Origin of the sequence: Rhodococcus sp. 15-2388-1-1a, from assembly GCF_002259145.1 — a bacterium.
GTDB lineage: Bacteria > Actinomycetota > Actinomycetes > Mycobacteriales > Mycobacteriaceae > Rhodococcoides.
This window is the reverse complement of sequence record NZ_NPFP01000021.1, coordinates 57672-157762: the sequence shown is the minus strand read 5'-3', so window position 1 is coordinate 157762 and position 100091 is coordinate 57672. Positions and strand designations below refer to the sequence as shown.

Annotated in this window: 96 protein-coding genes (1 of these 96 only partly in view); 69 read left to right on the top strand and 27 right to left on the bottom strand. The window is 65.8% G+C overall.

All coding sequences use genetic code 11. The annotated features are described in order from the left end of the window. Positions 1 to 197: hypothetical protein (locus CH302_RS14555; protein ID WP_141216655.1), on the bottom strand; the 197-nt coding region annotated here is incomplete at its 3' end. Positions 198 to 289: 92 nt separating this feature from the next. Between CH302_RS14555 and mraZ the strand changes: the two genes are divergently transcribed. The 23 genes from mraZ to CH302_RS14445 all read left to right on the top strand — a co-directional run bounded on the left by mraZ (position 290) and on the right by CH302_RS14445 (position 27004). After that, positions 290 to 721, top strand: a complete 432-nt coding sequence (gene mraZ / locus CH302_RS14550) for a division/cell wall cluster transcriptional repressor MraZ (protein ID WP_027497352.1) — start codon at positions 290 to 292, stop codon at positions 719 to 721. 220 nt (positions 722 to 941) lie between these two features. Beyond that, on the top strand, positions 942 to 1973 hold the full coding sequence (gene rsmH / locus CH302_RS14545; protein ID WP_037192814.1) for a 16S rRNA (cytosine(1402)-N(4))-methyltransferase RsmH: 1032 nt from the start codon (positions 942 to 944) through the stop codon (positions 1971 to 1973). Then, positions 1970 to 2764: a hypothetical protein gene (locus tag CH302_RS14540; RefSeq protein WP_371828449.1), complete on the top strand. Its 795-nt coding sequence runs from the start codon at positions 1970 to 1972 to the stop codon at positions 2762 to 2764. The genes rsmH and CH302_RS14540 overlap by 4 nt, the downstream gene beginning before the upstream one ends. Then, complete coding sequence (locus tag CH302_RS14535; protein ID WP_037192812.1) at positions 2761 to 4617, top strand: peptidoglycan D,D-transpeptidase FtsI family protein; 1857 nt, start codon at positions 2761 to 2763, stop codon at positions 4615 to 4617. The genes CH302_RS14540 and CH302_RS14535 overlap by 4 nt, the downstream gene beginning before the upstream one ends. A gap of 158 nt (positions 4618 to 4775) precedes the next feature. Continuing rightward, positions 4776 to 6377, top strand: coding sequence for a UDP-N-acetylmuramoyl-L-alanyl-D-glutamate--2,6-diaminopimelate ligase (locus tag CH302_RS14530; protein ID WP_037192810.1), 1602 nt, complete (start codon positions 4776 to 4778; stop codon positions 6375 to 6377). Then, a complete protein-coding gene (locus CH302_RS14525) occupies positions 6374 to 7882 on the top strand; it encodes a UDP-N-acetylmuramoyl-tripeptide--D-alanyl-D-alanine ligase (protein ID WP_037192808.1) in 1509 nt (502 codons plus the stop codon). The genes CH302_RS14530 and CH302_RS14525 overlap by 4 nt, the downstream gene beginning before the upstream one ends. Beyond that, entirely contained in the window at positions 7879 to 8964 is a 1086-nt protein-coding gene (gene mraY, locus CH302_RS14520; protein WP_032394385.1) for a phospho-N-acetylmuramoyl-pentapeptide-transferase, read from the top strand. The genes CH302_RS14525 and mraY overlap by 4 nt, the downstream gene beginning before the upstream one ends. A gap of 3 nt (positions 8965 to 8967) precedes the next feature. After that, positions 8968 to 10440 (top strand): UDP-N-acetylmuramoyl-L-alanine--D-glutamate ligase, encoded by a 1473-nt coding sequence (gene murD / locus CH302_RS14515; protein ID WP_037192807.1) that lies wholly within the window; start codon positions 8968 to 8970, stop codon positions 10438 to 10440. After that, a complete protein-coding gene (gene ftsW / locus CH302_RS14510; RefSeq protein ID WP_094649963.1) occupies positions 10437 to 12047 on the top strand; it encodes a putative lipid II flippase FtsW in 1611 nt (536 codons plus the stop codon). The genes murD and ftsW overlap by 4 nt, the downstream gene beginning before the upstream one ends. Beyond that, entirely contained in the window at positions 12044 to 13186 is a 1143-nt protein-coding gene (murG, locus tag CH302_RS14505; protein ID WP_217903120.1) for an undecaprenyldiphospho-muramoylpentapeptide beta-N-acetylglucosaminyltransferase, read from the top strand. The genes ftsW and murG overlap by 4 nt, the downstream gene beginning before the upstream one ends. Positions 13187 to 13249: 63 nt before the next feature. Beyond that, positions 13250 to 14755, top strand: coding sequence for a UDP-N-acetylmuramate--L-alanine ligase (gene murC / locus CH302_RS14500; protein ID WP_052047839.1), 1506 nt, complete (start codon positions 13250 to 13252; stop codon positions 14753 to 14755). After that, positions 14752 to 15546, top strand: coding sequence for a cell division protein FtsQ/DivIB (locus CH302_RS14495; protein WP_082323732.1), 795 nt, complete (start codon positions 14752 to 14754; stop codon positions 15544 to 15546). Before murC ends, CH302_RS14495 begins: the two co-directional genes overlap by 4 nt. A gap of 172 nt (positions 15547 to 15718) precedes the next feature. After that, the gene (gene ftsZ, locus CH302_RS14490) at positions 15719 to 16993 is read left to right on the top strand and encodes a cell division protein FtsZ (RefSeq protein WP_094649962.1); all 1275 of its coding nucleotides are present in this window, start codon (positions 15719 to 15721) and stop codon (positions 16991 to 16993) included. Next, positions 16990 to 17754 carry a peptidoglycan editing factor PgeF gene (pgeF, locus tag CH302_RS14485; protein ID WP_037192802.1) on the top strand — a complete coding sequence of 255 codons (765 nt, stop codon included), beginning with the start codon at positions 16990 to 16992 and terminating at the stop codon, positions 17752 to 17754. Before ftsZ ends, pgeF begins: the two co-directional genes overlap by 4 nt. 19 nt (positions 17755 to 17773) lie before the next feature. Continuing rightward, positions 17774 to 18529, top strand: a complete 756-nt coding sequence (locus CH302_RS14480; RefSeq protein ID WP_037192800.1) for a YggS family pyridoxal phosphate-dependent enzyme — start codon at positions 17774 to 17776, stop codon at positions 18527 to 18529. An 83-nt stretch (positions 18530 to 18612) separates the two neighbouring features. Beyond that, a complete protein-coding gene (locus CH302_RS14475) occupies positions 18613 to 19260 on the top strand; it encodes a cell division protein SepF (RefSeq protein ID WP_037192797.1) in 648 nt (215 codons plus the stop codon). 82 nt (positions 19261 to 19342) lie between these two features. Continuing rightward, positions 19343 to 19630 carry a YggT family protein gene (locus tag CH302_RS14470; RefSeq protein ID WP_037192795.1) on the top strand — a complete coding sequence of 96 codons (288 nt, stop codon included), beginning with the start codon at positions 19343 to 19345 and terminating at the stop codon, positions 19628 to 19630. A gap of 160 nt (positions 19631 to 19790) precedes the next feature. After that, complete coding sequence (wag31, locus tag CH302_RS14465) at positions 19791 to 20642, top strand: DivIVA-like cell division protein Wag31 (protein WP_037192793.1); 852 nt, start codon at positions 19791 to 19793, stop codon at positions 20640 to 20642. A 79-nt stretch (positions 20643 to 20721) separates the two neighbouring features. Further along, positions 20722 to 20898, top strand: coding sequence for a hypothetical protein (locus tag CH302_RS30080; protein WP_037192792.1), 177 nt, complete (start codon positions 20722 to 20724; stop codon positions 20896 to 20898). Positions 20899 to 21178: 280 nt separating this feature from the next. Continuing rightward, complete coding sequence (gene ileS / locus CH302_RS14460) at positions 21179 to 24316, top strand: isoleucine--tRNA ligase (protein ID WP_037192789.1); 3138 nt, start codon at positions 21179 to 21181, stop codon at positions 24314 to 24316. Next, the gene (locus CH302_RS14455) at positions 24313 to 24960 is read left to right on the top strand and encodes a peptide deformylase (RefSeq protein WP_037192786.1); all 648 of its coding nucleotides are present in this window, start codon (positions 24313 to 24315) and stop codon (positions 24958 to 24960) included. Before ileS ends, CH302_RS14455 begins: the two co-directional genes overlap by 4 nt. A gap of 2 nt (positions 24961 to 24962) precedes the next feature. Continuing rightward, positions 24963 to 26321, top strand: a complete 1359-nt coding sequence (locus CH302_RS14450; protein WP_052047838.1) for a DNA polymerase IV — start codon at positions 24963 to 24965, stop codon at positions 26319 to 26321. 197 nt (positions 26322 to 26518) lie between these two features. Continuing rightward, on the top strand, positions 26519 to 27004 hold the full coding sequence (locus CH302_RS14445; RefSeq protein WP_176460707.1) for a hypothetical protein: 486 nt from the start codon (positions 26519 to 26521) through the stop codon (positions 27002 to 27004). Between the two features lie 99 nt (positions 27005 to 27103). On the opposite strand, the gene CH302_RS14440 is transcribed toward CH302_RS14445, so the two are convergent. Together CH302_RS14440 and CH302_RS14435 are read right to left on the bottom strand one after the other, a co-directional pair. Next, positions 27104 to 27847, bottom strand: a complete 744-nt coding sequence (locus CH302_RS14440) for a hypothetical protein (protein WP_037192783.1) — start codon at positions 27845 to 27847, stop codon at positions 27104 to 27106. Further along, positions 27844 to 28815 carry a hypothetical protein gene (locus CH302_RS14435; RefSeq protein WP_230596337.1) on the bottom strand — a complete coding sequence of 324 codons (972 nt, stop codon included), beginning with the start codon at positions 28813 to 28815 and terminating at the stop codon, positions 27844 to 27846. Before CH302_RS14435 ends, CH302_RS14440 begins: the two co-directional genes overlap by 4 nt. An 89-nt stretch (positions 28816 to 28904) precedes the next feature. Here CH302_RS14435 and lspA point away from each other — a divergent pair, with 89 nt between their 5' ends. The 4 genes from lspA (at position 28905) to dnaE (ending at position 34826) form a co-directional block, all read left to right on the top strand. Beyond that, positions 28905 to 29537, top strand: coding sequence for a signal peptidase II (lspA, locus tag CH302_RS14430; protein WP_037192781.1), 633 nt, complete (start codon positions 28905 to 28907; stop codon positions 29535 to 29537). Further along, positions 29534 to 30460 carry an RluA family pseudouridine synthase gene (locus CH302_RS14425; protein ID WP_037192779.1) on the top strand — a complete coding sequence of 309 codons (927 nt, stop codon included), beginning with the start codon at positions 29534 to 29536 and terminating at the stop codon, positions 30458 to 30460. Before lspA ends, CH302_RS14425 begins: the two co-directional genes overlap by 4 nt. Beyond that, positions 30460 to 31143: a hypothetical protein gene (locus CH302_RS14420; RefSeq protein ID WP_037192777.1), complete on the top strand. Its 684-nt coding sequence runs from the start codon at positions 30460 to 30462 to the stop codon at positions 31141 to 31143. Before CH302_RS14425 ends, CH302_RS14420 begins: the two co-directional genes overlap by 1 nt. 146 nt (positions 31144 to 31289) lie before the next feature. After that, positions 31290 to 34826 (top strand): DNA polymerase III subunit alpha, encoded by a 3537-nt coding sequence (gene dnaE / locus CH302_RS14415; protein ID WP_037192775.1) that lies wholly within the window; start codon positions 31290 to 31292, stop codon positions 34824 to 34826. Here dnaE and CH302_RS14410 read toward each other — a convergent pair. After that, positions 34797 to 35066 (bottom strand): hypothetical protein, encoded by a 270-nt coding sequence (locus CH302_RS14410; RefSeq protein ID WP_052047837.1) that lies wholly within the window; start codon positions 35064 to 35066, stop codon positions 34797 to 34799. The two genes, dnaE and CH302_RS14410, sit on opposite strands and share 30 nt — an antisense overlap. Positions 35067 to 35224: 158 nt before the next feature. Between CH302_RS14410 and CH302_RS14405 the strand changes: the two genes are divergently transcribed. Further along, complete coding sequence (locus tag CH302_RS14405; protein ID WP_037192772.1) at positions 35225 to 35659, top strand: nitroreductase family deazaflavin-dependent oxidoreductase; 435 nt, start codon at positions 35225 to 35227, stop codon at positions 35657 to 35659. Between the two features lie 106 nt (positions 35660 to 35765). Further along, on the top strand, positions 35766 to 37121 hold the full coding sequence (ilvA, locus tag CH302_RS14400) for a threonine ammonia-lyase IlvA (RefSeq protein WP_037192771.1): 1356 nt from the start codon (positions 35766 to 35768) through the stop codon (positions 37119 to 37121). A 29-nt stretch (positions 37122 to 37150) separates the two neighbouring features. Here ilvA and CH302_RS14395 read toward each other — a convergent pair whose 3' ends face one another. Further along, entirely contained in the window at positions 37151 to 37675 is a 525-nt protein-coding gene (locus CH302_RS14395; protein ID WP_037193493.1) for a TetR/AcrR family transcriptional regulator, read from the bottom strand. A gap of 137 nt (positions 37676 to 37812) precedes the next feature. Between CH302_RS14395 and CH302_RS14390 the strand changes: the two genes are divergently transcribed. Continuing rightward, complete coding sequence (locus CH302_RS14390; protein ID WP_037192768.1) at positions 37813 to 39360, top strand: MFS transporter; 1548 nt, start codon at positions 37813 to 37815, stop codon at positions 39358 to 39360. Here the strand turns inward: CH302_RS14390 and treZ are convergent. The 4 genes from treZ to CH302_RS14370 are packed head-to-tail and all read right to left on the bottom strand — an operon-like array spanning position 39333 to position 47979. Then, on the bottom strand, positions 39333 to 41108 hold the full coding sequence (gene treZ / locus CH302_RS14385) for a malto-oligosyltrehalose trehalohydrolase (protein ID WP_052047836.1): 1776 nt from the start codon (positions 41106 to 41108) through the stop codon (positions 39333 to 39335). The genes CH302_RS14390 and treZ overlap by 28 nt on opposite strands. Continuing rightward, complete coding sequence (gene treY, locus CH302_RS14380) at positions 41105 to 43480, bottom strand: malto-oligosyltrehalose synthase (protein ID WP_037192766.1); 2376 nt, start codon at positions 43478 to 43480, stop codon at positions 41105 to 41107. The genes treZ and treY overlap by 4 nt, the downstream gene beginning before the upstream one ends. 3 nt (positions 43481 to 43483) lie before the next feature. Then, entirely contained in the window at positions 43484 to 45775 is a 2292-nt protein-coding gene (glgX, locus tag CH302_RS14375) for a glycogen debranching protein GlgX (RefSeq protein ID WP_037192764.1), read from the bottom strand. A 56-nt stretch (positions 45776 to 45831) separates the two neighbouring features. Next, on the bottom strand, positions 45832 to 47979 hold the full coding sequence (locus CH302_RS14370; RefSeq protein WP_037192762.1) for an acyltransferase family protein: 2148 nt from the start codon (positions 47977 to 47979) through the stop codon (positions 45832 to 45834). Positions 47980 to 48272: 293 nt separating this feature from the next. Between CH302_RS14370 and CH302_RS14365 the strand changes: the two genes are divergently transcribed. Continuing rightward, positions 48273 to 49487, top strand: a complete 1215-nt coding sequence (locus tag CH302_RS14365) for an MFS transporter (protein ID WP_037192760.1) — start codon at positions 48273 to 48275, stop codon at positions 49485 to 49487. 529 nt (positions 49488 to 50016) lie between these two features. Here the strand turns inward: CH302_RS14365 and CH302_RS14360 are convergent. Then, on the bottom strand, positions 50017 to 50814 hold the full coding sequence (locus tag CH302_RS14360) for a MerR family transcriptional regulator (RefSeq protein WP_052047835.1): 798 nt from the start codon (positions 50812 to 50814) through the stop codon (positions 50017 to 50019). A gap of 16 nt (positions 50815 to 50830) precedes the next feature. On the opposite strand from CH302_RS14360, the gene CH302_RS14355 reads away from it, so the two are divergent. Continuing rightward, on the top strand, positions 50831 to 51829 hold the full coding sequence (locus CH302_RS14355; protein ID WP_037192758.1) for a GGDEF domain-containing protein: 999 nt from the start codon (positions 50831 to 50833) through the stop codon (positions 51827 to 51829). A 6-nt stretch (positions 51830 to 51835) separates the two neighbouring features. Here the strand turns inward: CH302_RS14355 and CH302_RS14350 are convergent, their stop codons facing one another. Further along, on the bottom strand, positions 51836 to 52432 hold the full coding sequence (locus CH302_RS14350) for a CHAP domain-containing protein (RefSeq protein WP_037192756.1): 597 nt from the start codon (positions 52430 to 52432) through the stop codon (positions 51836 to 51838). 47 nt (positions 52433 to 52479) lie between these two features. Here CH302_RS14350 and CH302_RS14345 point away from each other — a divergent pair, with 47 nt between their 5' ends. Further along, a complete protein-coding gene (locus CH302_RS14345) occupies positions 52480 to 53256 on the top strand; it encodes an SIR2 family NAD-dependent protein deacylase (RefSeq protein WP_037192754.1) in 777 nt (258 codons plus the stop codon). Positions 53257 to 53311: 55 nt separating this feature from the next. Here CH302_RS14345 and CH302_RS14340 read toward each other — a convergent pair whose 3' ends face one another. From CH302_RS14340 to CH302_RS14320, 5 genes are all read right to left on the bottom strand, one after another. Next, positions 53312 to 54373: an ABC transporter permease gene (locus CH302_RS14340; protein WP_052047834.1), complete on the bottom strand. Its 1062-nt coding sequence runs from the start codon at positions 54371 to 54373 to the stop codon at positions 53312 to 53314. Beyond that, positions 54370 to 55209: an ABC transporter ATP-binding protein gene (locus CH302_RS14335; protein ID WP_441347075.1), complete on the bottom strand. Its 840-nt coding sequence runs from the start codon at positions 55207 to 55209 to the stop codon at positions 54370 to 54372. The genes CH302_RS14340 and CH302_RS14335 overlap by 4 nt, the downstream gene beginning before the upstream one ends. Positions 55210 to 55226: 17 nt before the next feature. Beyond that, positions 55227 to 55628, bottom strand: coding sequence for a GntR family transcriptional regulator (locus CH302_RS14330; protein WP_037192750.1), 402 nt, complete (start codon positions 55626 to 55628; stop codon positions 55227 to 55229). Between the two features lie 157 nt (positions 55629 to 55785). After that, positions 55786 to 56664, bottom strand: coding sequence for a helix-turn-helix transcriptional regulator (locus CH302_RS14325; protein WP_037192746.1), 879 nt, complete (start codon positions 56662 to 56664; stop codon positions 55786 to 55788). 84 nt (positions 56665 to 56748) lie between these two features. Then, on the bottom strand, positions 56749 to 57543 hold the full coding sequence (locus CH302_RS14320) for an SDR family oxidoreductase (RefSeq protein WP_037192744.1): 795 nt from the start codon (positions 57541 to 57543) through the stop codon (positions 56749 to 56751). A 272-nt stretch (positions 57544 to 57815) separates the two neighbouring features. On the opposite strand from CH302_RS14320, the gene secA2 reads away from it, so the two are divergent. Further along, positions 57816 to 60119 (top strand): accessory Sec system translocase SecA2, encoded by a 2304-nt coding sequence (gene secA2, locus CH302_RS14315; protein ID WP_037192742.1) that lies wholly within the window; start codon positions 57816 to 57818, stop codon positions 60117 to 60119. Beyond that, positions 60112 to 60519, top strand: a complete 408-nt coding sequence (locus CH302_RS14310) for an META domain-containing protein (RefSeq protein WP_176460703.1) — start codon at positions 60112 to 60114, stop codon at positions 60517 to 60519. Before secA2 ends, CH302_RS14310 begins: the two co-directional genes overlap by 8 nt. A 4-nt stretch (positions 60520 to 60523) precedes the next feature. On the opposite strand, the gene CH302_RS14305 is transcribed toward CH302_RS14310, so the two are convergent. Then, a complete protein-coding gene (locus CH302_RS14305; RefSeq protein ID WP_037192738.1) occupies positions 60524 to 61111 on the bottom strand; it encodes a TetR/AcrR family transcriptional regulator C-terminal domain-containing protein in 588 nt (195 codons plus the stop codon). Positions 61112 to 61236: 125 nt separating this feature from the next. On the opposite strand from CH302_RS14305, the gene bioB reads away from it, so the two are divergent. The 3 genes from bioB to CH302_RS14290 are packed head-to-tail and all read left to right on the top strand — an operon-like array spanning position 61237 to position 63076. Continuing rightward, complete coding sequence (gene bioB / locus CH302_RS14300) at positions 61237 to 62229, top strand: biotin synthase BioB (protein ID WP_037192736.1); 993 nt, start codon at positions 61237 to 61239, stop codon at positions 62227 to 62229. Between the two features lie 22 nt (positions 62230 to 62251). Further along, entirely contained in the window at positions 62252 to 62476 is a 225-nt protein-coding gene (gene bsaP, locus CH302_RS14295; RefSeq protein WP_037192732.1) for a biotin synthase auxiliary protein BsaP, read from the top strand. A 9-nt stretch (positions 62477 to 62485) separates the two neighbouring features. Beyond that, complete coding sequence (locus tag CH302_RS14290; RefSeq protein ID WP_037193483.1) at positions 62486 to 63076, top strand: DUF2567 domain-containing protein; 591 nt, start codon at positions 62486 to 62488, stop codon at positions 63074 to 63076. Positions 63077 to 63086: 10 nt separating this feature from the next. Here the strand turns inward: CH302_RS14290 and CH302_RS14285 are convergent, their stop codons facing one another. Then, positions 63087 to 63785, bottom strand: coding sequence for an NUDIX hydrolase (locus CH302_RS14285; RefSeq protein ID WP_037193481.1), 699 nt, complete (start codon positions 63783 to 63785; stop codon positions 63087 to 63089). Between the two features lie 79 nt (positions 63786 to 63864). Here CH302_RS14285 and nadA point away from each other — a divergent pair, with 79 nt between their 5' ends. From nadA to CH302_RS14265, 4 genes are read left to right on the top strand one after another with little or no spacing between them, the layout of a single operon-like run. Next, positions 63865 to 64923, top strand: a complete 1059-nt coding sequence (nadA, locus tag CH302_RS14280; RefSeq protein WP_052047833.1) for a quinolinate synthase NadA — start codon at positions 63865 to 63867, stop codon at positions 64921 to 64923. Continuing rightward, entirely contained in the window at positions 64920 to 66488 is a 1569-nt protein-coding gene (locus CH302_RS14275) for an L-aspartate oxidase (protein ID WP_037192730.1), read from the top strand. Before nadA ends, CH302_RS14275 begins: the two co-directional genes overlap by 4 nt. Position 66489: 1 nt before the next feature. Further along, positions 66490 to 67365, top strand: coding sequence for a carboxylating nicotinate-nucleotide diphosphorylase (nadC, locus tag CH302_RS14270; protein ID WP_037192728.1), 876 nt, complete (start codon positions 66490 to 66492; stop codon positions 67363 to 67365). Between the two features lie 33 nt (positions 67366 to 67398). Beyond that, positions 67399 to 67773, top strand: a complete 375-nt coding sequence (locus CH302_RS14265) for an RNA-binding S4 domain-containing protein (RefSeq protein ID WP_037192726.1) — start codon at positions 67399 to 67401, stop codon at positions 67771 to 67773. 32 nt (positions 67774 to 67805) lie between these two features. Here the strand turns inward: CH302_RS14265 and CH302_RS14260 are convergent, their stop codons facing one another. Then, positions 67806 to 68789 (bottom strand): LysR family transcriptional regulator, encoded by a 984-nt coding sequence (locus CH302_RS14260; RefSeq protein WP_037192724.1) that lies wholly within the window; start codon positions 68787 to 68789, stop codon positions 67806 to 67808. 78 nt (positions 68790 to 68867) lie between these two features. On the opposite strand from CH302_RS14260, the gene CH302_RS14255 reads away from it, so the two are divergent. Next, positions 68868 to 69284 carry a DUF5997 family protein gene (locus CH302_RS14255; protein ID WP_037192721.1) on the top strand — a complete coding sequence of 139 codons (417 nt, stop codon included), beginning with the start codon at positions 68868 to 68870 and terminating at the stop codon, positions 69282 to 69284. On the opposite strand, the gene CH302_RS14250 is transcribed toward CH302_RS14255, so the two are convergent. Genes CH302_RS14250 through rhtB form a run of 3 tightly spaced genes read right to left on the bottom strand, consistent with a single transcriptional unit; the run spans position 69281 to position 70445 of the window. Further along, a complete protein-coding gene (locus CH302_RS14250; RefSeq protein WP_037192719.1) occupies positions 69281 to 69664 on the bottom strand; it encodes a YchJ family protein in 384 nt (127 codons plus the stop codon). The genes CH302_RS14255 and CH302_RS14250 overlap by 4 nt on opposite strands. After that, a complete protein-coding gene (locus CH302_RS30075) occupies positions 69661 to 69807 on the bottom strand; it encodes a hypothetical protein (protein ID WP_155292933.1) in 147 nt (48 codons plus the stop codon). Before CH302_RS30075 ends, CH302_RS14250 begins: the two co-directional genes overlap by 4 nt. A gap of 11 nt (positions 69808 to 69818) precedes the next feature. Then, entirely contained in the window at positions 69819 to 70445 is a 627-nt protein-coding gene (gene rhtB, locus CH302_RS14245) for a homoserine/homoserine lactone efflux protein (RefSeq protein WP_037192717.1), read from the bottom strand. A gap of 82 nt (positions 70446 to 70527) precedes the next feature. On the opposite strand from rhtB, the gene CH302_RS14240 reads away from it, so the two are divergent. The 12 genes from CH302_RS14240 to hisI all read left to right on the top strand — a co-directional run bounded on the left by CH302_RS14240 (position 70528) and on the right by hisI (position 79612). Further along, positions 70528 to 70995, top strand: a complete 468-nt coding sequence (locus CH302_RS14240; protein WP_037192714.1) for an SRPBCC family protein — start codon at positions 70528 to 70530, stop codon at positions 70993 to 70995. A gap of 115 nt (positions 70996 to 71110) precedes the next feature. After that, positions 71111 to 71629, top strand: coding sequence for a DinB family protein (locus tag CH302_RS14235; RefSeq protein ID WP_037192712.1), 519 nt, complete (start codon positions 71111 to 71113; stop codon positions 71627 to 71629). A 106-nt stretch (positions 71630 to 71735) separates the two neighbouring features. After that, positions 71736 to 73088, top strand: a complete 1353-nt coding sequence (gene hisD / locus CH302_RS14230; RefSeq protein ID WP_037193476.1) for a histidinol dehydrogenase — start codon at positions 71736 to 71738, stop codon at positions 73086 to 73088. Next, positions 73085 to 74215, top strand: coding sequence for a histidinol-phosphate transaminase (locus CH302_RS14225; RefSeq protein WP_037192710.1), 1131 nt, complete (start codon positions 73085 to 73087; stop codon positions 74213 to 74215). The genes hisD and CH302_RS14225 overlap by 4 nt, the downstream gene beginning before the upstream one ends. Continuing rightward, positions 74212 to 74835, top strand: a complete 624-nt coding sequence (hisB, locus tag CH302_RS14220; protein WP_032394340.1) for an imidazoleglycerol-phosphate dehydratase HisB — start codon at positions 74212 to 74214, stop codon at positions 74833 to 74835. Before CH302_RS14225 ends, hisB begins: the two co-directional genes overlap by 4 nt. Before the next feature lie 61 nt (positions 74836 to 74896). Further along, entirely contained in the window at positions 74897 to 76015 is a 1119-nt protein-coding gene (locus tag CH302_RS14215; RefSeq protein WP_037193474.1) for an MFS transporter, read from the top strand. Continuing rightward, complete coding sequence (gene hisH, locus CH302_RS14210) at positions 76012 to 76641, top strand: imidazole glycerol phosphate synthase subunit HisH (RefSeq protein WP_037192708.1); 630 nt, start codon at positions 76012 to 76014, stop codon at positions 76639 to 76641. Before CH302_RS14215 ends, hisH begins: the two co-directional genes overlap by 4 nt. Beyond that, positions 76638 to 76844, top strand: a complete 207-nt coding sequence (locus CH302_RS14205) for a hypothetical protein (protein WP_037192707.1) — start codon at positions 76638 to 76640, stop codon at positions 76842 to 76844. The genes hisH and CH302_RS14205 overlap by 4 nt, the downstream gene beginning before the upstream one ends. Before the next feature lie 56 nt (positions 76845 to 76900). Then, the gene (priA, locus tag CH302_RS14200; protein WP_008715867.1) at positions 76901 to 77635 is read left to right on the top strand and encodes a bifunctional 1-(5-phosphoribosyl)-5-((5-phosphoribosylamino)methylideneamino)imidazole-4-carboxamide isomerase/phosphoribosylanthranilate isomerase PriA; all 735 of its coding nucleotides are present in this window, start codon (positions 76901 to 76903) and stop codon (positions 77633 to 77635) included. A 7-nt stretch (positions 77636 to 77642) separates the two neighbouring features. Next, a complete protein-coding gene (locus CH302_RS14195; protein ID WP_037192705.1) occupies positions 77643 to 78473 on the top strand; it encodes an inositol monophosphatase family protein in 831 nt (276 codons plus the stop codon). Continuing rightward, positions 78470 to 79243, top strand: a complete 774-nt coding sequence (hisF, locus tag CH302_RS14190; protein ID WP_037192703.1) for an imidazole glycerol phosphate synthase subunit HisF — start codon at positions 78470 to 78472, stop codon at positions 79241 to 79243. The genes CH302_RS14195 and hisF overlap by 4 nt, the downstream gene beginning before the upstream one ends. 15 nt (positions 79244 to 79258) lie before the next feature. After that, positions 79259 to 79612, top strand: a complete 354-nt coding sequence (hisI, locus tag CH302_RS14185; protein ID WP_037192701.1) for a phosphoribosyl-AMP cyclohydrolase — start codon at positions 79259 to 79261, stop codon at positions 79610 to 79612. On the opposite strand, the gene CH302_RS14180 is transcribed toward hisI, so the two are convergent. After that, positions 79603 to 80109: a MarR family winged helix-turn-helix transcriptional regulator gene (locus tag CH302_RS14180; RefSeq protein ID WP_037192699.1), complete on the bottom strand. Its 507-nt coding sequence runs from the start codon at positions 80107 to 80109 to the stop codon at positions 79603 to 79605. The genes hisI and CH302_RS14180 overlap by 10 nt on opposite strands. Before the next feature lie 88 nt (positions 80110 to 80197). Beyond that, positions 80198 to 80659: a peroxiredoxin gene (locus tag CH302_RS14175; protein ID WP_037192697.1), complete on the bottom strand. Its 462-nt coding sequence runs from the start codon at positions 80657 to 80659 to the stop codon at positions 80198 to 80200. Between the two features lie 56 nt (positions 80660 to 80715). Here CH302_RS14175 and CH302_RS14170 point away from each other — a divergent pair, with 56 nt between their 5' ends. The 12 genes from CH302_RS14170 to CH302_RS14115 all read left to right on the top strand — a co-directional run bounded on the left by CH302_RS14170 (position 80716) and on the right by CH302_RS14115 (position 97403). Next, on the top strand, positions 80716 to 82284 hold the full coding sequence (locus tag CH302_RS14170; RefSeq protein WP_037192694.1) for an anthranilate synthase component I: 1569 nt from the start codon (positions 80716 to 80718) through the stop codon (positions 82282 to 82284). Further along, a complete protein-coding gene (locus CH302_RS14165; protein ID WP_037192692.1) occupies positions 82281 to 82946 on the top strand; it encodes a TIGR02234 family membrane protein in 666 nt (221 codons plus the stop codon). The genes CH302_RS14170 and CH302_RS14165 overlap by 4 nt, the downstream gene beginning before the upstream one ends. Positions 82947 to 83025: 79 nt before the next feature. Continuing rightward, positions 83026 to 83835: an indole-3-glycerol phosphate synthase TrpC gene (gene trpC, locus CH302_RS14160; protein WP_037192691.1), complete on the top strand. Its 810-nt coding sequence runs from the start codon at positions 83026 to 83028 to the stop codon at positions 83833 to 83835. A gap of 120 nt (positions 83836 to 83955) precedes the next feature. Next, positions 83956 to 85227: a tryptophan synthase subunit beta gene (gene trpB, locus CH302_RS14155; protein WP_052047895.1), complete on the top strand. Its 1272-nt coding sequence runs from the start codon at positions 83956 to 83958 to the stop codon at positions 85225 to 85227. Beyond that, entirely contained in the window at positions 85224 to 86027 is an 804-nt protein-coding gene (gene trpA, locus CH302_RS14150) for a tryptophan synthase subunit alpha (protein ID WP_037192689.1), read from the top strand. The genes trpB and trpA overlap by 4 nt, the downstream gene beginning before the upstream one ends. Next, entirely contained in the window at positions 86024 to 87046 is a 1023-nt protein-coding gene (gene lgt / locus CH302_RS14145) for a prolipoprotein diacylglyceryl transferase (protein WP_037192686.1), read from the top strand. The genes trpA and lgt overlap by 4 nt, the downstream gene beginning before the upstream one ends. Then, positions 87039 to 87929 (top strand): TM2 domain-containing protein, encoded by an 891-nt coding sequence (locus tag CH302_RS14140; protein ID WP_037192683.1) that lies wholly within the window; start codon positions 87039 to 87041, stop codon positions 87927 to 87929. The genes lgt and CH302_RS14140 overlap by 8 nt, the downstream gene beginning before the upstream one ends. A 40-nt stretch (positions 87930 to 87969) precedes the next feature. Next, a complete protein-coding gene (locus CH302_RS30990) occupies positions 87970 to 88584 on the top strand; it encodes a TM2 domain-containing protein (RefSeq protein WP_082323731.1) in 615 nt (204 codons plus the stop codon). A gap of 266 nt (positions 88585 to 88850) precedes the next feature. Next, positions 88851 to 93434 carry a glutamate synthase large subunit gene (gltB, locus tag CH302_RS14130; protein ID WP_037193467.1) on the top strand — a complete coding sequence of 1528 codons (4584 nt, stop codon included), beginning with the start codon at positions 88851 to 88853 and terminating at the stop codon, positions 93432 to 93434. After that, complete coding sequence (locus CH302_RS14125) at positions 93427 to 94932, top strand: glutamate synthase subunit beta (RefSeq protein WP_037192681.1); 1506 nt, start codon at positions 93427 to 93429, stop codon at positions 94930 to 94932. The genes gltB and CH302_RS14125 overlap by 8 nt, the downstream gene beginning before the upstream one ends. 122 nt (positions 94933 to 95054) lie before the next feature. After that, positions 95055 to 96473 (top strand): pyruvate kinase, encoded by a 1419-nt coding sequence (pyk, locus tag CH302_RS14120; RefSeq protein WP_082323730.1) that lies wholly within the window; start codon positions 95055 to 95057, stop codon positions 96471 to 96473. A 96-nt stretch (positions 96474 to 96569) separates the two neighbouring features. Then, positions 96570 to 97403, top strand: coding sequence for an acyl-CoA thioesterase (locus tag CH302_RS14115; protein WP_230596361.1), 834 nt, complete (start codon positions 96570 to 96572; stop codon positions 97401 to 97403). On the opposite strand, the gene CH302_RS14110 is transcribed toward CH302_RS14115, so the two are convergent. Next, positions 97369 to 97893 carry a DNA-deoxyinosine glycosylase gene (locus CH302_RS14110; RefSeq protein WP_037192672.1) on the bottom strand — a complete coding sequence of 175 codons (525 nt, stop codon included), beginning with the start codon at positions 97891 to 97893 and terminating at the stop codon, positions 97369 to 97371. The two genes, CH302_RS14115 and CH302_RS14110, sit on opposite strands and share 35 nt — an antisense overlap. Positions 97894 to 97950: 57 nt before the next feature. Here CH302_RS14110 and CH302_RS14105 point away from each other — a divergent pair, with 57 nt between their 5' ends. Beyond that, positions 97951 to 98154, top strand: a complete 204-nt coding sequence (locus CH302_RS14105) for a hypothetical protein (protein WP_141216653.1) — start codon at positions 97951 to 97953, stop codon at positions 98152 to 98154. On the opposite strand, the gene CH302_RS14100 is transcribed toward CH302_RS14105, so the two are convergent. Continuing rightward, positions 98130 to 98618, bottom strand: a complete 489-nt coding sequence (locus tag CH302_RS14100) for an anthrone oxygenase family protein (protein WP_037192667.1) — start codon at positions 98616 to 98618, stop codon at positions 98130 to 98132. The two genes, CH302_RS14105 and CH302_RS14100, sit on opposite strands and share 25 nt — an antisense overlap. 152 nt (positions 98619 to 98770) lie before the next feature. On the opposite strand from CH302_RS14100, the gene CH302_RS14095 reads away from it, so the two are divergent. Continuing rightward, positions 98771 to 99760 carry an AraC family transcriptional regulator gene (locus tag CH302_RS14095; protein WP_037193464.1) on the top strand — a complete coding sequence of 330 codons (990 nt, stop codon included), beginning with the start codon at positions 98771 to 98773 and terminating at the stop codon, positions 99758 to 99760. On the opposite strand, the gene CH302_RS14090 is transcribed toward CH302_RS14095, so the two are convergent. After that, positions 99745 to 100091: the 3' portion of an AAA family ATPase gene (locus CH302_RS14090; RefSeq protein WP_037192666.1), read on the bottom strand. It continues 385 nt past the right edge of the window; the window shows 347 of its 732 coding nt (coding positions 386-732); its start codon lies beyond the right edge, outside the window; it ends in the stop codon at positions 99745 to 99747. The genes CH302_RS14095 and CH302_RS14090 overlap by 16 nt on opposite strands.

Sequence of the window (100091 nt, the reverse complement as noted above, 5' to 3'; positions counted from 1 at the left end):
CCCCACTTCTCCCCACCCGAGCCCCACTGGAGGGTCGAGATCTGCGTTCGTTCACCACGCCCGATGCCGAGGTGCTGGTCAGGCGGCTTCAACGATGGACTCCAGCGCTGTCGCTCCCGAATCGAACCGGCGATGTCGCCCGCGGCGTCGCGGCCGGCGACGCCGATCTTGTGCACGCTGAGCTGCATGAATGTCATTTCGGTCAAAGTTTTCCGGCCATGGATGGTTCGAAGTGGGGGAGAGTGGGGTAAAGTGGTCCGCAGCGGAGAGTCGAGGCTGGAGGTGGCGAGTGTTTCTCGGTACCTACACGCCGAAGCTCGACGACAAAGGTCGACTCACGTTGCCGGCCAAGTTTCGGGACGCGCTTGCAGGAGGAGTCATGGTGAGCAAGGGGCAGGATTTCAGCCTCGCTGTCTACACCGCGGCGGACTTCGCAGAGCGCTCACGGAAATTGACGGCGGCTTCTCGTGCCAACCCCAAAGCCCGTGCCTACGTTCGTCAGTTCTTTTCGGGAACCGACGAACAGCGGCCGGACGGACAGGGTCGTATCACCATCAGTCCCGAGCATCGCCGCTATGCGGGGCTCGAACGAAACTGCGTGGTGATCGGTTCGATGGACTTCATCGAAATCTGGAACGACGAAGCGTGGGCGCGCTACTCCGCTGAGAACGAGCAGGATTTCTCCGACGCTTTCGACGAGTCCCTCGGAGGGATCTTGTAGCCCCAACCAGGTCGCCTGCGAGTGCAGCGAGGCCTCTGCCCGATCAGAACCCTGACGTTCTTCCCCAACGCCAGGTTTCGCAGATCAGGACCCTGACGTTCTTCCCCAACGCCAGGTTCCCTATCGGACAGGGACCTCGATGCATTCGCATCGGCTTCGGTGGGCGACCCGCACGGCCCGGACCCGGGCGAGAAGTACGTACGCGCGACCGGGAGGAACCATGACGGAGGGCACCGGACCGGACGACAACGAGTCGTCCGCCGACCGAACCCACCGTCGATCCGCAGGCCCGGTCCACGTTCCGGTTCGACTCGAACGAGCCGACGAATTGCTCGGACCCGCACTCGAATCCACCGGCGACACCCGAGTCATGATCGACGCAACCCTCGGACTCGGCGGTCACGCCGAGCACTTCCTGCGGACCTATCCGCACCTGCATCTCATCGGACTCGACCGGGACCCCGACGCGCTCGAGCTGGCCGGAGCCCGGTTGGCTCCGTTCGCCGACCGAATCACGTTGGTGCACACGACCTACGACGGCATCGCCGACGCGCTCGACGAGGCAGGCCTGCCTGCGGTCGATTCCGTTCACGCCATCCTGTTCGACCTCGGAGTGTCGTCCATGCAGTTGGACGAGTCCGATCGCGGATTCGCGTACTCCGTCGACGCCCCACTGGACATGCGAATGAATCCGACCGTGGGAATCACCGCCGCAGACGTGCTCAACACGTACTCGCACGGCGACATCGCCCGGGTTCTCAGCACCTACGGCGAGGAACGATTCGCCGGCAAGATCGCCTCGGCTGTACTGCGTCGACGAGAGCACACGCCCTTCACCACGAGCGGCCCGTTGGTCGAATTGCTCTATGCCGCAATTCCGGCCGCGACGCGGCGCACCGGCGGACACCCTGCCAAGCGCACCTTCCAAGCACTGCGCATCGAGGTCAACGGTGAACTGGATTCGTTGAAGGCGGCGGTCCCTGCCGGGCTCGACGCGTTGGCTGTCGGCGGCCGGGTGGTCTTCATGTCGTATCAATCGCTCGAAGATCGAGTTGTCAAGCAGGAGTTGGCACCTCGGATCAAGTCGCGCAGTCCCGAGGGGCTGCCGGTCGAGCTACCCGGAATGGGTCCGGAGTTTCGGCTCCTGACCAGAGGTGCCGAGCGTGCCTCGGATGCAGAAATCGACGTCAACCCACGTTCGGCTCCGGTGAGATTGCGCGCCGCCGAACGGATTGCAAGGAGAGCGGAATGACGGTTCCAGGCACAACCGTTGGAACACAACGCAATCGGGTTCCAGCGCCGCGGCACGAACGTACGGGTAAGGGCGGTGGACGATCCGGTGCTGCACTGCGCGCATACGAGCGCAGGCAACAGCGCGCGTCGATCCACACCTCGGATTCTGCGCGTGGATCCGGAACCGGTGCGCGGCCTTCGTTGAACGGGAGCGCTATTGCAGCGCGAATTCCGTTCGTCGCCTTGATCATCGGCCTGCTCGCCATCGGTCTCGGTCTGACGTTGCTGCTGACCACTCGGTCCGCGGGCGACTCCTACGATCTCAGCGCCGCCAAGGCCGTCAATGCCGAACTGGCTCAGCAGCGGGCGTCGCTGCAGCGTGATGTCGAGTTGGCGGAGTCGGCTCCGGAGTTGGCGCGCAAGGCCGCCGAGCTCGGAATGGTCCCGGTGAAGAACTCTGCGCATCTCATCGTCGCGCCGGACGGCGGCGTCCAGGTCGTCGGTACCCCGGCTCCGGCCGACGGTGCACCGGTGGCACCACTCGATCCGGTAACGTCCGCGGCCGCAGGCGAGGGCACCGTCGCGAATCCGAGCACACAGTCACAGCAGCAACAGACGCCGAGAAGCGCCTCGCAGCCCAATCGGACGTCGGGAACGATCGACACCCGTGCCGCCACGCCGAATACAAGCAATGGAGCTGGAAACACCGCGCTTGCTGAACAATTGGTTCCCATGAGCATCCCCTCGCTCGAAACACCTGCGGTCGAAGCCCCCGAGCCCACCGGCGAAGCATCGGGTGACGGGCAGTGACCAGGCCTTCGCCTGCTCCACGCCGTCGGCCGCCGAGCCGAAAGCGTCTCGACTCGTCCACCTTTCGGTTTCGCCACGGCACCGGCCGCGTTCTGATGTACATGGCGCTCGCCGTCGCGGCGGCCCAGTTGCTGTGGATTCAGGGATTCGACGCGCCGAGGTTGTCGGCCGAGTCGGCGTCCCAACGCACCACCACGCTCGTCGATCCGGCGATGCGTGGATCCATCCTGGACCGGAACGGCAACCCGATCGCCTTCACGATGGAGGCCAAAGCGCTGACGTTCCAACCGGTTCGGGTTCGCAAGGAACTCGACGAGGCCCGGGCGAAGGACCCGACCGAACCGGAGACGGATCAGTACCTCGAGGACATCGCCGCGCGCATCCACAGCGACCTCGGCGATGTGATCAGCGAGAAGGACCTGCTCGCGAAGCTGAAGAGCAACGACGAGTTCACCTACCTCGCCCGCGGGGTGGACGCCACCGTGGCGTCGAAGATCAGCAAGGATTTCAAGCAGGTAGGACTCGAGCGTCAGGACATCCGTGAGTACCCGGGCGGATCGCTGGCCGGGAACATCGTCGGTGCCACCGGATGGGACGGACACGGTCTGCTCGGTCTGGAGGATTCGCTCGACGCGACCCTGGCCGGAACCGACGGTTCGCAGACCTACGACCGCGGATCCGACGGTGCCGTCATTCCCGGAAGCTGGCGGGACAAGCAGCCGGCCGTGAACGGTTCGAGCGTCGAACTGACCATCGATGCAGATCTGCAGTACTACGTGCAGCAGCAGGTGCAGCTGGCGAAGGACCTGTCGGGAGCGAAGAACGCCTCGGCGTACGTGCAGGATTCGCACACCGGCGAGGTGCTCGCCATGTCGAACGACAACACCTTCAACCCCGGTATCGGGGTCGGCAACAACGAGCGCACCAAGGAAATGGGCAATCTGTCCGTCACCACGCCGTTCGAACCCGGTTCGGTGAACAAGATCATCACCGCGGCCGCAGCCATCGAGTACGGACTCACCACACCCGACGAGGTGCTGCAGGTACCGGGCAGCATCTTCATGTCCGGCGTGTCGGTCAAGGATGCGTGGGACCACGGCGTCGCGCCGTACACGTCGACCGGTGTGTTCGGTAAGTCGTCGAACGTCGGCACCCTCATGCTGGCGCAGCGCGTCGGGGAGGATCGCTACGCAGACATGCTCACCAGGTTCGGCCTCGGCCAACGCAGCGACGTCGGTCTGCCCGGCGAGAGCGCGGGAAACGTACCGAGCCGTGATCAGTGGTCGGGCGGCACGTTCGCCAACCTCCCCATCGGTCAGGGACTGTCCATGACGCTGTTGCAGATGACCGGGATGTACCAGGCCATCGCCAACGACGGAGTCCGCATCCCGCCGCGGATCGTCGAAGCGACGGTGGACGCCAACGGTCAGCGAACCGAGACCCAGCAGCCCGACGGTGTGTACGTGGTCAGTCCCGATACCGCGAAGACGGTCCGGAACATGTTCCGATCCGTCACCCAGGACGACACCGGAAATCAGCGCGGTACCGGAGTCGCTGCGGGCGTCGAGGGTTACCAGATCAGTGGCAAGACAGGTACGGCTCAGCAGGTCGACCCCGAGTGCAAGTGCTACTCGAACTCGAACTACTGGATCACTTTCGCCGGTATCGCGCCCGCGGACGATCCCCGCTACGTGATCGGAATCATGCTCGACGCCCCGACGCGCAGCGCGGACGGTTCGGGCGGTCAGTCGGCAGCACCGCTGTTCCACAACATCGCCAGCTGGATGCTGCAGCGGGACAGCGTGCCGATGTCCGCCGACCCCGGACCCAAGCTGGTTCTGCAGGCGGACTGAGATTCCGACCCGCCGGTTCGGGAGTCGGGGCGGCGACATGACTGTCCCGGACGCCGGTAATCTGACACATCGGCTCGTCCGTGTTCGTTCGGCTGTCGCCGCGGCGTGATCGAGCCGCGGCAGGCGCGCGGCCGGCAGTAGAGAGGAAGGGAGCAGGAGTGACTGTGTCATCGGATTCACAACCGGCTCCGGGTTCACGTCCGGCGCATCCACCACACACCGAAGTTCGGGAGGTGGCGTCCGCGGTCGGTGCAACGATCGGCGAGGGCGACCCCGCCGGTGTGAGCGTGACCGGTATCGATCTGCGAGCACAGTCCGTTCTTCCCGGCGATCTCTTCGCAGCACTGCCCGGATCTTCTCGACACGGTGCCGAGTTCGTCGCCGACGCGATCGAGCGTGGTGCGGTGGCGGTGTTCACCGACCCGGCCGGACTCGAGATCGTGCGGGGAGCGCTCGCAGGCACGGATCGACAGCTTCCGGTGCTCGTGCACGAACGTCCGCGCCAGGTGTTGGGGGCGATCTCCGCTCTGGTGTACGGCAACCCGTCGTCGAAGATGACCGTCATCGGTATCACCGGTACGTCGGGAAAGACGACGACGTCGTATCTGCTCGAAGCCGGCCTGACCGCTGCCGGTCGTCGGTGCGGTCTGATCGGGACCATCGAGACACGTGTTCTCGGCCGGCACGTACCGAGCGCGCTCACCACTCCCGAGGCTCCGCAACTGCACGCGCTCTTCGCCGTCATGGTGGAGGAGGGTGTCGACACGGTGGTGATGGAGGTGTCCTCGCACGCGTTGTCCCTCGGCCGGGTCGACGGCACCCGTTTCGCGATCGGTGCGTTCACCAATCTTTCGCAGGACCACCTCGATTTCCACGATTCTCTCGAGGACTACTTCTCGGCCAAGAGTCGCCTGTTCGCGGCCGACTCGGCGGTTCGTGCCGACACCGCTGTCGTCTGTGTCGACGACGCGTGGGGCGTGCGGATGGCAGACATCGCTCGATCGGCCGGGTCCACCGTGGTGACCGCGTCGACCGGTGCCGAGTCGCAGTGGACGGTCTCGGACTGGGCCAAGCACGACGACGGCACGCAGTCGTTCACCGTCGCCGATCCGCAGGGGGCTTCGCTTCCGGTCTCGGTCCGGTTGCCGGGTCGCTACAACGTCGCCAACACCGTCCTCGCGTTGGCGACCTGCGCTGCGGCCGGGGCCGATGTGCGCAGCGCTGTGGCCGGGGTCGCGACGGTCGACGTGCCGGGTCGCGTGCAACGGATCGATCGTGGACAGAACTTCCTCGCGGTGGTCGACTACGCGCACAAGCCTGCGGCCGTCGAGGCCGTGCTGGCGACGCTGCGCGAATCCTCGCGCGGACGGATAGCGGTTGTGCTCGGAGCAGGTGGCGACCGCGACACTGCGAAGCGTCCGCTGATGGGCGCTGCTGGAGCGCGCGGTGCCGAGCTGCTGCTGGTGACGGACGACAACCCGCGCAGCGAGGATCCGGCCGCCATTCGGCAGGCCGTCGAGGACGGCGCGCTGTCGGTGCCCGACGAGGCCCGCGGTGAAGTACGGAACGTGGCAGGCCGCGCAGCGGCGATCGAGCAGGCCGTGGCGTGGGCACGTGAAGGGGATGTTGTGTTGATCGCAGGTAAAGGGCACGAGACCGGCCAAGAGGTAGCGGGTGTGAAGCATCCGTTCGACGACCGAGTGGTACTGGCCTCGGCCATCGATGCGCGTCGGGTCGGCACGAGCGCGGGCGTACGGTGATCCCACTCTCGATCGACCGCATCGCCGAGATCGTCGGAGGCACGGTGCACGACGTGCCGGATCCGACCGTCGTGGTGCCGGGGCCGATGGAGTTCGACTCCCGCAAGGTGACCCCCGGCAGTATCTTCCTCGCCCTCCCCGGAGCGAAGGTGGACGGTCACGACCACGCCGCCGACGCGGTTGCCGCCGGTGCGGCCCTGGTGCTGGCCGCGCGTCCGGTGGGTGTACCGGCCGTGGTCGTGCACCCGGTTCCGCACGACAGTCGTGCGATGGCGCTCGAGAACGACCCCGACGGCTCCGGTTCGGCAGTGTTGACCGCACTGGGCGCTCTGGCCCGGGCTTCGGTGCTCGAGTTGACCGCCGGACACGGCCTGACCGTCGTCGGCGTGACGGGATCCTCGGGGAAGACCTCCACCAAGGATCTGATCTCTGCGGTTCTCGAGCCCCTGGGCTCGGTGGTGGCACCGCCCGGATCGTTCAACAACGAATTGGGACATCCGTGGACGGCGCTGCGAGCCGATGCCGAGACCGATTTCCTCTGTCTCGAGTTGTCCGCCAGGGGAATCGGCCACATCGCCGAACTCGCCACGCTCGCACCGCCCAGGATCGGGGTGGTCCTCAACGTCGGCACCGCGCACCTGGGCGAGTTCGGCTCGCGCGCGGCCATCGCACTGGCGAAGGGCGAACTGGTCGAAGCACTGCCGAGTGCTGCCGCCGGGGGAGTGGCGATTCTCAACATCGATGACCGGCTCGTCGCCGAGATGGCCACCCGCACAACGGCATCCGTCGTCACGGTGGGACGCAACGCAGATGCCGACATCAGGGCGCTCGACGTGCAGGTCGACACCGACGCCCGGGCGTCGTTCACGCTCGAATGCGCAGCGGGTTCGGTACCGATCACGCTGGCGGTGCACGGTGAGCATCAGGTCGGCAACGCCCTCGCGGCAGCGGCCGTCGCACTCGAGTGTGGAGCAACGCTGACGCAGGTTGCTCAGGCGCTCGGGACGGCCGCACCGACGTCGATCAGGCGGATGGACGTGCGCACCCGCGCCGACGGCGTCACCGTCGTCAACGATTCGTACAACGCCAACCCCGATTCGATGCGCGCTGCACTCAAGGCGCTGGTGTCGATGTCGCGTCGCGACGACGGACCGAAACGCCGCAGCTGGGCGGTGCTGGGGGAGATGGGCGAACTGGGTTCGGACTCGGTGGTCGAGCACGACGCGATCGGCCGGCTCGCCGTCCGCCTCGACGTCGATCGTCTGATCATCGTCGACTCGGGACGTCCTACTCGTGCGCTGCATCAGGGTGCAGTCATGGAAGGTTCGTGGGGCGAGGAATCGATGCTGGTGCCCGACCGTGAATCGGCGATCGAAGTGCTGCAGGAGGAGGTGCGTCCCGGCGACATCGTGCTGGTGAAGGCCTCGCAGTCCGGGGCGATGTGGACCGTCGCAGACGCTCTGCTGGCCGATGCCTCCGGTGTCGCTGCGGAGGGTGAGCAGTGAGGCAGATCCTGTTCGCCGGAGGCATCGCACTCGCGGTCGCGATTCTGCTGACCCCGGTCCTGATCAAGACCTTCTCGAAACAGGGCTTCGGCCAGGAGATCCGGGTGGAGGGCCCGGCGAGTCACCAGTCCAAGCGGGGCACACCGACAATGGGCGGCGTCGCGATTCTGGTCGGCATCTGGGCCGGGTACTGGGGCTCGCATCTGATCGGCATCGGCTACGACGCGGACGGTCCTTCGGCCTCGGCCCTGCTCGTTCTCGGCCTGACCACGGTGCTCGGTCTCGTCGGATTTCTCGACGACTTCATCAAGATCCGCAAGCAGCGCAACCTGGGTCTGAACGCCACCGGCAAGTACGTCGGTCAGATAACGGCGGCCGTGCTGTTCGCGATCCTGGTGTTGCAGTTCCGCAGCGAGAGCGGGCTCACTCCGGGCAGCACCCAACTGTCGTACGTTCGCGACATCGCCACGTGGTCGATGTCCGCGGTGGTCTTCGTGTTCTTCGTCTGCCTGCTCGTGATCGCGTGGTCCAACTCGGTCAACCTCACCGACGGACTCGACGGCCTCGCCGCCGGGTCGATGACGCTGGTGCTCGGTGCTTACACCGTCATCACTTTCTGGCAGTACCGCCAGGCGTGTGCTGGGCCCGCCGGTCCTGCCCCCGGCTGCTACGACGTCCGAGATCCCCTCGACCTGGCTCTGGTCTGCGCCTCGGCAGCGGGAGCCTGCATCGGCTTCCTGTGGTGGAACGCCGCGCCGGCCAAGATCTTCATGGGCGACACCGGATCACTGGCCCTCGGCGGTCTGATCGCAGGCCTGTCGGTGGTGACCAAGACCGAGCTGATCATGGTGGTCATCGGTGCACTGTTCGTCGCCGAGGCCGCGTCGGTCGTCATCCAGGTCGCGGTGTTCCGGTCCAGTCGCCGACGCGTGTTCCGCATGGCACCGTTCCATCATCACTTCGAGTTGGCCGGATGGGCCGAGACGACGGTGATCATCCGGTTCTGGTTGTTGGCCGCCATCGCGTCGGCCGTCGGACTCGCTCTGTTCTACAGCGAGTACCTCGCTGCTGTCGGCGGATAGAGCATGGACGATCGTGTGCACGACTCTCGGACCGACCTGACCTGGTTGCGTGGCAGTGCGGTGCTGGTGACCGGTGCCCGCATCTCGGGACTCGCCGTCGTGCGACCACTGCTCGATCTCGGTGCCGTCGTCACGGTCACCGACTCCAATCGTGCCGCGCTGGACGAGGCGTCGAACTCCGGTGCTGCGGTGGTGCTGCAGGACGACCTGCTCGCCGATCCAGCGGCGCTCGCAGCGTTTTCGCTCGTCGTCACCAGTCCAGGGTTTCGACCCGACTCTCCGGTGTTGGCCGCTGCCACGAAGCAGGGCATTCCGGTGTGGGGCGATGTCGAGTTGTCCTGGCACGTGGACCGAGTCGAGCTGTACGGACCCCGAACCCGCTGGCTGGTCGTCACCGGCACCAACGGAAAGACGACCACCACCTCGATGCTGGCGTCGATACTCGACGCCGCAGGCATCGAGTCGGTCGCCTGCGGCAACATCGGACTCCCCATCGCCGACGCGTTGCGCGGCACCCCACATCCGAGTGTGCTGGCGGTGGAGTTGTCGTCGTTCCAGTTGTTCTGGGCTCCGTCGGTGCGTCCGGCGGCGGGCGTGGTGCTCAACATCGCCGAGGACCATCTCGATTGGCACGGCGGTATGGACGGGTACGTCCAGGCCAAGGCTCGTGCGTTGAGCGGCGATGTCGCGGTGGTCGGTCTCGACGACTCGAGGGCGGCGGGCCTGGCGGCCGGGTCTGCGGCGGCGACCGTCGTCGGTTTCCGTTTGGGTGAGCCGGCCTCGGGTGAGCTGGGAGTGCGGGCGGGGATGCTCGTGGACAACGCCTTCGGGGAGGACGTCGATCTTCTCGCTGCGGACGACGTGGAGCCGAGCGGCCCGTCCGGCGTCTTCGATGCGCTCGCTGCAGGCGCGCTGGCTCGTTCGATCGGAGTGGAGGCCGGAGCTGTTCGGGTGGGGCTGCAGACCTACCGAGTGGGACCGCATCGTGCTGCGGTGGTGCGCGAGCTCGGCGGGGTGACGTTCATCGACGATTCGAAGGCAACGAACCCGCACGCTGCCCGCTCCTCGATTTCTGCGCACGATCGCGTCGTGTGGATCGCGGGTGGGCTGTTGAAGGGTGCGGTGATCGACGATCTGGTGGTCGAGATCGCCGATCGGCTCGTGGCCGCGGTCGTTCTCGGGCGCGATGGGATGCAGATCGCAGAGGCTTTGGCGCGACACGCGCCCGATGTTCCGGTCGTCAGGCTCCCTTCGGGAGACGATGCTGGTGTGACTCATGGTGCTGAAGATGCTGATGCGGTGATGCGGGCGGTCGTGGCCCATGCGGCCGAACTCGCCGCGCCGGGGGATACGGTCCTGCTGGCCCCGGCCGCCGCGTCACTGGACATGTTCGTCGACTACGGCCACCGCGGCCGCAGCTTCGCCGAGTCGGTCCAGCGCCTCGATGCCACCGACATCGGATCGCCGCGATCGTGACCGCCGGTCATCCGCCGCGTCCGCCTCGCCGCACCGCCGCTCCGCGCACCCGAATCGGCCTGTGGTTCGGCAGGCCGCTCGCGTCCTTCCACCTCATCGTCACGATCGCAGTACTGCTCACGGTGTTGGGCCTGGTGATGGTGCTGTCGGCGTCGTCCGCCGAATCCTTCGCAGCCGACGAGTCCGGGTACGCGCTGTTCACACAGCAGCTGATCGGTGTCGCGCTGGGAGTCGTGGCGTTCTACGTCGCTCTCCGGCTGCCGGTTCGGTACCTCAGGAAGCTGTCGTTTCCGCTGTTCCTGGTCTCGATCACCATGTTGATGCTGGTGCTCATTCCCGGTATCGGTGCCGAACGTCAAGGTGCGCGCCGCTGGTTCGACTTCGGCGTCGTGTCCTTCCAGCCGTCCGAGCTGGCCAAGGTCGCGCTGGTTCTGTGGGGCGCGCACCTGCTGGCCTCGCGTCGCAGCGAGCACGGCAACATCAAGTCGCTGCTGGTGCCGCTGCTTCCTGCGGGTCTGCTGATGTGTCTGCTCGTCGTGCTCCAGCCGAACCTCAGTACTGCCATCGCCCTCGGCATCATCCTGGTGGCGCTGCTGTGGTTCGCCGGCCTCAACGCTCGGCTGTTCGGTGCGGTGCTGATGACCGGTCTGGCGCTGGCAACCGTGCTCGCGTTCACCGCCGGTTACCGATCCAATCGCGTCAAGGCCTGGCTGAATCCGGGTGAGGACACCCAGGGCCTGTCGTATCAGTCGACCCAGGCGAAATACTCACTGGCCGACGGCGGAATGTTCGGTCGCGGACTCGGGCAGAGCCGCGCGAAGTGGAGTTACCTGCCCAACGCGCACAACGATTTCATCTTCGCCATCATCGGCGAGGAACTCGGGATGATCGGCTGCCTCGCAGTCATCGGATTGTTCGGTCTCTTCGTCTACACCGGCCTGCGTATCGCCATGCGTTCGGTCGATCCGTTCCTGCGCCTGCTGACCGCAGGTGCTACGTGCTGGGTGTTCGGCCAGGCCATGATCAACATCGGCTACGTCGTCGGGCTGCTGCCGGTGACCGGCCTACAGCTGCCGCTGGTCTCCTACGGTGGCACCTCGACCGCGTTCACGCTGTTGATGTTCGGCATCATCGCGAGCGCCGCCCGGCACGAACCGGAGGCGATCGCAGCCCTGCACGCGGGGCAGGAAGGCCGTATCGCGCGAGCCCTGAAGCTGCCGCTGCCCGCCGTGTTCTCGCCCAAGCGAGCCGCGATGGCACGGTCGAAGTCCACTCGCCCCACGCTGGCGGCGCAGGATCGCAAGCGTCTCGAGTCCCGTAAGGGCCAGGGCAAGGACGGTCGCGCAGCGAGGGCAGCCGAGCCCGGTCGCGCAGCGAGGGCAGCCGAGCCCGGTCGCACCCGCACTCGAGTCTCCAGCTCACGGACCGACACGATGGCGCCCACATCGGCTGCGTACCGGGGCGATTCGTCCCGCGGCAACCCCCGTCGTGGCGAGCCCGTCCGGCGAGAGCCCGCCGCCGGATCCCGATCGGCATACCGTCCGCGGCCGGAACCACAACCCGGTCGCCCGCCCGTCCGCTCGGGTGAGCGAGGATATCGACGGTGAAGCAGACATCTCGACCGATTTCCGTGGTGGTTGCCGGGGGCGGAACGGCCGGGCACATCGAGCCCGCGCTCGCTGTGGCCGATGCCTTGCGTGTCCTCGACCCCACCGTGACCGTGACCGCTCTCGGCAGTAGCCGTGGTCTGGAGACGACGCTCGTCCCGGCTCGCGGGTACGCGCTCGAACTCATTCCACCCGTTCCGCTGCCCCGTAAGCCCACCGTCGACCTGCTCAAGTTGCCGCTGCGCGTCGTGCGATCGGTGCGCCGCACCCGAGAGATCTTTGCGGCCGTCGAGGCCGACGTACTCGTCGGATTCGGCGGCTATGTCGCGTTGCCTGCCTATCTCGCTGCCCGCGGTCGCCTGTTCGGCCGCGGCGGCCGAATTCCCGTGGTGATCCACGAGGCCAACGCGCGAGCGGGCATCGCCAACAAGGTCGGTGCCCGGTCGGCCCAGCGGGTGCTCGCCGCGGTCGCGGGCTCGGGTATCGCCGCACGCGGTGCCGTCGACGCGGATGTGATCGGAATTCCCGTGCGTCCCACCATCACCGAACTCGACCGGGCCGCGGTTCGCGCGGAAGCTCGTGCGCACTTCGGTCTGCCCGAGAAAGGCCGGGTGCTGCTGGTGTTCGGCGGCTCGCAGGGGGCCCGATCGCTCAACGATGCGGTGTCCGGAGCCGCGGCGGCCCTCGCCGACGCCGGCATCTCGGTTCTGCACGCTCACGGTCCCAAGAACTCGCTCGACGTCGAGCAGCGCAATCCGGACGCGCCGTACGTCGCGCGTCCGTACATCGACCGAATGGATCTGGCGTATGCGGCCGCGGACCTCGCGATCTGCCGGTCCGGTGCGATGACGGTCGCCGAGGTTTCCGCGACCGGGTTGCCTGCCGTCTACGTACCCCTGCCGCACGGCAACGGCGAGCAGGAACTCAATGCCCGTCCGGTGGTCGACGCCGGAGGTGGCATCCTGGTATCCGATGCGACACTGACCGAGCAGTACGTGTGCGAGACGGTGGTCGCGCTGCTGGCCGACACCGAACGAATTGCCACCATGTCTCGTGCCGCCGCCGGTGCCGGGCACAAGGGCGCAGCAGCTGCCGTCGCGCAGATCGTGCTCGACACCGCGCACGCGGCGCGGCGCTGAGCTCGGCGGCGTCGAGCATGAGAAGAGAACGAGGGAGACGTCCGCGTGACAACTGAGGGTGCGATGTCGGATCTGCCGGCAGAGCTCGAACGAGTACACATGGTGGGCATCGGTGGTGCCGGAATGTCCGGCATCGCGCGGATCCTGCTGGCTCGCGGGGGACAGGTGTCGGGTTCGGATGCCAAGGAATCGCGCGGCGTGCTCGCATTGCGTGCACGCGGTGCCCAGGTCCGCATCGGTCACGACGCCAGCGCTCTGGACATGATCGACGGCGGACCCACCGTGGTGGTGACGACCCACGCCGCAATTCCCCAGTCCAATCCCGAACTCGTCGAAGCTCGGGAACGCGGAATCCCGGTGGTGCTGCGACCGGCCGTGCTGTCCTCTCTCATGCAGGGATACCGCACGTTGTTGGTCTCGGGTACGCACGGGAAGACGTCGACGACCTCGATGCTGGTCGTCGCCCTCCAGCACTGCGGGTTCGATCCGTCGTTCGCCGTCGGGGGAGAACTCAACGAGGCCGGGACCAACGCCCACCACGGCAGCGGCGACGTGTTCGTGGCCGAGGCGGACGAGAGTGACGGCTCGCTGCTGCAGTACACGGCCAACGTCATCATCGTGACCAATATCGAGGCCGATCACCTGGACTACTTCGGCACCACCGACGCCTACGTTCAGGTGTTCGACGATTTCGCCGCGCTGCTCGGTCCGGGCGGTGTGCTCGTGGCCTGTATGGACGATCCGGGTTCGGCGGCGCTGGCTCGCCGCGTGGTCGAGCGGAACCTTCCCGGAGTGAAGGTGCTGGGATACGGGTCCTCGGACGTCGACGCGGGGCCGGTCGAGATGGCCGTTCGACTGCTGGCGTGGGAGCCCGAGGACATCGGCGGTGTCGCGCAGTTGCAGATCGCAGGCGAGGACGCGGCGCGCACCGTTCGGCTCGGTGTTCCGGGACGCCACACCGCCCTCAACGCGCTGGCGGCGTTCGTCGCGGCGCGTCAGGTCGGTGCCGGTGTCGAGGAATTGCTGGCCGGGCTCACCGGTTTCGGCGGAGTCCACCGGCGCTTCCAGTTCACCGGGCGTGAGCACGGCGTCCGCGTGTTCGACGACTACGCGCACCACCCGACCGAGGTGCGTGCGGTGTTGACGGCCGCGCAGGCTCTCGTGGCGGGCCAGGACCGTTCGGGCGTCGAGCAGGGACGGGTGGTGGTGGTGTTTCAGCCGCACCTGTACTCGCGGACCGCGACGTTCGCCGAGGAGTTCGGTGCCGCATTGTCGTTGGCCGACGAGATCGTCGTCCTCGACGTCTACGGCGCGCGCGAGGAACCGTTGCCCGGTGTGACGGGGGCGCTGGTTGCCGCGTCGGTGACCAAGCCGGTCAACTACCAGCCCGATCTGTCGTTGGTGGCCAAGCAGGTCGCCCATTTGAGTATGCCCGGCGATGTCGTCATCACCATGGGCGCAGGCGACGTGACGATGCTCGGCGGACCGATTCTCGATGCGCTTCGCTCGAAGACCGATTTCGGTGCTGCGACCGGCCGCGGAGTACCGAAGGATCGGCCGTCGACGTGACCCGCCGCTCCGATCGAGTCCGTTCTTCGAGGTCGGGAACAGCTGCAGGAGAGGGTGATTCGCCGTCCGCGGTCACCGACAAGCAGGCGCGCGCTCTGGCGCGGGAAGAAGAGCGCGCCCGGGTGAAGCGGTCGCGGCGCAAGGCCCTGCTCATCGCGCTGGCCGTGGTGGTCGTCGTGGTGGGATCAGCTGTGCTGGTGTACTTCACACCGTTGCTGTCCGTTCGCACCATTGCGGTCGCGGGGGCATCGTCGGTGTCCGAGGAGGAGATCCTGGAACGGCTCGACGTCCCCGTCGGCCTTCCGCTGGTTCGGGTGGACACGGCGGCCGCGGCGCAGCGGGTGGCGACGATTCCGGCACTGGCCACGGTTCGCGTGCAGCGGAAGTATCCGTCCACCGTTCAGGTGACGGTCGAGGAGCGAGTTCCGGTGGCGTTCTTCGATTCTCCGGATGGCACCCATCTCCTCGACTCCACCGGCGTCGATTTTGCGATCGCGCCACCACCGCCCGGAGTGGTGCGTCTGGTGACCGACAACCCGGTGTTCGGTGATCCGGTGACCGAAGATGCACTCGCGGTTCTCGATACGTTGCCACCGCTGCTGCGCGATCAGGCGGGAGAGGTGCGGGCGAGCACGTTGTCCGACATCTCGATTCTGCTGCTCGACGGGCGCACCGTGGTGTGGGGCAGCAAGGACGACTCGGAACGCAAGGCCGCAGTTGCGATCGCGTTGCTGTCCCAGCCCGGGCAGATCTTCGACGTGTCGAGTCCGGATCTGCCCACCACCAAATAGTTTCGACGCGCGTGATGGGAATTTCTCGCGCGGCGTCGGCGCGCCTAATGGCGATAGTCGTCGGCGATGAATAGCGTTTCGACCAGTTCAGTACTTGACATAACTCTAAGCCTGTGGTTTAGGTTGAGGGTTTTCCACATTTCACGCAACAATCCACGGAAGGCGAGAGCCCATGACGCCCCCGCACAACTACCTCGCCGTAATCAAGGTCGTCGGCATCGGCGGCGGCCACGTGAACGCGGTCAACCGCATGATCGAACAGGGACTCAAGGGAGTCGAGTTCATCGCGGTCAACACCGACGCTCAGGCCTTGCTGATGAGTGACGCAGACGTCAAGCTCGACGTGGGTCGCGAACTGACTCGCGGACTCGGCGCAGGTGCCGACCCGGAGGTCGGCCGCCGCGCAGCGGACGATCACAAGGACGAGATCGAAGAGGTGCTCAAGGGTGCCGACATGGTGTTCGTCACCGCAGGCGAGGGTGGTGGCACCGGAACCGGTGGTGCTCCCGTCGTCGCCAACATCGCTCGCAAGCTCGGTGCGCTGACCGTCGGTGTCGTCACCCGGCCGTTCTCGTTCGAGGGCAAACGGCGCGGTGGACAGGCCGACACCGGAATCCAGCAGCTCCGTGAGTCCTGCGACACGCTCATCGTGATCCCCAACGATCGACTTCTCCAGCTCGGCGACGCGGCCGTGAGCCTCATGGACGCATTCCGCAGCGCCGACGAGGTACTGCTCAACGGCGTCCAGGGCATCACCGACCTGATCACCACTCCCGGCCTGATCAACGTCGACTTCGCCGACGTCAAGGGCGTCATGTCCGGCGCAGGCAGCGCATTGATGGGCATCGGATCCTCACGCGGTGAGGGTCGAGCCATCAAGGCAGCCGAGTCGGCGATCAACTCGCCGCTGCTCGAAGCCTCGATGGAAGGTGCACGCGGTGTGCTGCTCTCCATCGCCGGTGGATCCGACCTCGGTCTGTTCGAGATCAACGAGGCCGCCTCGCTGGTGCAGGAAGCCGCACACATCGACGCCAACATCATCTTCGGCACCGTCATCGACGACTCCCTCGGCGACGAGGTCCGCGTGACCGTCATCGCCGCGGGCTTCGACGGCGGAACTCCGACCCGACGTCCGGTCGAAGCGGCTGCCTCCACGCGTGGCCCGATCGGATCTGCTCGCTCGGGCGAGGTGTCCTCCAGGTCGAGCGACAGTTCCGACGGTGCTGTGTTCCGCGATCCGGTCGGCGCACCGAGTGGTAGCAGTCTGCCGCCGCTGAACTCGTCGAGCTCGTCCAACCGCGAATCGTCGAGCCGCGAATCCGCAGCCGGTCACGGCCGTGACTCGGCCGGCCAGGGCCGCGAATCCGTCGGGTCCGGCCGTCGCGTGCCGATCGCCGAGGACGAGGGCGAAGACGAAGTCGATGTGCCGTCCTTCATGCGGCGGTGAGTGATACCGCATCCGCCGGTCCGTTTCGTGTCCGACGCGTCTCGACGACGCGGGAGGGCGGCGTCTCGGTACCGCCGTTCGACACGTTCAATCTCGGCGACCACGTCGGTGACGACCCCGCTGCGGTGGAGGCCAACCGTCGACGCCTGGGTGACCGATTGGGCATGGGACTCGAACGGCTCGTCTTCATGGAGCAGGTCCACGGACGCACTGTCACGGTGGTCGACGGTCCGGTGTCCGAGCCGGTACCGATGACCGATGCGTTGGTGACGACGCAACGTGACCTCGGTTTGGTGGTGCTCACTGCCGACTGCGTGCCGGTCCTGCTCTCCGACGAGGAGGCCGGGGTGATCGCCGCCGTGCATGCCGGACGGGTCGGTGCCCGCATCGGCATCGTTCCTCGGGTGTTGGCCGCGATGGTCGAACTCGGTGCTGTCCCGTCGCGGATCGGCGCATTTCTGGGTCCGGCCGCGAGCGGTCGGCAGTACGAGGTGCCCGCGTCCATGCGAGCGGACGTCGACAAACATCTCCCGGGCAGCGCGACGACGACGGTCCGCCGTACGCCGGGGCTCGACATTCCCGCCGGTATCCGCACTCAACTGCTCGCTGCGGGAGTGTCCGGGGTGGCGCAGGATCCGCGGTGCACCATCGAGGACCGGGCCTTGTTCAGCCACCGTCGCGAAGGGTCGACCGGCCGCATTGCCAGTGTCGTCTGGATGGACACATCCGCAGGAGATCGGCCGGAAACGGCCGATCGGTGAATCGGCAGAGAAGGTTGTCATGAGCGAACCCACCGACAGCGGTTCGGGCACGGACCGGGCGCGAGAGATCGAGACGGCGTTGACGTCGGTGCGCGAGCGGCTCCATCGCGCCTGTGTCGATGCAGGCCGGTCGCCTGCCGACGTGGCTCTGCTGCCGGTGACCAAGTTCTTTCCCGCCTCGGATGTACGGATCCTGTACGACCTCGGGTGCCGCGATTTCGGAGAGTCCCGGGAGCAGGACGCGTCGCCCAAGGTCGCCGAGACCGCCGAGGCTTTCCGCGGCGATCCGCCTCGGTGGCACATGATCGGTCACCTGCAGCGAAACAAGGCGAAGTCGGTGGCCGCCTGGGCGCACTCCATTCACTCGGTGGACAGTGCGCGGTTGGTGGCCGCACTGTCCAAGGCGACGACGGCGGCCCTGGACGAGGGCGTGCGTCGGACCGAACTCGACGTGATCGTTCAGGTCAGTCTCGACGGGGATGTGCACCGCGGTGGCGTCGAACGCGACGAACTGCGCGAGCTCGCGGACGCGGTGTCGAATGCGTCCGGTTTGCGTCTCGCCGGGTTGATGGCGGTGCCGCCGCTCGATGCCGATCCGGACGCCGCGTTCGCCGACCTCGAGAGTCTGCATCGCCGGCTGTCGGCCGACCATCCAGGAGCGCTCGAGCTGTCCGCAGGCATGACCGGAGACCTGGAAGCTGCTGTGCGGCACGGATCGACGTGCGTGCGTGTCGGTACCGCAATACTCGGCGCGCGGCCGATAACCTCGCAATAACAGTCCATGGATCACATCAGTCACAACAGACACTTGCGAACCTGGAGATGGACAGTAGACACACCGCCACGGAAGGCAGAACGATGAGCACCCTGCACAAGTTCAAGGCGTACTTCGGCATGGTTCCGCTCGCCGACTACGAGGACGACTACCTCGACGATCCGGACACGCGACGCAGCTCCCGTGGTGGTCGCGACAGCTACGACGACATCGACGAGCGTGAATTCGTGAAGCCGTCGTTCGGTGGATCTCGGCACTCGCAGGTCGAGGACGACTACGACGATTACGAGGCACCGCGCCCGGCGGCCACGCTGGCACCGATCGGTGGACGAGGACGTGGCGTGGCACCGACCACGCGAGGTGCGGCAACCAGGGGAGCGCTCGCCATGGACACTCGGATGGACGTGCGCGCGGAGACCCGACGTAGCCCGATCGTGGACGACGGTGGCCCGCTCTCGAAGATCACCACGTTGCGACCGCGCGACTACAGCGAGGCACGCACCATCGGTGAGCGTTTCCGCGACGGCACTCCGGTCATCATGGACCTGGTCGAGATGAGCAACGCGGACGCCAAGCGTCTGGTGGATTTCGCCGCCGGGCTCGCTTTTGCACTGCGCGGTTCCTTCGACAAGGTGGCGACGAAGGTCTTCCTGCTCTCGCCCGCCGACGTCGACGTCTCGCCGCAGGAGCGCAGGCGGATCGCCGAGACCGGCTTCTACAGTCAGCAGTGAGAGATTCACTGTTCGGGGTGGTAGTACAGGGCTGTGACCAGCGCGCTTTGCTCAGCCCGGCGAATTCAGGCAGAGTATAGCCGTGATCGTGTTCACGGTGATCAACATCGTATTGTTTCTTTTTTGGCTCCTTCTCATCGGTCGAATCATCGTCGAGTTCATCAGAACTTTTGCGAGAGATTGGCAACCGACCGGGGTGGTCGTCATCCTGCTGGAGGCGATCTTCACGGTCACCGACCCGCCGGTGAAGTTCCTCCGGAAGATAATTCCGCCGCTCAACCTCGGTGGAGTTCGACTGGACCTGTCCATCATGGTCCTGTTGTTCGTCGTCTTCATCGCGTGGAATGTGACCAGCGGTCTCGCGGCCTGAGATCGCAGACGAAATGTTAGAACGCGGGACCCAGCGCATGCTGCGTGTCCCGTGTGACAGAATGGACGCCAGTTACAGTTTGATTGTTCTGCACTCGCGCGGAATGGCATATAACTGAATGCTTGCTCTACCGCCCCAAGACGCGTGAAGGGATCCTTCCATGCCGCTGACTCCAGCTGATGTGCACAATGTCGCGTTCAGCAAGCCGCCCATCGGTAAGCGCGGTTACAACGAAGACGAGGTCGACGCTTTTCTCGACCTCGTCGAGCAAGAGTTGTCGCGACTGATCGAAGAGAACGCCGACCTACGCCAGCGAGTCGGTGAGCTCGACCAGGAGCTTGCGGATGCCAAGAACGCTGCGCGGCAGAACCCGCAACCGGCGCAGGTCGCGGCACCGAAGGCCGAGCCGCAGCGTCCGGTGGATCCCCCCAAGCCGCCGCCCGTCGCAGCGCAGCCCGCGCCGGTCGCGCCCGTTGCAGCAGCCCCGCAGCAGAGCGGCGACTCCAACATGCAGGCCGCCAAGATTCTGGGCCTCGCTCAGGAGATGGCCGATCGCCTCACCGGTGATGCCAAGTCGGAGTCCGAGCAGCTGCTCGGTAACGCGCGCACCAACGCCGAGCGTTTGGTTTCGGATGCACGTACGCGTTCGGAGTCGATGATGTCCGAGGCTCGGCAGAAGTCCGAGTCGCTGCTGTCCGACGCACAGACGCGGTCGGAGACCCAGCTGCGTCAGGCCAAGGAGAAGGCCGACGCACTGCAGGCCGACGCCGAGCGCAAGCACACCGAGATCATGGCGACGATCAACCAGCAGCGGTCCGTGCTCGAAGGTCGTATCGAGCAGCTCAAGACATTCGAGCGTGAGTACCGCGTGCGGCTCAAGTCCTACCTCGAATCGCAGCTCGAAGAGCTCGAGAACCGTTCCTCGGCGCTGCCGGTGGACAACGGGCAGGACAACTTCAACCAGGACAGCCAGTCCTCGGGGTACAGCCAGTCGTACGCCAAGGGCAACTGACGCACCAACGAACTCCGACGCTGTCGATCGCGACAGCGTCGGACCAGGTTGTGGCGTCGAGTGGTGAGCGAGGAGTCCCGTGTTGGTCCTGACTCTCGGCGCAGCAGCGATCGGCTTCGGCTTTCTGGTTCTCGCCCTGATGACGGGTTCGGTTGTCTGGGCGTGGGCCTGCATCGTCGTTTGTATCGTGGGTGCAGTGCTACTGCTCGTCGGAGCGCTCACGGGCCGACGGCCTCCGTCCGAGCTCGACAGGTAGCATCACGACTCAGGCAGTCAGATTCAAGGCGTCGATCCGGCCATCACCGGGGAGCTTTCGGAAGAACGACGTCGGCACGAAACGCCCAGGTGTTTCGGAACGGCGTTCAGTAGAACCGAACGGGTGAGCCCGTCACAGCTCATCAGGAGTGGCGCGCTCCGACTCGAGAGCGTGCAAGCGGGGTGGTACCGCGGTACCGGGCGTACGAATCGCCCGGATGTCGTCCCCGTGCCAACTTTGCGTCGCGTTAGAAGCGCGGCCGGCACGGAGGAGACACGACATGACAGATGCAACCGCACGTCCGAACTCGAAGTCCTACCCGCTGGTGGATCTGGCCGAGGGCCGATCGGGCAGCGTCCCGTTTCCCGATCTCGAGCGCATCGTGCTGCACGAGTGGGCCGAGGACGGCACGTTTCGAGCCAGCATCGACAATCGAGCGGATGCCGAGGAGTTCGTCTTCTACGACGGCCCACCCTTCGCCAACGGTCTGCCGCACTACGGTCACCTGCTCACCGGCTACGTCAAGGACCTCGTCCCGCGATTCCAGACGATGCGGGGCAAGAAGGTCGAGCGTCGCTTCGGGTGGGATTGCCACGGTCTGCCCGCCGAGCTGGAAGCGGAGAAGCAGCTCGGTATCAAGGACAAGTCCGAGATCGACGAGATGGGCCTGGCGAAGTTCAACGCCTACTGCAAGCAGTCGGTACTGCAGTACACCGACGAGTGGCGGGACTACGTCACCCGGCAGGCGCGGTGGGTCGACTTCGACAACGACTACAAGACCCTCGACGTCGACTTCATGGAGTCGGTCATGTGGGCGTTCAAGATGCTGCACGACAAGGGCCTGATCTACCAGGGATACCGAGTTCTGCCGTACAGCTGGTACGAGCAGACGCCCTTGTCCAATCAGGAGACCCGCCTGGACGACGCGTACAAGATGCGTCAGGATCCCGCGGTCACCGTCACGATGCCGTTGACGGCTCCCGGCTCGCCCCTGGACGGTGCGAACGCGCTGATCTGGACCACCACGCCGTGGACCCTGCCGTCGAACCTGGCGATCGCGGTGCATCCCGAGGTGCAGTACGTGCAGGTGCGAGGCGGCGACGGTGAGCGTTACGTACTTGCCGCGCAGCGACTCTCGCACTATGCGAAGGAACTCGGCGAGGAGCCCGAGGTGCTCTCGGAGCACACCGGCTCCGACATGGTCGGACTGTCCTACACACCGCCGTACGACTTCTTCCTCGGCCACGAGAACGCGCACCGCGTGCTCGAGGCCGACTACGTCACCACCGATTCGGGCACCGGAATCGTCCACCTCGCACCGGCTTTCGGTGAAGAGGACATGGACGTCGCCACCGCCAACGGAATCGAGGTGGTGCAACCGCTCGACGCAGGTGGCAAGTTCACCTCGTTGGTTCCGCCGTACGAGGGCCTGATGGTGTTCGACGCCAATCCGGTGATCATCAAGGACCTCAAGGCCTCCGGTCGCCTGCTGCGGCACGAGACCATCGAGCACTCGTACCCGCACAGCTGGCGCAGCGGTCAGCCGCTGATCTACATGGCGGTGCCGTCGTGGTTCGTTGCGGTGACCAAATTCCGCGATCGGATGGTCGAGCTGAACCAGGAGATCACCTGGGTTCCCGAGCACATCAAGGACGGCCAGTTCGGCAAGTGGCTCGAAGGTGCACGCGACTGGAACATCAGTCGAAACCGGTACTGGGGCAGCCCGATTCCGGCGTGGACGTCCGACGACCCGGCCTACCCGCGCCTGGACGTGTACGGCAGCCTGGACGAGCTCGAGCGTGACTTCGGCGTGCGTCCGACGGATCTGCATCGTCCGTACATCGATGACCTGACGCGACCCAACCCGGACGATCCGACCGGCAAGTCGACGATGCGCCGCGTCCCCGAGGTGCTGGACTGCTGGTTCGAGTCCGGCTCGATGCCGTATGCGCAGGTGCATTTCCCGTTCGAGAACGAGGAGTGGTTCCAGACACACAACCCGGGCGATTTCATCGTCGAGTACAACGGGCAGACGCGCGGCTGGTTCTACACCCTGCACGTCCTCGCGACCGCGCTGTTCGATCGACCTGCGTTCAAGACCGTTGCCGCGCACGGCATCGTGCTCGGCGACGACGGTCTGAAGATGAGCAAGTCCAAGGGCAACTACCCGGATGTCAAGGAGGTCTTCGACCGCGACGGCTCCGACGCCATGCGGTGGTTCCTGATGTCCTCACCGATCCTGCGCGGCGGCAACCTCATCGTCACCGAGCAGGGCATCCGCGAGGGCGTTCGCCAGGCGCTGCTGCCGATCTGGAATGCGTGGAGCTTCCTGCAGCTCTACGCGTCGACGCCAGGGCAGTGGCGAACCGATTCGCCGCACGTGCTCGATCGCTACGTGTTGGCCAAGCTGTCGGCCACTCGCGACGCCATCACCGATGCGCTCGAGGGCAACGACATCGCCGGTGCGTGCGAAGAGCTGCGCACGTTCTGCGATGCGTTGACCAATTGGTATGTGCGACGGTCTCGCTCGCGGTTCTGGAGCGAGGACGCCGACGCGATCGACACCCTGCACACCGTGCTCGAGGTGCTCACTCGCATCGCCGCTCCACTGTTGCCGCTGATCAGCGAGGTGGTATGGCGCGGATTGACCGGTGGCCGCTCGGTGCACCTGACCGACTGGCCCGAGGCAGGGGACCTGCCGTCGGATCCCGAACTGGTCGAGAGCATGGACGAGGTCCGCACCGTGTGCTCGACGGTTCTGGGCCTGCGCAAGGCGCAGAACCTGCGCGTGCGGTTGCCGCTGCCCGAGGTGACGGTCGCGGCCGCCGATGCGGAGCGGCTGCGTCCGTTCGTCGACATCATCTCCGACGAGGTCAACGTCAAGAAGGTCGACCTGACCGAGGACGTCGCCGTTCACGGAAAGTTCGAGCTCGTCGTCAATGCCCGCGCTGCCGGTCCGCGTATCGGCAAGGACGTCCAGACGGTCATCAAGGCCGTCAAGGCAGGCGATTGGTCCGAGGACGCAGACGGTGTGGTCAGCGCAGCAGGAATTGCGTTGCTGCCGGAGGAGTACACACGCAAACTCGTTGCCGCCGAACCCGAATCGACGGCGCCGCTGCCCGGAAACGCCGGACTCGTCGTGCTCGATTCCGCCGTCACCGAGGAGCTGGAGGCGGAGGGCTGGGCCAAGGACCGCATCCGCGAACTGCAGGATGCGCGTCGTAATCACGGATTCGACGTCTCGGACCGCATCGACATCGTCATCGAGGTGCCCGAACACCGACAGGCGTGGCTCGACACCCATCGAGATCTGATCGCAGGCGAGGTGCTCGCACTCTCGCTCGTCGACGGACGCGTCGGAGACGACGGCAGCGATCTCGGTGAGGGAGTGCGGGCAGCGATCACCAAGTCGTCATGACCGACGGCGACGTGTCGGTCGACACCGTCCGCGAGCTTCTTGCCGAGGCCCGCGGCGGCGTCGTGCCCATCGTCGCTGCAGGTGACCCGGTTCTGCGGTCCGGGGCTGCGCGGTATTCCGGTCAGCTCGACTCCGAGACGTTCGCGGAGTTGATCGAGGTGATGCGCGCGACCATGCACGACGCGCCCGGTGTCGGTTTGGCCGCACCGCAGATCGGCATCCCGCTGCAGATCGCGGTGATCGAGGATCTGTACGACGTCGGAGCGGATGTGGCCCGGGTACGGGAGCGCACGCCGCTGCCGTTCCGCGTACTGGTCAATCCGCGGTACACCCCGGTCGGGTCGCGGAGCGCAGGGTTCTACGAGGGGTGCCTCAGTGTTCCCGGGTATCAGGCCGTCGTGACGCGCGCGGCCGAGGTGCGGCTCGAGTGCACCGACGAGTCGGGCCGCGAGATCGACGAGGTGATTCGCGGTTGGCCGGCCAGAATCGTGGCCCACGAGACCGATCATCTCCACGGCACCCTGTACATCGACACGGCGCACATGCGATCGCTGACGACGAGTGAGGTGTACGGCGAGCTGTGGTCGGATCCGACTCCCGACCGTGCGGCGCAGGCGCTCGGCTTCACCGTCGATATCGGCTGACGATGTCGAACATCGCCGACGACACTCTGCGGAGTCGCCGATGGGTGCTGCACCTGGACATGGACGCGTTCTTCGCTTCCGCAGAACAGCTGACGCGCCCCACGTTGCGGGGCCGCCCGGTTCTCGTCGGCGGTGCGGGCGGGCGGGGAGTGGTGGCCGGTTGCAGCTACCAGGCCCGCGCATACGGGGCACGTTCGGCGATGCCGATGCATCAGGCCCGCCGGCTCGTCGGAGCCGGAGCCGTGGTGTTGCCGCCGCGGTTCGTTCTCTACTCCGAGCTGAGCCGACGAGCTTTCGAGGCACTCCGGGGACCGATGCCCGTCCTCGAACAACTCTCGATCGACGAGGCGTTCGGTGAGCCGCTCGAACTCGCCGGAGCGACGGTGCACGAGGTCGAACACTTCTGCGCGGGCCTACGAGCGTTGATCCTCGCCGAGACCGGGCTGGTCGCCTCCATCGGTGCCGGATCCGGGAAGCAGATCGCCAAGATCGCGTCGGGACTGGCCAAACCCGACGGCATCACCGTCGTCGCTCCGGGAATCCAGGCCGAGCTGATGGCGGCTCTGCCGGTCCGGAAGTTGTGGGGGATCGGACCGGTGGCAGGCGAACGATTGCGGCGCTTGGGCATCGACACCATCGGCAAGTTCGTGGCCACACCCGAGTCCGAGGTGGCGTCGATTCTCGGGGCCACGATGGGGCCGAGCCTGCATCAGCTCGCACGAGGAATCGACAATCGCGTCGTGGCCGAGCGGGCCGAGGCCAAACAGGTCAGCGCCGAGACGACGTTCGCACAGGACCTGATCTCCCTCGCTCAGCTCCGCCCGGCCATCGAGTCCATCGTCGACTCGACGCATCGCCGGTTGCTGAAGGACGGTCGGGGTGCCAGGACGGTGGTGCTCAAACTACGAAAGTCCGACATGAGCATCATCACCCGATCGGCCACGTTGCCGTACGCGACGGTGGACAAGCAGACCATCGTCGCCTTGGCGCAGCGACTTGCCGTCGATCCGGTCGACGTCGGTCCGATCAGGCTGGTCGGCGTCGGACTGGCCGGGCTGTCGGCCGTGCGACAGGGATCGCTGTTTCCCGAATTGGAGTACGAGCCGGTCGCGGATGCGACGGAGGAGTCGCCCGCCCCGATCGAGGCGGCTGCGGATATCGTCGTCGAGGAAGGCCCCCGGTGGCAGCCGGGTATGGACGTCCGGCATCCCGACTTCGGTCACGGCTGGGTGCAGGGGGCCGGACACTCGGTGGTGACCGTCCGATTCGAGACCCGAACCAGCGGGCCGGGAATCGCGCGCACCTTCGCCAAATCGGACGAGAACCTGGTCCCTGCCGACGTTCTCGACAGCCTGACGTGAGTTGTGGCGTCGCTGAGGAAACTCTGTGAGGTTTCACAGGTATGCCGATCGCGTTGTGACTCGGGCGTGTCGAGCTGACATAGTGGACCAGGTCCGAGACGACCCCATTCCAGACGACCGACGAGTCACAGAACGATCGAGACGTGACTCAGAGTGAAAAGGACAAGCACTTGAAGCTTCGCAACACCCGACGGACAATGGTTGCCGGCATCGCCATCGCCGCAGCGCTCACCATGACCGCCTGCAGCTCCGGAGGCGATGAAGAGCCCACCACGACGACGACGGCTGCCACCACCTCTGCGTCTGTCGCTCCCGACGCCGGTGCGTACCCCCCGGTCCCCACCGTCGAGGAGCTCAACGGCCAGCTCGCGCGCGGGCTCGACCCGAACGTTCCGGTCGAGGAGAAGGCCGCCCTGATCCAGGGTGCCTCCGCCGATCCGGAGCTGATCAACCAGGTCGCTGCCGCAGCGGTAGCCAACAACGCTCAGATCGAGATCACCAGCATCGACGATCTCGGCACCGGAGTCCTCAACGCCGGCATCACCATCACCCTCAACGGGCAGGCCAACCCCGGCACGTTCCAGTTCGTCCCCGAGGACGGCGTCTGGAAGCTGTCGAAGGACAACGCCTGCGGCATCGTGTCGCTCGCGCAGCTGACCAGCCCGGCGTGCCCCGCACCCTGAGTCCTGCCGATCGTCTCTGACCGACACGACGAACTGCCGGTGACATGTCCCCTCGGGGATATGTCACCGGCAGTTTTTTGTCGGCCGAGTCGGCCCGATTCACATGCTGGGCGTCACCGATCGAATGCGCTCGACGGCCGCTTCGGCGACCGCGGTGACGGTCTCGGGTTCCAGACCACTCTGATCCGAGACGACGACCTGGACGACGGTCGAGTCGACCACGGCCACCACGACGTCGGAGATCAAGGTGAACCCCTCGCTGCTGGTGGTCAGGCGTATCGAGGCCGATGCATCGCCGACCGACGACTGCTCCCGGCCTGCCAACGCGTAGTCGACGCTCACCCCGTCCGCATCCGTGCCGCTGAACGCCGTGCACCCCGCCCACGCCTGCTGAACCGCCGTGAAGGCCTCGGCCGTGCCCGTATCGGGGTAACTTGCCGCATCCTCGTCGATCGACGAGAAGTTCGGTCCCGAGAACCGGGCGACTGCGTTCGACGCCGCTCCGCTCCGCTGCTCCGAGATCGGTGCCAGTACCGCGGCGCACTCGGCCGGGTCGGTACCGGACTTGTCGGGGGAGTCGTACTCGGGAGCCGGGTCGAGTCCCAGATCCTGGACCGGGTCGGGGATCGAGGAGAACCCGTCCGGGAGGTCGCCGAGACCCAACATCGCCGCGGCCAGGACTCCGGAGTCGGTGATGGGGGCACCGAGCAGGGGATCGGGTGCGGCGACGGAGCTGGGTGCGACTGCAGGGGCCGGGGCAGGCTCGTCCGCGCCGCATCCGGCCGCGGCGACGCCGACGAGCGAGAGCGCCGCCAGCAGCTGCGTCGTCGTCCGCGCCGTCATCGGGCACCCCAGGCGATCGAGTCTCCGACGGTCTGACGCAGCACGGTCGTGCTGTCGGGGTCGGTGTACATCTGCTCGCCACCTGCGGTGATCGACCCGCCGACGGGGAGTGGGCGGGTCAGATCGATGTCGAGCGTTCCCGAGCCGGTGAAGGTGTACGTCGCGATGTTCAGCGTGCCGGCGTCGTCGGGCAGGTTCCATGTCGTCGATTCGGGCGTCTGGGTGATCGCGATGTCCAGGGTCGCCCGGTCACCGTCGAGTGCTCGCAGCGTGACCGTGGTGCGCTGATTCAACGTGATGCCGCTCAGCACCTGCTGATCGACGGTCCAGACGGCACCCACTCCCACCTCTGCGTCGGGAAAGTCGACGGAGCGGTATACCGCTGCGTTCAACGACCGTTCGATCGCCGCGCGGGCGGTGTCGAGGGCGGCGTCGGCGGGGGTGATGTGCAGTGCGGTGATCGCTCCCGAGTCGCTGGTCGCCAGCCGTGCCGTCGAGCCCTCGGAGGCGGACAGTGCGTCGGTCAGTCCTTCGTCGGGCGACGTCGCAGCTCCGATGGTCAGCTCGACCGAGCGCGTTGCGCCGGTCGCGGCGTCGTCGTCCGGCACGGTGTCGGACGTCGACGCGGACAGGGGAACGATCAGTTCGGGACTGGAGAAGTCCTGCGGTGCATCGTTGTTGATCTGCTGCGAGACGGTGGAGGTGGTGGTGAGGTCCACGTTCTGCTCGTCCGAGTCGGAGGTGGCGAGTGCCAGCACGCGCCGCGGCTCGGCACCGGGGTCGACGACCGTGGTCGTCGTCGGTGTCACGGCGATCGTCACCTCGTTCGAGGACGCGGCCTGTTCGGGAGCGGGATCGGTGTCGGTGCTCGAACATCCGGCGACGAGCGCCACTGCACAGCAGGCAGCGAGAAAACCGGAACGGACGGTGGCGGAGCGGACGGTGCGGATACGATCGGTCGACTTCACGGGCACCAGGCTACTGACACCGCTCGTAGTGACGGGTGGTGCGCGGCACGGATGAGGACCCGCCGCCGTCCATACGCCATGATGGACAGGTGAGTGAAGACCGCGCCGACGATCCGCCAGCCGAGACGAGTAGTGTTCCGGCACCGAACGAGACCGCGGACTCCCAGGTGACCGATACCGACAGCGCCGTGAATCGACTTCCGAAGCCGCTCAGGACACGGTTGCTGGTCGCGATCGCAGCCGTGATTCTGCTGTTCGACCTCGTGACCAAGATCGTGGTGGTGCACTACGTCAAGCCCGGCAACCCGATTTCGATCGTCGGAGACGTCGTGACATTGCGGCTGGTGCGTAATCCCGGTGCGGCGTTCTCGATGGCCACCGGGATGACCTGGCTGCTCACGGTCGTGGCCGTCGCGGTCGTCATCGGGGTGATCAAGATCGGCCGGACGCTGCGATCGCCGTGGTGGGCACTGGGATTGGGTCTGGTTCTCGGGGGTGCCCTCGGCAACCTGATCGACCGTTTCTTCCGCGCACCGGGGCCGTTCCAGGGTCACGTCGTCGACTTCGTGTCGGTGGGCTGGTGGCCGGTGTTCAACGTCGCCGACTCGTCCATCGTCTGTGGTGCGATCCTGCTCGTCGTGCTGAGCCTGTTCGGCTTCGAGCCGAACGGTGAACGGGTGACCAAGTCGAACTCCGACGTCGCAGGCGAGGCCGACAAGTGAGGGAATCGCGCTCGATGCCGGTGCCCGACGGTCTCGACGGAATGCGGGTGGACGCCGGTCTCGCTCGGCTGCTCGGGCTCTCGCGTACCGTTGCCGCGACCCTGGCCGAGGAAGGCTCTGTTCTGGTCGATCACGGTACCGTCGGCAAGTCCGACCGGCTGGCCGCTGGTTCGTGGCTCGAAGTGACGCTGCCCGAGCCGGCCCGCGAGTTGACGATCGAGGCGGAGCCGGTCGAGGGGATGGAAATCCTCTACGCCGACGACGACATCGTGGCCGTGGACAAGCCCGTCGGGGTCGCCGCGCATGCCAGTGTCGGCTGGACCGGCCCCACCGTCATCGGTGGTCTCGCGGCCGCCGGTTTCCGAATTTCGACCTCCGGTGCGCACGAGCGGCAGGGCATCGTCCATCGCCTCGACGTCGGCACGTCCGGAGTGATGGTGGTCGCCACGTCCGAGCGGGCGTACACCGTGCTCAAGCGGGCGTTCAAGGCGCGGACCATCGACAAGCGCTACCACGCACTGGTGCAGGGCCATCCGGACCCGAGCAGTGGAACGATCGATGCCCCGATCGGTCGACACGGCAGCAACGACTGGAAGTTCGCCGTCCGTGCCGACGGCAAGCCCAGCGTCACCCACTACGACACGGTCGAGGCGTTCCAGGCCGCGAGCCTGCTGGACGTGCACTTGGAAACCGGTCGCACGCACCAGATTCGGGTGCACTTCTCGGCTCTGCGACATCCGTGCTGTGGCGATCTGACCTATGGTGCCGATCCGCGGCTGGCCGAACGGTTGGGCCTGGAACGGCAATGGCTGCACGCACGGTCGCTCGGCTTCGCGCATCCGTCCGACGGCCGCTGGGTGGAAATCGAGAGCAAGTATCCGGCCGACCTCGAGCACGCACTCGAGGTGCTTCGGAAGGCGTGATGCGCACCAGCGGAGTCTCCGGTGTGCTCGGCGGCGTCGTTGCCGCTGCGCTCGTGGTCGGGTCGCTCGCCGTGGTCGGGTCGCTCGCCGTGGTCGGGCACCTCAATCCGGTACGACAGCTGAGCGTGAGCACCGACCGGCTCGGCCCGGACAGCGGCGAGCAGGTGACCGACTATCTGGCCCGCGCCGAGGCGAGCCTGCGTAGCGACAACACCGAACCTCGATGGGGCTCGGTGTCGTTCGATCGCGAACTCACCGCCGAACAGGCCTACGCCGTCGCCGACGGGATTCGTATCTCGCAGGTGGTTCTGCGTGTTCCGCTCGATCGCGTGCAGACTCCGATACTCACCGTGGGCGTGCCGGGCAGCGAACGCTCGGTACTGAATTCGACCGCGCGCGCAGCGAGCCAGGCGACCGAATCGTTCGGGGCGGGGGATCGGCAGGCGCAGATCGCCGCAGTGTCGCAGCGACGTCTCCTCGACGGGTGTGCGTGTGTGGTGACGGTGGTGGTGCGTGGGACCCCTGCCGAGTTGACCGAGCTGGCCGGCCGCGCCGATGTGCGAGCGGTGCAGGCGCTTCCGCCGGATGCGGTGTCCGGCAAGTTCGCGGTCGAGCCACTTCTGCCGGAGTACGTCGACGTCGTCGCGCCGTTGCCGGACGACGGTCCCGTGCCGGCAGAGTGAGAACATCTTTCGTCGCATCCGTCACACCTGTCACGTCCTCCCAGGACACACCGGCGGCCTGAAAATTCTGTCGGTTTCACCGCCTAGAGTGGGTGCATTCGCGGCTCGTATTTTCGAAAACGCACGACCTTCAGGAGAGAACCTTCGTGGCCGATTCGTTCGTTCATCTGCACAACCACACCGAATATTCGATGCTCGACGGTGCCGCCAAGATCGGGGCGATGTTCGCCGAGGCGGCACGGTTGGAGATGACGGCGGTCGGCATGACCGACCACGGCAACATGTACGGGGCCAGCGAGTTCTACAACGAGGCCAAGAAGGCAGGCATCAAGCCGATCATCGGCATCGAGGCCTACATCGCCCCCGAGTCGCGGTTCAACAAGAAGCGCGTGCTCTGGGGTGACCGCAGTCAGAAATCCGACGACGTCTCCGGTAGCGGTGCCTACACGCACATGACGATGGTCGCCGAGAACGCCACCGGGGTCCGAAACCTGTTCAAGCTGTCCTCGCTCGCCTCCATCGAGGGCCAGCTGGGCAAGTGGGCCCGAATGGACGAGGAGATCATCGCCTCGCACGCCGAGGGCATCATCGCCACCACGGGCTGCCCGTCGGGGGAGGTGCAGACTCGGCTCCGACTCGGCCAGGAGCGCGAGGCGCTCGAGGCCGCAGCCAAGTGGCGCGAGATCTGGGGCCCGGAGAACTTCTTTCTCGAACTGATGGATCACGGCCTGTCCATCGAGCGACGCGTCCGCGAAGGTCTGCTCGACATCGGCAAGAAGCTCTCGATCCCACCGCTGGCCACCAACGACTGCCACTACGTCACCAAGGACGCCGCCGAGAACCACGAGGCGCTGCTGTGCATCCAGACCGGTAAGACGCTCAGCGATCCCACTCGCTTCAAGTTCGACGGCGACGGCTACTACCTCAAGTCCGCCGCCGAGATGCGCGAGCTCTGGGACGATCAGGTGCCCGGTGCCTGCGACAGCACGCTGCTCATCGCCGAGCGAGTGCAGCCCTACGACGAGGTGTGGGCGCACCGCGACCGGATGCCGATCTTCCCCGTGCCCGAGGGCCACACCCAGGGCACCTGGCTGCGCCACGAGGTCATGACCGGGCTCGAGCGTCGATTCCCCGACGGACCGGCCGAGGACTACCTCGCGCGCGCGGAGTACGAGATCAAGGTCATTCTCGAGATGGGCTTCCCGGCCTACTTCCTGGTGGTCGGCGACCTGATCAACCACGCCAAGGCCGTCGGCATCCGCGTCGGGCCCGGCCGAGGATCCGCTGCCGGATCGTTGGTCGCGTACGCCATGGGCATCACCAACATCGACCCACTCCCGCACGGTCTGCTGTTCGAGCGATTCCTCAACCCCGAGCGCGTGTCGATGCCCGATATCGATATCGACTTCGACGATCGTCGCCGCGGTGAGATGGTCCGCTACGCCACCGAGAAGTGGGGCAGCGATCGAGTGGCCCAGGTGATCACGTTCGGCACCATCAAGACCAAGGCCGCCATCAAGGACTCCGCACGAGTGCAGTTCGGCCAGCCCGGCTTCGGAATCGCCGATCAGATCACCAAGGCGCTGCCGCCGCCCATCATGGCCAAGGACATCTCGGTGGCCGGCATCACCGACCCGGCGCACGAGCGGTACAAGGAAGCCGTCGAGGTTCGAGCGCTGATCGACTCCAACCCCGACGTCGCGACCATCTACAAGACGGCCAAGGGACTCGAAGGCCTGATTCGCAACGCAGGCGTGCACGCCTGCGCGGTCATCATGTCCTCCGAGCCGCTCACCGATGCCATCCCGGTGTGGAAGCGCGCGCAGGACGGCGCGATCATCACCGGCTGGGACTACCCGTCGTGCGAGGCCATCGGCCTGCTCAAGATGGACTTCCTGGGTCTGCGAAACCTCACCGTCATCGGTGACGCCATCGACAACATCAAGGCCAACCGCGGCATCGACATCGACCTCGACGCTCTCCCACTCGACGACCCGGCGACCTTCGACCTGCTCTCTCGCGGAGATACTCTCGGCGTCTTCCAGCTCGACGGCAGTGCCATGCGTGATCTGCTCCGCCGTATGCAGCCCACCGGCTTCGAGGACATCGTCGCCGTCCTGGCCCTGTACCGGCCGGGTCCGATGGGCATGAACTCGCATAACGATTACGCCGACCGCAAGAACGGTAGGCAAGAGGTCAAGCCGATTCACCCGGAGCTCGAAGAGCCGCTCAAGGTGATTCTCGGCGAGACGTACGGCCTGGTGGTCTACCAGGAGCAGATCATGCAGCTTGCGCAGAAGGTGGCCGGCTACACGCTCGGCCAGGCCGACCTGCTCCGTCGTGCCATGGGCAAGAAGAAGCTCTCCGAGCTGGAGAAGGCCTACGCCGGGTTCCGGCAGGGCATGTTGGACAACGACTTCTCCGAGGCGGCCATCAAGGCGCTGTGGGACACCGTGCTGCCCTTCGCGGGCTACGCGTTCAACAAGTCTCACTCCGCGGGCTACGGCCTGGTGTCGTACTGGACGGCATACCTCAAGGCGAACTACCCGGCCGAGTACATGGCAGGCCTGCTCACCAGCGTCGGCGACGACAAGGACAAGGCCGCGATCTACCTCGCCGACTGTCGCAAACTCGGTATCACGGTGCTGCCACCGGACGTCAATGAGTCCGAACTGAACTTCGCGTCGGTGGGCAAGGACATCCGGTTCGGTCTCGGCGCTGTCCGCAACGTCGGTACCAATGTGGTCGCGTCGATCATCAGGGCGCGATCGGAGAAGTCGAAGTACACCGACTTCTCCGACTACCTCGGCAAGATCGACGCGATCGCGTGCAGCAAGAAGGTCACCGAATCCCTCATCAAGGCAGGTGCTTTCGACTCGCTCGATCATCCGCGCAAGGGTCTGATGCTCATCCACGCCGATGCGATCGACGCGGTGATGGGCACCAAGAAGGCCGAGGCGATCGGTCAGTTCGATCTGTTCGGCGGCGAGGATGCCGACGAGTCCATCTCCGCAGTGTTCAACGTTCGGGTGCCGGACGAGGAGTGGGAATCCAAGCACCGGCTCGCCCTCGAACGCGAGATGCTCGGCCTCTACGTCTCGGGCCACCCGCTACTGGGCGTCGAGCACATGCTGGCCGCGAAGTCCGACTGCAACATCCCCACCATCCTCGAGGGTGACATCAAGGACGGCACTCAGGTCACCGTCGGCGGCATTCTCGCCTCGGTGAATCGTCGGATCAACAAGAACGGTTTGACGTGGGCGTCGGCTCAGCTCGAGGACCTGGCCGGTGGTATCGAGGTGCTGTTCTTCCCGCAGGCGTACTCGGTGTTCGGTGCCGACGTCACCGAGGACTCGGTGGTACTGGTCAAGGGTCGGGTCTCGGTGCGTGACGACCGGGTGTCCTTGATCGCGAACGACCTTGCGGTGCCGGATCTTTCGGCCATCGGCATCGACAAGCCGCTTGCGGTGAGTCTACCGACGCGGCTGTGTACCGCCGACAAGGTCGGCGCGCTCAAGCGGGTGTTGATCAGTCACCCGGGGACCTCGGACGTCCATCTGCGGTTGGTCAGTGGCGACAAGATCACCACGATGAAACTCGATGACAGTCTGAGGGTGACGCCGACCTCGGCGCTGATGGGAGACCTGAAGGCGCTACTGGGGCCGGGCTGCCTGACGGGCTGACGCCGGGCCGGTCGAACCGAGCTCGGTCAGGCGCAGCGTCCACCACGCGACGACGGCAACCGCTGCGCCTGCCAGCACTGCTGCCTGCAGGGAGCCGGCAATGACGAGGGTCGCGGCGAACACGAGAAATCCGAGTGCGAGGGCTTCGAGCTTGTACACGGGCCACGCGATGCCTGCGACGTCGGCGGTGCGCAGCGCGGGAGCGGGTCGACGGCTCACCTGGGTGCTCGTGTAGGTCATCGCGTTCTCCTCTGGTAACCCCGGCAGGTTCGGGTGTCCGCTGCAGGAAGTTCAGACTATACCCAACAAAAGATTCGGTCCACCGAACTTGGCCCTCGGGCCTGGCAATGTGATCGATCTCGTGGCGTCACGCCCGCGAGAGGTGTTCACTCGAAGTCATGCCATTGACAGGAGAATACGAACCGAGTTCATCCGACTGGCCCCGCGAGCAGGCCGAGCTGTACGAGAACTCCGGCGGAACCGAAGGCACGATGATGAACGGCATGCCGGTGGTGCTGTTGACCACCAAGGGCAACAAGAGCGGCAAGCTGCGCAAGTCGCCGTTGATGAAGGTCGAACACGACGGCGAGTACGCCATCGTCGCCTCGCTCGGCGGAGCACCGAAGCACCCGGTCTGGTACCACAACGTCAAGGCCGAGCCGCTCGTCGAGCTGCAGGACGGTCCGGACAAGCACGACTACATCGCACGCGAAGTGACCGGCGACGAGAAGGCCGTGTGGTGGGAACGTTCGGTTGCCGCGTACCCCGACTACGCGGAGTATCAGAAGAAGACCGACCGCGAGATACCTGTTCTCGTACTCTCACGCGCCTGAAACGGCGTCGCCGGCGTTCCGGAGTCGAGCCTGCGGAACGACCCGGTCTCCAGCGTGGAACGGTCCCGGATGGGCAACCGTTCGACGCTGGTGGCAGCATGTCCTGGTGTCTTCATCCCCTGAACTCGCCTCCCAGCACTCATCGTCGGTAGCCGTCACCGCTGCCGACATCGATGCCGCTGCCGTGCGAATTTCTTCGGTGGTGGCGGCGACGCCCCTGCAGCTGTGCGAGCGACTGTCTGCGGAGACGGGCGCGAAGGTCTACCTCAAGCGCGAGGACCTGCAGATCGTGCGGTCGTACAAGATTCGCGGCGCATACAACCTGATGGATCAGCTGACGGACGCCGAGCGCTCCGTGGGCGTGGTGACGGCGAGTGCAGGCAACCATGCTCAGGGCGTCGCGTTCGCGTGCCGGACGATGCAGGTGCGGGGGCGGATCTACGTCCCGGCCAACACCCCCAAGCAGAAGCGTGACCGAATCCGGGTGCACGGCGGCGAGTTCGTCGATCTCATCGTCATCGGGGACACGTTCGACGCTGCTGCCGCAGCGGCGGCCGAGGACAGCGCTCGTACCGGTGCCACGATGGTGCCGCCGTTCGACGATCCCCGTACCGTGGCCGGCCAAGGCACCATCGCCGCCGAAATAGTCGACCAGCTCGGCAGCGCGCCGGACGTCGTCGTGATGCCCGTCGGCGGCGGCGGATGCATCGCGGGCATCTCGAGCTACCTGCGCGAGCGAGCACCGCAGACCTCACTGGTGGGCGTCGAGCCGTCCGGAGCCGCGTCGATGACCGCCGCACTGATCGCCGGTGGCCCGGTGACGCTCTCCGACATCGATCCGTTCGTCGACGGAGCTGCCGTCCGCCGCATCGGAGACGTGCCGTACGCCGCGCTGCGGTCGCTGGGCGCGAGCGTGGTCTCGCACGCGTCGTTGCCGCTGCTCACCGCGCCGGTGTTCGACAGTGCAGGCCCCGGTGCGTTCCTGATCACGCAGATCGACGAGGGCGCGATCTGCACTGCGATGCTGGCGCTGTACCAGAACGAGGGCGTCATCGCCGAGCCCGCGGGTGCACTCGCGGTGGCTGCGCTCGAACACCTCGACATCGCCCCCGGCAGTACCGTCGTATGCCTGGTCTCGGGTGGCAACAACGACGTCTCCCGATACGGCGAGATCCTCGAGCGCTCTCTGGTGCATTTGGGGCTCAAGCACTACTTCCTGGTGGATTTTCCGCAGGAACCCGGAGCGCTTCGCCGATTCCTCGACGAGGTACTCGGCCCCGAGGACGACATCACGCTGTTCGAGTACGTCAAGCGAAACAACCGGGAGACCGGTGCCGCACTGGTCGGCATCGAACTCGGGTTCGCGAGCGGATTGGGCCCGCTTCTCGAACGCATGCGGGATTCGCACCTGCACGTCGAGCAGCTGGAGCCGGGTTCCCCGGTGTACCGCTATCTGACCTGAGTCGGCACACCGAACGTACCCGCGCGAAGTCACCGGCCGAGAAGGCGATCGACCACCCGTCGATGCAGGTCGGGGTCCACTCCCGGAAGATCGAGGAGGGCACCGAGGTAGATCCCGTCGCCGACGAGTCTGATGATCTCGGCCTGGACCGGATCGTCGATCTCGGTGCGCAGACCCTCGTCCCACAACCGCATCATTTCGGTGACGGCGTCCTGCACCTCGCCGGAATTGCCGTCGACGCTGCGTAACGCGGCCAGGGTCGATCGATACAGCGCAATCTCCTTCTCGGAGATGGAGTCGGGCGGTTGCAGATACCACTCGGCCACCGAGGTTCCGCCTGCTGCGGCGTCGGCGCGCTGCTGATCGGCCTGGGCGCCGAGTCGTCGCACCATGGCGGCGATCAGCGCGTCCTTGGTCTTGAAGTGATAGAGCAGACCGCCCTTGGAGACGCCTGCGGCGGCGGCGACGCTGTCGAGGGTCACCTTGGTCATGCCGTGTTCGATCAGCATCGATTCGAGTGCGTCGAGTAGTCGGTCGCGGGTGTCCGATGACATGAAAGTCACTTTACCGGCTGGACGGTTCGCGGTACTCTCGATCACTGTACCGGCTGGACGGTTGGTGCTCGCAGGCGTTTCGGACCCGGCCATCGCCGGCGCACCGAGCGCAGAACGTAGGAGATGTAGTGAGTGACATGCGCACCGGTTCGGTGCACGAGGTGGCCGGGGGATCCGAGCACCGGGCGACCCCTCGGGACTGGCTCGGTTTGGTGGTGCTGGCGTTCGCGGTGCTGCTCATCGCTGTCGATGGCACCGTCCTCGATCTGGCACTGCCGTTCATCAGTTCGGACTTGGCGCCGACCAGCAACCAGCTGCTGTGGATCATCGACGTCTACTCGTTCGTCCTGGCCGGCCTGCTCATCACCATGGGCACGCTCGGCGATCGCATCGGCCGTCGCCGACTGCTACTGATCGGAGCAGCGGGTTTCGGTATCGCCTCGCTCGTCGCCGCTGTGTCGACCAGCGCCGAGATGCTCATCGCCGCGCGGGTATTGCAAGGTATTTCCGGCGCGACCTTGATGCCCGCGACGCTCGGCCTGATCAGGACCATCTTCCTGAACCCGCGTCAGCGTGTCGCCGCCATCGGCGTGTGGGGCGCGATGGCGGGTGGCGGTGCTGCGGCCGGTCCACTCGTGGGCGGTTGGCTGCTCGAGCACTTCTGGTGGGGCTCGGTGTTTCTCATCAACATTCCCGTGATGATCGTGCTGATCGCGCTCGGGCCACTGGTGATTCCCGAGTCCAAGGATCCGAATCCGGGCCGCTTCGACCTCACGAGTTCGGCGCTGTCGATGCTCGCCATCGTGCCCGTGGTGTTCGCGGTGAAAGAAACCGCAGCGCACGGATTCGACGTGGTGTACCTGCTCTCCGCCGTGATCGGTGTGATCGCCGGCTTCGTGTTCGTCCGCCGGCAGCGGACCCTCGCCGCGCCGATGATCGACCTGAGGCTGTTCGCGAACCGGGCGTTCTCGACGGGCGTCGCCACGAACTTCCTGTCGGTGTTCGCCCTCGCCGGGGTGCTGTTCTTCGGCTCGCAGTACCTGCAGCTCGTACTCGGCAACAGCCCGCTCGAAGCCGGATTGCTGCTGCTACCGGGCACGGCCGCCAGTATCGTCACCTCACTGCTGGTTGCGGTGCTGGTTCGATACTTCAGCGCGGGAACGGTTCTCGGCGTCGCGATGTTCGTGGCCGCCGCGGGCGCAGGCCTCCTGGTCGGCCTCGCCACCGACAGCGGCCCGGCGTTGTTCATCGCCGGATTCGTCCTCGTCGGAGCGGGAGTCGGTGTCGCGCTGACGCTGACCTCCGAGTTGGTCGTCAGCTCCGTCGAACCCGAACGAGCGGGAGCTGCCTCGGCGGTGTCGGAGACCGCGTACGAGCTGGGTATCGCGCTGGGTGTCGCCGTGCTCGGCACCGTGGTGATGGCCATCTTCCGTCGCGGAATCGACGTCACTCAGTTGACCCCCGAGCTCGGAGCCAAGGCAGGCGAGACACTCGGCGGAGCGGATGCGGTGGCTCGTGAGTTGCCGGACTCGGTGGCGACGGTTCTGCTCGATTCCGCACATGCTGCGTTCGTATCGGGCATGCATGTCGCGGCCGTCGCCACCGCGGTGGTGCTGGCGATCACCGCCGTGTTCGTCCTGGTCAATCTACGCAGGCGTCAGGACTCCAGCACGACGACGGAGTGACCAGGAACCGTGGTGGCGGAGCCGGTCCGGTCCGAGGTCGTCGGCTCCCACTCGAGCAGTGCGGAGCCGCCGACCGGTACCGTCACCGCGGATTCGGACAGGTTGCACACCACGCTGATGCGGCCTCGGCGAACGACGATCCACTTCGCGTCCTCGTCGTACTCCACCTTCACGTGGTCGAGCCACGGATCGGTCAGTTCGGTCCGGTCACGGCGCAGCCGCAACAGATCGCGGTAGACGGCCAACAGTCGCGCATGATCGCCGTCGCCCAGCTCGGCCCAGTTCAGCTTCGATCGCGTGAACGTCTCGGGATCCTGCGGATCCGGGATGTCGCTCTTGTCCCAACCGTGCTCGGCGAACTCCGCTTTGCGCCCCTCTGCGGTGGCCTTGCCCAGCTCGGGCTCGGGGTGCGAGGTGAAGAACTGGAACGGCGTCGACGCTCCCCATTCTTCGCCCATGAACAGCATCGGAGTGTAGGGCGAGGTCAGCACCAGGGCGGCCTTGATCGCGAGCTGGCCGGGGGAGAGGTAGAAGCCCGGTCGGTCGCCGATCGCACGGTTGCCCACCTGGTCGTGCGTGGTCGTGTAGGTCACCAGGGAGCTGGCCGGGATTCGTCGGGTGTCGAGCGGGCGACCGTGGATACGGCCCCGGAAACTCGAGTACGTTCCGGCGTGAAAGAAGCCCTGCCGCAGCGTGTTCGCAAGCCCTTGCAGCGAACCGAAATCGCCGTAGTAGCCCTGCCGCTCACCGGAGACCGCGGCGTGGATCGCATGGTGGATGTCGTCGTCCCACTGGGCGTCGAGTCCGTAACCGCCGCCCGACCGAGCGGTGATCAGCATCGGATCGTTGAGATCGCTCTCGGCGATCAGGGTCAGTGGCCGACCCAGATGTGCCGAGAGGCTTCGGGTTTCGATCGACAGCTGTTCGAGCAGGTGCACCGCAGTGTGGTCGACGATCGCGTGTACTGCGTCGAGTCGCAGCGCGTCGATGTGGAACTCGGAGAACCACCGCAGCGCGTTGTCGAGGGCGTAGCGTCGCACCTCGCCCGAGTCGGCCTCGGCGTAGTTGATCGCCTGGCCCCAACTGTTGGCACCCTCGGTCATGTACGGGCCGAAGCGGTCCAGGTAGTTGCCGGACGGGCCGAGGTGGTTGTAGACCACGTCGAGAACGACGCCGATGCCGCGGCCATGGCAGGCATCGACCAAGCGCTGCAAGCCTTCCGGGCCGCCGTACGTCTCGTGCACGGTGTACCAGAGCACACCGTCGTAGCCCCAGTTGTGCACGCCGTTGAACCCGTTGACCGGCATGATCTCGACGAATGTCACTCCGAGGTCGACCAGATGATCGAGCTTGGTGATGGCCGCGTCGAACGTGCCCTCGTCGGTGAACGTGCCGATGTGCAGCTCGTAGATCGACGAGCCGGGCAGTTGCCGTCCGGTCCAGGCCGCGTCGGTCCACAGCGTCGGATCGACTTCGAAGACCTGGGACAGCTCGTGTACGCCGTCGGGCTGCCGAGGCGACCGCGGATCCGGGAGCGCCTTGTCTGCGTCGTCGAGCAGGAAGCCGTAACGACTCGTCGGGCTGCAGTCGACATCCGCGTGCCACCACCCGTTCGAGGAGCGCTGCATCGGATGCACCGTGTCGTCGAGCTGGAGGCGGACCGTCTCGGGCGTCGGCGCCCAGACCTGGAACCGACGAGTCGCTGCCGGTGATGTCGCTGCTGTCGATGTCGCTGCTGTCGATGTCACTGTGTCACCGCTTCTTCGTTGTCGCGCACCAGAAGTGCGACCGGGAGTGAGGCGAACACCTCGGCCACCGACACGGTGCCGGTGTGTTCGACGTCGGTGATCCGATCGCGCCAGCGGCCGTCGGGCAGGGACACGGTTGTCTCACCCCAACCCTGCTCGGAGACGCCGAGTGAGAGTCTGGTGGCCAGTGCGATCACGTCGGCGTTGCCGGCCAGTGGGCCACGCGCGAATCCGACGAGGTGCTCGGCTGCGGATCCGTTCGCGACGATGGGGGTGTAGGTTCCGCCGACGAAACTTTCGGGTCGCTCGCGTCGCACGTGCAGTGCGGAGCGAACGACGGCGAGCTTGGCAGCACCGGTATCGACCGAGAGCGCAGCGGAGTTCGACGCGGCGAGCATCGATCGACGAACCGAGTAGTCGACGGGCCGTCTGTTGTCGGGGTCGACGAGCGAGTCCTCCCACAACTCGGTGCCCTGGTACACATCGGGGATACCGGGCCCGGCCAGGTTCAACAGTTTCTGACCCAGTGCGTCGGAATGGCCGTGCGGAGCCAGCTTCTCGACGAGCATCGACATCGAACGCGCGACGGCACCGTCGAAGATCGCGTCGAGCCAGCTGTGTACCGCGGACTCGAATTCCTCGTCCGGGTCGGTCCACGTCGTGCGAAGGGCTGCCTCGCGGATCGCCTTCTCCGCGTAGGCGTGGACGCGTTCACGCAACGAGGAGGTGACCACGCCGTCCGTCGGCCAGACTCCGAACAGGTTCTGCCACAAGAACATTCCTGTGGTGCCGTCGGGACTCGGGGCCAGTTCTTCCCAGTCGGTGATGCATCGGGCCCAGAGTTCGGGAGTCTGTGACAGCACGCCGATGCGCGCTCGCACATCCTCGCCTCGCTTGGTGTCGTGAGTCGACAGCGTGGTCATCGCAGCAGGCCAACGCTTCGCGCGGTCCGCATTGGTGAGATGGAAGAACTCTGTGCTGCAACCGAATCGGCTGGGATCGCCGCCGACCTCCTGCAGCGAGATGAGCCGGTTGGCGCGATAGAACAAGCAGTCCTCGACACCCTTGGCGGTGACGGCACCGCACACCTGATCGAATCGCACCGGCGATTCGGCACCGCCGATGAGAGCTGTCGTCAATGCACCGAGACCGGCTGCCAGTTCGGGCTGCTCCTCGCCGATCTCCGCGATCACGCCGGGCAGGACGCGGGCGAGCGGCGCGTAGTCGGTCCTGTACACGGGAACGGCCGCGACGACGGCGACGATCGCGTCGATGACGGACTCGAGATCGACGCTCGTGCCGGACTCGCGCACGACGGCCCGCGCGAGGCGTCGTACCTCCGGGGACAGATCCCCGCGGGCGACACCGGTCTTGAGGTCGAGTTCCGTCTCGTGCAGCGTCTCGCTGTCGTAGGCGATGCCCGAGCGCACCTGGGACAACGCGGTGAGCGCGTGCACGCCCTCGGGGTCGACGAACACTCCGCCGACCGCGGCCAGGGCGTCGTATCCGGTCGTACCGTCGACGGGGAGCGACTCGTCCAACGGTTCGCCGTCGGCGAGGATCTTCTCGATGACCAGCCATCGATCGGGACCGAGAAGTCCGCGTAGTTCGGTGAGGTAGCCGGCGGGGTCGGCCAGACCGTCGGGATGGTCGACGCGAAGTCCGTCGATCAGACCGTCCTCGATCCAACCGGCCACCTGACGATGGGAGTCGGTGAAGACGTCGAGGTCTTCCTGCCGAATTCCCGCCAGGCCGTTCACCGAGAAGAACCGTCGGTACCCGATCAGCCCGTCGGACCAGCTCACCAGTCGGTACGACTGACGGTCGTGCACGGCCTGCGCGTCGCCGCTGTCCGTGCCGTCGGCGATAGGGAAGCGGTGCTCGTAGAACGCGAGCAGAGGCTGGTCCTCGGAGCGGTCGACGGTCAGCTCGCCGACGTCGCTCGCGCTACCCAGGACGGGGATGGCGATCTTGCCGTCGACGCCGTTGTCGGCTCCGAAGTCGATGTCGAAGTACGTCGCGTACTCGGAGTCGCGACCACGCCGCAGTACGTCCCACCACCATCCGTTCTGCCGCGGATCCTCCACTCCGACGTGGTTGGGCACGATGTCGACGATGATCCCCATGCCCAGTTCGGCAGCACGAGAATGCAACTGCGTCAATGCCTCTCGGCCCCCGAGTGCGGCCGAGACAGTCGAGGTGTCGGTGACGTCGTAACCGTGGGTCGAGCCCTCGGTCGCAGTGAGGATGGGCGACAGATAGAGGTGGGTGACCCCGAGGTCGTGTAAATAATCGACCACGTCGGAGGCGTCGGCCAGGGTGAAGGCATCGCCCCGCAGTTGTAACCGGTATGTACTGGTGGGCAGCGGCATATGTCAGGCAGTCTTTCGTAGAACGAGCAAGGAACGAGCGGTGACTTCCACCGGTGTACCCGCTTCGATCGATTTCTCACTTGTCCCGGTTCGCGACGCGGTGTTCAGCGCCACCGTCCACTCCTTGGCGTAGTTTCCGTCCGGGGTCACGAACTCGATGGTCTCGTGATGTGCGTTGAAGCACAATAGGAACGAGTCGTCCACCACGCGCTCGCCGCGCTGGTTCGGTTCCGGGATTCCGTCACCGTTGAGGAACACGGTGAGCGATTTGCCGAATCCGCTGTCCCAGTCCTCCGGAGTCATCTCCTCGCCCGCGGGGGTGAGCCAGGCGATGTCTCGGGCCTGCTCGCCGGTTCGAATGGGACGGCCCTCGAAGAACCGTCGACGCCGGAACACCGGGTGCTCGGCACGCAGCGCGATGGCGTTGCGGGTGAACTCGATCAGTTCGGCGTTCTTCTCGGCCAACGACCAGTCCATCCAGGCCAGTTCGGAGTCCTGGCAGTAGACGTTGTTGTTGCCCTGCTGAGTGCGCGCCATCTCGTCACCGTGGGCGATCATCGGCGTGCCCTGGCTGAGCAGCAACGTCGCCATGATGTTGCGGATCTGGCGAGCACGCAGGTCGAGGATCTCCGGATCGTCCGTCGGGCCCTCGACGCCGCAGTTCCACGAGCGGTTGTGGCTCTCGCCGTCGTTGTTGTCCTCGCCGTTGGCGTCGTTGTGCTTGTCGTTGTACGACACCAGATCGTTGAGGGTGAACCCGTCGTGCGCGATGACGAAGTTGATGCTGGCACCGGGGCGACGGCCGGTGGCCTCGTACAGATCCGAGGATCCGGTCAGTCTCGACGCGAACTCGCCCAGCGTGGCCGGCTCGCCCCGCCAGTAGTCGCGCACGGTGTCGCGGTACTTGCCGTTCCATTCCGTCCACAGGCCGGGGAAGTTACCGACCTGGTAGCCGCCTTCGCCGACGTCCCAGGGTTCGGCGATCAGCTTCACCTGGCTGACGACCGGATCCTGTTGCACCAGATCGAAGAACGCGCTCAGGCGGTCGACGTCGTGCAGTTCGCGAGCCAGAGTGGACGCGAGGTCGAATCGGAATCCGTCGACGTGCATCTCGGTGACCCAGTAGCGCAGTGAGTCCATGATGAGCTGCAGCGTGTGCGGGTGTCGCGCGTTGAGGCTGTTGCCGGTACCGGTGTAATCCATGTAGTGCTCGAGGTCGCCGTCGACGAGCCGGTAGTACGCGGCGTTGTCGATGCCGCGGAAGCTGATGGTCGGGCCCATGTGGTTGCCCTCGGCCGTGTGGTTGTAGACCACGTCGAGGATCACCTCGATGCCGGCGGCGTGGAACGAACGAACCATGGCCTTGAACTCGGTGACCGCGGCACCGGGGGACTTGTGTGAGGAGTACTCGGCGTGCGGGGCCAGGAAGCCGAATGTGTTGTAGCCCCAGTAGTTTCGCAGTCCCTTGTCCAGCAGAACCTGATCTTGCATGAACTGGTGCACCGGCATCAGCTCGATGGCCGTGACACCGAGGTGGTTGAGGTGGTCGATGATCACCGGATGCGCCAGGCCTGCATAGGTGCCGCGCTCGGTTTCGGGGATGTCGGGATGGTTGATCGTCATGCCCTTGACGTGGGCCTCGTAGATCACCGTCTCGTGATACGGGCGCTTGGGGGCGCGATCGGCCTGCCAGTCGAAGAAGGGGTTGATCACGACGGTGGTCATCGTGTGTCCGAGCGAATCGTGCTGGGGGAAGTCGTTGTTCGGCACGTCGTCGTGCGCGGTGGGAGCGTCCTCGATGATCTCGTCGTCGGGATCGGCGAGATCGGTGGCGTCCTCGAACGGGGCCTCGGCGTCGAGTGAATCCGCGGATTCCTCGTCGATCCGTACCTCGGCCTCGGGTTCGGGAGCCGGCGCGTCCATGTTGTACGAGAACAGCGATCGGTCGCCGTCGAACGATCCCTCGAACGCCTTGCCGTACGGATCGACGAGCAGCTTGCTCGGGTCACAGCGGTGCCCGGCTGCCGGATCCCATGGGCCGTGGACGCGGTAGCCGTAGCGCTGACCCGGTTCCACCGTGGGCAGATACGCGTGCCAGACGTAGCCGTCGGACTCCTCGAAGCGGATGCGGGTCTCGGTTCCGTCGTCGGCGATCAGGCACAGATCCACGGCCTCCGCGGCCTCGGAGAACAGTGCGAAATTGGTTCCTGCTCCGTCGTAGGTCGCGCCGAGCGGATAAGCGGATCCCGGCCATACTGCGATGGCAGGCGTGTCGTCGGAGGCTTCGTGCAGCATGGATCAACCCTACTGTGACGGGTGGGCCCGGGCTTACCGAGCGCGAGCCGCTCCGGTCACGGTCCGGCCCACCAGCCGGTGGCCGATCCGATCTGTCGGCCCAGCTCGGTGGTGAGAGTTCGCACGTAGGTCGCGGTGAGATGGTGTTCGTCACGGTAGATCAGAACGTTGCCCTGCTCGACGCGGCACACGGTGTCGTCGCACACGGCATCGGACAGGTCGAGAGCAGAGAACCCGGGCAGCTGGAACGAGGAGGCAAGGGCCGGGTTGACGGGGTCCAACGCCTCGTCCCTCGGGATACCGCACGAGGCGGCCGTGCCGCCGTCGGCGAGGCAGTCGATAGCCCGATACGCGAGCCACGGGGTGTCCCTGACACCCAGTATTCCCACTCCGTCGCCGATCAGTTGCTGCCACACAGAGGCGTACCAGTTGGGGGTGTAGTCGCCGGGCACGTCCTCTCGGGGGCGGGTGGCGGTGGTGAACACGTAGTCCGGCTGCATCGCGGCCACGTCGGCGAGCACGGTCTGCGTCCAATCCAGGCAGTCGGGGTACTCGTTGGGGCCGAGCATCGGCATCGTGTCCGCACTCAACGGACAGCCCATCTTGAGAAACGTGACGACCTTGAAGCCGTGCCGGAGGCCGAGTGTGTCGAGGGCCGTCACCCAGTGTTCGGCATGTGAACTGCCTGCCAGCACGATCGTCCGGTCCGAGTCGACGTCGCCGTAGGTGCAGGAGATCGCGTCCCGGGTCTCGAAATCCGCGATACAGCCTTCGAGGGTGGTGACGGGGAGATCCTCGGGAGCGGAATAGAGCGGCGGACTGACGTCGGCCGGCTCCACGCGAATCCCGTCGGTCAGCTCGAGCGCTCCGGGGTGAGTCAGTTCGTCGACCGATCCATCCGCCTGCACCGCGGTGATCGACCGATCGATGTGGACGTTCCATGCGACGGAGCCGGCCGTCACTGCGACGGCGGCGATCGCCGCGGTCGCAGTGACCGCGATGCGTCCTGGAGTGAACGTGCTCGACTGGGTGGGGCGCTCGACGAGACGGACGGTGAGCCATGCCAGTGCGACCGAGGCTCCGATGATGCCGAGACCGCCGAGTACGTCGGCGTGGGGCCGGCCGGTGGCCGACAGATAGAAGATCAGCAGCGGCCAGTGCCACAGGTACAGCGGAAACGCGATCGATCCGACCCAGGCGAAGAACCGATTGGAGAGCGTGGCCGCGACGGCGGTCTCGGAGCCGGCGACGATCAACGCGATGGTGGCCAACACCGGAACGAGGGCCAGGGGGCCGGGAAAGGCAATCACTCCGTCGACCACGAAGCCGCACCCGACGATGACGGTCATGCCGACCACGGCGAGAACCGAGCGCACGGTCGACGACAAGCGGGGGTATCGCGACGACGTCTCGGTCGGACCGTGGCTTCGTGCGGCGAACACGGCGGCGACGGCGGCACCGAGCATGATCTCCCAGAGCCGCGCACCGGTGTCGTAGTAGTTCCACGCCTGATGGCGTTGCACACCGTCTGCTGCGTAGACGAAGGACACCACCGCTATCACGGCGAATATCGCCGCGAACGTCTGCGGTCGAAGGCTTCGTGGTCCGTCGGGACGCACGGTGCGTCGTATCCACGCGAGACCGAACACGACGGCAATGGCCAATAGATAGAACTGGAACTGCACGGCCACCGACCACAGGTGCTGCAGTGGGCTCACCGAGGGGTCGGCCGCAAGGTAGTCGTTGGCCGTCGTCGCCAGCTGCCAGTTCACGTAGTAGAAGACACCGGATACCAGTTGATCGCCCAGGTCGGCCCAACGAGTGCGCGGCAGCAGGAACACCGATGCGACGGCAACCGCAAGCAATGTGATCAGCAGGGGAGGCCCGAGCCTGCGCAGCACCCGCGTGATCCGGGTGAACGGATTCAGGCTTGCCCCGGCCTCGGCCGATCGAAGCAGAGATGCGGTGAAGAAGAAGCCGGACAGGGTGAGGAATACATCGACGCCGCCCGAGACCCGACCCATCCAGATGTGGAACACGACAACGAGGGCGATCGCGACACCGCGCAGGCCGTTGAGATCTCGGCGTTGCGGTGGCCGGTGCGTACCGCTGGGCGGCGGAGCTGTGTCCCCCTGAGCCGCAACAACCGGGGCCGAGGGATCGGCGACCGAATCGGTGCCGGCTCTGCTGTGGGGTACGTGCATGGAGGAGAAGTGACTTCCCGGCTGTGTATCGACCACTCGGTCGGGGGTCGCGGACGGTGGTACCCGATCTTGATGAGACCGGGATTCTGGGGCAAACAATACGTGTACGTGAGGTGAAGTACTCCTCGGAGTCTGCTTTGCCGTAATCGGCCCAGTTCGGGGGCGGTTTCGGGCGAATTGCGCATCGTACGGCTTGCGCATGTATGAGGCGTATGCAAGCATTTATCAAGCGCGTGCAACTAAACGCGATAGCTCGATAAATGCGTACGCATCTTCCATCCAGGAGTTCAGACATGCCACTCGGCTTGCTCGCCCTCGCCATCGGGGGATTCGGAATCGGTTTGACCGAATTCGTCATCATGGGCCTACTGCCCGAAGTCGCGGCCGATTTTGCGGTCACCGAGGCCACCGCCGGCTGGCTCATCACCGGCTACGCGCTCTCCGTCGTCGTCGGTGCCCTGATCGTCACCGCAGCCGTGACACGGTTTCCTCGCAAGAACGTCCTGCTCGCACTGATGTGCCTGTTCATCGTCGGCAATCTCGTCTCCGCACTGTCGAGCAGCTACGAGATGATGCTGTTCGGCCGCGTCGTCGCAGCGCTGTGTCACGGAGCGTTCTTCGGCATCGGTGCCGTCGTCGCGGCGAGCCTGGTCGAGCCGGCGAAGAAGGCCGGAGCCATCGCCATGATGTTCGCCGGCCTCACCGCCGCCAACGTCCTGGGAGTTCCGTTCGGGACGTTCCTGGGTCAGAACCACGGTTGGCGCTCGACGTTCTGGGCGATCACGGTGATCGGCATCGTCGCGTCGATCGGCATCGCCGCCCTCGTTCCTCGCGACACCGGGAGCGGTGAGGTGAGCAATCTGCGGCGAGAGTTGCGCGCGTTCCGATCGGTGCAGGTATGGCTGTCCATCGTGGTCACGGTGCTCGGGTACGGCGGCATGTTCGGTGCGTTCACGTACATCGCGTTCACGCTCACCGACGTCAGTGGCTTCGCGTCGAGTTCGGTGCCGTGGCTCCTCGTGCTGTTCGGCGGCGGGTTGTTCGTCGGCAACTATCTCGGCGGCAAGGCGGCAGACCGCAACCTCACCGGCACGCTGACGATTCTGCTCGGTGCGCTGACCGTCGTACTCGTCTTCTTCGCGCTCACCGCGGAGAGTCGTCCGGCGACGATCGCATCTCTCGTGCTCATGGGTGCGTTCGGCTTCGCAACGGTCCCGGGGCTGCAGATGCGGGTGATGTCGTTCGCATCCGACGCTCCGACGATGGCGTCCGGCGCGAACATCGCCGCGTTCAATCTCGGAAACGCGTTGGGCGCGTGGCTCGGCGGTGTCACGATCTCGGCCGGTCTCGGCTACACCTCGCCCATCTGGGCCGGATCCGGCATCACGGCGGCTGCCTTGATGGTGTTGTTGTTCGCGACCGGTCTGCTCCGACGCGCCGACGCGAATCCGATCGCGGGGGCGGGCCGACCGAGCGCTGCAACCAGTGCCGCGGGATCGTCCACCTGAAGACCGAAGGAGTGGGCGCTGCCCTCGACCCTCCACCGCTGCAGGGGCGAGGGCACGGCAACCGTTGTAGGGCAGGACAAATCGATGTCGACGGTGGTGCCGTCCTGATTCGGTAGGACGAGTCGGCCGCCGTCGAGCGTCGGCGACACGACGCCGTAGCGGCGGTGGATTCGGGCGGAGACGATGGTCGCTCGGTCCACCGTCGCGACGACCTTCCCGGAGGTTCGCAGAGTGAGCGTGGTCGGCGAGAGAACGTGAGGATGGACGCGGGCCAGCGCGACCGACGAGGTGAGCGCCATCAGTGACGCCACCGACAGAGCTGCGAGGACTGCACTGATCCACAGCACCGGAATCAGCAGATGCAGAACGACCATCTCGATGACGGTGACGACGCCGAACATCACCGGCATCGCAAGAGTTCCACGTACCGCGGTGAACACTGCCGAGTCCGCGCCGATCGGCGCATGCCGTCCCCGCGCCCACAGCAGCAGTGCGTGCCATCTGCCGACCCGGACCGGGGTGTGGACCGTCATCGAGCAGCACCGGGGCGGCTGGGTTCGCTGGTCTGCAGACGTGCGATGGCTTCGATGATCACTGCGCGCTGAGCGGGATCGGGCACGATGTCGTCGATACTCAGCGGGCCGGTCTCGTGGGTGGAGACCTCCGGCTCTGCCGAAACGAGAGCGGGAATATCGAGCACCGACGCCAATTCTGCTGCGAGCGAATCGATGTCGGCTGCGGCATCGTCGACCCCTCGGCCTTCGAGCGCGCTGAATCTGCGCAGGAGCGCCAGATACTTCACCCGCGTGTCGGGATCGGCCAGCGTCGCTGTCATCGACTCGAAGAACGACGAGGGGACGGTGCCCGAGATCGCCATCACCTCGAGTAGGTCACGCTCGCGGAGCAGCGCTTCGCGGTCGGTCTCGGTAGCGGCATCGATCAGCGCGGCCAGTGTGTCCGCCGCATCGCGCGGCAGCGCGGTCAGTGGACGATGCTCGACGGCGTCGTCGAGCAGGTCCGACAAGCGAGTGTGCCTGTGCGCCAGAGCTTTCTGCTGCGATTCGATACCGGACAACAGAGCGCGTAGATCGGCGACCACGTCGCTCTCGTCCGTCGCGGATCGGTCGAGGGCGGCAGCTATCGCGCCGAGAGGCATTCCGCAGTCGGCAAGCCAACGGATTCTCATCAGTCGAACCACGTCGTCGATCGTGTACTCGCGATAGCCGTTGGACAGACGGCGTGGCTCACCGAGCAGGCCGAGACGGTGATAGTGCCGCACTGTTCGAGGTGTCGTTCCGGCGGCGTCGGCCAGGGATCCGATTCTCATGTGTTCAGTGTGAACCGTGACGCTACGTCAAGGTCAAGATCGGCAGCGCCCTGCTCACAGGCGGCCCCTGTGCGACGCACCGAGTATTCTCGGTGGTCCGTGCGATTCGACGTGGTTCGCACTGTTCGAGGAAGAGACCTGGCTGAAGATGGTCGACACCGATCGTTGGTATCGGGAGATGTTCGAGGCCAGCACGGTCGGATTGGCACTGGCCGACGAGAACGGACTGTTGGTTCTCGCGAACGAGGCGTACGCGGCAATCGTCGGTTGTCCGCGTCATCTGTTGGCCGGCCGGTCCTCTCGCGAATTCACCCATCCCGACGATCTGGCCCAGCACGCCGCCATGGAACAGATCATGGACGACGCCAAGGCGCGTGGGGAATCGGTCCACGTCGAGAAGCGCTACCTGCATCCGGACGGCACGGTGCGGTGGGGATGGATCTCGGCCAGTGAGGTCCCCGGCCCCGGGGGCATTCGGTGGACGATGGCCGTCGTGCACGACATCACCGATCGTCGGCGCCTCGAGGACGACCTCCGCCAGGCCGCGCACACCGATGCCCTCACCGGATTGCTCAACCGGCGTGGATGGCGCGATCGGCTGCATCAGTTGACGACACCGCGTGCTGCCGGTGTCGCACTGGCTCTGGCGATGGTCGACTTCGATCGATTCAAGTCGTACAACGACAAGTACGGTCACGGACGCGGTGATCGGCTGTTGATTCAGTTCTCTGCTGCTGCCGAGGACCTGCTCGGCAGTCGAGCCTCCATCGCCAGGTGGGGCGGCGAGGAATTCGCTCTCGTCATGCCCGATGTGGGTCCGACGACCATGTCGGCCGTGCTGGCCGAGTTGTCGGCGGTCGTGCCCGACGGACAGACATTCTCGGCCGGCTACACGACACTGCGTGTGGGGGAGTCCGTCGACGACTGCTTCGACCGCGCGGACATGTTGCTCTACCGAGCAAAACGCGACGGTGGTGCGCGTTCGTACGGGGACGCAGCCGCGATTCCGACGTGACGACCGTCAGTTCTGCAGGCGACCGAATCCGACGACCCCGGAATCGGATGCGTAGTGCAGCGTGTGCACCCTGATCTTGCCGGCTTCGTTGCCGCCGACGGTGATGGCCTCGTCGCCGTCCACCGCGACGATCACGTTGGTGTGCTGGCCGGCCCAGCTGGTGTTGTCGTAGAGCACCACATCGCCCACCGAGGGCGTGTAGCCACCGACCGCTTCGAATCGGTCCTGCTCCTGGTAGTACTCCTGCAGGGTGTAGACGCCGGGAATCCGCCACGAACCCGAATTGGGGTTCGACAACGGCAGGCCCGCCTCCTTCATGATCCAGCTGACGAAATCCGCGCACCACGCTTCGTCGACGCCCTCGGCGTAGAACGTCCCCGGCCGCTGCTGCTCGTGCTCGGTACGGAGGAGTTCGACCACACGGGCCTGATCGGTGGTCAGCTCGCCTGCGTTCACCTCGGGGAAGGCTTCGGTGTCCCACGGGAGATACCGGCTCGGTGCCAGCCACAGAATTCCGACCGCCACCACGACGACGACAGCGGCGCAGGCCGCCGACCACAGGGGCCAGCGTCGTCGAGTGCGCGCGGTGGTGTCGATGCTCATGCGACCACGGTAGCGCGACGTGCCACACCGCTCGGCACAATGACCGTGTGACCACTTCCGAGAATCAGTCGCCCGTTGCCGTTCCGCAGCCTGTCGTGGACTCCGCGCGAGAGGCGTCGCGGATCACCGTACTGACCGGCGCAGGCATGTCCGCCGAGTCGGGGATCGCCACATTCCGGGACGCCCAGAGCGGGTTGTGGAAGGACTTCGACCCCAAGGATCTCGCCAGCCCGGAGGGGTGGCTGGCCGACAGTGACCTGGTGTGGGGCTGGTATCGATGGCGAGCCGAATTGGTCCGGCGCTCCGAGCCCAACGCCGGTCACGTGGCACTGGCTCAATGGCAGGCCCGCGCGCACGTCGACATCGCCACCCAGAATGTCGACGACCTCCACGAGAGGGCCGGGGCCACAGTTCTCGCGCACGTGCACGGCAGCCTGTTCGAGCCGTATTGCAGCGACTGTGGGACACGAGCGCAGTTCGACGGTGCCGCCGATGCTCCGGCCGAGGCCGATCAGCGGGTTCCGCCGCCGGAGTGCCCGCTGTGCGGTGGGTTGATCAGGCCGGGAGCGGTGTGGTTCGGCGAATCGCTGCCCGAGGCCGCGTGGGAGGCGGCCGAGGACGCGGTGCGCACTGCCGACCTCGTTCTCGTCGTCGGCACGTCGGGAGTGGTGTACCCGTTCGCCGGGCTGCCTGCGATCGCGCGCAGCGCCGGAGCGACGGTGGTCGAGATCAACCCGGTCGAGACCGAGGTCTCGGACATGGCCGATCACCGGTGGCGCACCACGGCCGCGACGGGATTGCCTGCATTGGTTGCCCAACTCTGATCCGCCACATCAGGCCGGTGGCCACTCGCTGCTTCGTCTGATGACGGACCCGCCGTCACGGGCGTAGTCGCCGAACCAGCAGCAGTGAAAGCCCACCGAACAGGCCGGCGATCACCAGGGTCAGGGCTGTCTCCATCGCCTGGAATCGCCAGAACAGTCGATCCTCGTGGTACTTCGTCTGGAAGGCCTCGGCACCCTGGGCGCGGATGCAGTCGATCTCGATTCTGGCGTTGTTCGCGCGCTGACGATCGGAGTACTGCTCGTATTCTGCGACCGTCTCGAATTCGCTCATGTCTCGGTAGTCGTCGGGCCAGTCACACTGCTGCAGGTCGATGGCTACGGCATCACCGTGTCGATCGACGTAGTCCGACGAGACGTTCCACCGCGGATAGATCCTGATCGAATCCATCGGCAGATAGAAGTCAGGGGTGCCGCCGTACATGTCGCCCACCTTCTGCTCCACCGTCAGTCGCTCGACTTCGGGGTTCGCGTAGTGCTCGCGGATCTGCGTCGGCAGCAGCGCCAGGAACGCAGTGGACACGACGAGGGTCGTGATCATCGCGGCGATCGTGTTCCTCATGGCCAGCGCGCATGCTGCGCCGAGCATCAGTCCCACAGCCGTGTACGCGCCTGCTACGAACCCCGTTGCCCCGAATGTCGGGAAATCCAAGCGCGATTCGCCGGTGCTCATGAACGTGAACGATCCTGGGGAAGTGCGATATTTCGCCCAGTACAGGGCGCAGCCGAGCAGTGCCATGGCGAGCATCGTCGGTACGAACACGACGAGCACGCGCACTCCGTACCACCGTCGTCTGCTCACCGATTGGGTCAGACCGAGTACGTGAGTTCGACGTTCGAGATCGCGGGTGAACACGGTGACCCCGACGAAAGTTCCGAGCACGACCGGGAGGGCGATCGTGAGAAGAATCGCCAGGCTCTGCGCGGTCTCCGCTGTGCAGTAGTCCTCACCGATCCCGAGGCAGCCCTGCAGCGCGGGAATCGGTGCCACACCGCCGTCGATCAGCGTGATGGCAATCGTGATGGCCGCCAACAGCAGTGGGGTCAGCACTCCGAACAGAATCGTCGCGCGGAACTGTCTCCACGTTACCCAGATCATGCCGCTACCGCCGCTCCGAGGTGGGCGAGCACGACGTCGTCCAGGGTGGCGTCTTCGACGCTCCAGCCCGGTGGCGTCGTCTCCGGCCGGGTGCCGTGGACGACGAACACTGCTGCGCTGGAACCGGATACGTCGGAGACGATGGTTCCGTCGTCGACGGTGGGTTCGGCATCGGTGCTCCCGACGAGCAGGTAGTGCTCGGCCGTGATGGTGTCGAGTTCGCCGTCGAGTCGAATTCTCCCGTCGCGCAACAGGAGTAGTCGATCGGCGACGTCGACCAGCTCGGACAGCACGTGTGAGGACAGGACGATCGTCGTGCCGTTCTCTGCTGCGTCGCGCATCAGCGTTCGGGCCACAGCACGTCGGGCGACCGGATCGAGGTCTGCGAGCGGCTCGTCGAGTAGAAGGACCTCCGGTCGTCGGCCCAGCGCCAGCGCCAGAGCGACGCGGGTGCGGTGACCGGGGGAGAGAGATTTCACTCGCGCCGAGACGGAGATTCCGGCCGCATCGACGAGCTCGGCGGCGTAGGCATCGTCCCAGTGCACGTTGGTGTTTCGGCCGAATCGCAGCATGTCGTCGACGGTGAAGTGGGGGTAGAGGGGCTTGTGCTGGGCCAGATAGGACAGGCCGGGCGCTATTCCGCGTTGGCCCACGACCTCGCCGAGCACTCGGATGGATCCGGCGTCCGGTGCGAGCAGCCCGACTGCCAACGACATCAGAGTCGACTTACCTGCACCGTTGGAGCCGACCAGTGCTGTGACGCTTCCTTTTTCGATGTCGAACGAGCATCCGTCGAGTACGGCCCTGCGTCGGAACGACTTGACCACCTCGTCCATGGTGAGAACCGCGTCGGTCATGAATCGCTTCCTTCGGGTCGGTCGAATTGTGTGTCGAGTGCTGCGGTGACGATGGCCTCGAGGTCCGGTCTGTCCAGTCCAGCTGCGAGGCAATGGCGAATCCAGCGGCCGAGTTCGGCCTCGAGCGCCGATCTTTCGGCCATGCCGGGTTTCGCCAGTGAGGCGACGACGAAGGTTCCCGATCCGGTCCGTGGTTCGACCAGGCCTTCTCGTTCCAGTTCGCGGTAGGCCTTGAGTACGGTGTTCGGGTTGATGGCCAGTGCCGTGACCACGTCCTTCGCCGTCGGGAGCTTGTCGCCGACGGTGAGTGATCCGAGGCGTAGGGCCTGTTTGGTCTGCAGTATCAGCTGGACATAGGTGGGGATGCCGGACCGACGATCGATGCGGTACGCGATCATCAAGACCCTTTCACTAGTTGATTAGTGGAAGACGGTAATGCGGACTCCTCGGTTTGTCCAGGTTTTGCGGTCAGTGAGAGGTCAGGGCCTTGACGAGGGCGCTCATTGCCGATGTGGCGCTGTCGGTTTCGCTCTTCGGGGAGTGACGTCGAATGGTTCAGAGTTCGGTCGCCAAGGAAACGCTGTCCGCCCACGAGGCCAGCCGCCTCAGATTGCGCGCAGTGGGCCCGTCCGCGGGCGCGGTGTACACGTTCAACTGCAGGCCATGGTCGGTGGTCAGATCCATGGACTCGAAGTCCAGGTCCAGCCGACCCACCACCGGATGATCGACCCGTTTGCTTCCGTGCCCGTGCAGGCGCACGTCCCCGGAAGCCCAGTGTCTGCGGAACAGTTCACTACTCGCCGACAGTTCGTCGACAAGGGCCACGAGGTGCTCGTTCTGCGGATCGCGGCCCGCTTCCATCCGCAGCATTGCGGCCGCATTGCGCGTCACACGGTCGTAGTCGACGAAGAACGTCCGGGCTATCTCGGGATCCGAGTACAAGAACCGTGCAGTGTTGGCGGGGCGGCGGGGGTCCGCCAAGACCGGCGAATACAGGGCTCGGCCGAGGTGGTTCATGGCGAGCACATCGTGGCGTCCGTTGCGGATCCATGCCGGAGCGTCGGTGATGGCGTCGAGTACCTGTTGCAGCGCCGGCCGAACTGTTGCCGTAGCCACGTGCCGTCGTCGACTCGAGGGTGTTTCCGATCGGCGTGCCAGGTGGAACAGATGATCTCGCTCGGCGTCGTCGAGTTGCAAAGCCGAGGCCAACGCGTCGAGCACGCTCTCCGAGGTCCCGCGGAGGGCGCCGCGCTCCATCCGGACGTAATAGTCGACCGACACTCCGGCGAGGAGCGCTACTTCTTCCCTCCGGAGACCTTTGACACGGCGGTGGCTGCCGTGAACAGGCAGGCCCGCCATGTCGGGCGTGATGCGGGACCGGCGAGACGTCAAAAAATCTCGTATCTCGTTTGCCGCAGCGACTGTCACGGTCATGTCTTCACCGTAGTCCGGCTGTCGGGTCGAGCGAGCGACAGACTCCGCGCAACACGTTCGAGGTGAGAACAAGCCCGAAGTGGGCTACGCGGTCGTTGCGATGCCGCCGTCGACGGGAATCACTGTGCCCGTGAGGTACGCGCCGGCCCGGCTGGCGAGAAACACGGCGATTCCGGCCATGTCGTCGTCGCGGCCGATTCGGCGCAGTGGTGCTGCCGCCGCGATGGCCTCGCCGAGTTCCTCGAGGGTCGCGGCCATCATCGTCGAAGGGAACGGTCCCGGTGCCACTGCGTTCACTGTCACATGCTGAGGTCCTAGTTCTCTGGCAAGAACTCGGGTGAGGTGATGCACCGCAGCCTTGCTGGTGGAGTACGAATAGTTGGGTCTGGCAGGGATGTGAATGCCGGCAATGCTGCCGATGTTGATGATCCGAGCGGGATCGTCGGCGGTACCCGCCGCTCGAAGTGCGGGCAACAGTGCTTGGACCAGCCAGAACGGTGACTTCAGATTGAGGTCGATGACCGAGTCCCAGGCCTCGTCCGGGAACGTGGCCAACGGCTCATCCCACAGAGCGCCTGCATTGTTGACGACGATGTCGAGGCGGTCTGATTCTGCAGTCACCAGCTCGGACAGTCGCCGACATTCGTCGTGACGGGACAGATCGGCAGGGACAGCCCGCACGTTCCCGAACGCAGACAACTGTTCCTGCGCCTGCGCGCACGCTTCTGGTTTACGAGAGCTGATGACCACGTGGGCACCCGCCTGAAGGAGGCCACGCGCGATCATCATTCCGATGCCTCTGGTGCCACCGGTTACGAGCGCGCGCTTTCCGCTCAGGTCGAAAAGCTCTGTATGCGTCACGAAGTGGTTCTCTGTCATGTGTCGTCCTCCCGGGGGCTTCGAAACGGTGGAAGCGACGCGGCACATTGCCGGTCCCGCTGCGCACCTGAGCGACAAATCTAAGGGGGCTGGAAGGTGGCAAGAAGACCCTGCTGATACAGGTATTGCCAGGCCCCCTGTAGTGGATCGACTGTCGGACGACGGCACGCGCCGGATCGCGGTGACGACGCCGCTCGATGCCTAGCGCTGGGCGGGGCCGCACTCGGTACTGTGGGTGGGAACGGTTCTTCTTTCTCAGGTAGGGATTACAGATGGCTTTGGGCTCCGACCGATTCTGGCGTGTACTCGGCCGCTCAGCGCAGAAGGCGCAGAGCACCTCGCGTCGACGCGTCGACCGAGCCCAGGAGCACGCGGAGTGGGCAGCTGCCCTGAGCGAGAACGAGTTGGCCTCCGAGGCGACCGCTCTGCGCGTCGACGATGCCGAGCGTCTCGACGTTCCGCGGTATCTGGCATTGACGCGCGAGGCGAGCGAGCGTGCGCTGAACCTACGGCCCTTCGATGTGCAGTTGCACGGCGCTGTGCGATTGCTCGCCGGTGACGTGGTGGAGATGGCGACCGGCGAGGGCAAGACGTTGGCCGGTGCCATCGCTGCCGTCGGATACGTGCTGTCCGGGCGCTCGGTGCACGTCATCTCGGTCAACGATTTTCTCGCGCAGCGTGACGCGCAGTGGATGCAGCCGCTGTTCGAGTCCCTCGGCATCACCGTCGGTTCCATCGGCGAGTCGTCGACGGCACAGGATCGACGCACCGCCTATGCCTGCGACATCACCTATGCCTCGGTCAACGAGATCGGTTTCGACGTTCTGCGCGATCATCTGGTGAACGATCGAGATGATCTGGTCGCGCCCGTGCCGGACGTTGCCCTGATCGACGAGGCCGATTCCGTGCTGGTCGACGAGGCGCTCGTGCCGCTGGTGTTGGCCGGTTCGGTCTCCGGTGACGTCTCGACATCGACGGTCATGGAGGCAGTCCGGTTGTTGGACAAGGGTATCGATTTCGACACCGATGCCGAAGGACGCAACGTGTTCCTCACCGACGAGGGCGCGCTGCGGATGGAGAAGGAACTGGGCGGAATCGATCTGTACTCCGAGCATCACGTCGGGACGACGTTGGTGGCGGTCAATGTGGCACTGCACGCCCAGGTGCTGGTCCAGCGCGACGTCGATTACATCGTCCGTGACGGCCGGGTGCAGCTGATCAACGCCTCGCGTGGCCGAGTGGCCGAACTGCAGCGCTGGCCGGACGGGTTGCAGGCCGCGGTCGAGATCAAGGAAGGGCTCGCCCCCACCGAGACCGGTGAAATTCTCGACACCATCACCGTGCAGGCGTTGATCAATCGGTACGCAACGGTGTGCGGTATGACCGGTACGGCCATGGCGGCGGGGGAGCAGCTTCGCACGTTCTACGGCCTCGGCGTCTCGGTCATTGCGCCCAATGTGCCGACGGTGCGCGTCGACGAAGACGACCGTGTGTACGACACGATCGAGCACAAGAACGCTGCAATTGCGCTGCAGGTGAAGGACATTCACGAGACCGGTCAGCCGATTCTCATCGGCACCCACGATGTCGCCGAGTCCGAGGCGCTGGCCGAGACGCTCACCGCGTCGGGCGTGGAGGTGGTGGTGCTCAATGCCAAGAACGACGCAGAGGAAGCGGCGGTCATCGCCGCGGCGGGTGTGCACGGCGCGGTGACGGTGTCGACACAGATCGCCGGGCGCGGAACCGACATCAAGCTCGGTGGTCCCGACGGTGCCGATCGCGAACGTATCGCCGAGCTCGGCGGACTGTTCGTTCTCGGCACCGGTCGACACACCACCGAGCGACTCGACAATCAGCTTCGAGGACGCGCAGGCCGGCAGGGTGATCCAGGCCGGTCACTGTTCTTCGGCAGTTGGGAGGACGACGTCGTCGCGAACAACATCGGCGACAAGGACGCACCGAAGGGTATCGACGACAGCGGAAAGTTCACCTCGTCGGCAGCGGCCGACCGTGTCGATCACGCACAACGCATCGCCGAGGGGCAGATGCTCGACATACATTCGCGCACGTGGCGCTACAACCAGCTGACGGCTCAGCACCGTGAGATCCTGGATCGCCGACGGGCCACGTTGCTCGACTCCGACGAGGCGTTGACGTTGCTCGAGCAGCACGCACCGACGCGCTCGAAGGAACTTCGCGAGACCGTCTCCGAGGAGACTCTGGTCGAGGTCGCCCGCCAGATCGTTCTCTACCACCTCGATCGATCCTGGTCGGACTACCTCGCGCACCTCGCCGACGTGCGCGAGAGCATCCACCTGCGCGCACTGGGCCGAGAGAATCCACTCGACGAGTACCACCGTATCGCGGTCGAGGCGTTCAAGACGGTGTCCTCCAAGGCGATGGATCTCTCGCACGCGACGTTCGAGTCGGCCGAAATCACCTCGGACGGAATCGATCTGGACGAAGCCGGCTTGCGTCGACCGACGTCGACCTGGACGTACATGGTGCACGACAACCCGTTCGCGTCCCGCGGAAATGCCGGTGCGGCCGGTCTGGGGCCGATTTTCGGTGGCTGACGCGCGGCGCGCGTTTCTCGCTCTCGCGTTGGGTGCGAGTGCGGTGGCCTCCGGGTGCGCCGACTCGTACGGCGAATTCCCGGCAGGCAAGACGTACTCGTCGATCGAGGCACCCGACTCCTACACGCCGGTCGCCGGAACGACGGTCAGGCTCGAGTTCGTCGACGACAGAATCTCGGCCGAGGCGGGGTGCAACAGGTTGTTCGGCACCGTGGACACCTCGCAGGGCAGGATCACCGTCGACTCCCTCGGGTCGACGCGGCTGGCCTGCCCGGAGGCGTTGATGGAGCAGGACATGTGGCTGTCGGCTTTCCTGACCTCCACACCACTGTGGTCTCGGGACAACGGCACCATGACCTTGGACAACGGGAGTCAGCGCATCGTCTTCGCGGAATTCTGATCGATCAGCGGCGGATGCGGTCCGCCGCGGTGTGGCGTACTCCGTCGAGGAAGAGTTTCAGTCCGAAATCGAATCTGCTCGTCGGGTCGGGACTCTCGAAGAGCGGCGACGCGTCGGGCGTGAGGGCTCCGACCGAGTCCATCTGGAGTCGTGACTGCTCGTCCACGGTCTGACCCAGGATGTAGTACAACAACGTGTCGGCGGTGAGTTCCGCGTCGCGTCGCGGCAGTCCCGCGCGAATGCACACGGCGGCAATACGTTCGCGAATGTGGTTGGTGGTCAGCCTCGACGCGTAGGTCGCGGCCACCAATTCCGCACCGTCGCGTCGGGAGAGCAGAGCATCGCGCAGCCGGTGCGCGATCTGTGCGATCTGTGCGTCCCACGAATCCTCGGTCGACGGTGCATCGGCACCCGAGAGTATGTGGTCGGCAATGGCACCGAGCAGCGTCTGCTTGTTGGGGAAGTGCCAGTACAGCGCGCCCGGCTGCACGTGCAGGGACGTCGCCAGACGCCGCATCGTCAGGTCTGCCAGGCCGTACTCGTCGAGAATGGCGATCGCGCCGTCCAGGACGTCCTGCCTGTTCAGTTGCACTGCTACCCCCAAGTCGTTCGACGCGTCTTCGCTTTGACAGTAGCCGAGCGCGGTGCCTAACGTGAACGCCGTTCAACTTGAACGGTGTTCAATGATGATGCCGTTCGACTACGAGGGGACCCGGAATGGACATTTTGCGCACGGCGCGTACACAGGTGCTCGGCGACGGCATCGCGCTCGACCGATCTCAGGTTCTCGAGGTTCTCGAGCTCGGCGACGACCGTCTCGAGGAGACGATGCTGTTGGCCCACGAGGTGCGGATGAAGTGGTGCGGGCCCGAGGTCGAGGTGGAAGGAATCATCAGCCTCAAGACCGGCGGGTGTCCCGAGGACTGCCACTTCTGTTCGCAATCCGGCCTTTTCGCGTCCCCGGTTCGTGCTGCGTGGCTCGATATCCCGTCGCTGGTCGAAGCCGCGAAGCAGACCGCGAAGACCGGAGCGACGGAATTCTGCATCGTCGCCGCGGTACGCGGACCCGACGCTCGGCTGCTCGCGCAGGTCGCCGCAGGTATCGAAGCCATCCGGAACGAGGTCGAGATCGATATCGCCTGCTCGTTGGGAATGCTCGATCAGGATCAGGTCGATCAGCTCGCGGCGATGGGTGTACATCGCTACAACCACAACCTCGAGACCTCCCGCTCGTACTTTCCGAACGTGGTGACCACCCACACGTGGGAGGAACGGTGGAACACACTGCGGATGGTGCGCGAGGCAGGCATGGAGGTGTGCTGCGGCGGAATTCTCGGTATGGGGGAGACGCTGGAGCAACGTGCCGAGTTCGCCGCCGATCTCACCGCGCTCGAACCCGACGAGGTGCCCCTGAACTTCCTCAACCCGAGACCGGGAACCCCGTTCGGAGACCTCGATGTGCTGCCTGCATCCGATGCTCTGCGCGCCGTCGCCGCGTTTCGTCTCGCTCTGCCGCGCACGATTCTCAGATTCGCCGGTGGCCGCGAGATCACTCTCGGAGATCTGGGTGCCAAGCAGGGAATTCTCGGCGGCATCAATGCCGTCATCGTCGGCAACTACCTGACGACGCTCGGTCGTCCGGCAGAGCAGGATCTCGATCTTCTCGGCGAGCTGCAGATGCCGATCAAAGCTCTCAACTCGACTATCTGATGGGCGTATTAGGGTGGGTCGAATGACGAGCGAGACCCACTTCGACCCGTACACCGGTCGGCCTGTCGACGCCGGAGCCGAGGCGGGTGCGGATTCGTTGTCGGTCGCCGTCCGGCTCGGGTTGGAGCCGCCGCGGTTCTGCGCAGAATGCGGTCGCCGCATGGTGGTCCAGATCGTCCCCGACGGGTGGACGTCGCTGTGCTCGCGTCACGGCCTCGTCGATTCGGCCGCGACGGGTAGGCGCTAGGTGGTGGTCATGTCGGACGTTCTCGAAACGCCACCACGGAGCAGCACCGTTCGTGTGCTGTCGGTGGTCGTCGGAATCTCGGTGGCAGTGTCGGCTCTGGGCGGGGTGCTGTGGGGGTTCCTGGCACCGGCGCAGCAGTTGCTCGTGGTGGCGCAGGATCGCGGGGCGGCCCTGACCGGGGAGAGCCTGCACAGCTTCGACGGCCTCGCACTGTTCGCGTTCGTGTCCCTGGCCCTCGGTCTCGTTCTCCCGATCGGGTGGTGGCTGTGGAGATCGGAGCGGGGTCCGCGGCTGTTCGGTGCCGTCTTCGTCGGTGCACTCGCCGGCTCGGTCGCTGCGGTCCTGGTGGGCAACGGGATTGCTGCTCTTCGGTTTCCGAAGGCCGGCGACCCGGCGGTCGGGTCGATCGTCACCGTTGCGCCCAGTATCGATACTCCGCTGGTGCTGATCGTTCAGGCGCTGACGGCTTCGCTGGTGATCCTGCTGCTGGCGGCGATGAATCCCAACGACAATCTGCAACACACCGATCCCGATCCGGACGACCTCGATGTCGAGTTCTTCCCGCCGCCACCGTCGTTCGACTCGAATCGAGCCGACTGACAGCAGCAGTTCACGCCTGGGGTGGCCTCAGTGCGGCGAACTCGTCGGTGACTCGAATGCTGTTGTCGGCAAAGCGAAACAGTGCAGGCGGTCTGCCACCGGCCTTGCCGGACGGCGCGCGCCGTCCGGTGGGTTCGATGACACCGCGCCGGCTCAGCACCCGCTGCAGGTTGGTGGCATCGACCTGATATCCGAGTGCGGCACCGTAGATCTCGCGCAGCGACGAGATCGCGAAATCGACCGGAGCCAGTGCGAATCCGATGTTGGTGTACGAGAGTTTCGCGACCAGTCGATGTCTCGCGTGCGCGACGACGGTTCCGTGATCGAAGGACATGTCGGGCAGTGCCGAAACCGGGTGCCATGCGGTGTCCGAGGGGAGTGTCGGTTCTGCCGAGATCGGCACCAGGCCGAGGAAGGTCGACGCGATCCGCCGATCTCCCGGTACGCGTTCGGGTTCGCTGAAGACGGACAGCTGCTCGAGGTGCGCCACCGAGCGCACGTCGACCTTCTCGGCGAGCTGACGGCGCGCGGACGCGGCGAGATTTTCGTCGTCGCGCAGGGTGCCACCGGGCAGCGACCAGGTGCCGGCCTCGGGGTCGAGCGCGCGCTGCCACAGCAGCACCCCCAGTTCCGGGGCGTCGGGGTCGGAAAAGGGTCGAACTTGGAACACCGCGATGAGTACTTCGTGGACGGTGCTACGATGAATCATGTTTTCGATCATAGGTCGAAAACTCCCTCGGAGGAAATTCGGTCACCGACGACCGGATGATCGGTGAAGGAGAACCGTCATGACCAGCAGCGCTACCCGGGTGAACATCCTGGACTCGGCATTCGCCGGAGTTCGCGACATCGTCGATGGAGCAGGTGGTTACGGGGGAGTGGAGGCAACTCCGGAATGGGCGGCCGAGGTTCGACGGCTCGCCGATCTGCGCGGCGCGACGCTGCTCGCGCACAACTACCAGCTGCCTGCGATTCAGGACGTTGCCGACCATGTCGGCGACTCGCTCGCGCTCTCGCGGATGGCCGCCGAGGTCCCCGAGGACACGATCGTGTTCTGCGGAGTTCACTTCATGGCCGAGACCGCAAAGATACTGAGCCCACAGAAAACGATCCTCATCCCGGACCAGCGCGCCGGCTGCTCACTGGCCGATTCCATCACCGCAGACCAGCTCCGCGAATGGAAGGCCGATTTTCCGGACGCCGTCGTCGTCTCGTACGTCAACACCACCGCCGAGATCAAAGCACTGACCGACATCTGCTGCACCTCGTCGAACGCCGTCGAGGTGGTCGAGTCGATCGATCCGGGCCGCGACATCCTGTTCCTGCCGGACCAGTTCCTCGGCGCGCACGTCAAGCGCGTCACCGGGCGCGAGAACCTGCACATCTGGGCCGGAGAATGCCACGTACACGCCGGTATCAACGGTGACGAGTTGGCCGAGAAGTCTCGCACCCACCCCGATGCCGAGCTGTACGTGCACCCCGAATGCGGTTGCGCCACATCGGCTCTGTACCTCGCAGGCGAGGGATTCGTGCCCGCGGACAAGGTCAAGATCCTCTCCACCGGCGGCATGCTCGACGCTGCCCGCACCACCGCGTCCAAGCAGGTTCTGGTCGCCACCGAGATCGGCATGCTGCATCAGCTGCGGATGGCGGCACCCGACGTCGACTTCCTCGCCGTCAACGACCGCGCATCGTGCGGCTACATGAAGATGATCACCCCTGCTGCTCTGCTGCGCTGCCTCGTCGAGGGGCGCGACGAGGTGCACGTCGATCTCGAGACCGCGAACATCGCGAGCAAGTCGGTGCAGCGGATGATCGAGATCGGTACCCCGGGCGGCGGCGAGTGAATCCAACGGTCGCGTGGGAAACCGCGGCCGATCTCGTCGTCGTCGGCGGTGGAATTGCCGGACTCACCGCGGCCCGGACTGCGGCGGCCCGCGGCCTGCGGGTGGCGACCGTCAGTAAGGGGCATTCCACCGACACGGCGACGCAGTACGCCCAGGGTGGGATCGCGGTCGTCGGTCCCGCACTCGAGGATTCGATCGAATCGCATGTGGCCGACACCTGCGTTGCCGGTGCAGGCCTGTGCGACGAGGACGCAGTGCGCTCCATCGTCTCGGGCGGACGCGCGGCGATCACCTCGCTCGAAGCTGCGGGTGCCGAGTTCGATCGCGCTGCCGACGGCTCCGTCGCGCGCACCAGGGAGGGCGGCCACAGTGTGCGCCGCATCATCCATGCCGGCGGCGACGCCACCGGGGCCGAGGTGCAGCGCACCCTCGACGGTGCAGTGCCGACGGTGCAGTTCGACACCACCGCTCTGCGGGTGCTGACCACCGACGGCGAGGTCGTCGGCCTCCTCGTGCGCGGGCCTCGCGGCGTCGGCGTCGTTCATTGCCCGACGGTTCTCCTGGCCACCGGCGGACTGGGACAGCTGTACTCGTGCAGCACCAACCCACCGGGTGCGACGGCCGACGGCATCGCACTCGCCCTCGATGCAGGTGCACGGATCGCGGATCTGGAATTCGTGCAGTTCCATCCGACGGTGCTGTTCGCCGCCGGGTCCACGGGCCGTCGTCCGTTGATCAGCGAGGCGGTACGCGGCGAGGGTGCCCATCTGGTCGATGTCGCAGGCCGTGCGTTCATGGCCGGAGTGCACCCGCTCGGTGACCTCGCGCCCCGCGACGTGGTGTCCCGGGCCATCGCCGAACTGCTGCACGAGCGCGGTGACGACCACGTGCTGCTGGACGCCCGCCTCGTGGAGCACTTCCACGAGCGATTCCCGACCGTGACCGCCTCGTGCCTCGAGGCCGGAATCGATCCGGCGACGGACCTGATCCCGGTGGCACCCGCAGCGCACTACTCGTGCGGGGGCGTGGCGACGGATACATCCGGGCGCACCTCGGTTCCCGGCTTGCTCGCCGCAGGCGAAGTGGCGCGCACCGGCTTACACGGCGCCAATAGATTGGCGTCGAACAGCCTGCTCGAGGGTCTCGTCGTCGGTGAACGCGCGGCCTACGTGGCTGCCGAACGGGTCGGCCGACACGGCAGCATTTCGGATGTCGCATTGCCCACGTATCGCCGCATCGACCGCGCGGTGCTGCAGCGAACCATGACCGCCGAGGTCGGTGTCGTACGCGATGCAACTGGTCTTGCTGCGGCGCAACGCGTCCTGGCCCACGGTGTCGTGTCGGAACCGCCGGTCGATGCACGTGCTGTCGAGGATGCTGCGTTGACCGCTGCGGCGGAGGTCATCGTGCTGGCCGCGAACCACCGCCGTGAGAGCAGAGGGTGCCACACCCGACGGGATTTCCACGAGAGTGCACCGGCGCAACGTCGAAGCCTGCACATCGAACGAGATCCCGAGGGACGGTTGGCGATCGTGAACGACGAAGTGATGACGGGAGCACGCTGACATGACGGATACTGCGAACGAGGTGAACCCGGGCGTCGATCGCGCCGAGGTACTCGCACTGATTCGGACCGCGCTCGACGAGGACCTGCGGTTCGGACCCGACATCACCACGCTGGCAACGGTTTCCGAGGATGCCATCGCCACGGCGTCGGTGGTCTCGCGTCACTTCGGCACGATCGCCGGGATCGATGTCGGCCTCCTGGTTCTCGACGAGGTGATCGGAGCCGACGGATACTCCGTCGTGCATCGCATCGAGGACGGATCCGAAGTCGAACCAGGACAAGCCGTGCTGACGGTCGAGGCCCCGACTCGGGGCTTGCTCACTGCCGAACGCACGATGCTCAACATCGTCTGCCATCTCTCGGGGATCGCCACCGCGACGGCCGGCTGGGTCGCCGAGGTCGCAGACACCGAGTGCAAGATCCGGGACAGTCGAAAAACGTTGCCGGGGTTGCGTTCGCTGCAGAAGTACGCGGTGCGTGCCGGTGGCGGCGTCAATCACCGGATGGGTCTGGGCGATGCTGCGCTGATCAAGGACAATCACGTGGCAGCGGCCGGTTCGGTCGTCGCTGCGTTGAACGCGGTGCGGGCCGCTGCGCCGAACATCGCCTGTGAAGTGGAGGTCGACAGCCTCGAGCAACTCGACCAGGTGCTCGCAGAGAACGTCGAACTGGTTCTGCTGGACAACTTCGCGCTGTGGCAGACGCAGATGGCCGTGCAACGTCGCGATACGTTCGCGCCGCAGACCAAGCTGGAATCCTCGGGCGGACTGACCGTCGACGTGGCACGGGACTACGCGCGCACGGGGGTCGACTTCCTCGCGGTGGGCGGTCTGACACACTCGGTGACAGTGCTCGATCTCGGCCTGGACATGTAGTCGAGCCTCGCAATGTGAGGAATTCGTACGAAGATGGAAGTTCAGAGTGTCCGCCTCGACAGTTGGATCTGGGCGGTCCGGTTGTTCAAGACGCGGTCTGCCGCCGCTGCTGCCTGCCGCGGCGGCCACGTCCGTGTCAACGGAACTCCTGCCAAACCCGGGCATCGCATCGGCCCCGACGACGAGATCAGGCTCCGGTCCGACGGAGTGGAGAAGATCGTCGTCGTGGTGCGTGCCATCGGCAAACGCGTCGGCGCAGCGGTCGTTCCCGAGTGCTTGATCGATCGCAGTCCGCCGCCGCCCCCGAAAGAAGTTCTGGCTTCCGTACCGAGACGGGATCGAGGGGCGGGTAGGCCCACCAAGCGCGATCGTCGTGAGATCGACCGACTGCGGGGCCTTGGCCTCTAGTGCGCCCGGTTCTTCGCAGGGTGTGAGCCCGTCTAGCGGCGCTTTCCGCTGCGTCGGGCGTTCGTCTTCGTCTTGGCAACGGGGCGAGCAGGTTTGGAGGGGTGCGCTTTCTTCTTCTTGACCGGTGCCTCGTCCGATGCACCGCGCGAGCTGCGGGTCGACCGTCCTCGAACGATACCGATGAACTCCTCGATGCGGTCGTCCTCGTGTTCTGCGACCCAGGCCAACGCAATCTGGGACTGCTCTATGTCGGTCACAGGGCGGTAGACGAGATCTTTGCGCGCGTTGAATCGGGCCACCGAGTGCGGCACTATTGCCACCCCCAGCCCGGCAGCCACGTACTCGAAAGTCTCCGCGACGGTATTCATCGGCGGTAGTTCCGGGCGGTTGCCGACTTCGAGTTCCGTTGCCACAGCTGCCCATTCGGGTACCGTCGCGGGATCGGCCAGCAGATGCTCGTCGGCGAGATCGCTCGCGGTGACCGAATCGAATGCGGCGACTGCATGGTCCTTCGGGACCACCACGACCTGGACTTCCTGATACAGGCCGATGGCGTTGAGGCCCTGACGATCGAGCGGCGGTCGGACGAAGCTCACATCGACCGTTCCGTCGCGCAACGCCGCCACCTGTGTCTCGGGTGTGGTCGCGACCACGGAGAGCGTGACATCGGGGAACCGATCAGCCCAGATGCGCGTCCACTTCGTCAGCGTCACTCCCTCGGCGTACCCGATGGTGAACGTGGTCGGCTCGGCAGCAGCAACCTGCGCGAGTTCCGAGAGTCGATCGTCCTCGGCGATCTCCACCAGCGCCCGCTCGAGCAGAGCGCGGCCGTCCTCGGTGAGCTCGGTGGGGGATGCCCCGGGCACGAACAGATCGACGCCGAGCTGTTCCTCGAGTTCCACGACCGTCTTGCTCAAGCGGATTCGCGAGATTCCCAGTGACTGAGCAGCGCGCGCGAAATGCAGTTGCTGCGCCACCGCCGCGTACCAGCGCAGTGTCTGCACATCGATGTTCACGGTGTCGAGCCTATGGGACGACGCGGACCGGGAGCGACCGTGGCGTCGAGAGTGCCGATGGCCGGATAAGCTGTTCCGGTGAGCCCGGAGAACAAGCAGCAGACCATGAAGCCATTGACCGCGGCGAACAAGCTCGGCATCTACCTTCCCGCAGCACCCGAAGAGTTCCAGAACTCGATGGTCAGCAGGTCCGAACTGGACGCACTGCGCAGCGATCCGCCGCAGTGGTTGACCGAACTGCAGACCAACGGACCCTTCCCCCGCGACGTCATCGCGAAGAAGCTGGGCGTGTCCATCGCGGGGCTGGGCCGTGGTGGTGTCACCGAGGCGCTGACCAGCGAGGCGATCGAGGAACTCGTTGCCAGCCCACCGCAGTGGCTCGTCCGGGAGCGTCGCACCCAGATTCAGGTGCGCAAGGATGCCGAACGCATCAAGGAGAAGCAGGAAGCGCGTCGTACGTCGGGCAACCGACCGACCAAGCTGCGCAACCTCTAGCTCGAGACGATCCCGTCGAGGTAGAGCCACCGGCCGTCCACGCGGACGAAGCGGCTCACCTCACTCATCGAGCCCGCCCCGCCCGGATGCTTGTATCGAGCTCGGAACTCGACGGTTCCCGCGTCGTCGAACAGCCCGCCGGCGTCGGTCGCGAGAATGTCGAGTCGGTACCACCGTTGATCGGGGTCCAACTCCAGCTCGGCCGGTGCGGTGTCGGGATGCCACGATGCGCGGAGATAGTCCACGTCTGCGACGGCGAACGCAGTGAATCGAGATCGCATCAGCTTCTCGGCTGTCGGCGCGCTCGCATCGCCGCGCAGGTACGGCTCGCAGCACGCGTCGAATGTGTCACCGCTCGAACACGGACACCGCCGACTCACTCGTCGACAACCTCGACCGTATAGGTGCCTAGTTCGTGCTCGTCGCGCTTGCCGACGTCCTGGATCCAGGTGTTGGCCTCGAGGAGTGTGTCGAACAGTCCCAACGGAATCGGGTCACCGCCGAGGGCGTTCTTCATGATCACGCGGTATTTCCTCACGGTGTCACGCGCCGGACGGTCGCAAGGAACGTTGCAGCAGCGAAGAACATCCCGGCGAACGTGCGATTCATCGTTCTCTGCTGGCGCTGCGAGCGCATCAGCCGCAGAACCCGAGATGCCAGCGAGGTGTATCCGGTCATCACCAACATGTCGACCGCGACCATCGTGGCCGCGATGACGAGGTACTGAGTGAGCAGAGGCCGCGCTGGATCGAGGAATTGGGGAAGGACGGCAACCATGAACACGACGGCCTTCGGGTTGCTGGCGTTGACGAGGAATCCTCGTACCAGCATCGTCGTTCCGCGATCGGCCACCGCGGGGGCGTCGGCGACGTCGGTCGGGGCTGCCCGCCACTGCCGAATGCCCAGGTAGACCAGGTATGCGACACCGAACCACTTGATGGCAGTGAACGCGAGCGCCGAGCTGGCGAGCACTGCCCCCAGTCCGACAGCGACGATGCCGATCTGCAGGAGCAGACCGATCTGCAGACCGAAGATGTTCCAGTATCCGCGGCGCAGGCCGTAGCGAAGCCCGGTGGACATCGACGCGATGGCGCCTGCACCGGGGGAGAGACTGATGACGATGCTCGCGCCGAGGAAGGCGAGCCACACTGACCAGGACATGCGTTCATTGAACTACGACCGTCAACTCGAATTCGGCCCGGCCGTGGGTGTCGAACGCGCCGAAGCAGGGTAGGCCACCGAGATGGCAGACATCAGAAGTATCGACACCGGCCCCCAGCAGGTCACCCGGCAGACCGAAGTTCGGGCACCGGCATCCGAATTGTTCGACATCGTGGCCGATCCCAACCGGCACGGTGAGCTCGACGGGTCCGGGACGGTCAAGGACACCGTCCGCGGCCCCGATCGACTGAGCACCGGCGCGAAGTTCTCCGTCGGCATGAAGCAGTACGGCGTGCCGTACAAGATCACCAGCACCGTCACCGAGTTCGTCGACGCCGACAAGCACAAGGTGATCGAGTGGCAGCACCCGATGGGGCACACCTGGCGCTGGGAGTTCGAGGAGAAGCAGCCGGGGCTGACCACGGTCACCGAGAGCTTCAAGTACGGCACCGCCAAGGTCCCGAAGATGCTCGAGCTGTTCAAGATGCCGCAGAAGAATGCCCAGGGCCTCGAGCGCACGCTGCACAACCTCGCTGCCCGCTACGCCTGACAGATCTGGCGACAGCCCTCGCTGTCCACAATTCGCGTTCGGATGCACAACCGACGATCGACGACGCGAATTGTGGACACCGAGGTGTCCCTTGCCCTGATCTATTCTGACCGGCATGCCGATCGATCCCGACACCAAGAACTGGACCTGGGTACTCGAGCGAGCGTGCCCGGATTGCGGGTTCGACTCGAGTGCCGTCGACTACGACGCAATCCCGGACCTGATCCGCGCCGACGTCGAGCGTTGGGAAGCGGTTCTGCGGCGCGAGAACGTTGCACTGCGTCCCGACGACTCGACGTGGTCCGCGCTCGAATACTCCGCGCACGTACGTGACGCGCACCGCATCTTCCGGACCCGGCTCGCACTGGTGTTGACCGAGGACGATCCCGAGTTCGCGAACTGGGACCAGGACGCCACCGCGCTGGCCGAGGACTACAACTCCCAGAATCCTGCGGAGGTGGCGTCGGAACTCGGCGACGCCGCCCGCGCTCTGGCCGACGATTTCGCCGCTGTACCGCCGGAGAATCGGCATCGGACCGGTCGGCGCAGCGACGGATCGAACTTCTCGGTCGAATCACTGGCCGCCTACTACATTCACGACCCCATCCATCATCTGTGGGACGTGCGGGGCTGAGCGGAATTCGGTGGAACTATCCTGGGTGTTCGAACCACACTGTTTCGACCGAACCCCGGCTTCGACCGAACTCCGGCATCGAACCGACTTCACGAAGGGGCCCACTATGCCTGCCCGCATCGAGCTCGCCCGCGTCGATCTACGCGGACGAACTCCATCCACCGCCGAACTACGCGGCGCACTTCCCCGAGGCGGAGTGGATGTCGATTCGGTGCTGCATCAGGTTCGCCCTGTCGTCGACGCGGTCAAGGAGCGCGGTACCGACGCGGCCCTCGAGTTCAGCGAGAAGTTCGACGGAGTCCGACCGGACCGCGTTCGCGTCCCGCAGGAAGAACTGGTCAAGGCCCTCGCAGAGCTCGACTCCGATGTTCGCGCTGCCCTCGAGGTCGCCATCGAACGGACCCGCCTGGTGCACTCGGATCAGCGCAGAACCGACCACACCACCCAGGTGGTACCCGGCGGCACCGTGACCGAACGCTGGATCCCCGTCGATCGCGTCGGCCTGTACGTGCCCGGCGGCAACGCTGTGTACCCGTCGTCGGTCGTGATGAACGTGGTGCCCGCGCAGATCGCCGGCGTCGGATCTCTGGTGGTGGCGTCGCCGCCGCAGAAGAACTTCGGCGGACTGCCGCACCCGACGATCTTGGCTGCGGCGCAGCTGCTCGGCGTCGACGAGGTCTGGGCGGTCGGCGGTGGCCAGGGTGTCGCGCTGCTCACCTACGGAGGCGTCGACACCGACGGCGGCGAGTTGGCACCGGTCGATCTGATCACCGGTCCGGGCAACATCTACGTCACGGCGGCCAAGCGGCTGTGTCGCTCGCTCATCGGAATCGACTCCGAGGCAGGACCGACCGAGATCGCGATTCTCGCCGACGCCACCGCGGACCCGATTCACGTGGCGGCGGACCTCATCAGCCAGGCCGAACACGACGTCATGGCGGCCAGTGTGTTGGTCACCGACAGCATCGAACTGGCCGATGCCGTGGACCGGGCCGTCAACGCACAGATGGCGTCCACCCGGCATGCAGAGCGCGTGGCCACCGCACTGAACGGAAGCCAGTCCGGCATCGTGCTGGTCGACGACGTCACGCAGGGATTGGCCGTGGTCAACGCCTACGCCGCCGAGCATCTCGAGATTCAGACGAAGGACGCGTCCGACGTCGCATCCCGGGTGCGCAGCGCCGGTGCCGTGTTCGTCGGAGCGTGGTCGCCGGTGAGCCTCGGTGACTACTGCGCCGGCTCCAACCACGTACTTCCGACGGCGGGATGCGCACGCCACTCGTCCGGCCTGAGTGTGCAGACGTTCCTGCGCGGCATCCATGTGGTGGACTACAGCGAAGCCGCGCTGAAAGATGTTGCGGCGCACGTCATTGCGCTGGCCAACGCGGAGGATCTCCCGGCTCACGGAGAAGCGGTGCGGCTGCGGTTCGAGGGGCTGCGTACCGGTGATCCATCATGACCGATGCTCTGGGACAAGCGGTCTCGCTGGACGACCTCCCGCTGCGTGAGGCACTGATCGGCAAGTCACCGTACGGTGCGCCGCAGCTCACCGTGCCGGTTCAGTTGAACACCAACGAAAATCCGCACCCGCCGACGCAAGCGTTGATCGACGATGTGGCGGACTCCGTTCGGCTCGCCGCCGGTCAGCTGCACCGCTACCCGGATCGCGATGCGGAGGAGTTGCGGGCCGACCTCGCTCGCTACCTCACCGAGCAGACCGGCTTCGCTGTCGACACCGCCAACGTGTGGGCGGCCAACGGGTCCAACGAAATTCTGCAGCAGTTGCTGCAGGCGTTCGGGGGACCGGATCGCACCGCGCTCGGCTTCGTGCCGTCCTACTCGATGCACCCGATCATCTCCTCCGGGACCCAGACCGAATGGATTCCGGCGAAGCGTCGGGCAGATTTCTCTCTCGATGTCGACTACGCAGTGCAGGCGATCGAAGAACGAAAGCCCGACGTCGTGTTCGTCACCAGCCCCAACAATCCGACGGGCCACAGCATCGACGAGGCGGATCTGCGCCGAATCCTCGACGCCGCACCGGGAATCGTGGTGGTCGACGAGGCCTATGCGGAATTCTCCTCTGCGCCCAGCGCGATCGGGTTGATCGAGAGCTACCCCAGCAAGATCGTGGTCAGCCGAACCATGAGCAAGGCGTTCGCGTTCGCCGGCGGTCGGCTGGGATATCTGGTGGCTGCCCCGGCCGTCGTCGACGCAATGCTGTTGGTGCGCTTGCCCTATCACCTCTCGGTCGTCACACAGGCAGCTGCGCGGGCGGCGCTACGGCACGCCTCGGACACTCTCGGGAGCGTGGCCGAACTCTCCGCCGAACGAGATCGGGTGGCAGCGGCTCTCGGCCACCAGGGGTACGACGTGGTGCCGTCCGACGCCAACTTCCTGCTCTTCGGCCGGTTCTCCGATGCGGCCGCGACCTGGCAGCGGTACCTGGACGACGGCGTGCTCATCCGGGACGTCGGAATTCCCGGGTATCTTCGCGTCACCATCGGACTGGCGCACGAGAACGACCGATTCCTCACCGTCAGCGCAGCACTCGCATCGACCGAAACAGCAGAGGCACCGAAGTGACAACACCCGCTCCCCGCATCGCCAAGATCGAGCGCACCACCAAGGAATCCGACATCTCGGTCGAGCTGAACCTCGACGGGACCGGCATCGTCGACATCTCCACCGGCGTTCCGTTCTACGACCACATGCTCACCGCGCTCGGCACCCATGCTCGTTTCGACCTGACGGTGCGCGCGAAGGGCGACATCGAGATCGAGGCGCACCACACCGTCGAGGACACCGCGATCGTGCTCGGGCAAGCTCTCGGCCAGGCCCTCGGCGACAAGGCGGGCATCACTCGGTTCGGCGACTCGTTCATTCCGATGGACGAAACGCTCGTGCACGCGGCTGTCGATGTGTCCGGTCGTCCGTACTGCGTACACACCGGTGAGCCCGACTACATGGTGCACTCGGTGATCGGCGGCTACCCCGGTGTTCCGTACTCCACCGTGATCAACAAGCACGTGTTCGAGACGCTGGCCTCGAACGCTCGGATCGCACTGCACGTCCGGGTGATCTACGGCCGCGATCAGCACCACATCACCGAAGCCGAGTTCAAGGCCGTGGCTCGGGCACTGCGTCAGGCCACCGAGTACGACCCTCGCGTGACCGGTGTGCTGTCCACCAAGGGAAGTCTGTGATCGGTCGATCGGCGCTCGTGCGTTGAGTGGCCTGAGCTCCATCCGCGGTCTTCCGGCCGCGATGGCCATGGGCGCGGCCTCCTTCGGCGGGTGGGGGTTGCTGCTCCCGGTGGTTCCCCTCGCGGTGTCCCAGTCGGGGGCATCGGACGCGGTGGCCGCGGCCAGTACCGCGATCTTCATGGCCACGACGGTGATCACTCAGCTGTTCGTGCCGGGCATGCTGATGCGAGTCGGCCACCGCGCGGTTCTGGCCGCCGGGTGTCTGCTTCTCGGGCTCCCTGCACTGCTGTTCATCGTCTCGGTCGAGGCTGTACCGGCGCTGGCGGTGTCCGCCCTGCGGGGCACCGGATTCGGAATGTTGACCGTCGCCGGTGCCGCCATCGTCGCCGAGCTCGCTCCGACAGCGCTGCTCGGCCGGGCGACGGGCGCGCAGGGCATCGCCGTCGCCTTGGCTCAGATGGTCACGCTGCCATTGGGTCTGGTGATATTCGCGGCGAGTCCTACTGCCGTGTTCGTACTCGGTGCTCTGGTGCCCGCAGCAGGCCTGATCGGCGTGGCGCTGTTGCCGCCGACCCGACCCGCGCCGCAGCCGCCGAGGATCGAGCGGGTTCGCCTCGACGTTCGTCAATTCCTGGTGCCGTGTCTCGTCGTGGCCTCGGTGTCCGCGGCCTACGGGGGAATCACCAGTCTGCTGCCCATCGCCGAATCGAACCGAGCCGCGATGATCGGACTCGCACTGGCCGTCGTCAGTGCCTCGATGCTCGTCGGGCGTTACGCCGCTGGCTCGGTGGCGGACCGCATCGGAATCGGACGCTCTGTGCTTCCGGCGCTGGTGTCGGCGGCGATCGGCATCGCCCTGTTCGCGATCGCTGCGCTCGGCAACATGCCCGCGGCGCTGTTCTTCGTCGCAGCCGTCCTGTTCGGAATCGGGTACGGCGCATGCCAGAACGACAGCCTCGTGATGGCATTCGACGCAGCCGGACCCGCCCGCTACAGCAGCGCGAGCGCCGTCTGGAACATCAGCTTCGACGCGGGCACCGGGGCGGGCGCACTCGCCCTCGGTGTCCTCGCGACAAGTGTGGGGTACACCGCGGGATTCACCGCAGCCGCTGCCACGGTGGTTCTCGTCGCGGCGGTGGCGCTCATCGCGAGACCACGCCCCGATAGACTCCGCGCATGACTTCTGTGGTGTTGCTCGATTACGGCTCGGGCAATCTGCACTCGGCGAAGAGGGCTCTGGCCCGGGTCGGTGCCGATGTGACCGTGACCTCGGACTTCGACGAGGCCCTGAATGCAGAAGCGCTGGTCGTTCCCGGTGTCGGTGCGTTCGCCGCCTGCATGGAAGGTCTGCTGGCTGTGAAGGGCGATCGCATCATCGGGCGTCGTCTCGCCGGTGGGCGTCCCGTGCTCGGTATCTGCGTCGGAATGCAGATCCTGTTCGACCGCGGCGTCGAATTCGGTGTCGAAGCCAACGGGTGCGGGGAGTGGCCGGGAACGGTCGAGCGCCTGCAGGCCGAGGTGCTGCCGCACATGGGCTGGAACACCGTCGAGGCACCGGAGAAGAGCGTGCTGTTCGACGGCATCGATCCCGAGACCCGGTTCTATTTCGTCCACTCCTACGCTGCCCAGCAGTGGGAGCTCGAACCCAGCGACACCATCGCTGCGCCGTTGCTCACGTGGGCCGATCACGGCGGCCGATTCCTCGCTGCCGTGGAGAACGGCGCTCTCTCGGCCACTCAGTTCCACCCGGAGAAGTCCGGTGACGCCGGGGCTGCGCTGCTGGAGAACTGGGTCCGATCGGTGTGAGCGACCGCGAGTTCTCACTCGGGCGCTTGGCCTTTCGCGCACTCGGTTCCGCTGTGATCGTGCTCGCCCTTGCGACGGCACTGATCGCTGTGCTGCAGCCGAGTGCCGGGGTGGGTCTGGTCATCGCGTTGGCCGGTGTGGTCGGCGCGATCGCGGCCATGGGTGTGGTGTCCACGCGCATGACGCGCAAGGAACTCCGGTAGGACGACAGACGACCCGTTTTGAGTTCACAGCCGCTCGGCCCGTAGCATAACCGCACGTGAGCCTGGTCTTATTGCCTGCTGTCGATGTCGCAGGCGGCGAAGCTGTCCGTCTCGTTCAAGGAGAAGCAGGAAGCGAAACGAAGTACGGGTCGCCTCGCGACGCTGCACTCGCGTGGCAGAACGACGGCGCCGAGTGGGTCCATCTCGTGGATCTCGACGCCGCGTTCGGACGCGGATCCAACCGCGAGCTGCTGGCGTCCGTCGTCGGCGAGCTCGACGTCAAGGTGGAGCTGTCCGGCGGAATTCGTGACGACGAGTCGCTGCGCGCGGCGCTGGCGACCGGTTGCGCGCGAGTCAATCTCGGCACCGCGGCCCTCGAAGATCCGCAGTGGTGCTCCCGCGCGATCGGCGAGTTCGGCGATCGCGTTGCCGTCGGTCTGGACGTGCTGATCGTCGACGGAGCACCGCGGTTGCGCGGTCGCGGCTGGGTGAGCGACGGCGGCGACCTGTGGGAGGTTCTCGAGCGGCTCGAACGCGACGGGTGCTCACGCTACGTCGTCACCGACGTCACCAAGGACGGCACGTTGACCGGGCCCAACCTGGAACTGCTCGCCGACGTGTGTGCCAAGACCGACAAGCCGGTCATCGCATCGGGCGGCGTGTCCACGATCGCGGACCTGGAAGCGATTGCCGGACTGGTCGACCGCGGCGTGGAGGGTTCCATCGTCGGAAAGGCGCTGTACGCCGGACGTTTCACGCTCCCGGACGCCCTCGCTGCGGTGTCGCGGTAACACAGGGATGACCCTTCCCGAGGAACCGACTCGTCTGCTCGAGATCGCCGGTGGTCTGCTCGACGGCATCCACGATCGGTTCGTCGCCGGCGTCGGCGCGCCGAGCGCAGTGCAGAAGGGCCCCGACGACTTCGCCACTGCGGTGGATCTGGAACTCGAGCGGCGGCTCGGTGCGGAATTGCTCGAGGCCACCGGAATCGCCGTTCACGGTGAGGAGTTCGGCGGACCGGATCTGAACTCGGGACTCGTCTGGGTGCTGGACCCGATCGACGGCACCTTCAACTACTCGTCGGGATTGCCCTCGGCCGGAACGTTGTTGGCGTTGCTCGACGATGGAGAACCGGTCCTCGGACTCACCTGGCTGCCGTTGGTGGATCAGCGTTTCGCCGCTGTGGCGGGCGGCCCCCTGATGCTCAACGGTGTCGCGCTTCCGGCACTGCAGCCGAAAGTGCTGCGCGAATCCATGATCGGCTTCGGTGCGTTCAATGTCGCCAGCCGCGGTTCGCTGCCGGGTCGGTTCCGGTTCCGCATCCTCGAAGAGTTGTCGATGCATTCCTCGCGATTGCGGATGCACGGTGCCACCGGGGTCGATCTGGCCTACACGGCCAGTGGCGTCCTCGGCGGCGCGGTCGTATTCGGTCACCGGGCCTGGGACAATGCGGCCGGTGCGCTGCTGGTGCGCGCGGCAGGCGGAATCGTCACCGACCTCGCGGGCGAACCCTGGACGGTCGACTCGGCGTCGGTCCTCGCAGCCGGACCGGGAGTGCACGAACAATTGCTGAAGGTGATCACCGAACTCGGTGATCCCGTCGACTATCTGGAAGGACCGGTGCGATGAGCGTCGCGGTCAGAGTGATTCCGTGCCTGGACGTCGACGCCGGACGTGTCGTCAAGGGAGTGAACTTCGAAAACCTCCGTGACGCAGGCGATCCCGTGGAGCTCGCTGCCGCCTACGACGCGCAGGGTGCCGACGAACTGACCTTCCTCGACGTCACCGCGTCGACGTCGGACAGAGGCACGATGCTCGACGTCGTCAGCCGCACCGCCGAGCAGGTGTTCATCCCGCTCACCGTCGGCGGGGGAGTGCGCACCGTCGCCGATGTGGATCGACTGCTGCGAGCCGGGGCGGACAAGGTCAGTGTCAACACCGCAGCGATCGCCCGGCCGGAGTTGCTGCGTGAGCTCAGCGAACGGTTCGGCTCACAGTGCATCGTGCTCTCGGTCGACGCCCGAACCGTCCCCCAGGGGCAGCAGGACACCCCGTCGGGCTGGGAGGTCACCACGCACGGCGGCAAACGTGGCACCGGCATCGACGCCGTCGAATGGGCGGTACGTGGTGCAGAACTGGGCGTCGGAGAGATTCTGCTCAATTCGATGGACGCCGACGGAACGAAGGCCGGATTCGATCTGCCGATGATCGCCGCCGTCCGGTCCGCGGTACATGTGCCGGTGATCGCCAGCGGCGGAGCAGGCGTGGTGGAACACTTTTCGCCGGCCGTGCACGCCGGAGCGGACGCGGTGCTTGCCGCGAGCGTGTTCCATTTCGGCGATCTCACCATCGGCCAGGTCAAAGATGCGATGCGCGCCGAGCACATCGTCGTTCGATAGCGAAGAGGATTTCCGATGACACTCGATCCCACGCTGTCCGCGCGGCTCAAGCGCAACGAGGCCGGGCTGTTCAGCGCTGTCGTGCAGGAACGGTCGACCGGTCAGGTACTCATGGTGGCGTGGATGGACGACGAGGCACTCGCTCGAACCCTCGAAACCCGCAAGGGCACTTACTATTCCAGGTCCAGGCAGCAGTACTGGGTCAAGGGTGAGACGTCGGGTCACACGCAGTACGTGCACGAGGTTCGGCTCGACTGCGACGGTGACACCGTGCTCCTGATCGTCGATCAGGTCGGCGCGGCGTGCCACACCGGCACACATACCTGCTTCGATGCCGACGTCCTGTTGGGCCCCGACACTCAGGCGTGACCGGTTCCCGCTGCAATTCCCTTGTCCAACTGCGCCAGCAGAGTCGAACTCAGGGTCGCGAGCTGCTCGACCTCCGCGTCGGACAGACCCTCGAACACCAGCGACTGCACCGTGCCGACGTGCCCGGGCGCCGCTTCCACCACCTTGGCCATGCCTGCGTCGGTCAGTACCGCATAGGAACCGCGGCTGCCCGGGATGCTCTCGCGCTTGACCCACCCGGCCTTCTCGAGCTTCGTCACCACGTGTGACAGGCGCGAGAGCGAGGCGTTCGCGTACTCGGCCAGATCGCGGAGTTGGATCCGTCGCTGTGGATTCTCGCTGACCGTGGCGAGGACGAAGTAGTCGAAGTGGGTCAGTTGCGAATCGCGCTGCAACTGCGCGTCCAACGCTGCCGGCAACCGAGTGACCAGAGCGACGAGTGATCGCCAGGCCTCCTGCTGACTCTCGGTGAGCCAACGGGGATCCACCGTGTGTTGCGGTGTCGCCGACGTATCCATCGCGGGGAACCTCTCGATCAAGTTAGTTGTTGCCTGCACATGATGCCTCGAGGTTCCCCCCACCCGAGGCATCGCGTCGGACAGTGCTTTAGGTGCGATGTGCCCGCAGGTACTCCAGAGCCTTGTCCGCATGCGCTTCGAACCGTACTTCGCTGGAGAAGGTCTCGAGGACCTTCCGGTCGGTGCCGATGACGAACGTCGCGCGCTTCACCGGGGACAGCTTGGCCAGCAGACCGCGCTTGACGCCGAACGCGGTGGCGACGGTGCCGTCCTCGTCGGAGAGCAGCGGGTAGTCGAAGGATTTCGAGGCGGCGAACTCTGCCTGCTTGGCGACGGCATCGGCACTGATGCCGACACGGGTTGCTCCGACCTCGGCGAACTCCGATGCCAGGTCCCGGAAGTGGCACGCCTCGGCGGTGCACCCGGGGGTGAATGCAGCGGGGTAGAAGAACAGCACTATCGGACCGTTCGCCAGCAATTCGGTCAGTGTTCGGGTCTCTCCGGTCTGGTCCGGCAGGGAAAAATCGGGAACGAGCTCGCCTGGTTTCATGCTCGGCAGGTTACCGCGAGCGCCGACCCTGCACCCGAACCTGGGAGGATGGTGGCATGCACGGCGAGACGACCACCGACCCCAGCCCCACTCCCGACACCGAGAACTCGGACTCGACCACCTCGCGTGAGGTGTTCCGGCATCTCGCCGCAGAGCACCGCGTGGTGCCCGTGACGCGAAAGGTGCTCGCCGACTCCGAGACTCCTCTGTCGGCGTATCGCAAGCTCGGTGCCGACCGACCCGGAACCTTCTTGCTCGAGTCCGCACAGAACGGCAGTTCGTGGTCCAGGTGGTCGTTCATCGGTGCAGGTGCTCCGGCATCGCTCACGGTCATCGACGGTGAGGCCGCGTGGCGTGGCAACGTCCCCGCCGGGGTGCCGAGCGGCGGCGATCCTCTCGAAGTGCTGGCGCGGACATTGGAGCTGCTGCACTCGGAGCGGCTGCCGGGTCTGCCCCCGTTGACCGGTGGCATGGTGGGTTACCTCGGATACGACTCGGTGCGGCGCATCGAGAAACTGCCCGAGCACGCGCAGGACGACCTCGGTGTTCCGGAGATGGTCATGCTGCTCGCCACCGATCTCGCGGCCGTCGACCATCACGAAGGCGCGATCACCCTGATCGCGAACGCGGTGAACTGGAACGGCACCGACGATCACGTCGACGAGGCGTACGACGACGCGGTGCGCCGTCTCGATCGCATGTGTGCGGACCTGTCGAAGCCCGCTGCCTCCACCGTCTCCACCGTGTCCAGGCCCGCGCCGCAGTTCCGCCGGCAGCGTACGTCCGAGGGCTTCGGTGCCGACGTCGCTCGCCTGGTCGAGGAGATCGAAGCAGGGGAGGCGTTCCAGGTGGTGCTGTCCCAGCGTTTCGAGATGGACACCGATGCGTCACCCCTCGACGTCTACCGAATGCTGCGGGCCTCCAATCCCAGCCCGTACATGTATCTGATGCACGTACCGGGCGAGAACGACGAGACGGCGTTCTCCATCGTCGGATCGAGCCCCGAGGCATTGGTGACGGTGGTCGACGGTCTGGCCACCACACATCCGATCGCGGGTACGCGTTGGCGCGGCACGTCCGAGGAAGAGGACGTGCTGCTCGAGAAGGATCTGCTCGCCGACGAGAAGGAGAACGCCGAGCACCTGATGCTCGTCGATCTGGGCCGCAACGATCTCGGACGTGTCTGCGCTCCCGGCACCGTGCGCGTGAGCGACTACCGCCACATCGAGCGATACAGCCACGTCATGCATCTGGTGTCGACGGTCACCGGACGGTTGGCCGAGGGCAAGCGCGCCCTCGACGCGGTCAAGGCCTGCTTCCCGGCAGGCACCCTGTCCGGGGCACCGAAGGTACGCGCTATGGAACTGATCGACGAGCTGGAGCCGACGCGACGCGGCATCTACGGCGGCATCGTCGGCTACCTCGACTTCGCGGGCGACGCCGACACTGCCATCTCGATTCGCACCGCCCTCATTAAGGACGGCACCGCGTACGTCCAGGCCGGGGCAGGCGTCGTGGCCGACTCGGTTGCCGAATACGAGGACGACGAGGCGCGGAACAAGGCGATGGCGGTGCTGGGAGCCGTCGCCGCAGCGGAATCGCTTCGTGAGGTCGGTGGCCGATGAGCGAGCGATCCGGTCGCCGCGGGTCGGCCGCTCTCCCCGTCGCCCTTCTGGTGGTTGCAGCGGTGTGCCTGTGGGGCGCGTCGAGAATGACCTGGGTCCGGGTGACGTCGTTCGACGGACTCGGCGAGAGCCGGACCGACGAGCTTCTCGGCAGCACCTGGGCTGCCGCCACGACGCCGCTCGCGCTGGTGCTGGTGGCCGCGATCGCCGCGTCGTTCGCCGTGCGGGGGTGGGCCTCTCGGGTGCTGGCCCTGTTGATCGCCGTTGTGGCCGTGGCGGCTGCGATTCCGGCAGTTCGATTGCTCACCGCCGGGGCGTCGGATTCGGAGTCCGCGGCGCTCGCGGGGCTTCCGGCACGCGCCCAGGTCTCGATGACGGACGTCTCGGTTCTGCCGGCGATCGTCACCCTCGTCGGTGCCGTCTGCGCCTTCGCTGCTGCCGTGGTGTCGATTCGGAAAACGTTTGCCACGCAGGTACTCTCGTCCAAGTACGACGCCCCGGCGGTGCGTCGCGACGAGGTCGCTCGGCGCGCGCGCACCACGGCATCCGGTGCCGGCGTGCAGGACGAGGGAGAGGACCTCACCGAACGCATGATGTGGGACGCGCTCGACGCCGGTGAAGACCCTACCGACGAGTCCGGTACCCGGCGTTCGTCGGATTGAAACGGACCTCTACGCTAGGTCCGACCCCGATGAGATTCCTCACATCGGACGTCGACGCTCAGAAAGGACTGGGGGCACCATGACTGTTCTCGACTCGATTCTCGACGGTGTACGAGCCGACGTGGCCGCGCGCGAATCGGTGGTCGATTTCGCCGCCGTGAAAGCAGCAGCGAAAGCAGCCCCGGCCCCCCTCGACGCGGCAGCCGCCCTCCGTGAGGACGGTATCGGCGTCATCGCCGAAGTGAAGCGGGCGAGCCCGTCCAAGGGCGCGTTGGCAGACATCGGTGATCCAGCTGTTCTCGCTCGCGCATACGAGCAGGGCGGCGCTCGCATCATCAGCGTCCTCACCGAAGAGCGTCGCTTTCACGGATCTCTCGCAGACCTCGACGCGGTTCGTGCCGCCGTCTCGATTCCTGTGCTGCGCAAGGACTTCATCGTCGGTCCGTATCAGATCCACGAGGCTCGGGCGCACGGTGCCGACGTCATCCTGCTGATCGTCGCGGCTCTCGAACAGGACGCGTTGACGTCGTTGCTCGATCGCACCGAGTCGCTGGGTATGACGGCGCTGGTCGAGGTGCACACCGAGGCCGAGGCGGATCGCGCCCTCGAGGCCGGTGCCAGCGTCATCGGCATCAACGCCCGCAATCTGAAGACGCTCGAGATCGATCGTGACAGCTTCGGCCGGATCGCGCCCGGGTTGCCCAGCGAGATCATTCGTATCGCGGAGTCCGGGGTGCGGGGCACTGCAGATCTGCTCGCCTACGCCGGTGCCGGTGCCGACGCGGTACTCGTCGGCGAGGGCTTGGTCACCGCAGGGGATCCGCGCACGGCCGTCTCGGACCTGGTGACGGCGGGAACGCATCCGTCGTGCCCCAAGCCCGCACGCTGACCCGGCACCCGACCCGAGCGCGGCGGCGGTCCGCCGTTGGGGCACACTGGACCGGTGAGCACCAGCAATTCTTCTTCCATCACGGACGCCCCGCAGGCAGTCCGTTTCAAGGGCGCTGATCTGCCGCAGAGCAGCATCGGCCTCACCGATCGCAGCGCGCACGAGCCCGATGTGGGCGGCCATTTCGGTGTCTACGGCGGCAGATTCGTGCCCGAGGCGCTGATGGGTGTGATCGAGGAAGTCACCGCCGAGTACGAGAAGGTGCGCAGCGACAACGAGTTCCTCGGTGAACTCGACCGACTGCAGCGCGATTACACCGGTCGCCCCTCGCCGGTCTTCGAGGCGACACGGTTGTCCGAGCACGCAGGCGGCGCTCGAATCCTTCTCAAGCGAGAAGACCTCAACCACACCGGTTCTCACAAGATCAACAACGTTCTCGGCCAGGTACTCCTGGCCAAGCGCATGGGCAAGACACGGATCATCGCCGAGACCGGTGCAGGCCAGCACGGAGTGGCCACCGCCACGGCGTGCGCGCTCCTCGGACTCGACTGTGTCGTGTACATGGGCGAGGTCGACACCGAACGGCAGGCACTCAACGTCGCTCGGATGCGTCTGCTCGGGTCCAGTGTCGTGGCCGTCAAGTCGGGATCGCGCACCCTCAAGGACGCCATCAACGAGGCGCTGCGCGACTGGGTCACCAACGCGGACAACACCTACTACTGCTTCGGCACCGTCGCCGGGCCGCACCCCTTCCCGGTCATGGTGCGCGATTTCCAGCGCATCATCGGCCTCGAAGCGCGGCAGCAGGTCCTCGCGTCCACGGGCCGGCTGCCCGACGCCATCGCTGCCTGCGTCGGCGGTGGCTCCAACGCGATCGGCATCTTCCACGCCTTCATCGACGACGCGGATGTTCGACTGATCGGCTTCGAGGCGGCGGGTGACGGCGTCGAGACCGGCCGCCACGCTGCGACGATCAGCGGTGGAACTCCGGGAGCCCTGCACGGTGCGTACTCCTATTTGCTGCAGGACGAGGACGGTCAGACCGTCGAATCTCATTCCATCTCAGCGGGATTGGATTACCCGGGCGTCGGTCCGGAGCATTCCTACCTGCACGACATCGGGCGTGCCGAGTACCGCGGCATCACCGATACCGAAGCCATGAACGCCTTCAAGCTGCTGTGCCGAACCGAAGGCATCATCCCGGCCATCGAGTCCTCGCACGCCATCGCCGGCGCGCTCACCCTCGGCAAGGAGTTGGGCAAGGACGCGATCATCCTGGTGAACCTCTCCGGACGTGGAGACAAGGACGTCGACACCGCGGCCGAATGGTTCGGTCTGATCGACGGAGACGGCGAAGCGAACGTGGACGACGAAGCAGGTATCAAGCCATGAGCAACAACGACTCTCGCCTCTCCGGGACCTTCGCGCAGTGCCGTGCCGAAGGGCGCGCAGCACTCGTCGGGTACCTCCCGGCAGGTTTTCCGACGGTGCCGCGGTCGGTCGAGGTGTTCAAGACGATGGTCGACGCCGGATGCGACATCGTCGAGGTCGGCATTCCGTATTCCGATCCGGTGATGGACGGCCCCACGATCCAGGCCGCGGCTGATGTGGCGCTGCGAGCCGGGGCCCGGGTCAAGGACGTCTTCGCCGTCACCGAGCAGGTCGCTGCTGCGGGCGGAAAAGCGGTCGTCATGACCTACTGGAACCTGGTGCTCAAGTACGGCATCGAGAACTTCGCCCGGGATCTCGCAAATGCGGGTGGGCTCGGAATCATCACCCCGGATCTCATTCCCGACGAAGCGCAGGAATGGATCGAGGTCTCGAACCGCTACGAACTCGACCGAATCTTCCTCGTCGCCCCGTCGTCCACCGAGGAGCGGCTCGTCAGCACCGTCGAAGCCAGTAGCGGCTTCGTCTACGCGGCCTCGACGATGGGTGTCACCGGTGCCCGCGACGCGGTGTCCTCGATGGCACCTGCACTCTCGGCCCGGATCCGTCAACACTCCGACATTCCCATCGGCGTGGGGCTCGGGGTCCGCTCGGGCGCGCAGGCCGCCGAGATCGCCCGCTACGCCGACGCCGTGATCGTCGGTTCGGCACTGGTCAGTGCCGTCGACAAGGGACTCGACGCCGTGCGCGACCTGACGACGGAACTCGCCGAGGGTGTCCGTTCCGCTAACGTAGCGTCGTGACTTCGACCGCGATCCTGGCCTACATTCCCAGTCCGCCGCAGGGGGTGTGGCACGTCGGACCGCTGGCTCTGCGGGCCTACGCCCTGTTCATCATCATCGGCATCATCGTTGCCGTGGTGTGGGGTGATCGACGCTGGGTGGCCCGAGGTGGAACCAAGGGCACAGTCCTCGACGTCGCAGTCTGGGCGGTCCCGTTCGGCCTGCTGGGCGGGCGGCTGTACCACGTGGCAACCGACTGGAAGACGTACTTCGGTCCCGGCGGAAACCCGATCGAAGCGCTGTACGTGTGGAACGGCGGCCTCGGAATCTGGGGAGCAGTGTTCCTCGGCGGCGTCGGTGCCTGGATCGCCTGCCGTCGACGCGGAATCCCGTTGCCCGCGTTCGGTGACGCCGTCGGTCCACCGATTCTGCTGGCCCAGGCGATCGGCCGCATCGGCAACTACTTCAACCAGGAACTGTACGGTCGCGCCACCACCCAGCCGTGGGGTCTGGAGATCTACGAACGGGTCGACGCCAACGGACGGCTCGATCCACTCAACGGGATCTCGACCGGTTTCGTGGAAAAAGTGGTGCATCCGACGTTCCTGTACGAACTGTTGTGGAGCGTCGCGGTCGTCGTGCTTCTGGTTCTCGTCGACCGCAAGTACACGATCGGCCACGGTCGATTGTTCGCGCTGTACGTGGCCGGATACTGCGCCGGACGGTTCTGGGTGGAACTGATGCGCAACGACTTCGCCACGACGATCGCCGGGATACGCATCAACACCTTCACCTCCGCCATCATCTTCGTTCTGGCGATCGCGTACTTCGTGATCGCCACCAAAGGCCGTGAGGAACCGGCGACGCTGAGGTCGAACGACGACGAGGATCGCGAGGTTGCTCCCGAGGACACCTCCTCGGATGCGGAAGGCTCGCGCCCGACGCCGGCCGACGACACCACGGACGCAGGCACCGTCGACGCGCAGCCCGTTCGGGCAACCGACAAGAAAGCCGAGGAAGAAGGCAGTACCCGTGGTTGATTTCGACAAGACCCCTGATCCGGAATCGGGTTCCGGCACCGCCGATTCGAGCGACAGCGTGACGAAGCCGACCGCGTCGTTCGGCACGCCGTTCGACTACGACGCCACCGCCGAAGCGTCGCTCTCGGAGGCACCCGGTACCTCGGAGTCCGCGCCCTCACACGGCCCGACCGGCCCCACGGGTCCGGGGTGGGACACGTACTCGGGTATCGGAAACGGACCGGGTTGGTCCAGCACGCCGAGCTACCCGGCACCGAGCCCCGACGGCAGTACCGATAATCCTCTCGGTGGGTTTCCGGCACCTCCCGGCTACCCGCAACAGGAGTACGGCCAGCAGGGCTATTCGCAGCCGAACTACGGACAGCCGAACTACGGACAGCCGAACTACGGACAGCAGGGTTACGGCCAACAGCAGGGGTACGGCCAACAGCAGGGGTACGGCCAACAGGGCTTCGGGCAACAGCAGGGGTATGGCCAGCAGGGCTTCGGGCAACAGCAGGGGTACGGCCAGCAGTACGGCTACGGCCCGCAGGGTTACGGGATACCCCCTGGCTACCAGGGTGGACCCGCCTTCGGTGTAGGCCCCGATGCGCCGTACGGGCGTGATCCGATGACCGGCGAGGCGCTGTCGGACAAGTCCAAGATCGTCGGCGGCCTGCTGCAGATATTTCTCGGTTGGTTGGGTGTCGGTCGTTTCTACCTCGGCAGTATCGGGATCGGCGTCGCACAACTGTTGGTGTTCTTCTTGGGGGTGCTGCTCATCGCAGCGTTCGGCCTCGGACTGGTCGTGTTGTTCGGGCTGTTCGTCTGGCATCTCGTCGACGGCGTTCTGATACTGGTGGGCAATGTGAAGGATCCTCAGGGGCGAAAGCTGAGAGACTGATGCCCTCGCTGATACTGCATCGGACGTAAGGGAGCTCGACATGGGTGAATCGGGTACACCGTCTTCGGACGGATCCTCGGGCGATGGATCCACTCCGTCGGAGCCGACCATCTCGTTCGAAAAAGGCACTCCCGCAGGGTCGGGTCCCGTCTACGGGGTTCCCGACCCGAACTACAGCACGCCGAACTACAGCACTCCCGACGTCGACGAGCAGGGCCGGTTCGGACCTCCGCCCGGAGCGGGTTACCCACCGCCATCCGAAGGGTCCGGCCAGTACGGTGCGCCGCCGCCGTATGCGGGCGGGCAGTACGGCGCTCCCCAATACGGCGGCCCTCAGTACGGCGCTCCCCAATACGGTGGTCCCCAGTTCCCAGGCGGGCCCGGATACATGGATCCGATGGCTCCGTACGGTCGGCACCCGGTCACCGGGGAGCCGTTCTCCGACAAGCAGAAGCTGACGGCAGGTCTGCTCGGCATCCTGTTGGGCGCGTTCGGTGCAGGGCGTTTCTATCTGAATCAGCCGGGCATCGCGGTGGCGCAGATAGCCGTCACGTGGCTCACCTGCGGTATCGGCGGAATCTGGCCGTTGATCGACGGCATCATGATGCTCACCGGCAGCGTGCGTGATGAGCACGGTCGACCGTTGCGCGACTGACGATCACATTCGTCACAGCTGTCATTCGCGATTGCATCGTTGCGAATGACAGCTGCTACGATTTCGCCATCCGGGAGAGATCTCGGATTCTTTCGCGGGCCAGAGCTGTCCCGGTGAATTCCCGATAGGCAGTTCAATTCGGCTCATCCGACCGTTTCGGTCGACTCGAGCCGACCAGCCGGCGGGGTTGCCGAGACTTCCGATGCAGGGTCGAAGACACTGCACCGCTTGCACGCACCCCACCGGCCTACGTGGAGGTGATCGTGGTGCTGTTTTCTCGGATGCCTGCGGAGCAAGGTCTGTACGACCCGAGCTCGGAGAAGGATTCCTGTGGCGTGGCGATGATCGCCGACATCGCGGGTCGCCGCTCCCACGCGATCGTCGCCGACGGCGTTCTGGCACTGGAGAACCTGGAGCATCGCGGAGCTGCCGGTGCCGAGCCCAACAGTGGTGACGGCGCGGGCATTCTGATCCAGCTGCCGGTCGAACTCCTCGCCTCCCTCGCGCCGTTCGATCTGCCCGCGGCCGGAGCCGACGGCGACAACACGTTCGCGGCCGGAGTGTGTTTTCTGCCGCAGGGCATCCGTGAGCGCGCGATCGCCGTCGAGCGCGTCGAAACCGTTGCGGCCGAAGAGGGTCTGGACATCCTGGGCTGGGTTCCGGTCGAGGTCGATCCCGATCGAGCCGATGTGGGCCTCACCGCCCTCGGCTGCATGCCCTACATGAGCTACCTCTACGTCACCGCCCCCGAGGTCGACGGCACGCGTCCCGCCGGTCTCGCGCTCGACCGTCTCGTCTACGGATTGCGCAAGCGTTCCGAGCGGGTCACCCCCGAGATCGAGGCCGAGGGGTCGGGGCTGTTCTTTCCGTCGCTGTCCTCGCGCACCATCGTCTACAAGGGCATGCTCACCACGATGCAGCTGCCGCTGTACTTTCCGGAACTGCGTAACCCTTTGTGCACGAGCGCCATTGCCATCGTGCACAGTCGCTTCTCGACCAACACGTTCCCGTCGTGGCCGCTGGCGCACCCGCATCGCTACGTCGCGCACAACGGCGAGATCAACACCGTCAAGGGCAACCGAAACAGGATGCGGGCTCGCGAAGCGTTGCTGTCGAGCGACCTGATCCCCGGGGACCTGGAGCGTTTGTTCCCGATCTGCAACCCCGATGCCTCGGACTCGGTGTCCCTGGACGAGGTGCTCGAACTACTGCACCTCGGCGGACGCAGCGTGCCGCACGTGGTGATGATGATGGTGCCCGAGCCGTGGGAGAACCACCGCACGATGGATCCGCGAGTGCGAGCGTTCTACCAGTTCCACTCGTCGATGATGGAGGCCTGGGACGGTCCGGCCTGCGTGACGTTCACCGACGGCAGCTATGTCGGAGCCGTGCTGGATCGCAACGGCCTTCGCCCCGGCCGCTGGTGGCAGACGGCGGACGGTCGCGTGATCCTCGCCAGTGAGGCAGGCGTGCTCGACGTGCCCCAATCCGAGGTCGTCGCCAAAGGTCGCCTCGAGCCCGGCAAGATGTTCCTGATCGACACTGTCGCCGGACGTCTCGTGCCGGACGAGGAGATCAAACTCCAACTGGCAACCGAACATCCGTACCAGGAGTGGCTGCACGCGGGCCTGCTCGAGATCAAGAGCCTGCCCGAGCGCGCTCACATCCAGTACAACCACGACTCGGTGGTGCGCAGGCAGGTCGCTTTCGGCTACACCGAGGAAGACCTCCGCGTCGTACTGACGCCGATGGCCGCATCCGGGGGCGAGCCGCTCGGTTCGATGGGTACCGATACCCCGGCCGCAGTGATGTCGCAGCGATCGCGCCAGCTCTACGACTACTTCATCGAACTGTTTGCGCAGGTCACCAACCCGCCGCTCGACTCGATCCGCGAGGAGATCGTGACCTCGCTCGCGCGGGTGATGGGTCCCGAGCAGAACCTGCTCGAGCCCACTGCGGCGTCGTGCAGGCAGATCGTGTTGCCGTGGCCGGTGCTCGACAACGACGAGCTCAACAAGATCATTCATATCAACGACGACGGCGACCATCCGGGACTGTCGGCCACGGTGTTGCGTGGGCTGTACGAGGTCGAGCGCGGCGGCGAAGGTCTCGCCGAGGCCATCGAGGAGTTGCGTGCCCGGGCATCGGAGGCCATCGCTGCGGGGTACACCACGCTGATCATCTCCGATCGCGATTCGGACCACACCCGGGCCCCGATCCCGTCCCTGCTGGCCACCTCGGCGGTGCACCATCACCTGGTTCGCACCAAGGAGCGCACCAAGATCGCGCTCGTCGTCGAATCCGGTGACGCGCGCGAGGTGCACCATCTGGCGCTGCTCATCGGCTTCGGTGCCGCAGCGGTCAACCCGTATCTGGCGATGGAGTCGATCGAGGATCTGGTCGGCGAAGGCGAACTCACCGGAGTCGAACCGACGATCGCGGTACGGAATTACCTGTACGGGCTCGGCAAGGGCGTGCTCAAGGTGATGTCGAAGATGGGCATCTCGACCGTCGGGTCATACACCGGCGCACAGGTTTTCGAGGCCGTCGGTCTCGATCGCGAGGTGGTGCGCGAGTACTTCAAGGGCACGGTCAGCAAGCTCGGCGGCGTCGGTCTCGACGTGCTCGCCGAGGAGGTCAAGCTGCGCCATCGTCGGGCGTACCCCGAGAATCCGACCGACCGCGTCCATCGCCGGTTGGAGATCGGCGGTGAATACCAGTTCCGGCGCGAAGGCGAGCTGCACCTGTTCACCCCCGAGACGGTGTTCCTGCTGCAGCACGCAACGCGTACCGGTCGATACGACGTGTTCCAGAAGTACACCGACGAGGTGGACCGGCTCGCTCGCGAAGGCGGTGCGCTGCGCGGTCTGTTCGAGTTCAAGGACGGTGTCAGGCCGCCGGTTCCGCTCGACGAGGTGGAATCGGTCGAGTCGATCGTCACGCGGTTCAACACCGGCGCGATGAGCTACGGATCCATCTCCGCCGAGGCGCACGAGACGATGGCCGTCGCGATGAACAATCTGGGCGGACGGTCCAACTCTGGGGAGGGCGGCGAGGACGTCGACCGGCTCTACGACCCGACGCGACGCAGTGCAGTCAAGCAGGTGGCCAGTGGTCGGTTCGGTGTCACCAGCGACTATCTGGTCAACGCGACGGACATTCAGATCAAGATGGCGCAGGGTGCCAAGCCGGGCGAGGGTGGCCAGCTGCCCGGTTACAAGGTGTACCCGTGGGTGGCCAAGACCCGACACTCGACGCCGGGTGTCGGCCTCATCTCGCCGCCCCCGCACCATGACATCTATTCGATCGAGGATCTCGCGCAGCTGATCCACGATCTCAAGAACGCCAACGAGAAGGCGCGCGTGCACGTCAAACTCGTCAGTTCCGTCGGCGTCGGCACGGTGGCGACGGGCGTGAGCAAGGCCCACGCCGATGTCGTCCTGATCTCCGGATACGACGGCGGAACCGGTGCTGCGCCGTTGACCTCGCTCAAGCATGCAGGCGCTCCATGGGAGATCGGCCTTGCGGACGCCCAGCAGACATTGGTGCTCAACGGCCTGCGTGATCGCATCACCGTGCAGTGCGACGGCGGCATGCGCACCGGACGCGACGTCATCGTTGCGGCGCTGCTCGGTGCGGAGGAATTCGGGTTCTCGACGGCCCCGCTGATCGTGGCCGGGTGCATCATGATGCGCGTCTGCCACCTCGACACCTGCCCGGTCGGTGTCGCGACGCAGAACCCGGAGCTGCGCAAGCGGTTCACCGGCAAACCCGAGTTCCTCGAGGACTTCTTCAAGTTCATCGCCGAGGACGTGCGAAAGTATCTCGCGCAGCTCGGTTTCCGGAGCATCGACGAGGCCGTCGGTCACGCCGATGTGCTCGAGACGGCAGCGGGAGTGGCGCACTGGAAGAGCAAGGGACTCGATCTCGCGCCGATCTTCGCGATGCCCGTCGACCGACACGGTGCCCCGATGACGCAGCGTCGACGCCTCCGCGCGCAGGACCACGGTCTCGATCTCGCGCTGGACCGCACTCTGATCCAGTTGGCCGAGGGAGCGCTGGAGGACGCGCATCCGGTGAAGCTCGAGCTGCCGGTACGCAACGTCAATCGCACCGTCGGAACTCTGCTGGGGTCCGAGGTCACCCGGCGTTACGGCGCGGTCGGGTTGCCGGACGACACCATTCGCATCGCGTTCACCGGATCGGCCGGTCAGTCTCTCGGGGCCTTCCTGCCGCCGGGCATCACCATCGACCTGGTCGGGGACGCGAACGACTATGTCGGCAAGGGATTGTCGGGCGGCCGGATAGTCGTGCGGCCCGCCGAGGATGCGCCGTTCGTCGCAGAGGACAACGTGATCGCAGGAAACACGATTCTCTACGGTGCCACCTCGGGCGAGGTGTACCTGCGCGGTAAGGCAGGGGAGCGGTTCGCGGTCCGTAACTCGGGAGCGATCGCGGTGAACGAGGGTGTGGGCGACCACGCGTTCGAGTACATGACCGGCGGTCGTGTCGTGGTGCTCGGGCCCACCGGTCGCAACATGGCTGCGGGTATGTCCGGCGGTATCGCGTTCGTCCTCGGTCTCGATCCGGCGGACGTGAACATGGCGATGGTCGAACTGCAGGTGCCCAACCCGGACGATCTGGTGTGGCTGCGCGAGACCGTCGAGAATCACCGACGGTGGACCGGTTCCACCGTCGCGACCTCGTTGCTGGCCGACTGGCCCCGCCGGTCTGCGCTGTTCACCAAGGTCATGCCCGTCGACTACCAGAGGGTGCTGGAAGCGACAAGAATGGCGCGCGCCGAAGGGCGCGACGTCGATGCTGCGATCATGGAGGCTGCACGTGGCTGATCCACAGGGATTTCTGAAAGTCGTCAAGCGTGAGGCTGCCAAGCGTCCGATCGGCGAGCGCGTCAAGGACTGGAACGAGGTGTACTCGCACCAGCCGGCGAGCGAGCGTGCCGCCGAGGTCTCCGATCAGGCGCGTCGCTGCATGGACTGCGGTATTCCGTTCTGCCACTCGGGAACTGCGGGCTGCCCGCTGGGAAATCTGATTCCCGAGTGGAACGACCTGGTGCGTCGCGGCCGCTGGGATGCGGCCAGCGACCGACTGCATGCGACCAACAACTTTCCGGAGTTCACCGGGCGGGTCTGCCCGGCCCCGTGTGAATCGGCGTGTGTGCTGTCGATCTCCGAGGCGGCCACCGGCGGAAGCGTGACGATCAAGCGGGTCGAGCAGACCATCGCGGACCTGGCCTGGGAAGACGGCAGCATCGTTCCGCAGCCGCCGACGATCACCACCGGCAAGCGGGTCGCCGTCGTCGGATCCGGTCCTGCGGGATTGGCTGCGGCGCAACAGCTCACGCGCGCCGGGCACGACGTCACCGTGTACGAGCGTGACGATCGTCTCGGCGGACTGCTCCGCTACGGCATCCCCGAGTTCAAGCTCGAGAAGTCCGTGCTCGATCAGCGCCTCATGCAGATGCGGGCCGAGGGAACACATTTCGTCACCGACTGCGAGGTCGGGATCGACTTCACCGTCGAGCAACTGCGCGAATCCTTCGACGCAGTCGTTCTCGCGGTCGGAGCTCTGCGGGCCCGTGACAATGCCGAGGTCATCGGTCGCGAGCTCGACGGTATCCACCTGGCCATGGAGCATCTGGTGCCGTCGAACAAGGAATGCGAGGGCGACGGTCCCACCTCCATCTCCGCAGCGGACAAGCACGTGGTCATCATCGGTGGCGGTGACACCGGAGCCGACTGCCTGGGTACGGCCCACCGCCAAGGTGCCGCTTCGGTCACTCAGCTCGACTACAACCCGGCTCTGCCCGGGGCTCGCGACGACAGTCTCTCGCCGTGGCCGTCGTGGCCGCTGGTGCTGCGCACCTCGCCCGCGCACGCCGAGGGTGGCGTCGTGCGTCATCAGGTCGCGGTCCAGCGATTCCTCGGTGACGAGCGTGGGCACGTTCGTGCGATGGTGCTCGCCGAGGTGGAGGTGCAACGCGACGCGGACGGTCGACGCATCGTCACGCCCATCGGGGAGGAGATCGAATTGCCCTGCGATCTGGCGTTGTTCGCCATCGGTTTCGAGGGCGTCGAGCACGGTCCGCTGCTCGACGAGTACGGCCTGGCACTGACCAAGCGGGGCGCGCTCTCGTGTGGTCCCGACTGGCAGACCACGGCACCCGGCGTGTTCGTGTGCGGGGATGCGCATCGCGGTGCTTCGTTGGTCGTGTGGGCGATCGCGGAGGGTCGATCGGCGGCCCATGGAGTCGACGCTTTCCTCACCGGACACTCGGAATTACCGTCGCCGGTACACCCGACTGCACTGCCGCTGGCGGTGGTGTGACCCCCGTCTCTGAACCGGTACAGGCTGTCCCAGCAGCGGGGTAGCGTGGCTACCGATCGGTAGTATTCGGGTGGATGCGTCTGCGATAGAGAACGCGGCGTCCAGCGGCTAGGCTCGCTTTCGTGAGCCGACGTACTAAGATTGTCTGCACCCTTGGACCTGCAACCGCAACCACAGAGCGCATCCGCGAACTCGTCGAGAGTGGAATGGATGTCGCACGACTGAACTTCAGCCATGGTGATCACCCCGATCATCAGGCCAACTACGAGAGGGTTCGCGCAGCATCGGACGCCACCGGCAAAGCCGTGGGCATTCTGGCCGACCTGCAGGGACCGAAGATTCGTCTCGGGCGTTTCGCCGAGGGCTCGACCACCTGGGCGGCCGGCGAGCTGATCCGCATCACCGTCGAAGAGTGCGAGGGCACTCACGACCGGGTGTCGACCACGTACAAGGAGCTGGCCCAGGACGCCAAGGAAGGCGACCGTCTGCTCGTCGACGACGGCAAGGTCGGCCTCGTGGTCACCGGCGTCGAAGGCAACGACGTGCTGTGCCGTGTCACCGAAGGTGGACCGGTCAGTAACAACAAGGGTGTGTCCCTGCCGGGCATGGACGTGTCCGTTCCCGCCATGAGCGAGAAGGACATCGCCGACCTCGAGTTCGCCCTCGCTCTGGGATGCGACTTCATCGCACTGTCGTTCGTGCGTTCCCCCGCGGACGTCGAACTCGTCCACGCCGTCATGGACCGCGTCGGCCGCCGAGTTCCGGTCATCGCCAAGCTCGAGAAGCCCGAGGCTGTCGACAACCTCGAAGCCATCGTGCTCGCGTTCGATGCGATCATGGTCGCCCGCGGTGACCTCGGCGTCGAGTTGCCCCTCGAGCAGGTGCCGCTGGTGCAGAAGCGTGCCATCCAGATCGCCCGCGCCAACGCCAAGCCCGTCATCGTCGCGACCCAGATGCTCGAATCGATGATCGAGAACTCCCGCCCGACGCGCGCCGAGGCGTCCGACGTCGCCAATGCCGTGCTCGACGGCACCGACGCGGTCATGCTCTCCGGTGAGACCTCGGTCGGTAAGTACGTGATGGAAACTGTGCGGACCATGGCCCGCATCGTCGAGACGGTCGAGACCGAGGGCGACAGTGTTCCTCCGCTGACGCACGTCCCGCGCACCAAGCGTGGCGTCATCTCGTACGCCGCCCGTGACATCGGTGAGCGCTTGGATGCGAAGGCACTCGTGGCGTTCACCCAGTCGGGAGACACCGTTCGACGGTTGGCTCGTCTGCACACCAAGCTTCCGTTGCTCGCCTTCACCTCCATCTCCGAGGTCCGCAGCCAGCTGTCGCTGAGCTGGGGCACCGAGACGTTCCTGGTCCCGGATGTGGGTTCCACGGACGCGATGGTCAAGGAAGTGGACCGGGCGCTGCTCGAGCTGGGTCGATACAGCAAGGGCGACCAGGTCGTGATCGTGGCCGGTGCCCCTCCCGGCACAGTAGGCTCGACCAACTTGATCCATGTGCACCGAATCGGAGAAGAGGACCGGTAAGTGGTCGAAGCGGGGGGAACCGGCGTCAGCGAAAGCGCGCCGAGCAGTACAGCAGTACGCAAGACCGATCTCGAGACGCTCCTCGATCTCCTCGCACTGGAGGAGATCGAGGAGGACGTGTTCGTCGGCGTTCACCCCGAGCAGGTGGGCAGCCGTACGTTCGGGGGACAACTGGTCGCTCAGGGCCTGATCGCGGCGGGTCGCACCGTCTCCGGTACCTCGCGAGACGTGCATGCGATCAACGCCCACTTCATCCGCGGTGGTGACGTCAAGAAGCCCATCGAATACCGGGTCTCGCGCCAGCGCGACGGCCGCGCTTTTGCCAACCGGCAGGTCACCGCAGTTCAGGACGGCAACGAGCTGTTCGTCATGCTCGCTGCCTTCCAGGATTTCGGTACAGGCCTCGAGCACAGCGTCGAGGTGCCCGAGGTTCCGTACCCCGACGCGCTGCCACCGCTCGGCGATCACTTCGTCGGGTACGAGGATCGACTGCAGATGTTCGTCGACGCCCTGAAGCCGATCGACATGCGCTACGCGAACGATCCGGCGTGGATCATGCACGGCACCGGCGAGAAGCTCAACCACAATCGCGTGTGGATGAAGGCCGACGGGGATCTGCCCGACGCCTCGATCTTCCACGCCGCAACCATGGGCTACGCGTCGGACACCACGGTGCTCGACTCGATCATCACCACCCACGGTCTCTCGTGGGGACTCGATCGCATCGTGGCGGCGACGGTCAACCATTCCATCTGGTTCCATCGCCCGTTCCGGTTCGACGAGTGGGCGCTCTACGCCACCGAATCACCCGTCGCTGCAGGGTCCCGTGGCCTGGCCACCGGACGGTTCTTCTCGATGGACGGCCAATTGCTGGCCACCGTCGTGCAGGAAGGTCTCATTCGCCACTTCCCGAAGCGGGTCCGAGCCTGAGTGCGTCCGACCACGCGCGCGTCTTCGCATCCAGGTTCAGTGAGGCGTGCGCCGGGCTGGTCGACGGTAACCGAGTGAATTCGACGTGGGGGAGCGGCAGTTTCGTTGCGACGTACCGTCTGTAGCTCTCGGCTGCTTTGGCTCCGTTGAAGAACACCCTGACGAAGCCGGGATGCTCGGCGAACAACTCGTGGAAATCGTTTGTCTCGATGGAGGATTCGATGATCGCCGAATCCAGACTTCCCTCGCGCGTGCACAACTTCAGCACGTCCCACACCGCGACGCCATGGCTGCGCAGGCGCTCGGTGCGCGCGTCGTAGTGGAGTTCGGGGCCTGCATCGAACACCGTTCCCATGATCGGCCAGAACGCATTTCGTGGATGGGCGTAGTACTGCTGCGCGGCCAGCGAGGCGACGCCGGGCATGGACCCCAGGATCAGGATGGTTGCGCCCGGTCCGACGATCGGCTCGAAACTGTGCACCACGGTCATTGCGTGATTACAGCAAATCCCCGCGGGGGCACCGGACGGGGGACCACAATGGAGTTCATGTTGGATCCACGCGTACTCGACAACAACGAACTCGAAGCCGAACTCGCCGCACTGCGCCGGGGGCGTGACGCGGCGATGGACGAAGGCGCGCGAGATGTCTCGACCGCCGACACCGACCACCTCATCGCGCGGTTCGAAGAAGAAATTCGCAAGCGACACCAGGATGCGGTGTCCGATCAGCCCAGTGCCGATCTGCCCTGACCCACGATCAGGACGGCGCAGGCGGCGGTCGCCGCGACCGTCCTGACGTTGTTCCATCGCGTCCACTTGTCGGTGAAGTTCTGCCACACCGCGGCACCTGCCGCACTGCCGGGATCCACACCGGCCAAGGCGTCGTTGAGGGGGACGTTCAGAACGGCCGTGATCGCGAAGCATCCGAGAATGTAGAGAACGGCACCGCTCACGACGAGCAGGGGTGAACCCCGACCGGTCGACACGGCGAGAATCGCTGCGAGAGTGCACGATACGGCCGTTCCGAAGAACAGGCCGAGAAACATCGGGTTGAGAATCGCCGCGTTGAATCTCTGCATGGCGGCGATGGCGTCGGGTACCGGCAGTGTTGCCAGGCCAGGGAGCACGCTGATGGAGAAGGCGAGCAGCACTCCTGCGACCAGCCCGCATCCGATGGCGGACACGAGGGTGGCGACCGAGGACGCCCGCTCCATCACGACGGGTCTGTTCGGTTGATGTTCACGGTCGGTGATCCTTTCGACGAGGATTTGTCCTGTCGTCCACTGTTGCTCGGAACAGCAGGATGATCAATGCTCGAAACGCCGGATTCGATGTCCGATCGTCCAATTGGTGCAACAATCGATCGATGCGTGGACTCGACCCCTGGAAGTCGCCCGATCCGCTCGGTGAGGCCCTGCACTTTCTGCGGTTGACCGGATCGTTCTACGTACGATCCGAGATGAGCGGTTCGTGGGGTCTCGACCTGCCCGTCATGGAGGACGCGCTGTGGTTTCACACGGTGGTGGACGGTCGGTGCCTGCTGTCGGTTCCCGATGAGCCGACGCGTGAGTTGGTGCCCGGCGATTTCGCATTGGTCCCGCATGGGCGAGGTCACGTTCTCGCCGCCGACGAGGATGCGGCGACACGGGCGGCGAGTGTGTACGACCTCCCGCACGAGTACGTCAGCGACCGATACGCGGTGATCACTCACGGTGAGGGAGCAGGACCGGCCGCCACCCTGGTGTGCGGAGCGGTGCGGCTGGATCACCCAGCGGCGCAACAGCTTGTCCGTCTGCTGCCTGCTGTGGTGTTCGTCGATGCGGAGCCCGGACCGAAACAAGCGAGAATGCAGAACGTCCTGGCGATGGTGGCGGACGAAGCCCGAGTCCTCGAGCCCGGGGGAGAGGCGGTCATCACCCGGCTGTCCGACATTCTGGTGATCCTCGCACTGCGGTCGTGGATCGCCGGCAGTCCGCGAGCGCAGTCCGGGTGGCTCGGAGCGTTGCAGGACGACCGAATCGGAGCTGCGTTGGCTCTGATTCATCGACATCCCCACGAGCGGTGGACCGTTGCGGCTCTGGCGACGAGCGCCAACATGTCGCGTTCGGCGTTCTCGGCGCGTTTCACCGAACTGGTCGGCGAATCGGTGATGAGCTACCTGGCGACGTGGCGAATGCAGGTCGCGTATCAGACCTTGCGTTCCGAGGACGTCGTGCTGGCCGAATTGGCCCGACGTAGTGGGTATCTCTCGGAGGCGGCATTCGGTAAGGCCTTCAAACGGGCGATGGGGGTTTCCCCGGGAAGTGTGCGTCGCCGTCGTGAGGTGTCGATGGCCGACGGTCAGTCGAGCAGATGACGGAGATAGCTGTTCGGGTCCTCGAGGTAGCGACGCCAGTGCTGTACCAATTCGAGTTCGTCCCAGGTACTTCGGCGTAGACCGTGTTCGCCGACTTCGACGATGTCCGCACCGGGGGTCGACGCCAGAATCGGTGAGTGGGTCGCGCAGACGATCTGCGCGCCCTCGTTACCCAGCTCGGACATGAGTGCAACGAGCTGCAGGCTCGCGGTGAACGACAGGGCCGATTCCGGCTCGTCCAGAACGTAGAAACCGGGTTCGGCCAACATAGCCCCGAACATGGTCAGGAAGCCCTCGCCGTGGCTCATCTCCGCGGTGTTCTCGTCCCAGA

Coding starts and splice junctions, on each gene's coding strand:
- CH302_RS14350 (WP_037192756.1), bottom strand. CDS start 52,432: ATGAGCATCGACACCACCGCGCGCACTCGACGACGCTGGCCCCTGTGG.
- nadA (WP_052047833.1), top strand. CDS start 63,865: ATGACCAGCAGCGCTACCCGGGTGAACATCCTGGACTCGGCATTCGCC.
- murD (WP_037192807.1), top strand. CDS start 8,968: ATGGACGATCGTGTGCACGACTCTCGGACCGACCTGACCTGGTTGCGT.
- rhtB (WP_037192717.1), bottom strand. CDS start 70,445: ATGTCCTGGTCAGTGTGGCTCGCCTTCCTCGGCGCGAGCATCGTCATC.
- CH302_RS14175 (WP_037192697.1), bottom strand. CDS start 80,659: ATGAAACCAGGCGAGCTCGTTCCCGATTTTTCCCTGCCGGACCAGACC.
- CH302_RS14540 (WP_371828449.1), top strand. CDS start 1,970: ATGACGGTTCCAGGCACAACCGTTGGAACACAACGCAATCGGGTTCCA.
- bioB (WP_037192736.1), top strand. CDS start 61,237: ATGGACATTTTGCGCACGGCGCGTACACAGGTGCTCGGCGACGGCATC.
- CH302_RS14365 (WP_037192760.1), top strand. CDS start 48,273: ATGCCACTCGGCTTGCTCGCCCTCGCCATCGGGGGATTCGGAATCGGT.
- wag31 (WP_037192793.1), top strand. CDS start 19,791: ATGCCGCTGACTCCAGCTGATGTGCACAATGTCGCGTTCAGCAAGCCG.
- secA2 (WP_037192742.1), top strand. CDS start 57,816: ATGGCTTTGGGCTCCGACCGATTCTGGCGTGTACTCGGCCGCTCAGCG.
- CH302_RS14405 (WP_037192772.1), top strand. CDS start 35,225: ATGCCATTGACAGGAGAATACGAACCGAGTTCATCCGACTGGCCCCGC.
- CH302_RS14290 (WP_037193483.1), top strand. CDS start 62,486: ATGTCGGACGTTCTCGAAACGCCACCACGGAGCAGCACCGTTCGTGTG.
- CH302_RS14235 (WP_037192712.1), top strand. CDS start 71,111: ATGCCGATCGATCCCGACACCAAGAACTGGACCTGGGTACTCGAGCGA.
- bsaP (WP_037192732.1), top strand. CDS start 62,252: ATGACGAGCGAGACCCACTTCGACCCGTACACCGGTCGGCCTGTCGAC.
- hisH (WP_037192708.1), top strand. CDS start 76,012: ATGACTTCTGTGGTGTTGCTCGATTACGGCTCGGGCAATCTGCACTCG.
- CH302_RS14445 (WP_176460707.1), top strand. CDS start 26,519: ATGGTTGCCGGCATCGCCATCGCCGCAGCGCTCACCATGACCGCCTGC.
- CH302_RS14480 (WP_037192800.1), top strand. CDS start 17,774: ATGAGCGAACCCACCGACAGCGGTTCGGGCACGGACCGGGCGCGAGAG.
- CH302_RS14180 (WP_037192699.1), bottom strand. CDS start 80,109: ATGGATACGTCGGCGACACCGCAACACACGGTGGATCCCCGTTGGCTC.
- CH302_RS14285 (WP_037193481.1), bottom strand. CDS start 63,785: ATGATTCATCGTAGCACCGTCCACGAAGTACTCATCGCGGTGTTCCAA.
- CH302_RS14215 (WP_037193474.1), top strand. CDS start 74,897: ATGGCCATGGGCGCGGCCTCCTTCGGCGGGTGGGGGTTGCTGCTCCCG.
- CH302_RS14265 (WP_037192726.1), top strand. CDS start 67,399: ATGGAAGTTCAGAGTGTCCGCCTCGACAGTTGGATCTGGGCGGTCCGG.
- CH302_RS14195 (WP_037192705.1), top strand. CDS start 77,643: ATGACCCTTCCCGAGGAACCGACTCGTCTGCTCGAGATCGCCGGTGGT.
- glgX (WP_037192764.1), bottom strand. CDS start 45,775: ATGCTGCACGAAGCCTCCGACGACACGCCTGCCATCGCAGTATGGCCG.
- trpC (WP_037192691.1), top strand. CDS start 83,026: ATGACTGTTCTCGACTCGATTCTCGACGGTGTACGAGCCGACGTGGCC.
- treY (WP_037192766.1), bottom strand. CDS start 43,480: ATGCCGCTGCCCACCAGTACATACCGGTTACAACTGCGGGGCGATGCC.
- CH302_RS14440 (WP_037192783.1), bottom strand. CDS start 27,847: ATGACGGCGCGGACGACGACGCAGCTGCTGGCGGCGCTCTCGCTCGTC.
- rsmH (WP_037192814.1), top strand. CDS start 942: ATGACGGAGGGCACCGGACCGGACGACAACGAGTCGTCCGCCGACCGA.
- CH302_RS14110 (WP_037192672.1), bottom strand. CDS start 97,893: ATGACCGTGGTGCACAGTTTCGAGCCGATCGTCGGACCGGGCGCAACC.
- CH302_RS14095 (WP_037193464.1), top strand. CDS start 98,771: ATGCGTGGACTCGACCCCTGGAAGTCGCCCGATCCGCTCGGTGAGGCC.
- CH302_RS14360 (WP_052047835.1), bottom strand. CDS start 50,814: ATGAGAATCGGATCCCTGGCCGACGCCGCCGGAACGACACCTCGAACA.
- CH302_RS14390 (WP_037192768.1), top strand. CDS start 37,813: ATGCGCACCGGTTCGGTGCACGAGGTGGCCGGGGGATCCGAGCACCGG.
- hisI (WP_037192701.1), top strand. CDS start 79,259: ATGACACTCGATCCCACGCTGTCCGCGCGGCTCAAGCGCAACGAGGCC.
- nadC (WP_037192728.1), top strand. CDS start 66,490: ATGACGGATACTGCGAACGAGGTGAACCCGGGCGTCGATCGCGCCGAG.
- CH302_RS14475 (WP_037192797.1), top strand. CDS start 18,613: ATGAGCACCCTGCACAAGTTCAAGGCGTACTTCGGCATGGTTCCGCTC.
- CH302_RS14170 (WP_037192694.1), top strand. CDS start 80,716: ATGCACGGCGAGACGACCACCGACCCCAGCCCCACTCCCGACACCGAG.
- CH302_RS14370 (WP_037192762.1), bottom strand. CDS start 47,979: ATGCACGTACCCCACAGCAGAGCCGGCACCGATTCGGTCGCCGATCCC.
- CH302_RS14225 (WP_037192710.1), top strand. CDS start 73,085: ATGACCGATGCTCTGGGACAAGCGGTCTCGCTGGACGACCTCCCGCTG.
- CH302_RS14320 (WP_037192744.1), bottom strand. CDS start 57,543: ATGACAGAGAACCACTTCGTGACGCATACAGAGCTTTTCGACCTGAGC.
- CH302_RS14325 (WP_037192746.1), bottom strand. CDS start 56,664: ATGACCGTGACAGTCGCTGCGGCAAACGAGATACGAGATTTTTTGACG.
- CH302_RS30990 (WP_082323731.1), top strand. CDS start 87,970: ATGGGTGAATCGGGTACACCGTCTTCGGACGGATCCTCGGGCGATGGA.
- CH302_RS14410 (WP_052047837.1), bottom strand. CDS start 35,066: ATGACCTACACGAGCACCCAGGTGAGCCGTCGACCCGCTCCCGCGCTG.
- hisF (WP_037192703.1), top strand. CDS start 78,470: ATGAGCGTCGCGGTCAGAGTGATTCCGTGCCTGGACGTCGACGCCGGA.
- trpA (WP_037192689.1), top strand. CDS start 85,224: ATGAGCAACAACGACTCTCGCCTCTCCGGGACCTTCGCGCAGTGCCGT.
- CH302_RS14455 (WP_037192786.1), top strand. CDS start 24,313: ATGACCGACGGCGACGTGTCGGTCGACACCGTCCGCGAGCTTCTTGCC.
- CH302_RS14335 (WP_441347075.1), bottom strand. CDS start 55,209: ATGGACGAGGTGGTCAAGTCGTTCCGACGCAGGGCCGTACTCGACGGA.
- CH302_RS14420 (WP_037192777.1), top strand. CDS start 30,460: ATGCGCACCAGCGGAGTCTCCGGTGTGCTCGGCGGCGTCGTTGCCGCT.
- ileS (WP_037192789.1), top strand. CDS start 21,179: ATGACAGATGCAACCGCACGTCCGAACTCGAAGTCCTACCCGCTGGTG.
- CH302_RS14165 (WP_037192692.1), top strand. CDS start 82,281: ATGAGCGAGCGATCCGGTCGCCGCGGGTCGGCCGCTCTCCCCGTCGCC.
- CH302_RS14100 (WP_037192667.1), bottom strand. CDS start 98,618: ATGGAGCGGGCGTCCTCGGTCGCCACCCTCGTGTCCGCCATCGGATGC.
- CH302_RS14105 (WP_141216653.1), top strand. CDS start 97,951: ATGTTGGATCCACGCGTACTCGACAACAACGAACTCGAAGCCGAACTC.
- ftsZ (WP_094649962.1), top strand. CDS start 15,719: ATGACGCCCCCGCACAACTACCTCGCCGTAATCAAGGTCGTCGGCATC.
- hisD (WP_037193476.1), top strand. CDS start 71,736: ATGCCTGCCCGCATCGAGCTCGCCCGCGTCGATCTACGCGGACGAACT.
- CH302_RS14395 (WP_037193493.1), bottom strand. CDS start 37,675: ATGTCATCGGACACCCGCGACCGACTACTCGACGCACTCGAATCGATG.
- CH302_RS14340 (WP_052047834.1), bottom strand. CDS start 54,373: ATGATCTGGGTAACGTGGAGACAGTTCCGCGCGACGATTCTGTTCGGA.
- CH302_RS14330 (WP_037192750.1), bottom strand. CDS start 55,628: ATGATCGCGTACCGCATCGATCGTCGGTCCGGCATCCCCACCTATGTC.
- CH302_RS14240 (WP_037192714.1), top strand. CDS start 70,528: ATGGCAGACATCAGAAGTATCGACACCGGCCCCCAGCAGGTCACCCGG.
- CH302_RS14450 (WP_052047838.1), top strand. CDS start 24,963: ATGTCGAACATCGCCGACGACACTCTGCGGAGTCGCCGATGGGTGCTG.
- murC (WP_052047839.1), top strand. CDS start 13,250: ATGTCGGATCTGCCGGCAGAGCTCGAACGAGTACACATGGTGGGCATC.